General features: G+C 65.4%; 107 protein-coding genes, 2 tRNA genes and 1 pseudogene (2 of these 110 only partly in view). 72 read left to right on the forward strand and 38 right to left on the reverse strand.

Features of this window, described 5'->3' with window-relative positions:
* A protein-coding gene (locus E5A73_RS04630) for a DUF418 domain-containing protein (RefSeq protein ID WP_135962642.1) crosses the window boundary here: on the forward strand, positions 1-104 show its final stretch. Its footprint begins 1,093 nt before the window's first position; 104 of the gene's 1,197 nt are visible here — the last part of the coding sequence; the start codon falls outside the window, past its left edge; its stop codon occupies positions 102-104.
* Between the two features lie 90 nt (positions 105-194).
* Here E5A73_RS04630 and E5A73_RS04635 read toward each other — a convergent pair whose 3' ends face one another.
* Complete coding sequence (locus E5A73_RS04635) at positions 195-1,928, reverse strand: hypothetical protein (RefSeq protein WP_135962643.1); 1,734 nt, start codon at positions 1,926-1,928, stop codon at positions 195-197.
* 394 nt (positions 1,929-2,322) lie between these two features.
* Here E5A73_RS04635 and E5A73_RS04640 point away from each other — a divergent pair, with 394 nt between their 5' ends.
* Entirely contained in the window at positions 2,323-3,300 is a 978-nt protein-coding gene (locus E5A73_RS04640; RefSeq protein WP_135962644.1) for an IS1595 family transposase, read from the forward strand.
* A 304-nt stretch (positions 3,301-3,604) separates the two neighbouring features.
* Here the strand turns inward: E5A73_RS04640 and E5A73_RS04645 are convergent, their stop codons facing one another.
* Positions 3,605-4,159 (reverse strand): hypothetical protein, encoded by a 555-nt coding sequence (locus E5A73_RS04645; RefSeq protein WP_135962645.1) that lies wholly within the window; start codon positions 4,157-4,159, stop codon positions 3,605-3,607.
* A 413-nt stretch (positions 4,160-4,572) separates the two neighbouring features.
* Here E5A73_RS04645 and E5A73_RS21205 point away from each other — a divergent pair, with 413 nt between their 5' ends.
* The 23 genes from E5A73_RS21205 to E5A73_RS04750 all read left to right on the forward strand — a co-directional run bounded on the left by E5A73_RS21205 (position 4,573) and on the right by E5A73_RS04750 (position 22,143).
* Positions 4,573-4,713 (forward strand): hypothetical protein, encoded by a 141-nt coding sequence (locus tag E5A73_RS21205; protein ID WP_168355805.1) that lies wholly within the window; start codon positions 4,573-4,575, stop codon positions 4,711-4,713.
* 56 nt (positions 4,714-4,769) lie between these two features.
* Positions 4,770-4,895 (forward strand): hypothetical protein, encoded by a 126-nt coding sequence (locus E5A73_RS21890; protein ID WP_276605803.1) that lies wholly within the window; start codon positions 4,770-4,772, stop codon positions 4,893-4,895.
* Between the two features lie 434 nt (positions 4,896-5,329).
* Positions 5,330-5,986: a hypothetical protein gene (locus E5A73_RS04650; protein ID WP_168355806.1), complete on the forward strand. Its 657-nt coding sequence runs from the start codon at positions 5,330-5,332 to the stop codon at positions 5,984-5,986.
* Positions 5,976-7,310 (forward strand): DNA-packaging protein, encoded by a 1,335-nt coding sequence (locus E5A73_RS04655; RefSeq protein WP_135962647.1) that lies wholly within the window; start codon positions 5,976-5,978, stop codon positions 7,308-7,310. The genes E5A73_RS04650 and E5A73_RS04655 overlap by 11 nt, the downstream gene beginning before the upstream one ends.
* 25 nt (positions 7,311-7,335) lie before the next feature.
* Positions 7,336-8,004, forward strand: a complete 669-nt coding sequence (locus E5A73_RS04660) for a spermidine synthase (RefSeq protein ID WP_135962648.1) — start codon at positions 7,336-7,338, stop codon at positions 8,002-8,004.
* A gap of 160 nt (positions 8,005-8,164) precedes the next feature.
* Positions 8,165-9,271, forward strand: coding sequence for a phage portal protein (locus E5A73_RS04665; protein WP_135962649.1), 1,107 nt, complete (start codon positions 8,165-8,167; stop codon positions 9,269-9,271).
* 38 nt (positions 9,272-9,309) lie between these two features.
* Positions 9,310-9,618: a DUF6127 family protein gene (locus tag E5A73_RS04670; RefSeq protein ID WP_135962650.1), complete on the forward strand. Its 309-nt coding sequence runs from the start codon at positions 9,310-9,312 to the stop codon at positions 9,616-9,618.
* Entirely contained in the window at positions 9,615-10,079 is a 465-nt protein-coding gene (locus E5A73_RS04675; RefSeq protein ID WP_135962651.1) for an HK97 family phage prohead protease, read from the forward strand. Before E5A73_RS04670 ends, E5A73_RS04675 begins: the two co-directional genes overlap by 4 nt.
* The gene (locus tag E5A73_RS04680) at positions 10,076-10,576 is read left to right on the forward strand and encodes a lyase (RefSeq protein ID WP_168355807.1); all 501 of its coding nucleotides are present in this window, start codon (positions 10,076-10,078) and stop codon (positions 10,574-10,576) included. Before E5A73_RS04675 ends, E5A73_RS04680 begins: the two co-directional genes overlap by 4 nt.
* A gap of 207 nt (positions 10,577-10,783) precedes the next feature.
* Entirely contained in the window at positions 10,784-11,842 is a 1,059-nt protein-coding gene (locus E5A73_RS04685; RefSeq protein WP_135962653.1) for a phage major capsid protein, read from the forward strand.
* Positions 11,843-12,006: 164 nt separating this feature from the next.
* The gene (locus tag E5A73_RS04690) at positions 12,007-12,561 is read left to right on the forward strand and encodes a head-tail connector protein (protein WP_135962654.1); all 555 of its coding nucleotides are present in this window, start codon (positions 12,007-12,009) and stop codon (positions 12,559-12,561) included.
* Positions 12,558-12,764, forward strand: a complete 207-nt coding sequence (locus E5A73_RS04695; RefSeq protein WP_135962655.1) for a hypothetical protein — start codon at positions 12,558-12,560, stop codon at positions 12,762-12,764. Before E5A73_RS04690 ends, E5A73_RS04695 begins: the two co-directional genes overlap by 4 nt.
* Positions 12,761-13,162 (forward strand): DUF3168 domain-containing protein, encoded by a 402-nt coding sequence (locus E5A73_RS04700; RefSeq protein ID WP_168355808.1) that lies wholly within the window; start codon positions 12,761-12,763, stop codon positions 13,160-13,162. Before E5A73_RS04695 ends, E5A73_RS04700 begins: the two co-directional genes overlap by 4 nt.
* Positions 13,163-13,173: 11 nt before the next feature.
* Complete coding sequence (locus tag E5A73_RS04705) at positions 13,174-13,581, forward strand: phage major tail protein, TP901-1 family (RefSeq protein ID WP_135962657.1); 408 nt, start codon at positions 13,174-13,176, stop codon at positions 13,579-13,581.
* Positions 13,578-13,886, forward strand: a complete 309-nt coding sequence (locus tag E5A73_RS04710) for a gene transfer agent family protein (protein WP_135962658.1) — start codon at positions 13,578-13,580, stop codon at positions 13,884-13,886. Before E5A73_RS04705 ends, E5A73_RS04710 begins: the two co-directional genes overlap by 4 nt.
* On the forward strand, positions 13,883-14,074 hold the full coding sequence (locus tag E5A73_RS04715) for a phage tail assembly chaperone (protein WP_135962659.1): 192 nt from the start codon (positions 13,883-13,885) through the stop codon (positions 14,072-14,074). The genes E5A73_RS04710 and E5A73_RS04715 overlap by 4 nt, the downstream gene beginning before the upstream one ends.
* Positions 14,067-14,630 (forward strand): tail tape measure protein, encoded by a 564-nt coding sequence (locus E5A73_RS04720; protein ID WP_135962660.1) that lies wholly within the window; start codon positions 14,067-14,069, stop codon positions 14,628-14,630. The genes E5A73_RS04715 and E5A73_RS04720 overlap by 8 nt, the downstream gene beginning before the upstream one ends.
* A gap of 161 nt (positions 14,631-14,791) precedes the next feature.
* Entirely contained in the window at positions 14,792-17,041 is a 2,250-nt protein-coding gene (locus tag E5A73_RS04725; RefSeq protein WP_135962661.1) for a DUF2460 domain-containing protein, read from the forward strand.
* On the forward strand, positions 17,038-17,844 hold the full coding sequence (locus E5A73_RS04730) for a DUF2163 domain-containing protein (protein ID WP_135962662.1): 807 nt from the start codon (positions 17,038-17,040) through the stop codon (positions 17,842-17,844). The genes E5A73_RS04725 and E5A73_RS04730 overlap by 4 nt, the downstream gene beginning before the upstream one ends.
* Positions 17,841-18,236 carry an NlpC/P60 family protein gene (locus E5A73_RS04735; protein ID WP_135962663.1) on the forward strand — a complete coding sequence of 132 codons (396 nt, stop codon included), beginning with the start codon at positions 17,841-17,843 and terminating at the stop codon, positions 18,234-18,236. The genes E5A73_RS04730 and E5A73_RS04735 overlap by 4 nt, the downstream gene beginning before the upstream one ends.
* Position 18,237: 1 nt before the next feature.
* On the forward strand, positions 18,238-20,403 hold the full coding sequence (locus E5A73_RS04740) for a phage tail protein (RefSeq protein WP_135962664.1): 2,166 nt from the start codon (positions 18,238-18,240) through the stop codon (positions 20,401-20,403).
* Positions 20,403-20,906 carry a DUF2793 domain-containing protein gene (locus E5A73_RS04745; protein WP_135962665.1) on the forward strand — a complete coding sequence of 168 codons (504 nt, stop codon included), beginning with the start codon at positions 20,403-20,405 and terminating at the stop codon, positions 20,904-20,906. The genes E5A73_RS04740 and E5A73_RS04745 overlap by 1 nt, the downstream gene beginning before the upstream one ends.
* A 109-nt stretch (positions 20,907-21,015) precedes the next feature.
* The gene (locus E5A73_RS04750; protein ID WP_135962666.1) at positions 21,016-22,143 is read left to right on the forward strand and encodes an OmpA family protein; all 1,128 of its coding nucleotides are present in this window, start codon (positions 21,016-21,018) and stop codon (positions 22,141-22,143) included.
* Between the two features lie 228 nt (positions 22,144-22,371).
* On the opposite strand, the gene ygfZ is transcribed toward E5A73_RS04750, so the two are convergent.
* A complete protein-coding gene (gene ygfZ / locus E5A73_RS04755) occupies positions 22,372-23,109 on the reverse strand; it encodes a CAF17-like 4Fe-4S cluster assembly/insertion protein YgfZ (RefSeq protein WP_135962667.1) in 738 nt (245 codons plus the stop codon).
* A gap of 44 nt (positions 23,110-23,153) precedes the next feature.
* On the opposite strand from ygfZ, the gene E5A73_RS04760 reads away from it, so the two are divergent.
* Both E5A73_RS04760 and E5A73_RS21700 read left to right on the forward strand, forming a co-directional pair.
* Entirely contained in the window at positions 23,154-24,479 is a 1,326-nt protein-coding gene (locus tag E5A73_RS04760) for a dihydroorotase (protein WP_135962668.1), read from the forward strand.
* A gap of 72 nt (positions 24,480-24,551) precedes the next feature.
* Positions 24,552-25,328 carry an energy transducer TonB gene (locus E5A73_RS21700; RefSeq protein ID WP_240700029.1) on the forward strand — a complete coding sequence of 259 codons (777 nt, stop codon included), beginning with the start codon at positions 24,552-24,554 and terminating at the stop codon, positions 25,326-25,328.
* Positions 25,329-25,389: 61 nt separating this feature from the next.
* On the opposite strand, the gene E5A73_RS04770 is transcribed toward E5A73_RS21700, so the two are convergent.
* The 3 genes from E5A73_RS04770 to E5A73_RS04780 all read right to left on the reverse strand — a co-directional run bounded on the left by E5A73_RS04770 (position 25,390) and on the right by E5A73_RS04780 (position 28,491).
* Positions 25,390-25,674: a DUF1294 domain-containing protein gene (locus E5A73_RS04770; protein WP_240700030.1), complete on the reverse strand. Its 285-nt coding sequence runs from the start codon at positions 25,672-25,674 to the stop codon at positions 25,390-25,392.
* Positions 25,675-25,692: 18 nt separating this feature from the next.
* On the reverse strand, positions 25,693-27,660 hold the full coding sequence (locus E5A73_RS04775; protein WP_135962669.1) for a hybrid sensor histidine kinase/response regulator: 1,968 nt from the start codon (positions 27,658-27,660) through the stop codon (positions 25,693-25,695).
* Between the two features lie 99 nt (positions 27,661-27,759).
* Positions 27,760-28,491 carry a DUF1134 domain-containing protein gene (locus E5A73_RS04780; RefSeq protein ID WP_240700031.1) on the reverse strand — a complete coding sequence of 244 codons (732 nt, stop codon included), beginning with the start codon at positions 28,489-28,491 and terminating at the stop codon, positions 27,760-27,762.
* A gap of 172 nt (positions 28,492-28,663) precedes the next feature.
* Between E5A73_RS04780 and E5A73_RS04785 the strand changes: the two genes are divergently transcribed.
* From E5A73_RS04785 to E5A73_RS04800, 4 genes are all read left to right on the forward strand, one after another.
* Positions 28,664-28,756 (forward strand) — tRNA-Ser (locus E5A73_RS04785).
* A 174-nt stretch (positions 28,757-28,930) separates the two neighbouring features.
* A complete protein-coding gene (locus E5A73_RS04790) occupies positions 28,931-30,637 on the forward strand; it encodes a site-specific integrase (protein WP_135962671.1) in 1,707 nt (568 codons plus the stop codon).
* The gene (locus E5A73_RS04795; protein WP_135962672.1) at positions 30,634-31,593 is read left to right on the forward strand and encodes a hypothetical protein; all 960 of its coding nucleotides are present in this window, start codon (positions 30,634-30,636) and stop codon (positions 31,591-31,593) included. The genes E5A73_RS04790 and E5A73_RS04795 overlap by 4 nt, the downstream gene beginning before the upstream one ends.
* Before the next feature lie 80 nt (positions 31,594-31,673).
* Positions 31,674-32,366 (forward strand): recombinase family protein, encoded by a 693-nt coding sequence (locus E5A73_RS04800; RefSeq protein ID WP_135962673.1) that lies wholly within the window; start codon positions 31,674-31,676, stop codon positions 32,364-32,366.
* A 313-nt stretch (positions 32,367-32,679) separates the two neighbouring features.
* Here the strand turns inward: E5A73_RS04800 and E5A73_RS04805 are convergent, their stop codons facing one another.
* Positions 32,680-33,012, reverse strand: coding sequence for a helix-turn-helix domain-containing protein (locus tag E5A73_RS04805; RefSeq protein ID WP_135962674.1), 333 nt, complete (start codon positions 33,010-33,012; stop codon positions 32,680-32,682).
* 392 nt (positions 33,013-33,404) lie between these two features.
* On the opposite strand from E5A73_RS04805, the gene E5A73_RS04810 reads away from it, so the two are divergent.
* Together E5A73_RS04810 and E5A73_RS04815 are read left to right on the forward strand one after the other, a co-directional pair.
* Positions 33,405-33,947 carry a hypothetical protein gene (locus E5A73_RS04810; protein WP_135962675.1) on the forward strand — a complete coding sequence of 181 codons (543 nt, stop codon included), beginning with the start codon at positions 33,405-33,407 and terminating at the stop codon, positions 33,945-33,947.
* 200 nt (positions 33,948-34,147) lie between these two features.
* Complete coding sequence (locus E5A73_RS04815; protein WP_168355809.1) at positions 34,148-35,248, forward strand: hypothetical protein; 1,101 nt, start codon at positions 34,148-34,150, stop codon at positions 35,246-35,248.
* 73 nt (positions 35,249-35,321) lie between these two features.
* Here the strand turns inward: E5A73_RS04815 and E5A73_RS04820 are convergent, their stop codons facing one another.
* Positions 35,322-36,857: an argonaute/piwi family protein gene (locus tag E5A73_RS04820; RefSeq protein WP_135962677.1), complete on the reverse strand. Its 1,536-nt coding sequence runs from the start codon at positions 36,855-36,857 to the stop codon at positions 35,322-35,324.
* On the reverse strand, positions 36,854-38,248 hold the full coding sequence (locus tag E5A73_RS04825) for a toll/interleukin-1 receptor domain-containing protein (RefSeq protein ID WP_135962678.1): 1,395 nt from the start codon (positions 38,246-38,248) through the stop codon (positions 36,854-36,856). The genes E5A73_RS04820 and E5A73_RS04825 overlap by 4 nt, the downstream gene beginning before the upstream one ends.
* A 193-nt stretch (positions 38,249-38,441) precedes the next feature.
* Here E5A73_RS04825 and E5A73_RS04830 point away from each other — a divergent pair, with 193 nt between their 5' ends.
* The 4 genes from E5A73_RS04830 to E5A73_RS04845 all read left to right on the forward strand — a co-directional run bounded on the left by E5A73_RS04830 (position 38,442) and on the right by E5A73_RS04845 (position 40,764).
* Positions 38,442-38,648, forward strand: coding sequence for a hypothetical protein (locus E5A73_RS04830; RefSeq protein WP_135962679.1), 207 nt, complete (start codon positions 38,442-38,444; stop codon positions 38,646-38,648).
* A gap of 86 nt (positions 38,649-38,734) precedes the next feature.
* Positions 38,735-39,829, forward strand: coding sequence for a GNAT family N-acetyltransferase (locus tag E5A73_RS04835; RefSeq protein WP_206366382.1), 1,095 nt, complete (start codon positions 38,735-38,737; stop codon positions 39,827-39,829).
* A complete protein-coding gene (locus E5A73_RS04840; protein WP_135962681.1) occupies positions 39,807-40,226 on the forward strand; it encodes an ASCH domain-containing protein in 420 nt (139 codons plus the stop codon). Before E5A73_RS04835 ends, E5A73_RS04840 begins: the two co-directional genes overlap by 23 nt.
* A gap of 1 nt (position 40,227) precedes the next feature.
* Positions 40,228-40,764, forward strand: a complete 537-nt coding sequence (locus E5A73_RS04845) for an ATP-binding protein (RefSeq protein ID WP_168355810.1) — start codon at positions 40,228-40,230, stop codon at positions 40,762-40,764.
* On the opposite strand, the gene E5A73_RS04850 is transcribed toward E5A73_RS04845, so the two are convergent.
* Positions 40,736-41,287, reverse strand: a complete 552-nt coding sequence (locus E5A73_RS04850; protein WP_206366383.1) for a GNAT family N-acetyltransferase — start codon at positions 41,285-41,287, stop codon at positions 40,736-40,738. The genes E5A73_RS04845 and E5A73_RS04850 overlap by 29 nt on opposite strands.
* On the reverse strand, positions 41,284-42,267 hold the full coding sequence (locus E5A73_RS04855) for a hypothetical protein (RefSeq protein ID WP_135962683.1): 984 nt from the start codon (positions 42,265-42,267) through the stop codon (positions 41,284-41,286). Before E5A73_RS04855 ends, E5A73_RS04850 begins: the two co-directional genes overlap by 4 nt.
* 914 nt (positions 42,268-43,181) lie before the next feature.
* Here E5A73_RS04855 and E5A73_RS04860 point away from each other — a divergent pair.
* Together E5A73_RS04860 and E5A73_RS04865 are read left to right on the forward strand one after the other, a co-directional pair.
* Entirely contained in the window at positions 43,182-43,541 is a 360-nt protein-coding gene (locus E5A73_RS04860) for an ArsR/SmtB family transcription factor (RefSeq protein WP_135962684.1), read from the forward strand.
* The gene (locus tag E5A73_RS04865; protein ID WP_135962685.1) at positions 43,525-44,034 is read left to right on the forward strand and encodes an SRPBCC family protein; all 510 of its coding nucleotides are present in this window, start codon (positions 43,525-43,527) and stop codon (positions 44,032-44,034) included. Before E5A73_RS04860 ends, E5A73_RS04865 begins: the two co-directional genes overlap by 17 nt.
* 40 nt (positions 44,035-44,074) lie before the next feature.
* On the opposite strand, the gene E5A73_RS04870 is transcribed toward E5A73_RS04865, so the two are convergent.
* Genes E5A73_RS04870 through cyoA form a run of 7 tightly spaced genes read right to left on the reverse strand, consistent with a single transcriptional unit; the run spans position 44,075 to position 50,668 of the window.
* On the reverse strand, positions 44,075-44,605 hold the full coding sequence (locus E5A73_RS04870; RefSeq protein ID WP_135962686.1) for a response regulator transcription factor: 531 nt from the start codon (positions 44,603-44,605) through the stop codon (positions 44,075-44,077).
* 1 nt (position 44,606) lies between these two features.
* Positions 44,607-45,905, reverse strand: a complete 1,299-nt coding sequence (locus E5A73_RS04875; RefSeq protein WP_135962687.1) for an ATP-binding protein — start codon at positions 45,903-45,905, stop codon at positions 44,607-44,609.
* Positions 45,905-46,600, reverse strand: coding sequence for an SURF1 family protein (locus E5A73_RS04880; protein WP_135962688.1), 696 nt, complete (start codon positions 46,598-46,600; stop codon positions 45,905-45,907). Before E5A73_RS04880 ends, E5A73_RS04875 begins: the two co-directional genes overlap by 1 nt.
* Before the next feature lie 5 nt (positions 46,601-46,605).
* On the reverse strand, positions 46,606-46,980 hold the full coding sequence (gene cyoD / locus E5A73_RS04885; protein ID WP_135962689.1) for a cytochrome o ubiquinol oxidase subunit IV: 375 nt from the start codon (positions 46,978-46,980) through the stop codon (positions 46,606-46,608).
* On the reverse strand, positions 46,977-47,609 hold the full coding sequence (gene cyoC, locus E5A73_RS04890; protein ID WP_135962690.1) for a cytochrome o ubiquinol oxidase subunit III: 633 nt from the start codon (positions 47,607-47,609) through the stop codon (positions 46,977-46,979). The genes cyoD and cyoC overlap by 4 nt, the downstream gene beginning before the upstream one ends.
* 2 nt (positions 47,610-47,611) lie before the next feature.
* The gene (cyoB, locus tag E5A73_RS04895; protein WP_135962691.1) at positions 47,612-49,612 is read right to left on the reverse strand and encodes a cytochrome o ubiquinol oxidase subunit I; all 2,001 of its coding nucleotides are present in this window, start codon (positions 49,610-49,612) and stop codon (positions 47,612-47,614) included.
* Positions 49,613-50,668: a ubiquinol oxidase subunit II gene (gene cyoA, locus E5A73_RS04900; RefSeq protein WP_135962692.1), complete on the reverse strand. Its 1,056-nt coding sequence runs from the start codon at positions 50,666-50,668 to the stop codon at positions 49,613-49,615.
* A gap of 130 nt (positions 50,669-50,798) precedes the next feature.
* On the opposite strand from cyoA, the gene E5A73_RS04905 reads away from it, so the two are divergent.
* Positions 50,799-52,163: an MFS transporter gene (locus E5A73_RS04905; RefSeq protein WP_135962693.1), complete on the forward strand. Its 1,365-nt coding sequence runs from the start codon at positions 50,799-50,801 to the stop codon at positions 52,161-52,163.
* Positions 52,164-52,293: 130 nt separating this feature from the next.
* Here E5A73_RS04905 and ligD read toward each other — a convergent pair whose 3' ends face one another.
* On the reverse strand, positions 52,294-54,762 hold the full coding sequence (gene ligD / locus E5A73_RS04910; RefSeq protein WP_135962694.1) for a DNA ligase D: 2,469 nt from the start codon (positions 54,760-54,762) through the stop codon (positions 52,294-52,296).
* Positions 54,763-54,859: 97 nt separating this feature from the next.
* On the reverse strand, positions 54,860-55,762 hold the full coding sequence (gene ku, locus E5A73_RS04915; protein ID WP_135962695.1) for a non-homologous end joining protein Ku: 903 nt from the start codon (positions 55,760-55,762) through the stop codon (positions 54,860-54,862).
* 93 nt (positions 55,763-55,855) lie between these two features.
* Between ku and pdxH the strand changes: the two genes are divergently transcribed.
* From pdxH to E5A73_RS04930, 3 genes are read left to right on the forward strand one after another with little or no spacing between them, the layout of a single operon-like run.
* Complete coding sequence (gene pdxH / locus E5A73_RS04920) at positions 55,856-56,434, forward strand: pyridoxamine 5'-phosphate oxidase (RefSeq protein ID WP_135962696.1); 579 nt, start codon at positions 55,856-55,858, stop codon at positions 56,432-56,434.
* Positions 56,431-57,345 carry a cation diffusion facilitator family transporter gene (locus E5A73_RS04925; protein ID WP_135962697.1) on the forward strand — a complete coding sequence of 305 codons (915 nt, stop codon included), beginning with the start codon at positions 56,431-56,433 and terminating at the stop codon, positions 57,343-57,345. Before pdxH ends, E5A73_RS04925 begins: the two co-directional genes overlap by 4 nt.
* On the forward strand, positions 57,342-58,130 hold the full coding sequence (locus tag E5A73_RS04930; protein WP_135962698.1) for a PhzF family phenazine biosynthesis protein: 789 nt from the start codon (positions 57,342-57,344) through the stop codon (positions 58,128-58,130). Before E5A73_RS04925 ends, E5A73_RS04930 begins: the two co-directional genes overlap by 4 nt.
* A gap of 26 nt (positions 58,131-58,156) precedes the next feature.
* Here the strand turns inward: E5A73_RS04930 and mnmA are convergent, their stop codons facing one another.
* Complete coding sequence (gene mnmA / locus E5A73_RS04935) at positions 58,157-59,266, reverse strand: tRNA 2-thiouridine(34) synthase MnmA (RefSeq protein ID WP_420822560.1); 1,110 nt, start codon at positions 59,264-59,266, stop codon at positions 58,157-58,159.
* Positions 59,267-59,423: 157 nt separating this feature from the next.
* Between mnmA and E5A73_RS04940 the strand changes: the two genes are divergently transcribed.
* The 3 genes from E5A73_RS04940 (at position 59,424) to E5A73_RS04950 (ending at position 60,492) form a co-directional block, all read left to right on the forward strand.
* Positions 59,424-59,651 carry a hypothetical protein gene (locus E5A73_RS04940; protein ID WP_240700032.1) on the forward strand — a complete coding sequence of 76 codons (228 nt, stop codon included), beginning with the start codon at positions 59,424-59,426 and terminating at the stop codon, positions 59,649-59,651.
* Positions 59,652-59,750: 99 nt separating this feature from the next.
* The gene (sciP, locus tag E5A73_RS04945; RefSeq protein ID WP_100282480.1) at positions 59,751-60,050 is read left to right on the forward strand and encodes a CtrA inhibitor SciP; all 300 of its coding nucleotides are present in this window, start codon (positions 59,751-59,753) and stop codon (positions 60,048-60,050) included.
* Between the two features lie 190 nt (positions 60,051-60,240).
* Positions 60,241-60,492: a GlsB/YeaQ/YmgE family stress response membrane protein gene (locus tag E5A73_RS04950; protein WP_135962700.1), complete on the forward strand. Its 252-nt coding sequence runs from the start codon at positions 60,241-60,243 to the stop codon at positions 60,490-60,492.
* 61 nt (positions 60,493-60,553) lie between these two features.
* Here E5A73_RS04950 and E5A73_RS04955 read toward each other — a convergent pair whose 3' ends face one another.
* On the reverse strand, positions 60,554-61,276 hold the full coding sequence (locus E5A73_RS04955; RefSeq protein WP_135962701.1) for an SIMPL domain-containing protein: 723 nt from the start codon (positions 61,274-61,276) through the stop codon (positions 60,554-60,556).
* Between the two features lie 82 nt (positions 61,277-61,358).
* Positions 61,359-61,619, reverse strand: coding sequence for a GlsB/YeaQ/YmgE family stress response membrane protein (locus tag E5A73_RS04960; protein ID WP_135962702.1), 261 nt, complete (start codon positions 61,617-61,619; stop codon positions 61,359-61,361).
* A 230-nt stretch (positions 61,620-61,849) separates the two neighbouring features.
* Between E5A73_RS04960 and E5A73_RS04965 the strand changes: the two genes are divergently transcribed.
* From E5A73_RS04965 to E5A73_RS04975, 3 genes are all read left to right on the forward strand, one after another.
* Positions 61,850-63,049, forward strand: a complete 1,200-nt coding sequence (locus E5A73_RS04965) for an efflux RND transporter periplasmic adaptor subunit (RefSeq protein ID WP_135962703.1) — start codon at positions 61,850-61,852, stop codon at positions 63,047-63,049.
* Positions 63,050-63,061: 12 nt separating this feature from the next.
* Complete coding sequence (locus E5A73_RS04970; protein WP_135962704.1) at positions 63,062-66,211, forward strand: efflux RND transporter permease subunit; 3,150 nt, start codon at positions 63,062-63,064, stop codon at positions 66,209-66,211.
* A gap of 88 nt (positions 66,212-66,299) precedes the next feature.
* Positions 66,300-67,505 (forward strand): DUF445 domain-containing protein, encoded by a 1,206-nt coding sequence (locus E5A73_RS04975; RefSeq protein ID WP_135962705.1) that lies wholly within the window; start codon positions 66,300-66,302, stop codon positions 67,503-67,505.
* Between the two features lie 146 nt (positions 67,506-67,651).
* Here the strand turns inward: E5A73_RS04975 and E5A73_RS04980 are convergent, their stop codons facing one another.
* Both E5A73_RS04980 and E5A73_RS04985 read right to left on the reverse strand, forming a co-directional pair.
* Positions 67,652-68,122: a pyridoxamine 5'-phosphate oxidase family protein gene (locus tag E5A73_RS04980; RefSeq protein WP_135962706.1), complete on the reverse strand. Its 471-nt coding sequence runs from the start codon at positions 68,120-68,122 to the stop codon at positions 67,652-67,654.
* A gap of 45 nt (positions 68,123-68,167) precedes the next feature.
* A complete protein-coding gene (locus E5A73_RS04985; protein ID WP_135962707.1) occupies positions 68,168-68,839 on the reverse strand; it encodes an HAD family hydrolase in 672 nt (223 codons plus the stop codon).
* Positions 68,840-68,915: 76 nt separating this feature from the next.
* On the opposite strand from E5A73_RS04985, the gene E5A73_RS04990 reads away from it, so the two are divergent.
* From E5A73_RS04990 to E5A73_RS05005, 4 genes are read left to right on the forward strand one after another with little or no spacing between them, the layout of a single operon-like run.
* A complete protein-coding gene (locus E5A73_RS04990) occupies positions 68,916-70,025 on the forward strand; it encodes an ABC transporter permease (RefSeq protein WP_135962708.1) in 1,110 nt (369 codons plus the stop codon).
* Positions 70,025-70,828 (forward strand): ABC transporter ATP-binding protein, encoded by an 804-nt coding sequence (locus E5A73_RS04995; protein ID WP_135962709.1) that lies wholly within the window; start codon positions 70,025-70,027, stop codon positions 70,826-70,828. The genes E5A73_RS04990 and E5A73_RS04995 overlap by 1 nt, the downstream gene beginning before the upstream one ends.
* 7 nt (positions 70,829-70,835) lie before the next feature.
* The gene (locus tag E5A73_RS05000) at positions 70,836-71,798 is read left to right on the forward strand and encodes an MlaD family protein (protein WP_135962710.1); all 963 of its coding nucleotides are present in this window, start codon (positions 70,836-70,838) and stop codon (positions 71,796-71,798) included.
* An 8-nt stretch (positions 71,799-71,806) separates the two neighbouring features.
* Positions 71,807-72,397: an ABC-type transport auxiliary lipoprotein family protein gene (locus E5A73_RS05005; RefSeq protein WP_135962711.1), complete on the forward strand. Its 591-nt coding sequence runs from the start codon at positions 71,807-71,809 to the stop codon at positions 72,395-72,397.
* Positions 72,398-72,508: 111 nt separating this feature from the next.
* On the opposite strand, the gene E5A73_RS05010 is transcribed toward E5A73_RS05005, so the two are convergent.
* The gene (locus E5A73_RS05010) at positions 72,509-73,381 is read right to left on the reverse strand and encodes a peptidylprolyl isomerase (RefSeq protein ID WP_135962712.1); all 873 of its coding nucleotides are present in this window, start codon (positions 73,379-73,381) and stop codon (positions 72,509-72,511) included.
* A gap of 75 nt (positions 73,382-73,456) precedes the next feature.
* Here E5A73_RS05010 and E5A73_RS05015 point away from each other — a divergent pair.
* The 3 genes from E5A73_RS05015 to E5A73_RS21710 all read left to right on the forward strand — a co-directional run bounded on the left by E5A73_RS05015 (position 73,457) and on the right by E5A73_RS21710 (position 74,260).
* Positions 73,457-73,547, forward strand: a tRNA-Ser gene (locus tag E5A73_RS05015).
* A 221-nt stretch (positions 73,548-73,768) separates the two neighbouring features.
* Entirely contained in the window at positions 73,769-74,038 is a 270-nt protein-coding gene (locus tag E5A73_RS21705; RefSeq protein ID WP_240700033.1) for an Arm DNA-binding domain-containing protein, read from the forward strand.
* A 39-nt stretch (positions 74,039-74,077) separates the two neighbouring features.
* Entirely contained in the window at positions 74,078-74,260 is a 183-nt protein-coding gene (locus tag E5A73_RS21710; RefSeq protein WP_240700034.1) for a phage integrase central domain-containing protein, read from the forward strand.
* On the opposite strand, the gene E5A73_RS21715 is transcribed toward E5A73_RS21710, so the two are convergent.
* Positions 74,239-74,664, reverse strand: a complete 426-nt coding sequence (locus E5A73_RS21715; RefSeq protein ID WP_240700035.1) for a hypothetical protein — start codon at positions 74,662-74,664, stop codon at positions 74,239-74,241. The genes E5A73_RS21710 and E5A73_RS21715 overlap by 22 nt on opposite strands.
* A 10-nt stretch (positions 74,665-74,674) precedes the next feature.
* On the opposite strand from E5A73_RS21715, the gene E5A73_RS21570 reads away from it, so the two are divergent.
* The 4 genes and pseudogenes from E5A73_RS21570 to E5A73_RS05030 all read left to right on the forward strand — a co-directional run bounded on the left by E5A73_RS21570 (position 74,675) and on the right by E5A73_RS05030 (position 78,828).
* A complete protein-coding gene (locus E5A73_RS21570) occupies positions 74,675-74,896 on the forward strand; it encodes a hypothetical protein (RefSeq protein WP_206366418.1) in 222 nt (73 codons plus the stop codon).
* A gap of 60 nt (positions 74,897-74,956) precedes the next feature.
* A complete protein-coding gene (locus tag E5A73_RS21575; RefSeq protein WP_240700036.1) occupies positions 74,957-75,118 on the forward strand; it encodes a LysR substrate-binding domain-containing protein in 162 nt (53 codons plus the stop codon).
* Between the two features lie 164 nt (positions 75,119-75,282).
* Positions 75,283-75,383, forward strand: a pseudogene (locus tag E5A73_RS22005) (IS6 family transposase); the annotation flags it as partial.
* A 481-nt stretch (positions 75,384-75,864) separates the two neighbouring features.
* Positions 75,865-78,828 (forward strand): TonB-dependent receptor, encoded by a 2,964-nt coding sequence (locus E5A73_RS05030; RefSeq protein WP_240700037.1) that lies wholly within the window; start codon positions 75,865-75,867, stop codon positions 78,826-78,828.
* A gap of 174 nt (positions 78,829-79,002) precedes the next feature.
* Here the strand turns inward: E5A73_RS05030 and rsgA are convergent, their stop codons facing one another.
* Positions 79,003-79,995: a ribosome small subunit-dependent GTPase A gene (rsgA, locus tag E5A73_RS05035; protein ID WP_135962714.1), complete on the reverse strand. Its 993-nt coding sequence runs from the start codon at positions 79,993-79,995 to the stop codon at positions 79,003-79,005.
* Positions 79,996-80,238: 243 nt separating this feature from the next.
* Here rsgA and E5A73_RS05040 point away from each other — a divergent pair, with 243 nt between their 5' ends.
* Positions 80,239-80,577 (forward strand): hypothetical protein, encoded by a 339-nt coding sequence (locus tag E5A73_RS05040; RefSeq protein ID WP_135962715.1) that lies wholly within the window; start codon positions 80,239-80,241, stop codon positions 80,575-80,577.
* A 40-nt stretch (positions 80,578-80,617) separates the two neighbouring features.
* Here E5A73_RS05040 and E5A73_RS05045 read toward each other — a convergent pair whose 3' ends face one another.
* The 3 genes from E5A73_RS05045 to E5A73_RS05055 all read right to left on the reverse strand — a co-directional run bounded on the left by E5A73_RS05045 (position 80,618) and on the right by E5A73_RS05055 (position 89,039).
* Positions 80,618-82,876, reverse strand: coding sequence for a DPP IV N-terminal domain-containing protein (locus tag E5A73_RS05045; protein WP_135962716.1), 2,259 nt, complete (start codon positions 82,874-82,876; stop codon positions 80,618-80,620).
* On the reverse strand, positions 82,873-85,845 hold the full coding sequence (locus tag E5A73_RS05050) for a glycoside hydrolase family 2 TIM barrel-domain containing protein (RefSeq protein ID WP_135962717.1): 2,973 nt from the start codon (positions 85,843-85,845) through the stop codon (positions 82,873-82,875). Before E5A73_RS05050 ends, E5A73_RS05045 begins: the two co-directional genes overlap by 4 nt.
* A gap of 173 nt (positions 85,846-86,018) precedes the next feature.
* Positions 86,019-89,039: a TonB-dependent receptor domain-containing protein gene (locus tag E5A73_RS05055; RefSeq protein WP_168355811.1), complete on the reverse strand. Its 3,021-nt coding sequence runs from the start codon at positions 89,037-89,039 to the stop codon at positions 86,019-86,021.
* A gap of 405 nt (positions 89,040-89,444) precedes the next feature.
* Here E5A73_RS05055 and E5A73_RS05060 point away from each other — a divergent pair, with 405 nt between their 5' ends.
* The 9 genes from E5A73_RS05060 to E5A73_RS05100 all read left to right on the forward strand — a co-directional run bounded on the left by E5A73_RS05060 (position 89,445) and on the right by E5A73_RS05100 (position 98,596).
* A complete protein-coding gene (locus tag E5A73_RS05060) occupies positions 89,445-90,356 on the forward strand; it encodes a manganese catalase family protein (protein WP_135962719.1) in 912 nt (303 codons plus the stop codon).
* Between the two features lie 235 nt (positions 90,357-90,591).
* On the forward strand, positions 90,592-93,075 hold the full coding sequence (locus E5A73_RS05065; protein WP_135962720.1) for a circularly permuted type 2 ATP-grasp protein: 2,484 nt from the start codon (positions 90,592-90,594) through the stop codon (positions 93,073-93,075).
* Between the two features lie 5 nt (positions 93,076-93,080).
* Positions 93,081-93,971, forward strand: coding sequence for a transglutaminase family protein (locus E5A73_RS05070; RefSeq protein ID WP_135962721.1), 891 nt, complete (start codon positions 93,081-93,083; stop codon positions 93,969-93,971).
* A gap of 96 nt (positions 93,972-94,067) precedes the next feature.
* Positions 94,068-95,009 carry a DnaJ C-terminal domain-containing protein gene (locus E5A73_RS05075; protein WP_135962722.1) on the forward strand — a complete coding sequence of 314 codons (942 nt, stop codon included), beginning with the start codon at positions 94,068-94,070 and terminating at the stop codon, positions 95,007-95,009.
* 6 nt (positions 95,010-95,015) lie between these two features.
* Complete coding sequence (locus tag E5A73_RS05080; RefSeq protein ID WP_420822561.1) at positions 95,016-95,966, forward strand: YihY/virulence factor BrkB family protein; 951 nt, start codon at positions 95,016-95,018, stop codon at positions 95,964-95,966.
* Positions 95,963-96,766: an enoyl-ACP reductase FabI gene (fabI, locus tag E5A73_RS05085; RefSeq protein ID WP_135962723.1), complete on the forward strand. Its 804-nt coding sequence runs from the start codon at positions 95,963-95,965 to the stop codon at positions 96,764-96,766. The genes E5A73_RS05080 and fabI overlap by 4 nt, the downstream gene beginning before the upstream one ends.
* Entirely contained in the window at positions 96,763-97,095 is a 333-nt protein-coding gene (locus E5A73_RS21585; RefSeq protein WP_206366385.1) for a hypothetical protein, read from the forward strand. The genes fabI and E5A73_RS21585 overlap by 4 nt, the downstream gene beginning before the upstream one ends.
* 9 nt (positions 97,096-97,104) lie before the next feature.
* Positions 97,105-98,172, forward strand: a complete 1,068-nt coding sequence (gene aroC / locus E5A73_RS05095) for a chorismate synthase (protein ID WP_135962724.1) — start codon at positions 97,105-97,107, stop codon at positions 98,170-98,172.
* A 130-nt stretch (positions 98,173-98,302) separates the two neighbouring features.
* Entirely contained in the window at positions 98,303-98,596 is a 294-nt protein-coding gene (locus E5A73_RS05100) for a hypothetical protein (RefSeq protein WP_135962725.1), read from the forward strand.
* Between the two features lie 36 nt (positions 98,597-98,632).
* Here the strand turns inward: E5A73_RS05100 and E5A73_RS05105 are convergent, their stop codons facing one another.
* Together E5A73_RS05105 and E5A73_RS05110 are read right to left on the reverse strand one after the other, a co-directional pair.
* Positions 98,633-99,922 carry an adenylosuccinate synthase gene (locus E5A73_RS05105; RefSeq protein ID WP_135962726.1) on the reverse strand — a complete coding sequence of 430 codons (1,290 nt, stop codon included), beginning with the start codon at positions 99,920-99,922 and terminating at the stop codon, positions 98,633-98,635.
* Between the two features lie 128 nt (positions 99,923-100,050).
* Positions 100,051-103,431 carry a PAS domain-containing protein gene (locus E5A73_RS05110; protein ID WP_240700038.1) on the reverse strand — a complete coding sequence of 1,127 codons (3,381 nt, stop codon included), beginning with the start codon at positions 103,429-103,431 and terminating at the stop codon, positions 100,051-100,053.
* An 89-nt stretch (positions 103,432-103,520) separates the two neighbouring features.
* Here E5A73_RS05110 and E5A73_RS05115 point away from each other — a divergent pair, with 89 nt between their 5' ends.
* Entirely contained in the window at positions 103,521-104,525 is a 1,005-nt protein-coding gene (locus E5A73_RS05115; RefSeq protein WP_135962728.1) for a fumarylacetoacetate hydrolase family protein, read from the forward strand.
* Positions 104,526-104,543: 18 nt separating this feature from the next.
* Here the strand turns inward: E5A73_RS05115 and E5A73_RS05120 are convergent, their stop codons facing one another.
* The 5 genes from E5A73_RS05120 to E5A73_RS05140 form a co-directional block, all read right to left on the reverse strand.
* Positions 104,544-105,011: a VOC family protein gene (locus E5A73_RS05120; protein ID WP_135962729.1), complete on the reverse strand. Its 468-nt coding sequence runs from the start codon at positions 105,009-105,011 to the stop codon at positions 104,544-104,546.
* A 62-nt stretch (positions 105,012-105,073) separates the two neighbouring features.
* A complete protein-coding gene (locus E5A73_RS05125; protein ID WP_135962730.1) occupies positions 105,074-105,634 on the reverse strand; it encodes a 2'-5' RNA ligase family protein in 561 nt (186 codons plus the stop codon).
* 11 nt (positions 105,635-105,645) lie between these two features.
* Positions 105,646-108,993 carry an error-prone DNA polymerase gene (locus tag E5A73_RS05130; protein WP_135962731.1) on the reverse strand — a complete coding sequence of 1,116 codons (3,348 nt, stop codon included), beginning with the start codon at positions 108,991-108,993 and terminating at the stop codon, positions 105,646-105,648.
* Positions 108,990-110,957: a Y-family DNA polymerase gene (locus E5A73_RS05135; protein WP_135962732.1), complete on the reverse strand. Its 1,968-nt coding sequence runs from the start codon at positions 110,955-110,957 to the stop codon at positions 108,990-108,992. The genes E5A73_RS05130 and E5A73_RS05135 overlap by 4 nt, the downstream gene beginning before the upstream one ends.
* Positions 110,872-111,621: an ImuA family protein gene (locus E5A73_RS05140; RefSeq protein ID WP_135962733.1), complete on the reverse strand. Its 750-nt coding sequence runs from the start codon at positions 111,619-111,621 to the stop codon at positions 110,872-110,874. The genes E5A73_RS05135 and E5A73_RS05140 overlap by 86 nt, the downstream gene beginning before the upstream one ends.
* Positions 111,622-111,774: 153 nt before the next feature.
* On the opposite strand from E5A73_RS05140, the gene E5A73_RS05145 reads away from it, so the two are divergent.
* Positions 111,775-113,718, forward strand: the 5' portion of a protein-coding gene (locus E5A73_RS05145) for a M3 family metallopeptidase (protein WP_135962734.1). The gene runs 204 nt beyond the window's last position; only the first 1,944 of its 2,148 coding nucleotides appear in the window; it begins with the start codon at positions 111,775-111,777; the stop codon falls past the right edge of the window.

Consider the following 113,718-nt stretch of genomic DNA (forward strand, 5'->3'; position numbering starts at 1 on the left):
ATTGGTGGCTGCGGCGCTTCCGCTACGGGCCGGTCGAATGGGTGTGGCGCGCGCTGACCTTCTGGCGGCGGGATGTGCCGTTCCGGGGGGCGGCGCTGGGGTAGGGGCGGTGGGGTGGGTGGCTTGGGCTGGGCCGAATGCTGAATTACTGCTTTCGCTGGGTGCGGGCGATAGCCGCTGTTGCGGTCTTGGTGTCAGCCGTTCGAATCAACATCGCTTGGCGCATTCGGCTGACGCTTGCGCGGTAAATAGGGGCGCACCCGAATGGCGTTCAGTCGGCTGCGCTTTCCTAGCTCCTCCAATGCGGCCAGCATCTTGTCCCCGATGATTGAACACGCCGGGTCATCGCCTTCAAGCCTGCTGAATCGAAGGCCGATTCGAACGACGGCGCTCAATTCCTTGCCCTTCAAACTTTGGAGGAGGTGCACATAGTCTTTCTCCGACATAGATGCGAGGAAGTCCGTGTCGCTTGGGCCCCAGCTTCCATCCTCGTCGATCTTGGCAAGTATGCTTTTGGGATCGTGATCGAGGGTCAAGCCTGACAGCTTGTCCTCTAGGGCCTTTGCCAAATTCACGTCGGGAGCCTCTGACAGATGGTGTTGCTTGATGTCGAAGAACCCCCGCGACTTCCCCGCGTTCGCTTCCACGAACACCTTGATCAGTCCGTCAGCCTCATCATCCGCGTCGAGTTCACGTAGGTGCTTTACAATGCCGTCAACCTGCCCCACCCCCAGGTCGGATCCGTGGTTTTCGATTGACTCTATCAAAGCGGCCTTGAAGGACGACTCGTCGTCGCCGAAGCCGCCCTCGAGGATTTCCCACGGGCGTCGCAGGGCCTGGTGCACATCCGCCTTGCCGGCCGCCTCATGCAGAACGGCTGCCTCACGCCGAACGGCTTCGAGGTCGAAGCCTCCCGCAGTCAGCCCCGCGAGAATGACATCGTCGAATTCACTCATGTGAGTGAAGCCGTAGCGGTCCAGGAGCGCGTTGCATTCTGCCTCTTCCGGTGACGTTTCCTCCTTGGGGAAGTAGGCAGAATATTCATTCCGCTGTCTGATAGAATCGAGCGGCGGGGCTAGCATAGGTTCGAAGACCGCCCACCCAAGCAGTGCAAGTCCTGCCACCGTCTCTTCCATAACGACAGGGTGTAGCTGCGCCAGATCCGCTTCGATGAAACTCAAGAAACTTCGAATCCGCTTAATGACGCGGATGTTGGTGATCCCAAGTATCTTGGTGCGCTGCGCTAGCAGCTTGTCGAGCGGATTGGAGATATCAAGTGCAGTCCCGGCCGCTTCCTCAGGCGTCGGTGTGTACCTGACTGCCTGATCCACCACCTTTTCGAGATGCGTCCTAAAGTCCTTGTCGCGCGCCTCGTTGAAACCCTCCTCATTGAGCAGCAGTACTACCTTGCAGTCTTTCTCCTCGCGGAGAGACGAGACAAATCCGAGTATGTCGGCTAGATCGAGACCGCTGCCCGCGCGCTCGAGGTCGTCGATGCAGATCAGCTGGTTCCTGATCAGAAGCGCGGCCCCAGGAAGGATCAGCTCGGATGCCTTACCGACCCATGGCAAGGCCGAAATGCCCGTCACGATAGCGTTGAGTCCCTTGCGACTGCCCGCCTCCGCGTAGTTTGTGGCCGAGTTGACCAATTCTCGGAAGGAGGCGATGCTTGGTTGAACTTCAGTCGAATCCAACTTCACCGTCGACTGGAAGATGGCCGCCTTAAGTGCGTCGATGTTGCGCAGGCCGAAAACCGACACGTAAGCGTAGCGCTCGCGTGGGAAGTTGCCGTTTTGGCGCATCTCCTGCAGCGCCTGTCTCCAGCCGAAAGTCTTACCAACGCCCCAGCGTCCGCTTACGCTGAGCACGCCCGGGCGGGTGTCGGCCAGGAAGCGGTGCATTTCCTGTCGAGCGAGTTGGGTCGACATTCGGTATCCCTCTTTTGGGTCCCCAACTGTACTTCATCAAAGCGCGCCGTGCATCCTCCTCGATTGGCGGCGGCCTCGCGTTCCCTCAGCCGTCGCAGCAAGCAAAACCTCCAGTGCGGTCCCGTACGGGACCGGAGGGGCTGACTGGAATCGACTAGCGGGCGCGCGTAGCCGCTGGATCCCGGCGGCGAACACGAGGACGATGAGGATCGCGGGTGTCGGCGATCTAGTCGCGCCCAGTCTTGCAGCGACGCGAAGAGACACGCAGTGGTGATAACCATATAGGTTATTAAAATTTGACATCGTAACGCTGATATGGCACAAAGAGCGCGATTATGTAGTTTACAAACCCACTCGTTAGGTGCATAAGGATGCATCAACGGAGCACTTCACCATGTCGGTTCTTTCCTCTCCCCACTTCCACGACGAAGCCAAGGCCTTCGCGTATCTGGAGAGCATCGTGTGGGCTGACGGGGTTGTGTGCCCGCACTGCGGCGTGGTCGGCTCGCGCGTCTATGATCTGGCGGGCGTTCGCTCCAAGGCTTCGGTGAAGAACCCCGAGGGCGTCGTCCGTCACGGCCTTAAGAAGTGTGGCGAGTGCCGCAAGCAGTTCACCGTCAAGGTCGGCACCGTGTTCGAACATGCCCGCATGCCGCTGCACAAGATGCTCCAGGCCGTTCACCTCATGGTGTCGAGCAAGAAGGGCATCAGCGCCCACCAGCTCGGCCGGGTTCTCGAAGTCCAGTACAAGAGCGCGTGGTTCCTCGCCCACCGCATCCGCGAAGCCATGCGCTCGGGCGACCTTACCCCGTTCGGCGGCAACGGTGGCGCAGTCGAAGTGGACGAGACCTATTTCGGTCAGAAGCGCGACGTTAAGAAGGCTCGCGCCGGCACCGCGCATAAGTTCGGCGTTCTGGCGCTGGTCGATCGTGAAACCCGCACTATGCGCACCTTCACCTTTGACCGCTTCCGCGCCGAGACGGTTCACCCGATCGTGCTAGCGAACATCAGCCGCGAAGCCCGCCTGATGACGGATGAGGCCCGCATGTACAGCAAGATCGGCAAGCAGTTCGCCGAGCATGGCACGACGCTCCACGGCATCCGCCAGTACGTCGATTACAGCGACCGCACGATCCACACCAACACCGTGGAAGGCGCGTTCTCGATCTTCAAGCGCGGCATGAAGGGCGTTTACCAGCACTGCGGCGAACAGCACCTTCACCGCTATCTGGCTGAGTTCGAGTTCCGGTATAACAACCGCATCGCCAACGGCGTGGATGACAAGCAGCGCGCTCGCAACGCCGTGGCCGGTATCGTCGGCAAGCGCCTGACCTACGCAAGGCCTGACCTCTCAGACGCCGCCCGAGCCTGATAAGGGATCGAAGCGGCGGCGTTTGCGCTGGATCACCAAGTCGCGTCGAAGGTGGATGAATTTTGCCTTTGCTAACTTTATCGGTTATAAACGCACAACGGCGCGCCGCCGGTTGGACTGGAAGCGCGCCGTTGCTCTTACCCCTTCTGGAAGGGGGCAGGGAGTGGAGCGGCCCAAGGGCCGCTATCTACCTCCTATGAGTGGTCAGCCAGATCACTTTGTCCCTCCTTTCGTCGGTGTGGGTGGCTTCGCACGGTCCTTTGGTGAGGTGGCGTGCGTTGCCGGGATATTGGGCGGCGGCTGATTATTGGTCAGCCGCCGTTTCATCTTCGCGATAGTCGGTGCGATCACTGAGAGTGCGCTCAAAGTCGCCCAAGCGCTCTCTAAGCGCTACCTTCATACCGTTCCGCGAGACCAGACCTTCCGATTTCAACAATGACAGAGTGGGCGAGATAGAGCCCATTGGGACTTCACTCCCACGCGACGCGGAAGCGATCTTTTGGATCTCTGTCGCATCAGTCCAAACTGCGGGCGCATCCTTCAGTGCCTCAAGCACTAAGTCTCGTACGCTGCGCTTTGGAGGGGGAAAGGGGATGTCGTCGCGCACCTCTATGACGTTAGGCATTACCGGCGCCCCGTGGTGGCCGCTATCATCGCCGACAGACTGGCCAAACTTGCTGACAAGTTCTTCCGCAGAGTCGAGGTCCGCAAGCAGGGACTGCAGTTCACCGAGACGCCGTCGCACGCCATCAATCTCATGACTGACAGAAGCTTTGCGTTTTCGAATCGCGCTAAGGCTGAGCACCTGTTCCATTGCTCGCTTGTACCAAGGCTTGATCCATTCCGCAAGCTTGATCAAGCCGGCGACGCCCTTTGTTCCTTCCGTCAGAACAATAAGGGAACATTGAGGCTTGAGGTCGAGGCTTGATCGGGAAGCCGAATCATGCTTTAAGGCGGCTGTCGGTCCGCCGGCTTCTCCTACACTGCCCCATGGCGCGCTGATGCCGCCCGGGGCGCATGGGGCGTCCCGGAGCCCGGGGCTTTCACCCCGGACCCACGTAGGAGGCTGTTATGCGGATTGCATGCAGTTGGCCGAAGGCGGTGTCGGTATGCCAATACCACCGCTTCCGGTTCGGTCGGTGGGAGCAAGTCTGCTCCCATTGCCGGTCATTCCCTCGCCGCTAACGCGGTCGATTGACTCAACTCGCGGCGGACCGGCACCTTCTAGCATGCAGCGATTCTCGTCGTCAAATTATATGCTATGATCGAACCATGACCGACGATCCCAAAACCCAGCTCGACAAGTTCAAGGAAGCCGCGCGCGAGCTAGAGACGGACGACGACCCCGAGCGCTTCAAGGAGCGGCTTGGGAAGATCGCGAGGGCCAAGCCTAAGCCGGAGAAGCCGGAGTGAAGCTAGGACGCTTGGCGAACATCTCCTTTGTTCTCTCTATCGTCGTGGGAGTGCCATTGGCGATCTTGGCCTACACGAAGGGCGGGCCGATGTGGCTGCTCCGCCCCGGCGTGGTTGTGATGTTCGCGCTCTCCGTGCCGCTGATGATGGACCGGCTGCTCGTCCACGTCCGGCAAAAATAGGACCGCACTAACCAATCTGGTTATTTTCCTTGACACAGCGTCACGCTCGTGCTAGAGGAATCGGCATGCTGGTGAACCACGCCCGGCGGATGACAAGCGCGAGCGGGCTGAAGGCATCGCGCGCGAAAACGCGATGGCGTGGGCAATGCAAACGGCGGTGATAGGCGAAGACCCTATGGCCATCCTCGCCAGAGCGCAGCTTTATGAGGAGTACGTTTTAGCGGCCAAAGCTGGATCCCGGTTGCGGCCTGAGCATCTCGCGAATGTTGCGTAGCTCAGTATTCGACTGAAGCATTTGCTTTTGGATCTGAGCTAGGGCGCTAGCAATTGATTCGAGGGCCTCGGCTTGCCTCACTTCGGGGCTCTTACCTTCGGACTGCTGGGTATACATCCCTTCAGGCAATTCACGTTCGGACACACGCCTCTCCTGTCTCTTGTCGAGCAGGGAACATGCACAACCTCAGTGGGTGTGTAACTACATATACGCCACAAAGAGGAACGCTGAAGAATTGCGAGTCGGGGCCTTCGGGTTCCAGGGCGGCCATCGCGCGATGGGCCGCCGCTTTGCTATCGAGGAGCGACCAGTGGCGGACATCTCTTCTTTGTTGGGAAAGGAGCGGCGCAAGCCGCGGCAATCCTTTACGCCGGATCTCCGGCAGCGCTTTCTCGATGCGCTGGCGCTGACCTGCAACGTCCACGCGGCCGCGGCCTATGCAGGAGTCGATCGGACGACACCGTATAATTGGCGCCGCCACGATCCGGAATTTCTCGAGCAATGGCGCGATGCGGTCTGGGCCGGCTTCGATCGGCTCGAAACCATGGTGCTCGAAGCGGGCGGGGCGGGGCTGCCGCTGGAGGTCGCGCCCGGCGATGCCGATCGCGTCGAGGCCGATGCGCCGAACGCGCCGCCGTCCTTCGACTTCGACAAGGCGATGGCGGTGCTGCGGCTGTATCGGGAGAAACGGCATGGATCCGCGCCCCAACGGGGCCGCGCACCGCGGCAGTATCCGACGCGCGAGGAAACCAATGCGGCATTGATCAAGGCGCTGACGGCGGCAAAGAAGCGGCTGGACAAGTCCGATGGCGATTGAAACGGTGACCGCCGAGGATGCGGCGCTGGTCCGCGCGCTGGTCGCGATTCCCGCCGAGGTCTGGCCGCGCGTGCTCGGCGGTCTCACGCATGGCCAGGCACTCGAACTAGCCGAGCGCTTTCCGTGCTGGGCGCACGATGGGCAGCTCGAGCCGGCGGGGATGCCGTTGGTCTGGCTGATCATGGCTGGTCGCGGTTTCGGCAAGACGCGGGCAGGCGCGGAATGGCTGAGCGCGATGGCGCGATGCAATCCGGACGGGCGCTTCGCGCTGGTCGGCGCGACGCGCGACGATGTCCGCCGCGTGATGGTCGAGGGACCGAGCGGGCTGCTCGCCGTGGCGCGCGCCAACGAGGATCCGGTCTGGCGCAGCGCCGCGGGCGAGCTGCGCTTCGCTTCGGGTGCCGTCGCTTATGCGTTTTCCGCCGAGTCGGCGGAAGCTTTACGCGGACCCGAGCACCATGCCGCCTGGTGCGACGAAGTCGGCAAATGGGGCAGGCGGGGCATGGCGGCATGGGACAATCTGATGTTCGGGCTGCGCAAGGGGGAACGGCCGAGGGTGCTGGTCACCACCACCCCGCGGGCAACCGCTCTGGTTCGCAGAGTCGAGAAGCTGGCGAGCGCCTCCGACGCAGTGGTCCGCGGGCGGACGCGCGACAATGTGCATCTGCCCGAGAGCTTCGTCGCGGCGATGCTCGAGGCCTATGCGGGGACGCGGCTGGGGCGGCAGGAGCTGGACGGCGAATTGCTCGAAGATGTCGCCGGCGCCTTGTGGACGCGGCGGCTGATCGAGCGGGCGCGGGTGGGCGTGGCGCCCGAGCTCGAGCGCGTGGTGGTTGGAGTCGACCCGCCGGCGAGCGCCGACGGCGATGCCTGCGGGATCGTCGCGGTCGGGCTGGGGCGCGACGGCCGCGGCTATGTGCTCGAGGATGCGACGATCGCGGGGGCATCGCCCGAAGGCTGGGCGCGCGCGGTGGCGGTGTGTGCGGCGCGGTGCGGTGCCGATCGGGTGGTCGCCGAGAAGAACCAGGGCGGCGACATGGTGGCGAGCGTGCTGCGCAGTGCCGATTCGAGGCTGCCGGTGCGGCTGGTCCATGCGTCGCGCGGCAAGAGCGCGCGGGCCGAGCCTGTGGCGATGCTCTATGAGGCGGGCAAGGTGCGGCATGCGGGGGTGTTCGCCGCGCTCGAGGACGAATTGTGCGGGCTGCAGGTGGGCGGCGGCTATGAAGGGCCGGGGCGCTCGCCCGATCGCGCCGACGCTTTGGTATGGGCGATGACCGAATTGATGCTGAGCAAGCGGGGTGCGGCGCGGATCACGCTGATGTAGGGCGGAGTGCAACCAAGGAGCGAAGATGGTCCCGCGCGAACTGATCGATACGGCGGACGTGCCCGGCGGCGAACCGCTGCGGCTGTTTCGGCGGGGGGACGATTTCATGATCGTGCTCGACCGCAACGAATTGATGAACAGCCGGATGAGCGGGTCGGAAGAGGCGCTCGCCGAGATGACGATCGACCGGCTGCGGGTGCCCGCGCCGCATCTGCTGATCGGCGGATATGGCATGGGGTTCACCTTGCGCGCGGCATTGCGGCGGCTGGACCAGGACGCGCGGGTGACGGTGGCCGAGCTGGTACCCGGGATCATCGACTGGGCGCGCGGACCGATGGCAGAGATGACCGGGGACTGCCTCGACGATCGCCGGGTGGAAGTGGTGATCGACGATGTCGGGGCGCGGATCCGGCACGGGCGGGGCGGCTATGACGCGATCCTGCTGGATGTCGACAATGGCCCCGACGGGCTGACCCGGCCGGGCAATGACGGGCTCTATTCGATGCGCGGGCTGGCGGCGGCGCGGAGCGCGCTGCGCACCGGCGGGATATTGGCGATATGGTCGGCGGCGCCCGATGCGGCGTTTGCGCGGCGGCTGGCGGATGCGGACTTTGCCGTGGAGGAAGTCGGCGTGCGGGCGCGGAGCAACGGCAAGGGCCCGCGGCATGTGATCTGGTTCGCGACGCGGCGGTAGAAAATCCCTCTCCCATCGGGAGAGGGAGGGAGCCGACGCAGTCGGCGGAAGGGTGAAGGGCAGGTCGCCACACCTTCTGCCCTCACCCTTCCCTCCGCCTTCGGCGGCGGGCCCCTTCCCTCTCCCGCTGGGAGAGGGAGCGACGTTTCGGGAGACAGGCATGAAATGGTTCGGACGCAAGTCCGGGCGCGAGGGCGCTCGGCTGCCTTTGGCGCGCGGCGGCAGCATCACCGGCTTCGGCGACTGGCCGCGCAGCTACGAGGCGCAGGTGCGCGAGGGCTATTGCCACAATCCGGTGGCGCAGCGCGCGGTGAAGCTGGTCAGCGAAGGCGTGGGGAGCGCGCCGCTCAAGGCGAGCGATCCGGCGCTGGCGGCGCTGGCGACGGCGCGGTCGGGCGGGCAGGTGCTGATCGAGACCGTCGCGGCGCATCTGCTGCTCCACGGCAATGCCTGGGTGCAGGTGCTGACCGACAGCCAGGGCCAGGTGCGCGAATTGTTTGCGCTCAGGCCCGAGCGGGTGACGGTGGAGGCCGATGCGGGCGGCTGGCCGGTGGCATATCGCTACCGGGTGGGCGAGCATGTCGCGCGGCTGGCGGCGGAGGATGCGGCGGGCCGGGTGGCGGTGGCGCATATCAAGGCGTTCAACCCGGTCGACGATCATTACGGGCTCGGCTGCCTCGGCGCGGCGGCGGGGGCAGTCGCGATCCACAATGCCGCGACGCGCTGGAACAAGGCGTTGCTCGACAATGCGGCGCGGCCCTCAGGGGCTTTGGTCTATGACGTCGGCGATGGCGGCGCGCTGAGCGCCGACCAGTTCGCGCGGGTCAAGAACGAGCTCGAGGCGGGGTTCGCGGGCGCGGCGAATGCGGGACGGCCGATGCTGCTCGAGGGCGGGCTCAAATGGCAGGCGATGAGCATGACCCCCGCCGACATGGATTTCGTCGGGCTCAAGGCGGCGGCGGCGCGCGAGATCGCGCTCGCCTTCGGGGTGCCGCCGATGTTGATGGGGCTGCCGGGCGACACCGCCTTTGCCAATTACCGCGAGGCCAACCGAGCCTTGTGGCGGCTGGCGATCCTGCCGGTGGCGGACACGATCCTGGCGGGGATCTCGCAGGCGCTGCGCGGCTGGTTCGCCGACGCATCGCTGGCGATCGACTTGGACCGGGTGCCGGCGCTGGCCGAGGACCGCGCGCTGCTGTGGGGACAGGTCAGCGCGGCGGACTTTCTGAGCGACGACGAGAAGCGGGCGATGGTGGGAATCGCCTGAGCGCGGGGCAATCCGGGCGGGGACTTCAGGAGAGTAGGATGCGTAACGAAACAGTGCTCGCGCAATTGATCGAGCAGGCGAAGGAAGACGGCGCCGACATGGCGACCTTGCGGGCGATCGCCGAGGAGGCGGGCGAAGCGAGCGCGCAGCGGGCGCTGGCGCGGCTGGGGCTGGAGGATGTCGGCGCGGCGAAGGACATGGCCGAGCTGCGCGAGCTGCTCGGCGCGTGGCGCGATGCCAAGCGCTCGGCGCTCAAGGCGGCGTTTTCATGGGCCGGGCGAATGGCGGCGGCTTTGGTGCTGGTCGGGCTGGCGGTGAAGCTCGGGTTTCCCGGGTGGCTCAAATGATCCCCTTCGACGCCGCCTGCGGCGGCGCTCAGGACAGGCTTCGACAAGCTCAGGGCAGGGCGGTGCGCTTCGCCGGCTATGCGGCGGTGTTCGACGTGCCCGACCGCGGCGGGGACGTGGTGCGGCGGGGCGCGTTCCGGCTGGCGGGGCCGGTGCCTCTGCTATGGCAGCATGACGGAGCGCCGGTGGGGACCGTCGAGCGGCTCGCCGAGGATCGCCGGGGCCTGCGCGTGATCGGGCGGGTCGAGACGCCCGAGCTCGCCGCGGCGGTGGCGAAGGGCGGGGTGACCGGTCTGTCGTTCGGCTACCGCGTGACCGAGGCGCGGGGGACGACGCGGCGCGAGATCAAGGCGCTCGAATTGCTCGAAGTGAGCCTGGTGGCGAGCCCGATGCAACCGCTGGCGCGGGTGCACGCAGTGGATTGCGCAGCGTGGCGCGAAGCTGGCACAAGCGCGGGATGACCGAGCCCGATTATCTTCCACCCTCGACCTTCCTCCAGGCGCTGATCGACGAGGACGAGCCGGTGCTGGCCGGCAGTGCCGAAGCGGACGCCCGCGCGGCGGAGCTGATCGCACTGACGCGCGATGCCGACAGCGCCAATCGCGACTGGGCACTGATGATGCTGTCGCAATCGGAGCTGGAGACGCCCGAAGCGCTGGCTGCGCTGGTGCGCGGGATGGACGACGAGCATCACGAAGCCGCACTGGAAGCGACGATCGGGGTGGCGATGCGCGTGCCGGCGCTGGCACTGCCGCGAGTGCGCGCGCGGCTCGACGGCGATACCGTCGACTCGATGACATTGGAGGCGGCGGCGTGGATCGCCGATGCTTCACTGCTGCCGGCGCTGGAAGCGATCGCGGAGGAAGTCGAGGAGGATCCGGCGGAGAAGGGCGACCTCTTTGCGGTGGCGCTGCGCGAGGCGATCGAGGCCTGCACGGAGGGTACGGTGCCGCACTAAAGGGGGTGCGGCTGCTGCGCAGCCGCACCCCCTCACCCAGCTTCGACTAAGGCTCGGCTAAGCCGACCCTAAGTCTGCGCAACCCTCTCCCCCTTTCAGGGGGCGAGGGAGGAAAGGGCCGGCCCTTGCCGGCGCCGTGAGCAATGACGGGAATTTTCAGCCCGGCGGAGGTCCCGCCGGGCTTTTTCGCGTGGACGGGAGACGGACATGGACGAAGTGACGACGGACGCGCTCGAGGCGAGCTTCGAGGCAGTGGAGAAAGCGGGACTGCCGCCGGTGCGGCCGATGCTGGCGGGCGGGCGGCCTTTGGGCAGCGCGGCGTTCGAGGGGTTCCTGCGCACCGGCGGCGGCGGGCTCGAGATGAAGGCGCTGTCGGGGGTCAGCGATGCCGCGGGCGGCTATGCCGTGCCCGAGGAAATCGACAGCCGGATCGATGCGACCTTGAAGGCGATTTCGCCGATCCGCAGCATCGCCAATGTCGTGAAGGTGGGATCGAGCGGCTATCGCAAGCTGGTGGCGAGCGGCGGCGTGGCTTCGGGCTGGGCAGCGGAGACCGCCGCGCGGCCCGAGACCGCGACGCCGGTGTTCAACGAAGTCGCGCCGCCGATGGGCGACCTTTATGCCAATCCGGCGGCGAGCCAGGCGATGCTCGACGATGCGGCGTTCGACGTCGAGCAGTGGCTGGCCGCCGAAGTCGCACGCGAATTCGCCGCGGCGGAAGGCAGCGCCTTTGTCAGCGGCAGCGGGGTCAATCGGCCCAAGGGGTTCCTGGCGGCCGCCAATTCGGCGCTGGGAGACGGCACGCGGCCGTTCGGGACGCTGCAATATCTCGCGAGCGGCGCCGCGGGGACCTTCGCGGCCAACCCCGAGGAGAAACTGATCGACCTGGTGCAGAGCCTGCGCGCGCCGTATCGGCAGGGCGCGAGCTGGGTGATGAACAGCGCGACTTTGGCCAAGATCCGCAAGTTCAAAACGGTCGACGGGGCGTTCCTGTGGCAGCCGAGCCTCGCCGCGAGCCAGCCGGCAACGTTACTCGGCTATCCGGTGGTCGAGGCCGAGGACATGCCCGACATTGCGGCGAACGCGCTGGCAGTCGCGTTCGGCAACTTCAGGGCGGGCTATCTGATCGCCGAGCGCGGCGAGACCCAAATTCTGCGCGATCCCTATAGCAACAAGCCGTTCGTGCATTTCTATGCGACCAAGCGCGTCGGCGGGATGGTGAGCAATTCCGAGGCGATCAAGCTGCTCAAGTTCGCGGTTTCCTAGGGGTGAAACTCCTCCCTCGCGCAAGCGGGGGAGGGGGACCGCCGCGAAGCGGTGGTGGAGGGGGCCTCGCCGCGAGCAGTTTGCTTGGGGTGAGGCCCCCTCCGTCGCCTTCGGCGCCACCTCCCCCGCTGCGCGAGGGAGGATTTTTAGACGAGGAGATTCCGATGCTTGCTCCGCCCTTTCCGGCGGCGGCGATCGCGGCTGCGCGCGATGCTGCCAGGGTTCATTTGCGGATCACGGGAAATGCCGAGGACGCGCTGCTCGACAGCCATGTCGCGACGGCCCTGGCCCTGTGCGAGGCGTTTACCGGGCAGGCGCTGATCGTCCGCGCCTGGCAGACGGTGCTGCCGGCGCATGCGGCGTGGCAGCGGCTGCCCGCGGCGCCGGTGGCGGCGATCGACAGCGTCGAGGGTCTGAGCATGTCGGGCACCGGCTTCGCGCTGCCCGCCGATGCCTATGGCGTGGACATCGACGCGGCCGGCGAAGGCTGGGTGCGGGGCAGCGCCGCGATCGCCGCCGGGCGGCTTCGGGTGGGATATTCGGCGGGACTGGCGGCGGAGTATGGCGGGCTTCCGGCGCCGCTGGCGCAGGGTGTGGTGCTGCTCGCCAGCCATTTGTTCGAGGCGCGCGCGAGCGGCGGTGCGCCGCCGGCGGCAGTCGCGGCGCTGTGGCGGCCGTGGCGGCGGGTGCGGCTCGAGGCCGTGCGGCGATCGGCATGAACGGACTGGAGGCGCGCGCCGAGGCGGCGGGCGAGCGCGCGGCGGCACGGGCGGCGCTGCGGCTGCGCGATGCCGCGCGCGGGGCTCTGCCCGGGCTTTCGGTCGAGGCCGAGGCGGGGCGCGTGGTGATTTCGGGACGCGGATTGTGGCGGCGCTGGCTGCGCGACGGCGCGCTGCGCTGGCCGGGAGGATGGCTGCGATGAGCGCGCATGTGAGATTGACCGAAGCGGTCGAGGCATTGCTGGGATCGCATTCCGGGCTGGGCGTCGTCGTCAACGGCGTGTTCGATTCGCCGCCGCAGCGCGCGGTGCGGCCATTCGCGGTGATCGAGGACGCGGTGCTGGTCGACTGGAGCACCAAGGACATGATCGGGCGCGAGGGCCGGCTGGCGGTGGCGCTGTTCGAGGCGGGCGAAGACCGCAAGCGGCTGCGCGCGCTCGCCGACCGGATCGCCGCGGCGATCCCCGAGCTGCCGCGCGAGTTGGGCGAGGGGTGGCGGATCGCCAGCCTGGCCTTCGTGCGCAGCCGGGTCTTTCGCGAGGGGCCGGGGCTGTGCGCGGCGATGGTCGAGTTCCGGGTGCGGATGCTGCAGGCGAATTGAGGAGAAAGAATATGGCGGCGGAGAAGGGTAGCGCGTTCCTGCTCAAGGTGGGGAATGGCGGGTCACCGGTGAGCTTCACCACGGTGGCGGGGCTGCGCACGACGCAGCTGAGCGTCAATGGCGAGGCGGTGGTGATCACGTCGAAGGATTCGGGCGGGTGGCGCGAATTGCTGTCGGGCGCCGGGGTGCGTTCGGTGAGCGTGTCGGGCGCCGGGGTGTTCACCGGATCGGCGGCGGAAGGGCGCGTCAAGGCCAATGCGCTGGCGGGGCTGATCGACGAGTATCGGCTGAGCTTCGAGAGCGGCGAGAGCATGACCGGGCGCTTCCTGGTGACTCGGCTCGATTATGCCGGGGATTTCAATGGCGAGCGGAGCTACACGCTGAGCCTCGAGAGTTCGGGGCCGGTGGTGTCGGCATGAGCGCCAACCCCGTGCGCGGCGAAGCGGAAGTGCGCATCGCCGGCGAGATCCTGGTGCTGCGGCCGAGCTTTGCGGCGCTGGTCGCGGCGGAGGGCGAGATCGGGCCGTTGTTCGCATTGGTCGAGCGCGCCGCCGAGGGGCGGCTGGGGCTGGCTGAGATGGTCGCCTTGTTCTGGCATTGCCTGCGCGAACGGCCCGAACGGCTGACGCGGGAGGCTTTTGCCGAGGGCGTGACGGCGCGCGGGCTGGCGGCGAACACGCCGGCGCTCAAGGCGCTGCTCGGGCAGATATTGGCGGGGCGGTGACGTTCGTTGATGCGGCCCTGCGCCTGGCAGGTGTGTCCGGGCTCGCGTTCGGCTGGACGCCGGACATTTTCTGGAATGCGACTCCGGCGGAGCTCGGCGCACTGGTGCAGGCGCTGGTCGGCGAGACGATGGCGCCGCCCGCGGCCTCCGACATCACGCGGCTCAAGGAGCTTTTTCCCGATGGATGAAGAGATCGAACGGATGATCGTCAGCGTGCGGGCGGACACGCGCGGCTTCGCCCGCGACGTGGCGGAGATGCGCGGGCAGATCGAGGGACCGCTGGAAGCCGGCGCCGACCGCGCCGGACGCGCGATCGAGGCGGCGCTGCTACGCGCGGTGCGGACCGGCAAGTTCGGGTTCGAGGATCTGCGCAAGATGGCGCTGTCGGTAATGGACGCAATCGCGGAGGCGGCGCTGCGCCAGGGACTGGCGGCGCTGGGCGGCGGCGGGTCGAACGGCGGGGGATTGCTGGGCGCGATAATCGGTGCGCTCGGCGGATCGCCCGCGCGCGCGACCGGCGGGCCCGTGAGCCCCGGGCGGCCTTATTGGGTCGGCGAGCGCGGGCCGGAGCTGTTCGTGCCGGCGAGCGCGGGCGCGGTGGCGGCGCCGGTGGCGGGCGCGGCGCGCGAGGTGCGGGTGGCGATCACGATCAATGCGGGTGCGGGCGAGGCGCCGCGGGCGCTGGCGCAATCGAGCCGGCAAGTGGCGCGCGCGGTGAAGGCGGCGCTGGCGGGAGTGGAATAGCAATACGGGCTCCCCTCCCTGCAAGGGAGGGGCAGGGGGTGGGTGCGCCGCGACAGCGGCGCCCGGCGGCAAGGTCGAAGACGAGGCATCGAGCCTCGCCTCCGACACCCACCCCCGACCCCTCCCTTGCAGGGAGGGGAGATCGAAGCCGGGGAGGGTATATGGCGCATTGGCTGGCATCCGGGCGGCGTGGGCAGATCGAAGGCGTGATTTCGCGCTTCGACCCTGTCTATTGGACCGTCAATTTCCCGCGGCCGATGATGGCGAGCGTGGTGACGATCGCGCCGGACGCGCTGCGCGTCGATGCGGTCTTCTATCGGCAGGATGATCTCGCGGGGCTGATCTGGGAGGCCGAGGATCGGCACGACCACCCGCTGCTGCGCTACGACACCGACCGCGACTTTCGCGGGTGCCGGCTGCGGTTTCGCTGGCGGTCGGCGGGGGTGCTGGCGCTCGACCAAGTGAGCGGGCCGGTGCTGACGATCGAGGGGCGCGACGCCGCAGGCAACCCGCGCGCCTGGTATGTGCGGTTGTGGAATTATGCCAGCGGCACGCCCGAGGATGCGCTGGTGTCGATCGACTTCGCCAGCGTCCAGGGCGGCTATCTGTTGCCGGGCGAGGCCGACCCGGTGTTCGCTGGCGATGTCGACCGGATGTTCGTGTCGCTGGTGCCGGACGGCTATTCGGGGGCCGACGCGGCGCTGGCGGGGCCGGTCGAGGCCTGGGTCGAGCTGAGCGACATCGCCTGCGACGGGCCGGGCTCGGTGCTGGCGATCGGCGATGTGGTGGTGCCCGAGCACGGGTTGCAGATCGCCAATGGCTATGACGATTGCTACCATCTGACGCCGGCGCGCGTGCTGCGCAACGCGCTCCAGCTCGGCTATCGCGGGAGCATCCTGCATTATGTCGGGATGAGCCATTATTTCCGGCTCGAGCCCAATTCGGGCGGCTATTATGTCGGCCTGGCCGGGGGCACGCTCAACGTGGCGTGCGCGGCGTGGCATGCGGATTTCGCGGTGCGGGCGAAGGCGCTCGGCTATGACGTGATCTGGTCTTTGTCGTACGAATTGCTCGACCGGCATTGCTGGAACGACTGGAAGCAGCGCGCCGCCGACGGATCGCCGGGGCTGACCGGCTGGAGCCCGCCTTCGGCCCTGCTGTCGCCGGCGCATGCGGGGGCGATGCAGTATCTGCGGGTGGTGGCGCTGGCATTCGTCGGGATCGCGCAAGGTGCCGGGTTGGCGGTCAAGTTCCAGATTGGCGAGCCGTGGTGGTGGGTGATGCCCGACGGGCGGCTGTGCATCCATGATGCCGCCGCGAAGGCCGAGCTCGACGATCCGCCGGAGCAGAATGTCCGCGGGGCAGTGGACACCGCGGTGCTCGACGCGGCGGGCGCGCTGCTCGCGGCGTCGACACTGGCGCTGCGCGACGTGGTCCGCTGGGCGCCGGGGGCGGAGGTGCTGCTGCTGGCCTATCTGCCGACGGTGCTCGACCGCGCGATGCCCGAGCTGAAGCGCGCCAATCTGCCGCTCGGCTGGGCGGCGCCGGCATTCGATGTGCTGCAGCTCGAGGATTATGACTGGGCGGCGGCGGGCAACGCCTCGGCCAGCGCGAAGGGCGTCGCGCTGGCCGAGGCGCGGCTCGGCTATCCGGCTGCGGCGCAGCATTATCTCGCGGGGTTCGTGCTCAATACGGCGGACAAGGCGCAGTGGCGGCCGATCGCGGCGGCGGCAGCGCGGGGACGCGCGCGGGGGGTCGCGGCGACCTTTATCTGGGCGCTGCCGCAGGTGCTGCGCGACGGCTTCGTGCATTTCGAGCAGGAGGATGAAGTGGACGCATTCGACGATGTGCTGTTCCCGCTCGCGCTGGGCCGCGAGGCGGAGGTGGCGCCCGAAGTGTCGACCGCGATCGTCACCAGCGCGGGCGGGCGCGAGAACCGCAATGCCGAATGGGCCGAGGCGCGGCTGCGCTACGATGTCGGGCCCGGGGTGCGATCGGAGAGCGACATCGCCGCGCTGCTCGGGTTCTTCCGGGCGCGGATGGGTCCGGCGCGCGGGTTCCGATTGCGGGATCCGTTCGATCATCACGGCGAGGGCGAAGTGCTCGGTACCGGCGACGGCGTCGAGGCGCGGTTTCAATTGGTCCGGCGCTATGGCGACGTCGTGCGGCGGATTACCCGGCCAGTGGGCGGCAGCGTGCGCGTTGCGGTGGATGGGCTCGCGACCGAGGCATTCGCGCTTGCTGGTGGGGTGGTGACGCTCGACGTGCCGCCGGCGGCGGGAGCGGTGGTGACCGCGAGCTTCGATTTCGACGTGCCCGTGCGCTTTGCCGAGGACCGGCTGAACGTGAGCCGCGCGACCTATCTGGCGGGGGCGGCGGCTTCGGTGCCGCTGGTCGAGGTGCGCGAATGAGCTGGCTCGATGGCGAACTCACCAGCCTGGCCTTGTGCTGGCGGATCGACCGGCGCGACGGCGTGACGATCGGAGTCACCGCGCATGACCGCGACCTGGAAATCGACGGGCTGGTCTATCGCGCGGCGCCGGGGATGACGCCGAGCGCGATCAGCCGCAGCGCGGGGCTCGACGCCGACAGCATGGACGTGACCGGCGCGCTGACCAGCGCGGCGATCGGCGAGGCGGATCTGCTGGCCGGGCGCTGGGACGGGGCGCGGGTGGCGTTGTTCATGACCGACTGGAGCGGGCCTGGCGAGAAGGTGCCGCTCGGCGAAGGCAGCATCGGCGCAGTCGAGACGCGCGGCGATGTGCTGACCGCCGAATTGCGCGGGCTGGCGGCGGCGCTCGAGCGGCCGGTGGTCGAGGAGACGTCGCCCGAATGCCGCGCGATGCTCGGCGATCGGCGCTGCCGGGTCGCGATGGCGGGGCGGCGGCGGTTCGCGCGGGTGACGGCGGCGAGCGAGGCGGTGCTGACACTGGATGCAGCGGAGCCGAGTGCCAATGCCTATGGCGGCGGGCGGCTGCGCTGGTTCGGCGGAGCGAATTCGGGGCTGGAGGATATGATTGCGCGCTCGGAAGGGGCGACGGTGACCTTGCGGCGCCCGCCGCGCTTTGGCGCTCTGGGTGCGTTGGTCGAGATCGAGCAGGGCTGCGACAAAAGGCTGGCGACCTGTGCGGCGCGGTTCGGCAACGCGGCGAATTTCCGCGGCGAACCGTATCTGCCGGGGATCGACCTGCTGACTCGCTACCCCGGCGCATGAGCCCCGGTGAGCGCACCGTGGCGGCGGCGCGGAGCGCGCTCGGCGTGCGGTTTCGGCTGCATGGGCGCGACACCGAGGGACTCGACTGTGTCGGGCTGGCGGCACTGGCGCTGCGCGCGGCGGGGGTCGGCGCCCCTGTGCCGAGTGGCTATGCGCTGCGTTCCGACAATGTCGCGCGGGTCGTCGCCATGATCGAAGCGGCGGGGCTGGTGGCGGTGACCGACGCGCGGGCCGGGGACTTGCTGTTGCTCCGCGCGGGGCCGGGCCAGCTGCATTTCGCGATCCAGACCGAGGATGGCGTGATCCATGCCGACGCGATGCTGCGGCGGGTGGTGGAGCGCAGCGCATTGCCCTGGCCGGTGCTCGGGCGCTGGCGGCCGGAAGGAGACTGAGATGGCGACGGTGATATTGACGGTCGCCGGCAGCCTAATCGGCGGGCCGGTGGGCGGCGCGATCGGCGCGATGATCGGCAACAGCATCGACCGCGAAGTGCTGTTCAGGCCCAAGGGGCGGGAGGGCCCGCGGCTGACCGAATTGCGCGTGCAGACTTCATCCTACGGCACGCAGATACCGAAGCTGTTCGGGACGATGCGCGTCGCCGGATCGGTGATCTGGGCGACCGACCTGATCGAGCATCGCAGCAAGCAGAGCGGTGGCAAGGGCCGGCCGAGCGTGACGAACTTCAGCTATACCGCGTCGTTCGCGGTGGCGCTGTCGATGCGGCGGATCCTGGGCGTCGGGCGCATCTGGGCGGACGGCAAATTGCTGCGCGGCGCGGCGGGCGACTTCAAGACGCGCTGCGGGTTCCGGCTGTATCTCGGCGGCGAGGATCAGCAGCCGGACCCGCTGATCGCCGCGGCCGAGGGGATCGCGATGACGCCGGCGCATCGCGGGCTCGCTTATGCGGTGTTCGAGGATCTCGAACTCGCCGATTTCGGCAATCGCATCCCCTCGCTGAGCTTCGAAGTGATCGCCGATGCCGATGCGCTGCCGGCCGGCAGGATCGCCGCCGAATTGAGTGCGGAGATGCTCATGGCGCCGGAAGCCACGGTCCTGCTCGCGGGCTTTGCTGCTTCGGGCGCGAGCGTGCGCGCCGCCGTGGAGACGCTGGCCGGGGCCGCGGGGGGCTGGTTCCGCGCCGAGGCGCGAGCGCTGACGCTGCTGAGCGGCGCCGGCGTGGCGCTGCCGCTGAGCGATGCGGCCGTCGGCGACGCGCAGGGCGGCCGGGGGCGGCGCGACATCGCGGCGGCCGAGGCGGCGCCGCGCACGCTGACGCTGGCTTATTATGAGCCGGCGCGCGACTATCAGGCCGGCGTCCAGCGCGCCGTCCGCCCCGGCGCCGGGATGCGCGAGGCGCGGATGGAATTGGCCGCGGCGATCGACGCGACCGGCGCCAGGGCGATGGCGGAGGCCGCGCTGATGCGGTTCGATCTGGAGCGCGAGCGACGCACGCTGGCGCTGCCCTGGCGCGCGCTGGGAACGCGGCCGGGCGAGCGCGTGACGATTGCCGGAGCGCCGGGGACATGGCGAGTCGATCGCTGGCGCCTGGAAAATATGGTCGTGTTGCTCGAATGCGTCGCGGTAGCCCCGGCAACCCCGGCGGGGGAAGCGAGCGGCGGGCGCGTGCTGCCGGCGCCGGACCTCGCGATCGGTGACACGGCCGTCCATGCCTTCGAGCTCCCGCCGCTGGGCGCGCTCGCCACCGTTCCGCAGCTGGCGATCGCGGCAGGCGGGACCGGGCCAGGCTGGCGGAATGCGGCTTTCCTGCTGAGCACCGAAGGCGAAAGCTGGGTGCCCGCCGGGGCTTCGGCAATGCCCGCGGTGCTCGGGCAGATCGTGACGCCGCCGGGGGGCGCGCCGGCGCATCTCGCCGACCGGATCCACACGATCCTGGTCGAGCTCGCAAACGGCGCGATGCTGTTGGACGACACCGACGATGCCGGGCTTGCCGCCGGCGGCAATTTGGCGATGGTGGGCGACGAGCTGCTCCAATTCGCGCAGGCCGTGCCGCTTGGCGGGCGCCGATGGGCGCTTCGTGGGCTGTGGCGGGGCCGTCGGGCAACCGAGCCGGGGATCGGCAGCCAAGTGGCGGGCGACCGGTTCGTGCTGCTCGACGCGGAGTCGCTGACCATGATCGACTTGCCGCTCCAAACGATCGGCGGCGTCGCGCGCGCGCTCGCACAGGGCGCGCGCGACGAGGAAGCCGCCGAAGCGCAGGCGCAAATCCGCGGCGTAGCGCTGGTGCCCCCGGCCCCGGTTCACTTGCGGGCCCGCCTTTTGCCTGACGGCACCACCGAGATTCGCTGGGTACGGCGCAGCAGGAATGGTTGGGACTGGATCGACGGCGTCGATGCGCCGCTCGGCGAAGAAACCGAGCGCTATCGGATCCTGCTTACGGATCCGGCCGGCGAAATCAGCACGATCGAGACGAGCGAATCGCGGATCGCGCTGAGCGCAGAAACACGGTTTGCGACCAGGGCGGTCGGCGTGCGCCAGATCGGCGCGCACGGGCTCTCGCCGTCGACGATTCTGGAATTGCCGGACCCGGGAGAAGCCTGATGACCGAAGAAACGACACCCCGCCTCGCATTGCCGCTGCTTCAGCCCGGCCAGGCGCAAAAGGAGATGACGCACAACGAAGCGCTGGCACTGCTCGATCTCGGCGTGCATGCTGCGGTGATCGACGCGAATGTCGACACGCCTCCAGCGAGCCCGGTGCCGGGCGCGTGCTGGCTCCTCGGCGCCGCCCCGGTCGATGCGTGGGCGGGGCATCCGCGGGCGTTGGCCGGATGGTCCACTTCCGGCTGGTATTTCTTCGAGCCGCACGAGGGAATGCAGGTATGGCTCGGGCCGGAGCGCGGAAACGGAGTGTTTTCGGGGGGCGTCTGGCGCCTCGGCGCGGTCCACGGAAAACTATTTGTCGAGGGAGATCAGGTGGTTGGACCAAGAGCCGCAGCCATCATGGAACCCTCGGGCGGCATGACGGTTGATGGCGAGGCACGGGCAGCGATTGTTTCGGTGCTGGAAGCGTTGCGCACGCATGGTTTGATCCAGGGAGGTTGAATCTGTGGCGCATATGCAACAGTCCCGGTTTTGTGTGCTTGCGCAGAAACCATCGTTTCGGTAGTGAGTTTGTCGCTGTCCGTAGTGACAACTTTGAAAGGGGATTAATATGCGGAAGCTTGCCGTAACTCTGGCACTTGCGACGACCGCGCTCAGCACGCCCGCACTTGCACGCGACGATGCGTGGTACGTGGGTATCGAGGGCGGCGCCATGCTGGTCGAAGATATCGATTGGGACGTTGGTGCAGCCATCGACAGCACGACTGTCGACCATCGCGCCGGCTATGACGTCGGCGGAACCGTCGGCTACGACCTCGGTGTCGTTCGCCTCGAAGCCGAAGTAGGCTATCGCAAGGCAAACGTGACCGGTCTTCGCTCGACGACGACGTTTCCTGTCGTGACTGGTGCGGGTGCCACGGTGCTCGCACCTGGTGGCACCTATGACTATGCTGCCGGCAGCACTTCGGCGCTCAGCTTCATGGTCAACGCGCTCTGGGACTTCGGCGATGATGACGGCGTCCAGGGCTTTGTCGGCCCCGGTCTCGGCGTTGCTCGCGTGAAGAGCCGTCTCGCGCTCAACACCAACGGCGCCGGTCTCGACGATTCGGACACGGTCGTTGCCTGGCAGGCGATTGCAGGCGTTCGCGCCCCGATCTCCGACAACATCGACGTGTCGCTCAAGTATCGCTTCTTCAACGCCCCGGGCGTCGAACTCGTCGATATCGCGGGCCGCAACGTGTATGGCCGTTTCCGGTCGCACAGCATCATGGGTGGCCTGGTGTTCAACTTCGGTGCGCCTGAAGAGCCGTTGCCTACTCCGGAGCCGACCCCGGCACCGACCTACACCCCGCCGCCCGAGCCGACTCCGGTCGCCCCGGTCGTCCAGTGCACCCCTGGACCGTACATCGTGTTCTTCGACTGGGATAAGTCGGACATCACGCCGGAGGCCGGGAGCATTCTCGACAACGCCATCAGCAACTACCAGAACTGCGGTAACTCGCAGGTCATGCTGGCGGGCCACGCCGACCGTTCGGGTTCGGCGAGCTACAATGTCGGTCTGTCGCAGCGTCGCGCTGACGCGGTTAAGTCCTATCTGTCTGGACGTGGTATCTCCGACGGTGTCATCTCGACTGAAGCGTTCGGTGAAAGCCGCCCGCGCGTCGAGACCGCCGATGGCGTCCGCGAACTGCAGAACCGTCGCGTGGAAATCATGTACGGGCCGGGTTCGGGTCAGTAATCCACGGTTCTTCGGAACAGGAATTGGGGAGGTCGGGAAACCGGCCTCCCTTTTTCTTTGTCTGCGCGCTTGAGAGACTCGCTGTGGCAACACGTCGATAACGAGTTTAGGGGCGAGCCGTTCGGGAGGCGATCTACGGGCTCAGCTCCCCTGCAAAAGCAGGGTCCCGGGCTCGGAGCACGGCTTGTGCCTCTGACCTCTGCTTTCGCAGGGGAACGATGACGCGACCTAGTCGGTGGTCGGCAGGAGTGCCTGCTGGAGCCAATCCGGCTGCAACGCGTCGCCCAGCGCCTCTATGCGACGCAGTTCCACCATCAGGCCCAGTTCGGGATAGACTGCGCGCGTCCGATCACCGGGCTCACCGAGCTGGGCGACGATGAGGCGCCGATTGACCTTGGCGCGATAATGCATGCGCGCGGTGTTTTCCTGGCCGATGTAACAGCCCTTGGTGAAGCTGACTCCGGCCAACTCTGCGGCATTGCATTCGAGCCAGAGCGTCTTGTCCTGCCCGAGTTCGGCGGCACCTTCGGTCACGCCCAACCTCAGGCGGTGCGCCACCCAGCCGCTCGCCGCAATCCCGGTCGGTGGCCCCAGCCAGCGCCGGCCGAGCGCCGCCAGACGCGGATCGGCGAGGCCCTCGTCTCCATCCAGACGCCAGTGGACGCCGCCTTCTAGCGGCTCGATCGCGATCGGGCGGCGGAGGCGGTAGAGCGTCAGGCGGCGGGCAAGCGCCTCGCGCTGCGCCTCTTCGCAATCGATCAGAATATTCTCACCGTCATCCCACAGGATGAAATCGAACAAGGCCTTGCCCTGCGCGGTCAGCAGCCCTGCCCATTGCGGCCTGGCAGCGGTGACGAGTGCCAGATCCTGCGTCACCAGCCCCTGGAGGAACCCGCGTACGTCTTCGCCGCTTATCCGCAGCAATGCGCGATCGGATAGCCATGTGCCGGGACTGGTTTCGCTCATGGCGAACAGGTAGGAGCCGGGGAGGCAAGACGGAAGAGGGCGATATGACGAGCGTCGATCTAAAGCTCAGAGGCGGGCGCGTGCATCTGCCCGGTGGACCTGCCGATGTGGACGTCGGCGTCAGCGCCGGGCGCATCGTCGCGATCGGCCAGGTCGGCGATGCCGGCGAGACGATCGACTGTACCGGGCTCGACGTGCTTCCCGGGGTGATCGACAGCCAGGTCCATTTCCGCGAGCCGGGGCTCGAATATAAGGAAGATCTCGAGAGCGGCAGCCGGTCGGCGGTGCTCGGCGGCGTGACCGCGGTGTTCGAGATGCCCAACACCAAGCCCAATACCGACAGCGCCGAGGCGATCGCCGACAAGCTCGCGCGCGCAAAGGATCGCATGTGGTGCGACCATGCCTTCTATGTCGGCGCGACTGCGACCAATGCGCCGCAATTGCGGGAGCTCGAGCGGCTGCCGGGCACGGCGGGAGTCAAGATCTTCATGGGCGCTTCGACCGGCGACTTGCTGGTCGCCGAGGATTCGGAGCTGGCGCGGGTGCTCGCCTCGGGCAAGCGCCGCGTCGCGATCCACGCCGAGGACGAGGCGCGGATGAACGCGCGGCTCGACGAACGCGTGACCGGCGACCCCGCCTCGCATCCGGTGTGGCGCGACGATGAAAGCGCATTGCTCGCGACGCAGCGGATCCTGCGACTGGCGCGCGAGGCGAAGCGGCGGATTCACGTGCTCCACGTCACGACGCCGGCCGAGCTCGAATTGCTCGGCCAGAACAAGGATATCGCGACCTGCGAAGTCACTCCGCAGCACCTGACGCTCGCCGGCGAGGACGCCTATCCGCGGCTCGGCACCTTTGCCCAGATGAACCCGCCGATCCGTTCCGGCGCGCATCGCGACGGGCTGTGGCACTGGCTGGGCCAGGGCGTTCCCGACGTGCTTGGATCGGACCACGCGCCGCATAGCCGCGAGGAAAAGGCCAAGGAATATCCGGCGAGCCCGAGCGGCATGCCGGGGGTGCAGACCTTGCTGCCGCTGATGCTCAACCATGTCGCCGAGGGGCGGCTGAGCCTGCAGCGACTGATCGACCTGACCAGCGCCGGCCCGCAGCGCATCTTCGGCATCGTCGGCAAGGGGCGCATCGTCACGGGTTATGACGCCGATTTCACCATCGTCGATCTCAAGGCGCGCTGGACGATCGAGGAAGAATGGCTCGCATCGCGCTGCGGCTGGTCCCCGTTCACCGGGATGACGCTGACCGGGAAGCCGGTCGGGACGATCGTGCGCGGCAATCGCGTGATGTGGGACGGCGCGCTCGCGAATGCGGCAATCGGGCAGCCGGTGCGGTTCGAGGCAGTCGAATTCGGCTGAGCCGTCGGGCCAGCACAGGTTAATGCTACTTATGCTATTGGGAAATCGCGTTTTCCGACCAATGGCGGTGACATGGGTTTTGTGCGATCGACGCGAGCGGAGCGAGCGAGAGCGGGGCTGGCTGCAGCCGCGCTGACCGCGGCGCTCGGCTATGCGCTAGTCGCGGGGCTGGCGCTCGGCAGAGGGGCGACGCCGGCAGCCGCGCTTCAGATCTTCGAAGTCGGGCCCGAGCCGCCGCCGCCGCCGCGCGAGAAGCTGCGGCCGCATCAAGTGCGCAGCAGCCGGCGTGAAGGCGCGGCGTCGCCGCCCAATCTGCGCTCCGAGCCGACCGAGATCGTCGCGCCGGCGCCGGTAATGCCGGTACCTTCGCCGGTAATCGCGGCGCCGATCGCAGGGGTGGGAAGCGATCCGTCCGCGGGCAGCGCCGACATAATCGGGCCCGGCACCGGCAGTGGCGGCGAAGGCAATGGGCGCGGCAGCGGCGGCGGGGGGGACGGCGACGGCGACGGCGGCACCGAGACCGCGCCGCGGCAGATCCGCGGCGACCTGCGCGACGCCGATTATCCGCCCGGCGCGGCCGAAGCGGGGATCGGCGGGACGGTGAGCGTGCGCTATTATGTCGAGACCGACGGCCATGTCAGCGATTGCGACGTGACCCGATCGAGCGGAAATGCCGAGCTCGACGCAGCCACTTGCGGATTCATCGTGCGACGCTTCCGCTTTCGTCCCGCGCGAGACGGCCGCGGCCGGCCGGTGCCTGCCGCGATCGTCGAGAACCATAGCTGGATGATCCATCAGGAGCCCGCCGAGGCGCCGCCGCCCAGACCCCGGCGGCGGTTCGGCTGGTGATGGCGGTCAGGTTGGCTTCACGCTGGGGAACTGCGCTGCTTCGACGCAAGGGGCATCGAACCTAGAGCGACAAGCCGATCGCCACGCCCATTTGCACCGTCGCGATCAGCATCAGCCAGGTCGAAAAGGGCTGCTTGCGGGTCTTGTGGCGGAAGAGGTGGCGCGCGGCGAAGGCACCCGGCGTGCCGCCGATGAGCGCGAGCGCGAGCAGGTCGGCTTCGGGAATCCGGCGCCTGCCGGCGATCGCGCGTTGCTTGTCGTCACGGAAGCCCAGCATCGTCCAGAGATTGACGAGCAGCAAAGCAGGGATCGCATAGACGAGCATGCGCGCAACTTGCCATGCCATGCCGTGCTTAGCGAAATGCTACCAGCGCCTGCGTTCGGGAAACTTGACCACTTCACCGCCCGGGCTGCTCGCGGCGACGGTGAATGCGACGCAGCGCAGCAACTGATCCTGGCGGAAGGGCTTCGCCAGCTTGGGCAGATCGGCAGCGGCGCCGGCGGGAAGCTCGGCATAGCCCGACACGAGCAGCACGGGGAGGCCCGGCCAGCCCGTCTGCGCAGCCTCGGCGAGCTGGGCGCCGTTCATTTCGGGCATCGCGAAATCGGTGACGAGCAGGTCGACGCGGTTCTCGCTCAGCAGCTTGAGCGCGGCCCGGCCCGAAGTGGCCTGGAGCACCCGATGCCCGCCCTCTTCGAGCATCGCCGCGGTATTGGTGAGCACGAGCGCGTCGTCGTCCACTGCCAGCACCACCAGTTGATGGCCGGGGATCGGCGCCTCCGCGGGACCGGCGTCCGCCTGCGCCTCGGTGGCCACTTCCTGCGAAACGGGAAGCCAGAGTTCGGCGGTGGTGCCCTTACCGGCGTGGCTGCGCAGCGTCAGCTTGCCACCGCATTGCTCGGCGAACCCCTGAACCATCGACAGTCCGAGGCCCGTACCCTTGCCGACGCCCTTGGTGGTGTAGAACGGCTCGGTCGCGCGGGCGAGCGTTTCGGGCGCCATGCCCTGGCCGGTGTCGGCGACCGACAGGCAGACATAGGCGCCCGGCTTCAATCCCGTTCCCGGAGCGACCTGCTCTTCGCGCGCGGCGATGACGATGCGCCCGCCATCGGGCATCGCGTCGCGGGCATTCACGGCAAGGTTGAGCAGGACGAGCTCGAGCTGCGCGGGATCGGCATGCACATGGTCGACCAGCAGCGGGAATTGCGTATCGATCCGCACGCCGCCACCGATCGTGCGCTGGAGCAGGTCCGCCATACCGCGGACCAGAGCGACCGGGTCGACGGTCTCGAGCTTGAGCTCCTGCTTGCGGGCGAAAGCGAGCATCCGCTGAGTGAGCGTCGCGCCGCGCTCGGCCGCCTTCATCGCGTTGTCGATGAAGCGCGAGATGTCGCCGCCATCGGCCATTTTCCGCCGTGCGAGGTCCAAGCTGCCGACGATCGCGGCGAGCAGATTGTTGAAATCGTGCGCGACGCCGCCAGTCAGCTTGCCGATCGCCTCCATCTTCTGCGACTGGTAAAAGGCTTCCTGCGCCTGTTCGAGCGCGAGCTGCGATTGCCGGCGTTCGGTCAAGTCGCGGGTGATCTTGGCGAAGCCGATCAGCGTGCCCGCGGGGTCGCGCACCGGATCGATCACGACATTGGCCCAGAAGCGCGTGCCGTCCTGGCGCACCCGCCAGCCCTCCGCTTCGAACCGGCCCGCATTGGTGGCAAGCTCGAGCGCGCGGCGGGGTAACCCCGCCGCGCGATCCTCGTCGGTGTAGAAGCGCGAGAAATGCTGGCCGATGATCTCGTCGGCGGCATAGCCCTTGAAGCGTTCGGCGCCGGCGTTCCAGCTGACGATGCGGCCATCGAGGTCGAGCATGTAGATCGCGTAATCGGTGACGCTCTGGACGAGCAGACGAAACCGTTCCTCGCTGCGCCGCAGCGCCTCGTCGGCGATGCGGCGTTCGGTCAAATCGCGGGTGACCTTGGCGAAGCCGATCAGCGTGCCGTCGGCCTCGCGGATCGGATCGATGACGACGCTCGCCCAGAAATGGGTGCCGTCCTTGCGGACGCGCCAGCCCTCGGCAACGAACCTGCCTTCGTCCTCCGCAGTGCGAAGCGCGCGCGCGGGCATGCCGGCGGCGCGATCCTCGTCGGTATAGAAGCGCGAGAAATGCGCGCCGAGGATCTCGTCCTGGGTATAGCCCTTGAAGCGCTGGGCGCCGGCATTCCAGCTCGCCACCTTCCCATCGATGTCGAGCATGTAGATGGCGTAATCGGTGACGCTCTGGACGAGCATCTCGAAGCGGTTCGCGCCGGTTTCACTGGAAGTGGCAATCGGGGTCATGGATGTCCCACGGGACTCATGCGCAGCCCGGCTCACGGCCCCAAACGGCGAAGTCGGAAATTTGTTCCTAAGGCGCGGAACGTCGAACGCTTTTCCGCGTCAGAAAGGCAGCCAGCGCTGCTTCTCGCTGAACTTCATATACCCGGCGTTCACTCCGAGCCGCCAGCCTACGCCGAGCCGGACCGGGATGAGCACCACGTCGCCGCGCCGCATATAGCTCGCCGAGAAGCCGCCGACGAAATAGACGCGGCCCTCGCCCGCGGGGAAGCGCTTGTAGAGCTCCTGGCTGTCGTAGAGATTATAGACCAGGACGAACACCTTGTTGGCGTCGCCGCCCAGATCGAAACCGATCGACGGCCCGGTCCAATAGACCTTCCGCTGGCCCTCGACCTTGTGGAACATCTCGCCCGAACCATAGCGCAAGCCGACGCCAATCGCGCCGCCAGCTTCGCGTCCGGCGATATATGCGTTGGGCTGGCCCTGATCCTTGAGAATGTTCTCGATGAGCCCGGCGAGCCCCGAAGCGCCTTTGCCGAACACGCCTTCGGCTGCGCCGATCAGATCGTCATGCTGATAGGTATTGGTGGCCTGTGCGCGTGCGCTGGCCGAATCGTTTGCCTCGGCGGGCGGTGGCGCCGGCTGGGGTTCGATGGCGCGGTCGTCGCGGGGAGCCTCCTGATAGGCGCCCTGATCGACTGGCTGCGGATCGTCTCGCGGCGGCGGCGGCGTCTGCAGGTCCGAATCGATCTGGCTGTTCGGGTCGATTGTAGTGATCTGAGCCGAGGCGGGGGCCGCGCCGAGCCCGAGCGCGGCAGTAGCCGCCCACAGCATCAAGGTCCGCATGCGCATTCGATAACCCCCGGAAATCCAGCTTCGCACGCTACGCGGGCACGGCTGACCCTGCAATGAACGGGCGATAAGCGGAATCGATTTCGCGTCGAGGCGGTTCTTCCGTTGATCGCGCAAAACTCCGTCGCTATAGGGCTCGACTTCGGGCCTTCCCGGAGACGTGGGTGAGTGGCTGAAACCAGCGGTTTGCTAAACCGCCGTAGGGGGATTACTCCTACCGAGGGTTCGAATCCCTCCGTCTCCGCCAGATTTCCAGCTTTTGCTGGATAATCAACGGCTTACGAATTTCGGGTTGTGAGCCATCGTTTCGTTGGTACACAAGCTGGTACACAAAGGTCGATAAGACCTCCCGTGCGACCGAGGGAACAGTTTCGGTTGAGCCGACCCAAGTTTGGTGGGGTCGTCACTTGGACGCGCCGCAATGAGCGGAAGCCGCGCCCAGCACCTGCAACGTCGATCGGGCATATTCCACCTGCGCATACGGGTGCCCGCCGACATTCAGACGCTGGTCGGGCTGACGGAGGTGCGGCGTTCGCTTCACACCTACGAACTCTCCCGAGCACGGATCTTGGCCGCAGTGTGCGCTGCGCGCGTGTTCGAGGTTTTCGCCATGGTAAGAGTGAAAGAGTTGTCGAAGGATCAGGTACGCGGTCTGATTTGCAGTTTGTTCGAAGTAATGAAGCGGGAGGTAGAAGGGGCAGCCGGCCACCGCCTCTCCGATTGGGAGCGCAATGAGCAGCTATACTGCTCGTCGGAGGTTTCCACCGCCGTGCTCACCCAGCGTATGATGGGGGTTTACGACCGCGAGGTGAAGTTAACTGCCACGCGGGCGCTTTCTCCATCGAAGCTGCGCATGTCCGATCTGGCGGAAACGACCCGTGATGATCTGATGGACGGTGCGGCTCGCGCACTGATCGAGAGGGAGCGGCTGTATCAGTTGCGGCTCTCCGACCGCATTGCGCCCTTCGTGCCGAACGATCCGATCTTTGCTGAACCGGCAGTGGCAGCGCCCCCGTCGGCAGTAGAAGTGCTTGGCCCGACGCTGGGCGAAGCTGTCGACACCTATCTCTCCACCAAGCAGCGTAGCTGGACCCACAAGACACATGTCATCCGGTGCCGCTATCTCGGCTACCTCCGTCAGCATTTCGGGGATGAACGGCTGCTTGCCTCGATCGTCGCGGCGGATGTTCGTGGCTACCGCGACGCCATCGCCCGCCTCCGCAAGAATAGCGGCAAGGCGGTTCGTCAGACGTTCGCGGAGAAGCAGACGACGAGCGCCACCCACAGGATCGGCGACAGCACGGTCGCCTTGATCTTCGTTCCGACGCAGGCCTTCTTCCGTTGGTGTCTGTCGGAGCAGGGGTATATTGAGAGCAACCCTGCCGAGAACATCCGCGTGCAAGTCGCCAAGCGGCCCAAAGGCAAGGTGTCTCGCCGTCCGTTCACGGCGGATGAATTGATTCAGCTTTTCACCGCCCCGGTCTTCACCGGATGCCTGTCCACGAAGCGTCGGTTCATGGCGGGCAGCGCGTTGATACGAGACGCCTATTACTGGGTGCCGATCCTTGGATACTACACGGGGGCGCGGCTCGGGGAGATCATTCAGCTTCACCTCGCCGACGTGGACGGTGTGGACGGCATCTCGTTTCTTAAGATCACGGAGGAAGGAGGCGAGGGCAACCAGCCGGACGCCAAGCATGTGAAGTCCGAGGCGGGGGTCCGCAGGATACCGCTGCATCCCGATCTCATCGCGATGGGGTTTCTGCAGTTCGTTGAGAAGCGCCGCCGGTTGCAGCGGAAGGGTGCAAAGCGCTTGTTCCCGGAAGTCAAGTTTGGGGCGGACGGGCAGGCGTCGACGGTTTTCAGCAAGTGGTTTGGCAGGCTGATGAGCAAGGCAGGACTGCACGACGCCGCCCTGGTTTTCCACAGTTTCCGCCACAATGCGGAGGACGCTTTTCGCGATGCCCTCCAGCCGCAATATGTGATCGACCGTATTATCGGCCACAGCGACGGCGCGACCAGCGCAATGTACGGCGAGGGGGCCTCGCTGGCGACCCTGAACGCGGCCGTGGAGGCCATGCATTTGAAGGTCCGGCTTCCTGTCAACGTGGGGAAGGTCGAGGCATGAAGGTCAACGCCTCTGAACAGGACATCTTCCGGGCGACCACGGGCCTCGCGATCCATGCATCGCTTGCGCGCACCCTGGCCTACTGCCTCTATTGGTGCCAGCACGCCACCCATTGGGATGGCGATGCACCTGCGATCTGGAAGACCGGCCCTGAACTTCGTGCCGAGCAGCGGATCGCCGCCAGAACCGCGAACCGGCATTTCAAGGAACTGGCTGCGCTCGGCTATTGGACGATCAGCTATCGACCTCGCCCCGGCACGATAGGCAAGGTCACGTGGCTGACGATGACTACGCGCGGGCTCGATCTCGTAGCTTTGGCACGGCAGCAAGCCGTTCTCAGGTCAGCCAAAAAGAGCAAGAAAGGAACACCCGACGGTACTAGTGAAAGCCAGCCGGATGCCGCAGTTCCTGTCGATCCGTCGTCGTACGATGTGACATCAAAGCAGGTTCACCACTCAGCGAAAACTACAAAAAACGGGAAAGGCTTCATTCTTCCCAGCGAAGCCGGGAAGAAGGGAATGAACGAAGCCTACCCTTCTGGATATTCGGGAAAAGATGGGAAAAAAGTACCAAAGGCGCCCGGCTATGTGAAAGCCTGCCCCGCCGATTATGCCTTTGCAGCCATCGTGCGGGAAGTTTGGACTTCTGCCACGCTTCAAGAATGGGACTGGTCGAGCAAGTTCACTTGGGAGAATATCGCCGAGATCAGGAGTAAGGCAGGCACGATCGGCGTCCCTGAAAGCGACATGGCTGACTTCGTGCATGCGTTAGTACAGAACTGGAGTTGGCTCCGTTGGTGCATGGCCCAGCGTTTCGTCGATCACCCATCAAACCTCCATGCCCCCAGTCCGATGGCACTGGCGCATGAATTCGATGTTCTCGGGAAGAAAATGCTGGATAGGATTGCGGAGATGAAAAATCCGCCAAAGAAGTCCAACTTAAACGACGATTGGTAAGGAGGCACTTTCCTCTTCCAAGGTGACGCCACAGGACTACCGTTTCACGGGTTATCCACCCCTAACTCGGGAAGCACCCTGTGGCAGTTAACTTCACGGCGTACCTGAGAGTGTCGACCGACCGCCAAGGAGCCTTCGGCCTCGGCATCGAAGCTCAGCGAAAGGCAGTTCAGCGGTATGTCGCCAGTGTGGGCGGCAATCTCATTGAAGAGCATGTCGAGGTTGAAACGGGACGCTCAGCAACCCGGCCGGTGCTGCTGCAGGCGATCGCTCAGTGTCGCCGGCAGCGAGCGGTTCTGCTGATCGCGCGCCTCGATCGCCTCGCACGGTCCGTCTCATTCATATCGTCGCTGATGGAGGGCGGGGTCGAATTCGTCGCGGTGGACAATCCCGCAGCGAACAAGGTCATGTTGCAAATGCTGGCCGTATTCGGAGAGTACGAGCGTGATCAGATCGCAACGCGCACGAAGGCGGCACTGGCCGCGGCGAAATCGCGCGGCGTCGTTCTCGGTGCGCACGGAAAGGTGCTCGCGGCGAACCACCGGGCGGCAGCTGAGCATTTTGCTGAAAGCCTGCGTCAGCCAGTCGAACGAGCCGTCGCGACAGGGGCGGCGACGCTTTCCGAGATCGCCAGATGTCTTAACGACGAGGGGCATCGAACCCGCGAAGGTTCGGCATTCTCTGCCGGGACCACGCAGAAAATCATGTTTCGCCTAGGCCTCCGAACAGCTGGGATGGCACTACCCGAAACCAGGGGGGGGCCGATGCTATGAGGACGGCAATTTTGGCTGTTTCGGGTGCCAAAGGGCCGAATTCTGTGGCTCTCGAAGAGAGGGCAATGATAGCTCTGTGGCTGGCGAGACGAACGAAAACCGGACCGCTTCGCGGAAGGTGAGACACAAGGGAGATCGCGCATATCCAGTAGGCCAAGCGCATCGTCTTGACATGCTCATTGGCTCTCGAGGAGATACGCATTGGTCAAAATCGACCCGCACCTTGCGTGCAGTTAACTTCACCGTCTCAGCTCACACTGGCGAGCTTAGGTGGCTAGGACCGCGAAGAAGGCGGAGATGGTGTCACAACGCCTCAACGGCGCCCTTTGAGGGCGGAGGTCAGCAATTCACTCACCCAGGCGAGGTCGCTATCCGACAATCCTGATAATCGCACGGTTAGCTCGATCAGCGGGCGGCGCATGTCGCGACCCGGTGCGGGATCAACAATGAACAATTCGGCCGGATCGACTTCCAGCGCTTCCGCCAGCTTTTCGATGGTGGGAAATCGGAGCCCCGTTCCGCCAGTCTCGATCCGAGATATCATGTCGGGGGACATCTCGATCATGTCGGCAAGGGCCTGCTGCGTAAGCCCCCGCCGCCGCCGGTGAAGGGCGACCAAATTTCCTACGCGTTTCCGAAGGTCCATCAGTAGCTCCCGCCACTGAGCCTACGAACGGCGTGCGGTCGGAAACCATGGCCGCGACCTGCGGAAATCTCGAATATCCGTAATACACTTGCGGAAGCCCGACTTTCGGATACGGTTTCGGCTCAAATCACGAAATGCAATCGGGGGTGATGATGAGCGACGGGGTGAAATCAACGGGGAACCGGGCTCGGCTTCGGTGGTGGGGGAAAGCGTATCTCGGGGGTGTTGCCGTATCAGCAGTCGTTTTCGGTGCAGCTCATATGCTATCCGCAAACGCGGACAGACCGGGTTTTATAGCTAAACCCGTCAACCCCTCGCTTGTGCCGTCTCAGCCTGCCTCTTCACCTTCGCCTCAGTTCCCCTTGCCCATTCAGGATGCCGCGTCCGCGTACGTGGAACGCGTCCAAAACTATTGGTTGCCGGAAGCCCGAGGGCTGCCTGACGCGGCACCCGTCGATGACAGCGCGTTCGGGAAGCTACTTACTCAGATCGACGGCTTGGCGACTAACATCGAAGACGGTTCAACTCTTGCGCTCTCGGCACAACAACAGAAGGCACAGGGCCAGCTGGTTGCGGCTCTCTCCGCGAAACAGAAAAGGCTTCTTCCGACAATGCGCCGCAAGTATGCCGACATGCTTGATGGAAAGCTGTTCCGGCGAGACATCAGGGTAGAGATGGTGGGCGGCGCGACGTTGCGGCTGACTGGTCCCATATTCGTCCGCAATGCAAACGTTGAAGATATGGAGGCCGAGCTAGAGCCGGTTCTTGCCAGATTGCGGTTTCGCGGGGTCGAGTATCGCTGGAGTTCGTACGTTGCAGAAGGTTTAAAATATGATCTCGCAGCCCCTGCGGATGGCGAGATCGCGCGGTGGACTGGAAACGGCTTCGCAAAGATGACGGGCTTTGAGCCGCTCGAGGGCAGTTCGCGACGCTGACCCAGATCCGGACCGCGCTGGAGCAACCCATTAACGTGATGGACTATCCGGAGGTCAACCTGAAGAGCTGGCGCCGGTATCGATGAAGTTAATTGCACGGCTCCAGCGTCGCGCTGCGCAATTAACTTCACCCAGCAGACCCTTGGGATATACTCGTGGTGGGGCAGAAGTCCTGAGGCCTCCTCATGAGGAGGTCTCAAATGTTGTTTTCAGAAAATGCCCCGTTCGAAAGCGCTTTGTCTGGTTTTGCGGAAGACATCCGAGCGCACCCAGTTCCCCAACCTGCTCCGCTTCCATGTGATCGTTGGATCGCTCGTAGCGTTCTCCAAAAGGCGATCCGGCGCGCCGAACCTGTGCTGGCTCAGCGAGCACTAGCCAATTTGTTCGATCATGATCGCCGCGCGACGTGGCGTGCGCTGGTAGTCATTGCCCTAGAAGACGTCGGAATAGCGAACACTGAGGTTCTGGCGCGGGTGGTCGCTGCCCAGCGTGCCCGGACATGGCGCGCAGGGGTGGGCGGTGACTGGGCCGTACTTGCGGAGTTAACCCGGCAAATGGCCGACAGCAATCACTGTCAGGCTGCGTGCGATTTGCTCCTGCGTGCAACGAACGACACGGCGCTCCAGCGGGCGCGAGCTGATGCCTTGGAGATGGATATCGGCAGTTTGATCGCAACAATGGCGGATAGTGCCCAGCCGATGGTCATGCGCGGCTTGTCCGCGCTGGCGGCTGGAGGAGGGCTAATCGAGGGGCACGTCGGCCGAGAGCCAGTAGCGATCTTCGAAACCTTAGCGGAGCTTTGTCATTTCTCCCCCCTTGTTACGATATGTCGAGATGCGTTGAGGATTAGCCGCAACCCGATGGCGCTCCTCTTTCCCCTGATCTTGCAGGAGCACGCGACGGCCGATGAACCCTCGATCGCCGACGATCCGATGCCACCGGTGCAGTTCATTTCACACATTCCCGGCTACGCCTTGGACCAGTTCACACGGCGGGGCAACGCCGTGTCCCGCGCGGTCCTCGCGGAGAGTGGTGAGCTAACTGATCTACTCACCGGAGCCGGGTTTCGAACTGGCGAGCACGCCTCGGCTGTAGGCGATCTGATCTTTCTCCGAGAAGGCGGAAACATTCGAAACCGAATGGTTTGGCCAGTCGGCGATCAACTGCGCCTGCCATACCGCTGGCTGCCCGCCGTACCCCGGCTGGGGTCCAACCTCGCTCAGGCCCTGCGGCTAATCGAAGCTCAGGGCAGCCAAATCGAAAACCTGCGTCACGGGCACCTAACAACCGGATCGCGCTGACTAGAACCACGGCGCATTTTGGGCCCAAGTTGGCGAGCGCGGATGTTCATCACGCAACCTCTCGGCATGCGGTTTAGATGTAGTGACGAAAGGGAAGTGGCGGCGCGGTAACCGTCCGGGGTGAGGCCATCAATATCTCACCTACGCGATCTGCGAACTTTAATGTCACCGGCAGCGCGCTGGCAAAATCGCAGGCATTGTAGTTGACCTTCGTCAGCGCAAGGACGTCGCTGAGAACCTCGACGATGTCACCACGCCCGTGGGTAATGTCGATTGTCAAAGGTTTGGGAGTCTCGAAGCCTTGATATGCCGCTAAGCGGGGCACGTATCCTCGCGCCCAAAGAAAGCCCGAATAACGGCCGACAGTCAGGGCGGTGCCTCTCAGGACCGGCACCGAGGCATCCGGACGGAAAAGGCGCACGTCGTCGAGCTGCTTTATCTTGACCCCGACCAGCTGTGTTTCGGCGGGCACCGAACTTGAGAAGCCCTGCCACTCGTCGTCCGAGAAGCGATGGCGACCGTGTATGAAAAGTTGGGTCGGGGCGCAACCATGCTTCGCACTATAGCCCGCGACGACCGAGTCCATCAGCGCTGCGGCAGCAGTTTCCGAAAGATGATATTCCTTGGTCTTGTCCGAGTACCACGGACCAAGCGCTCCACGGAAAACCAAGCCATCGCCCGAATTCAGAAACATCTGTGCCGCGCAGCAGGCCTCACCCGTTGCCGCCGGCGTGTCGTCTTTCTTGAAGACTAGCCCGACGTAGCAGACGCCGGGCCTGACATCCGCCAGCGCCCAAGGCTTCGCGTCCATCTTGAAATAGAGAGTGGTGCAGAAATTCCACGCGACCGTGGCCTCGTCCTGCAGGCCGCGGCGGCGATCATCGGAAATCCCTAGGCTGCGGTCGACAAGTGTACTCTCCAGGATCAGCTGAAGGACGACGCCATCTTGGAGTAGCTCGGCCTTGAGCTGGTGGTGGAAGTTGTTAGAGAATAGGTAGGTTTCTGCGTCTTTCACGGTCTCAGGGAACAGGTCGCCACCCTGTTCGAAGAAGCGCTTGGCGTCCTTGAACGAGGTTATGTCCGACGCCGTGCGTTCATCCCTCGGCGGAGCAGCGACCTCTGGACGACCGTATCGGTAGACAACGTCGGGCACGACGACGAGCCAGACGTCAGGTCGCCGCTCCTCACCGCGTATGTGCGTGCGAATGGCGTCGGCGAACAGCAGCACGGTCGAACGAACGGCGTCTGCCCGGTTGTTCTTCTTGATGCAGTGATCGATGTCGCCGCTCTTTAGTCCCAGCTCCACCATGCCACGCGTCGGCATCGAGATGCCGAAGCACGTCTCGAATCCGGGCCAAGCCGGAGCCCAAAGAGTCGGGCGGCCTTTCCGGTCGGTCTTGCCGCCAATATGAAGGCCGATCCGCTCCAGCCAGCGGCGCGACAGGCCGACGCCGCTGTCAGTGCCGATCACGCCGAGACGGACCTGAGAGCGACCGTCTGGCCCTTCGAGAGGCCCGAACAGGAAGAGACCGTCCTTGGGCGCCTCCATCCGCTGGCCATGTCCGAATTCGAGCAGCGGCTCCGGAATGCGATGTGTAGCGATCCTCATGCTGCGGCTTCCTCCGCATCCGGATCGGAGTCGAAAGCGGAATCGAATTCCTCGGAGAGCGTGATCTGGCCCGTCTCGTCCTCCTCGGTCTGCCGGTCCTCCTCGGCGACGAAGCTGACTGGGAAGTCGAAGGTCATCGGCAGGCTCGCCACAGACAGACGCTCGCCCATCGCCGCGAGGTCGAGGGTGTCAGCACCCTCGCTCAGCCACCCCATTGCCGCCAGCAGCATATCGCGCCACTTGTCATTGAACCAGGAGCGGGTCAATCGGAGGCGGATGCGTTGCAGCTGCTCGCCAGGCAATGGGGTCTTGCCGTCGATAGTCACAGCTACATTGGCGTGGACCCGATAGAGCGCATCGGGCCAGAGCTTCGGCTGTGCGACGAGGCAAAGGTGCCAACGGCGCTCCTTAAATTTTCCGCTAAGCACGCGGTCGACCTTGTGGCCGTCAGGCAACGCAATCTTGACTGACTTCGAAATGAGACCGTCCGGAAAGAACCAGCCCCTTGCGCCGGAGGCGAAGTTCACCGGCAGAAGGCCTCGGCTGTGCATTGCGAGATCCCAATGCTGCCGCATTAGATTCACCATGATCCGCCGCGTGTTCGATCGCTCGCCGAAGACATGCGTGTAGGCGCCGTCCACCACGGAGTTGAACGGCAGGCTCGCCCTAGCCTTCAGGGGCGGCGGAGCACCGTCGAGCCCTTCGATCGCGACCGGACCGCAGAAGGCAATGGCGCCGCCACTGTGAAGGACATGTGGCACCCGCGTGAATTCCCCCCAAGCCTCGAGCTGGGCTGTCGTCCCCTTGGCCTCCATCACCCAGACGTCCGGGCGTGCCTCTAGCTCGAACCAATTGCTGTAGAGCGTCTCCGGAATGTCCGCGACCAGCTTGCGACCATCCTCTTGGGCCGCGACGATTGTGGAAAGCAATGCAGCGTCGGGGCCGGAGACCTTCGGAACGGCGGCTGTGTCGAGCGTCTCAAGCAATGGTTCGAGGCAGGCGGCCCAGTTCGGAAATGCGTTGTGAGAGTTCTGCCGAAGGATCTCCGTGGGCAGCTCGCCATAATCGACATCGCCGATCCGTATGGGTATCATGAACGTTTGGTCACCAAGCTTCCGCCGCATCACATCTCCCAATGCGAGCTCTTTCTTCACGCCCTGTTTCCCGATGTGCTCCGATACGACGACGACCTGTTTCACTGTCTCGTGGCGAAGGACATGCTCGATTCTGTCCCAGAAATCGTCACCTCCGCGAAGTGAACGGACGTCGACCCACGTCTTGTAGCCTGCGGTCGTCAGTCGAGCGGCAAGCCAACGGGCGAACCGATTGTCCTCGGGGTTCGCGTGCGTGATAAGGATAGTGTCTCGGGCCGCAATTGCAGGTTTTGTCATTCTTCGAGAGTAACCGGCTGCGATAGCGCTGAGAAGTCAGGTGATCATCTTCTCCACAGAAACTATAATCGCCTTTATGCGATTCTTGCTGCGGGTTTGAGAATGCGGCGGCCGAGCGGCATGACGTCTTAGCTCCACTGGAACATCGATTGAAGCCGTTGCCGAACCCGGATTCGCGATCCAAATCCAGAGCGTGATCATTGCGGACCTCACCCATCTCCTGGCCGCCGAAAGCATCATCCTTTGTACCTTGCTGCCAGTAACCACGGGCCGCTTCGTCCATCGTCAGCCCCAGCGGCGAGTGCCGAGCGCGACGATCTTTCAGCTACGCGTCCGGGTTATCCAGGCAGGCTTTACCGGCGTTGACGCGATGGCGCTCTTTACCGGCATCGAGCGATAGATCGGCTATCGCTGCGAAGGCTGGTGCCGGGATCGGCAACCTTTTACCGTGAGCAAGTGTCGGTCGGGCGTTGCTTCGCGTCCCACTTGACCTATGAAATAGGTTTCACGAACGCGGGGGTCATCGTGTCACGCCAGTTGCGATTGACAAAATTCAGCGCGTTATCGCCTGCCGATCCGTTCTTCGACAGCCTCAAGGCTGGATATGACGAGTTTCCAGACTGGTTTGCTCGAAAGGCCGATCAGGATGTCTATGCTGTCATCGACGACGTGACGGGCGAACTCAGCGGCATGGTCTATCTTAAGGAGGAGCATGGGCCGGTCCCCGAGGTGGATCCGCCGCTGCCGGACCGCAAATGGCTTAAGGTCGGCACGCTCAAGATTGTGGGGCGCGGGACGCGCCTTGGCGAGCGTGTCATCAAGAAGATTTTCGATACGGCGATCGCAACAGGGGCCGATGCGATCTATGTTACCGTCTTCGAGCTACATGATCAGTTGATCGCTCTTTTCGAGCGTTTCGGCTTCGTACGGCAGGGCACCAAGACTACTGACAACGGGACCGAGCTAGTTTTGGTGCGATCTTTTACTAATTTAACCGGAGATCGACTGAAGGATTATCCATTCATCCATTTAAGCGGCCGGCGCGCCTGGCTGCTAGCGATTTATCCCGAATATCACACCGAATTGCTGCCAGATTCAATACTGCGAAACGAACCCGCCGAGATGGTCCAGGACGTGTCGCACACAAATTCCATCCACAAGGTTTACATCGGTAAGCTTGCGTTAAAGCGGATGTCTCCAGGCGATGTCGTCATTTTCTACCGAACCACCGACATTCAGGGGCGCGCCTATTTTCGCTCCGTCGTAAGCTCGATATGCGTCGTGGAGGAGGTCAAGGGGAAGAAGGATTTTGCAAGCGTCGATGCCTTTTTGGCCTACGCGTTGCCCCGAAGCGTGTTCTCGGAAGAGGTTCTCCGGGGGTACTGGGCAAGCTGGAAGCGGCTTTACGTCTTGAAGATAACCTATAACGCCGCTTTCGGACGGCGCACCACTCGGGGACAGCTGCTTGACGCGGGTGTGATGTCGGAGCAGCCGCGCTGGGACCTTCGTGAACTCAGTCGTGAGCAGCTTGATCGTATTGTTGAAATGGGAGAAGTAAATGCGCGTCTTATTGTCGATTAATCCGGTCCATGTCGACAATATCTTAAGAGGAATTAAGACATATGAATTCAGGCGCCGGATTTTTGCACGCCGAGATATTACAACGGTATTGATCTATTGCACCAAGCCGGTTGGAAAGCTGGTGGCGGAGTTTGACATCGCTGGCATCATCGAGGACGAGCCGGAAGCGCTGTGGGCCGCTACCGCGACCGGATCGGGTATCTCGAAGGATTTTTTTGACGTATATTTTAGCGGTCGGTCACGGGGCTTCGCGCTTCAGATCGGCGCCCTGAGGGTCTTTGACGAACCGATCTGCCCGACCGAATGGTTCGACGATTTCACGCCGCCACAATCTTACATGTATGTCCCTCCGACGGGCTCCAAAGGCGTGCCGGTTCGCCAGCTCGCCATGCTGTAACATGTGCTCGTGCATTCTGGTTTTTGGTGTCTCCGGCGTTGGCAAGACGACCGCATGTGAAAACTATGTCGCGCGTCATCCTGGTTTCCTTTTCGTCAGCGCCAGCGCCCTTCTCAAAAGCATCCAGGCGGCGTCCGCCGAGGAGCTGCGGACCGCTAAGCGCGAGCAGATCATCGAAAATCAGGCTCTGTTGCCTGACGCCCTCAAGCGTTATCGGCTCGGTCGTCGTAACCATCGGATCTTGCTCGATGCCCATGCGGTGATCGACAATGACCGGGCGTTAGTCGAAGTGCCGGTATCAGTGATCGGCGCGCTCGAACCAACGCTGCTCGTCCTGCTGGAAGCGACTCCAGCCGAGATCGCCAAGCGCAGATCGGCCGACGCCCGCCCCCGGCCCTTACGCGATCTGCAGGCTATCGCACGAGAGATTACCGCCGAAAGGACGGCGGTCGAGGCTTATGGTGTGCAGCTTGGCCTGGACGTGGCAGTGGCCACTGTAGGGCCTCACTTCAGCTTGGACGACATTCTGGGCCGATGAAAGCCGGCTTCTCGTGCGAAGCCACCATCGGGGCAATGCTGGAAAACAACGCCTCGTTATAGCCTAGCTCGACGGCCCGCGGCGTATACAGTCCCTCATGGGCCGAGGTGACATCGAATCCGTAATGATCGAAGATCCGTTCGAAGACCGGAAGCTTGGTCGCGCTGACCGTCAGGTGGGGGCGGTCGTCATCCAACCACTTAAGCAGGCCATCAAACAGCCGAACGCCAACGCCACGGCCTGAATAATGCGGCGAAACGCGAACGGTGCAGATCTTACGCTCATCGAGCTCGTTCTTGGCGATGCCGAGACCGACCAGCCTGCCGTCCCGCTCAACCGGCAACAGGAAGCGCGTGCCGGAGCGTAATCCGGGCACCACCTTGCGGCGGAACCAACAGTCGATACCGGGATAATCGTCCGACAGCGGCATGAGGAAGGCGAGCGCTTCGGCTTCGCACGCGGTGAGGCCATCGAACGAGCCGGTGAGCGGCAAAGCGCTGGAAAAGGGGGACAGGTTGTTCACAGTCTGTTTCCTACCTCAGTCGGCGCCGGAAGCCTAGGGGGCGGTGCGCTAGGCGGCGAAGCGATGATTTTATCTTGCTTGGTCGTCCTAGCCTGATGATGCTCCCAAGCCACACCGACCACCCATTGCAAACCGGATGCTATAAAATTGCCGAGCAAGCCGATCAGGAAGGCGATCACGAGATACTTCGCCAAAATCTTGCGGCTGCTCCGGCGAGTCTCCAGCTTCACGAACGCCGAAAAATCGGCGATCGGCCGGTTCGGATCATGCTCGCGCTTCCAGTGATAGACAACCATCCCGTCAGGTATGCCGGCAGCATAGCTGTTCCATAGGCGGTGTTCGAGCAGACGCATCTTATGCGAAGGTGTGTTGGAGACAGTCAGTTCGGAATGAACTGGCACAGCGGTCAGAAACGCGACCAGTTTGAGCAGGACGGCGCCGCCTGCTGCACGATCGGTCTTCATACGCAATTCAATCGGCATCGGCAGAGTACGAGCTTCATTGACGCGAAAATCCAGGTACTCGATCTCGTCGAAGCCGCTTTGGAGCAGTCGGTCGGGCGTAGGGACGACCTTCACGAACGGGTTCTGGTCGCTTCCGCGATTAAGATGGAACCGTAGGCGGAAATAGGAGCGCACGGCGGGCGTGGTGTTGAGGCAGGCTTCATCGACCGCAGCGCGTGTGATGCTGAGCACGGTTCCGCCATGCTGTGGGCTCACGTCGAGTTCGCTTGGATCAATGACGCCCCCGTTGATACCGAACTGGTGAACGCGGCAGAAGATCGAACTATTCTGATCAAGCAGAACGACACAACGCGCGCCACCTGGGACGGGGGCAGTGGTCGCGAGAACCTCGTTGAAGATGCCTTGAGCAAATTCGCCCTTTGCCAGAAACGGTGCGCAATCCTCGATGCTGGCCCGATCGACTTCGGCCGGAAAATAGATGCAGATTCGGTCAATTTGCGCAATATCGGTGACCATTAGACCGACTTCGACAAAATCCGTGCTTGCTCGCTTTCCTCGGGCTACTTTGCCTCCCGCAATGTGCCAATAGTTGAAGTGGGCTTCAAGCTCTGTGGGGAGAGAACTGGCACGAGGAACGCACCACACTGCCATCGTACCATTATCCCGCATCGCCGTCCCCCAACCCCATGTTTCGCATTTACGCCTAGGCTCTCTTAAACGTGAATTTTACTGGAGCAACACTACGCTTCAATGCGAGCACGTGTCGCTCGCTTGAATGCGCATCCGCCCGTCATATTCTGATCACTTCGCCTCTAGATCGCTCATTACGTTCTACGATCGCTAGTTAGGTTGTTCCGCAAGCGTGGATTTGCCCCATGTCCGCCCGGCATCATTTCCAATGCATCGCAAATCGTGCCCCTGATGGATGAATGGCAGCAATCCTGCCTTTGGCGCACAAAGCGGCCGTTACGCCATCAGCCCTGTCAGTCGACGCTTCTGAGCAAGCAGTTTTGCTGTCCGTCAGTTTGCGGGCAGTCAAATCGCCGGGGAGGGGACATAGTAGTGAAAGCAACCTCACACGGGAGTTGTTCATCCACGCACAATCTGTTGGATGCCGTTGGATGCATCATTACTGCTTCGTACTCGACGGGAAAGTGGTACACTTCCCCGGTACATAGGTTGGTACGCAAAGTAGAGGGAAAGGGCATTCTTCCAATATGTTACGAGTATCACGACCGGTACACATCTTCTCCCTCCGTCTCCGCCAGGGCCTTGCCACCCTGCATGTCCTGGTGGCATTCTCTCCCGCCCGCTTTTGCGGGATCTGCTGCCTATCTGCACATCGCTCGACAAATCCCCGATTGCATCATGCCAACCTATGCGGTGACGGCGCTTGCGTGTCCTCAATCCGCGCGCTAAAACTGAACCATATGGCTCAGTATGCAAACGCCCGCCTCGACGCGTCGTTCGCCGCGCTTTCGGATGCCACACGACGGGGCGTCCTGGAGCAGCTTGGACGGGCGGAGGCTTCGATCAGCGACCTTGCGGGCAAGTTCAACATGACTCTCACCGGCATGAAGAAGCATGTCGGCGTGCTGGAGCAGGCGGGACTGGTCACGACCGAGAAGGTCGGGCGGGTGCGGACCTGCAGACTCGGGCTTGGCGGCCTGGCGGCGGAGGCGGCGTGGATCGAGACGTATCGGCTGCTCTGGGAAGAACGCTTCGACGCGCTGGAGGCGGTGGTCGCGGAATTGAGGCTGAAGGAGGAAAGCGATGGACGAGAGAGATAGTGCGCCCGACACACAGGACCGCACCACGGTGGAACGCACGTCCGACCGCGAAATGGTCGTCACGCGAATCTTCGACGCGCCGGCGCGCATCGTGTTCGAGGCCTGGACCAAGCCCGAATTGTTCACGCGCTGGTGGGCACCCAAGTCGATGGGGGTGCCGTTGCTTTCGTGCGAGATGGATGTTCGTACCGGAGGCAGTTACCGGATCGAGTTCGGCCAGGATGCCTCGAACGCCTGGGCATTCTTCGGCAAATATATCGAAGTGACCCCGGGCGCGCGCCTCGTCTGGACCAATGAGGAAGGCGAAGACGGCGCGGTGACCACGGTGACCTTCGAGGACAAGGGCGGCACGACACTGCTGACCTTCCACGAACTCTATCCCTCGAAGGAAGCGCTCGACGAAGCGCTTATCGGCATGGAGGGCGGGATGCCCGAGCAGTTCGCGCAGCTCGATGCGCTTCTCGTCGCATTGGGTGCGCTGGGATCGAGCTGACGGCCGGTTCGCCAGCCGGGGGACCCAAGGGGCGGGCGGCCTATTTAACCGGCCGCTTCTCGAGCTTCCGCGCCAGCGTGCGGCGGTGCATTCCGAGCCGGCGTGCGGTTTCGGAGATGTTGAACCCGGTGGCGGCGAGGGTTTCGTTGATCATCTCCCATTCGTGGGTCTTGATCGAAGAGGCGCGGTTGGTCAGCGGCACCGTGGCGTCGCCGGCGGGCTTGTCGAACGCCGCCTCGATATCGTCGGTGTTGGACGGCTTGACCAGATAATGGCAGGCGCCGAGCTTGATCGCCTCCACTGCGGTCGAGATGCTGGCATAGCCGGTGAGCACGACGATCAGCATCGCGGGATCGCGGGCGTGGAGAAGCTGGATGCACGGTAGGCCGGAGGACGTCGCCAGCTTGAGATCGACCACGGCGCGCTCGGGGATCTCGGCGTCGAGCAAGGCCTTCAGCTGGCCGATATCGGCGGCGACCCGGACGCGGTAGCCGCGCCGCTCGAACGAACGCTGCAGCGTGCGCGCGAAAGTCTCGTCGTCCTCGACGAGGATCAGGCTGGGACCGTTCATCTCAATGCTCCCCTTGTCGCTGGGCGAGCGGCAGCAGCAGGCGCACTTCGGCGCCCCCGCCGACGCGATTGCTCGCCTCCAGCCGCCCGCCGAGGCGCCGCGCGACATTGATGGCGAGGAACAGCCCGACGCCGTGCCCCGCGCCCTTGGTCGATTGGTACAGCTTGCCAATCTGCGCGAGGGCTTCGGGGCTGAACCCGTCTCCCCAATCGACTACGGTAACGGCAAGCATCCGATCGTCGGCCGACGCGGTCAGCCGTACGCCGGCGGGGGATGCCTCCGCCGCATTGTCGAGCAGGTTCCAGATCGCCTGGCGAAGCGCGGCGTCGACGGCGATCACCGCGCCGCCGGCGGCGTCGCGGACATAATCGAGCGGCACGTGCGGGTGCGTGGCCTGCCAGGCCTCGGCGACGGCATCGAGATAGGGGCCGGCGGGCTGGCCTTCCATAGCCTCGCCGCGCGGTTGGCCGGCCGAGTGGAGGATGTCCGATACGATCGCCTTGCAGCGCTGGACCTCGGCGCGCATTTCCTCGACTTCGGAAGCGAGTTCGGGGTCGCCGATCACCGCGGGCATGCGGCGCCAGTCGGCGAGGATCACCGCGAGCGTGCCAAGCGGGGTGCCCAGTTCGTGCGCAGCGCCCGAGGCGAACAGCCCCATGCGGACGATGCCGTCTTCCTGCGCGGCATGCTGGCGCAGGTCGGCGACATGGGTGTCGCGCGTGCGCAAATTGCGGCTGATGCGGGTGATGAACAGCACCAGCAGGCTGGCCACCATGACGAACGCCAGCCAGCGCCCGGCCGCGAACAGCGCGGGGCTGTCGACGAGGAGTCCTTGCGGGAGCGCCAGCGGGACATAGCTGACGCTGAGCAAGGCATAGCTGAGCGCGGTCGCCGACACGAGAACTGCAACCGCGGCGGACGGCAACAGGATCGCGCCGAGCACGACCTGGAGCAAGTAGAGCGAGATGAACGGGTTGGTCGCGCCGCCGCTGAAATACAGCTGGAGCGTGAGCGCCGCCATGTCGAGCAGCAGCGCGACCATGATCTCGCCGTCATATACCCGGTGCCGCGGCAGTGCGATCGTGCCGAGCAGGTTGGCGCAGGCGAGCGCCAGCACGACGCCGAGCATCTCGATCACCGGCAGCGGCACGCGCAGCCCGAAATGGACGAGCAGGATCGTCAGGGTCTGGCCGGCGACGGCGATCCAGCGCAGTTGGACGAGCTGGCGCATATTCTCCGCGGCCGCGGTCTCGAGCGTGCCGGCGGCGCGGCGAGTTAGCGCGAGAAGAGGCGCGTCCATCAGCGCCGGCGCATGCGCAAGGCGAGCACGGCCGCGGCTCCGCTCAACGCGGCGAGCGCGAACCAGGTCAGCGCGTAGACAAGGTGCGAATTGCGGAACTGGATCACGGTGAGACCGCCTACCGGATAGCCGCCGGGATTGGGAGCGGCGTCGGCGTCGATGAAGAAGGGGGCGACCGAACCCAGGCCGCGCGCCCGGGCGATCGCTGCGACATCGCGCGAGTACCAGCGGTCGGCGGCGGGGTCGTTGGTGCGCAGGAACCCGCCACGCGGTTCGCTGACGCGCATCAAGCCGGTCACCGTTGCCTGGCCTGCGCTTTGCCCGGCAGCGCGCGTCGCCGGGTCGCGCCGTTCCTGAGGGACGAAGCCGCGGTTGACGAGGACGACGCCCTCCGGCGTGCGCAGCGGGGTGAGCACCCAGGCGCCGGCGCCACGCTCGGTCAATGCCTGGACCAAAGCCTCGCGATCATGACGGAATATGCCGGTGACGCGCACCCGGCGATATTCGTAATCGCGCGGATCGATGCTGGCCCATTGCCGAGGGTCGGGCAGCGGCGCCGGCGCTGCGTGGAGTCGCGCGTCGACTCGCTCGATCAGGTCGAGCTTCCAGGCGCGGCGCTCGACTTGCCAGACGCCGAGCGCTGCGAACCCGATCGCGGCGAGCAAAGCGAGCGCGACGAACAGCGCCCGGGGCATGCCGCTCAGGGCTGCGCGCTCGTTTCCGCCGAGGGCATCGGCATCATGTTCGAGTTGAGGTGGTACATGATCCATAAAGAGCCTGCGATCACGATCAGCACGATCACCGCAGTGAAGGCATAGGCCATCAGCGTCCAGCCGCCCTCGCCGCGCGTGTTGACGTGGAGGAAGCACACTGTGTGCACCAGGATCTGCACCACCGCGAAGGCGATGATCACGATCGCCGTGGTCTGCGCGTCGTGCAGCGCGCCGGTCATCACCAGCCAGAACGGCACCGCGGTGAGCACCACCGAGAGCAGGAACCCGATCAGATAGCCGCGACGGGTGAAATGGCCCGGGCCGTCGCCATGATCATCGAGATGTTGGGTGGCGTCGTTCATCGCAGGACCCCGAGCAGATAGACGAAGGTGAAGACGCCGATCCAGACGACGTCGAGGAAGTGCCAGAACATGCTGAGGCACATCAGCCGGCGCTGGTTTTCCGGGTGGAGCCCGCGCTGGCCGAGCTGGACCAGCATCACGCCCAGCCAGAGGATCCCGAAGGTGACGTGCAGCCCGTGCGTCGCCACCAGGGTGAAGAACGCCGAGAGGAACGCACTCGTCTGCGGCGTCGCGCCCTCATGGATCAGATTGGCGAACTCGTAGAGTTCGATCCCGACGAAGCCGATGCCGAGCAGCCCGGTCACCACCAGCCACAATTGGGTGCCGCGAAGCTTGCCCTCCTGCATCGCGATCATCGCGAAGCCATAGGTGATCGACGAGGTCAGCAGCAACGCGGTGTTCACGGCGACCAGCGGCAGCTCGAAGATTTCGCGCGGCGAGGGGCCGCCGGCATAGGCGCTGCTCAGCACGCCATAGGTGGCGAACAGAGTGGCGAAGATGAGCGCGTCGCTCATCAGGTAGATCCAGAAGCCGAGCAGCGTGCTGCCGCCCGCTTCGTGGTGATGACTGTCCTCGATATCGTAGAAGGACGGCTCGGCCTGGGGTTCGGTCAGTGCATCCGCGGCCATGGTCACGCTCCCGCCGCGAGCAGCTTGGTGCGCGCGTCCTCGCTTTGCGCCACTTCGTCCGCGGGGATGAAGTAATCGCGATTATAGTTGAAGGTGTGGACGATCGCGACGACGAACAGCCCGGCCACGGCGGCGATCGCCAGCCACCACATGTACCAGATCATCGCGAAACCGAGCGCCATCGCCAGGCCCGACAGGATCACCCCCGCGCCGGTATTGCGCGGCATGTGGATCGGCTTGAAGCCGGTGGTCGGCCGCTGGGCATGGCGATCCTTCATGTCGTACCAGGCGTCGAGATCGTGGACCTGCGGCGTGAAGGCGAAGTTGTACGCCGGCGGCGGCGACGAGGTCGACCATTCGAGGGTGCGACCGTTCCACGGGTCGCCGGTGGTGTCGCGCAGCTTTTCGCGGTTGAGGATGCTCACTGCGATCTGGATGACGAAGGCGAGGATGCCGATCAGGATGATCCCCGCGCCGATCGCGGCGATGACGAAATAGATCTGCAGGCTCGGATCGTCGAAATGGTTGACCCGGCGCGTCGTGCCCATCAGCCCGACGATGTAGATCGGCGTCCACGCGACCCAATAGCCGACTACCCAGCCCCAGAAGGTGACCTTGCCCCAGAAGGGATCGAGCCGGAAGCCGAAGGCCTTGGGGAACCAGTAATCCATCGCCGCGAACAGCGCGAACACCACGCCGCCGATGATCACGTTGTGGAAGTGGGCGACTAGGAACAGCGAATTGTGGAGCACGAAGTCCGCCGGCGGCACCGCGAGCAGCACCCCGGTCATCCCGCCGACCACGAAGGTGATCATGAACGCGATCACCCACATCATCGGCAGCTCGAAGCGGATCCGGCCGCGATACATCGTGAACAGCCAGTTGAAGATCTTGGCGCCGGTCGGGATCGAGATCACCATGGTGGCGATGCCGAAGAAGCTGTTGACGCTGGCGCCCGAGCCCATCGTGAAGAAGTGGTGCAGCCACACCAGATAGCTCAGGATGGTGATCACCACGGTGGCGTAGACCATCGACGAATAGCCGAAGAGCCGCTTCCCGGTGAAGGTCGAGGTGATCTCGGAATAGATGCCGAAGGCGGGGAGGACGAGGACGTACACCTCGGGATGGCCCCAGATCCACACCAGGTTCCAGTACATCATCGGGTTGCCGCCGAGATCGTTGGTGAAGAAGTTGGTCCCCACATAGCGATCGAGCATCAGCAATGCGAAGGCGCCGGTGAGCACCGGGAAGATCGCGATCGCCAGCACGTTGCTGCAAAGCGCGGTCCAGCAGAAGATCGGCATCTTCATCATCGTCATGCCGGGGGCGCGCATCTTGATGATCGTGGTGACCATGTTGATCGCGGAAAGCGTGGTGCCGATTCCGGCTATCTGCAGCGCCCATAGATAATAATCCGGCCCGGTGTCCGGACTGTTCTGCAAGTTCGTGACCGGCACGTAATTGAGCCAGCCGCCGCGCGAAAACTCGCCGACGAACAGCGAGATCATGACGAGCAATGCACCCGCCACGGTGAGCCAGAAGCTCAGATTGTTGAGGAACGGGAAGGCGACGTCGCGCGCGCCGATCTGGAGCGGCATGATGTAGTTGACCAGCCCGACGATCAGCGGGATCGCGACGAAGAAGATCATGATCGTCCCGTGCGCCGAGAAGACCTGGTCATAATGGTGCGGCGGGAGGTAGCCGGGGTTGTCGCCGAACGCCATCGCCTGCTGGAGGCGCATCATGATCGCGTCGGAAAAGCCGCGCAGCAGCATGATGATGCCGAGGATCATGTACATGATCCCGATCTTCTTGTGATCGATGCTGGTGAACCATTCGCGCCACAGCCAGCCCCACAGCCGGTATTTGGTCACGACGCCGACCAGGCCGAGCCCGAGCAATCCGACGACGATGAAGGTCACGAGCAGGATCGGCTCGTGGAGCGGGAAGGATTCGAAGGTCAGGCGACCGAAGATCGTGCGCGCCAGCGATTCGGTGAACATTTAACGCTCCTGGTGCGAATGCGGTGCGGGGCTGGGCTGCGCGCCCGGCGGTGGGGTGAGGCTCTCGCCCCGGCCCTTCTCCTCGCCCTGCTTCATCAGCGCGCCCTCGGGCTTGCCCTTTTCGGGCATGGCGCCGTGGCCACCGCCCTGCATGCCGTGCATCCCGGTCCCGCAGGGGGTGCCGGGCTTTACGCAGCGCTTGAAGATGCGGTCGAACAGGTCCGCCTCGGCCCCCGAGAAATACATTGCCGGGACCTTGTCGGTAGGCTTTTCGAGCTCGAGGAAGCGCGCGGTGTCGAGCACCGGGCCGCTTGCCTTCACCCGCGCGACCCAATTGTCGAACCCGCCCTGGGCGACGCCGTAGAGCTTGAAGTGCATGTCCGAAAAGCCTGCGCCGCTGTAATTGGCGGACATGCCGTCATATTGGCCGGGCTTGTTGAGCACGGCGTGCATCGTGCTGCGCATGCCGGGCATGGTGTAGATCATTCCCGCCAGCGTCGGCGCGTAGAAGGTGTTCATCATGTTGGTCGAAGTGAGGTCGAAGCGGACCTGGCGGTCGATCGGGAGCACCAGTTCGTTGACCGTGGCGACGCCCTGCTCGGGATAGATGAACAGCCATTTCCAGTCGAGCGAGACGACCTGGATGACCAAAGGCTTGGCCTTGGGATCGATCGCCTTTTCGGCCGAGATCCGATTGATCGGGCGGAACGGGTCGAGCAGATGGGTGCTCCACCAGGTCAGCGCGCCGAGGCAGATGATGATCAGCAACGGCGCCGACCAGATGACCAGTTCGAGCGCAGTCGAATGGTCGAAATGCGGATCGTAGGTCGCGTCCTTGTTGCCGTCGCGATAGCGCCACGCGAACACGACGATCAGCGCGAGCACCGGCACGATGATCAGCAGCATCAGCGCCGTCGAGATATAGATGATGTCGCGCTGCTGGAGCGCGATGTCGCCCGCGGGATTGAGCACCGCGCGATCGCACGCCGACAAAGCGGCGAGCGGCAGCAGGGCGAGGAGCCGGCGTGCTGGGGACGTTGATATGACTTCGCGCATGGCCTCCGCCTATCCCGGCGCGCCCGTGCGCCGACAGTGGACATTTTGTCCTATCCCCGTCGCGGCGCTTTTCTGGTGCAACGCGCGTTCAAACGCAATAACACAGCCATAGGCTGCCGGAGCGAAAAGAATGAGTGCACCGATCGCCGCGTCGAACTCGACGCCGCTCGAACGCGATGCCCGGCTCGTCACCGCGCGCGATCACAAGATCGCGCCGGGCGAGATCGCCATCGGCGTGATCGTCGGCCGAACCAGCGAGTTCTTCGACTTCTTCGTCTATGCCATCGCCTCGGTGCTGGTGTTCCCGTCGGTAGTCTTTTCGTTCGTCGATCCGCTGACCGGCACGCTCTATTCGTTCGCCTTGTTCTCGCTGGCGTTCCTCGCCCGTCCGCTCGGCTCGGCGATCTTCATGTGGGTCGATCGCAAGCATGGCCGCGGCGTCAAGCTGACGATCGCATTGTTCCTGCTCGGCGGCTCGACCATGTCGATCGCCTTCCTGCCGAGCTACGACCAGATCGGATTCGCCGCGATCTGGCTGCTCGCCTTGTGCCGCGTCGGCCAGGGCGTCGCGCTGGGCGGCGCCTGGGATGGGCTGCCGTCGCTGCTCGCGCTCAACGCGCCCGAGAAGAATCGTGGCTGGTATGCAATGATTCCGCAGCTCGGGGCGCCCTTGGGGCTGATCGTCGCGGCGGGGCTGTTCGCGTTCTTCCTGTCGACCTTGTCGACCGAGGACTTCCTGTCCTGGGGCTGGCGCTATCCGTTCTTCGTCGCCTTCGCGATCAACGTGGTGGCGCTGTTCGCGCGGCTGCGGCTGGTCGCCACGCCCGAATTCGAGCATCTGTTCGAGAGCCGCGAGCTCCAGCCCGCGCCGTTCTGGGAAACCGTGCGGCTCGAGGGGCGGACGATCGCGCTCGGTTCGTTCGCGCCGCTCGCCAGCTTCGCCTTGTTCCATCTGGTGACGGTGTTCCCATTGTCCTGGGTGACCTTGTACCGCGGCGAGGCGGCGGAACGCTTCCTCGTCATCGAGATCATCGGTGCGGTGTTCTGCGTGCTGTCGATGCTCGCTTCGGGAATCATCGCCGATCGCGTGGGGCGGCGCGCGGTGCTCGGCGTGTCGGCGGCCCTGATCGCCGCCTATAGCGGGTTCGCGCCGCAATTGCTCGGCGCGGGCGGCTTTGGCGAGACGGTGTACATGCTCGCGGGCTTCGTCCTGCTCGGGCTGGCATTCGGCCAGTCCTCCGGCGCGGTCAACAGCAGCTTCTCGAGCGAGCGCCGCTATACCGGGGCGGCGACCACCGCCAATCTGTCATGGCTGCTCGGCGCCGGCTTCGCGCCGCTGGTCGCGCTGGCGCTTGCGAGCAATTTCGGATTGTGGTCGGTCGGCGTCTATCTGCTCTCGGGGGCGCTGTGCACGCTCGCTGCGCTCGGCATCAACAAGGAATGGGCACGCCGCAGCGAGTCCGCGCGCGATGCGGAGCCGGCGGCGCAGGGCTGATTGGCGTTTAGGCGATCCGTTCCCCTGCGAAAGCAGGGGCCCAGGGGCCACAGCGCACTGCTTGTCACCCTGGACCCCTGCTTTCGCAGGGGAACTGGTTGTCTTCAATTGAATGGGTCAATGCTGGACGTCACAAATCCGGCAGCGTCTGTTCGGCTTCGCCCCAGCCCTGGAGCGCGGGGCTGGTGGCGCGTTCGAGCAATTTATCGGCGTCGCGGATCGTATAGGCCTTGGCCGCTTCGAGTTTGCCCAGCTCGGTCCAGGTGATCGGCGCGGCGACGGGGGCGTTTTCGCGGGCGCGGGCTACATAGGGGAGGACCGCCGTAGCCCCGCGCTGGTTGCGCAGATAATCGAGGAAGATCTTGCCCTTGCGCGTCACCTTCTTGAGGTTGGCGGTGAAGCGTTCGGGCTCGGACTGGGCCAGCGCGCGCGAGAAACGCTCGGCGAAGCTGCGCACCGCCGGCCATTCAGCGGAGGGGATGAGCGGCACGACGACGTGCACGCCCTTGCCGCCCGACAGCAAAGGCCAGCTGGTCAGGCCGATATCGGCGAGATGGCCGTGAATGTCCTGCGCGGCTTTCTTGACCATCTCGAAATCGAGCCCCTCGTCGGGGTCGAGATCGAATACCAGCCGATCGGGCTTCTCGATATCGGCGACGGGCGCACCCCAGCCGTGGAATTCGATCGTCCCCATCTGGACGCAGGCCATGATCCCGTCGAGATCGTCGACATAGAGATAGGGCTCGACGCTGCCGTCCTTCTCGCGGACGTCGACATGGTGGACGTCGTCGCCGAAGCTGCCGGCGTCGTGCTTCTGGAAGAAGCAATGCTTGGCGCGGCCCTGCGGGCAGCGGACCAGGCTGATCGGGCGATTGCCGAGCCAGCGCAAGGCGATCGGCGCGACCGCAGCGTAGTAGTCGGCGAGCTCGCCCTTGGTGAGCCCCGATTCGGGATAGATCACGCGATCGCGGCTGCTGATCTTGATCTTCGACTGCGCGGCGGGGGCGGGGGCGGGGGTTTCGGGGAGCGGGGCGGGCTTCTCGGCGACGATCTCGCTCGGCTTCTTGTCCTCGCGCAATGCGACGAAGCTGGCGTGGCGGACGACGTTCTCGGCAGTGAACTCGGCGAAGGCGACTTCGGCGACGAGCTTGGGCTCGATCCAGTGCGCACCGCGCGCCTCCGGGCGCGGCACCTTCACCGGCGCCTTGTCCACGGCGATCTTGTCGAAGCGGTCGCGCAGGTCCTGGAGCTTCGCCTGGTTGAAGCCCGTACCCACCTTGCCGGCATAGACGAGCCCGTCGGGGCTGTTGACGGCGAGGAGGAGCGAGCGGAAGCCGCGACCCTTGGCGTCGCTCGGCGACCAGCCGACGATGACGAACTCCTGGCGGCGGATGCATTTGACCTTGAGCCAGGATTTGGTGCGGGTGCCGCGATAGGGCGCGTCGGCGCGCTTCGAGATCACGCCTTCATAGCCCTCGCGGCACATCGTCTCGAAGAGCTTTTCGCCGGCGCCGACGATATGCTCGGAGAATTGGATGCGTTCGTCGGCGCCTTCGAGCAGCGCGCGGAGCTTTTCCTTGCGGGCGAGCTGGGGAAGCTTGGTGGTGTCCTCGCGATCGGCGAGCAAGTCGAAGGCGAAGAAAGTCAGGCCCTCCCCACCGGTGGAGATCGCTTCCTGCAAGGTCGAGAAATCGGGCTTGCCGTCCTTATAGGCAATGATCTCGCCGTCGATCAGTGCGGGGGCTGGCAGGCCGGCCGCGGCTTCGGCGATTCCGGGAAATTTGTCGGTCCAGTCGAGGCCCGTGCGGGTGTAGATTTTTGGGCCCTTGGCGCCGGTGGCGATCAGCGCGCGATAGCCGTCATATTTGACTTCGTGGAGCCACTGGTTGCCGGCAGGGACGGCGTCGACGAGGGTCGCGAGCTGGGGTTTCTGGAATTCGGGGAGAGCCGCTTTCGATGGCGCGCGGAGTTTGGTCACCCGTGCCGTCGCCTGCGGCGATGCCTTGGCCGGCCGCTTCTCGGCCTTCTTGCCTTCGGCGATCTCCTGCATCGTGCGACCGGTCTTGACGCTGGTCAAAGCGGTCTCGACCAGAAAATCGGTGGCGCCGGCATGTTCGTCGGTGACCTTGCGCAGCAGCCAGTTCTCGCCTTTTTCCTTGCCGCGCGGCTTCAAGCGGATGAGCATCCACTCGCCGTTCATCCGCTCGCCTTCGAGGCGGAAATGGAGATGGCCCTGTTCGAGGTCCTTGGCGCTCTTGCCCGCGATCGGCTCCCAGACGCCGTCGTCCCACAGCATCACCGTGCCGCCGCCATATTGGCCCTTCGGGATGGTGCCTTCGAAATCGGCGTAGGAGAGCGGGTGATCCTCGGTGCGCACGGCGAGGCGCTTCTCGTTCGGATCGAGGCTGGGGCCGCGGGTGACCGCCCAGCTCTTGAGCACGCCGTCGACTTCGAGGCGGAAGTCCCAGTGCAGCCGCGACGCGTCGTGCTTCTGGACCATGAAGCGATTGCCGCCGGTATGCGCGATCTTGCCCGCGGGCTCGGCGGTCTGCGTGAAGTCGCGCTTGGAATTATATTTGGCGAGGAGGTTTTCGGCCATTAAATCGTCATCCCGGCGAAGGCCGGGACCCGGAGTCCCGAGCGATGTCCCATGCGGCGCTGGGCCCCGGCGTTCGCCGGGGCGACGGCAGAAAGGATCATGCCCGCTTCCTCGCCGGCGCCTTCTTCGCCGGGGCGGCGGGCTTGGCCGGGGCCTTGGCCGCGGTCTTCTTCGCCGGCGCCTTCTTGGCGGTGACCCCGGTGCTCGCCCCCGGCTTCTCGAGCGACTTCTTGAGCGCGGCCATCAGGTCGACGACGTTCGAGCCGCGGTTCGGCGGCGCGTCGGGATCTTCCTCGATGATCTTCTTGCCCTTGGCCTTCTTCTTGCGCTCGATCAGGCCCTTGAGCGCGTCGACATAGCGATCGTGGAACGCCTGCGGATCGAACTTGCTGGCTTTCTTGTCGATCAGCGTGCTGGCCAGATCGAGCAATTCGGGATCGGGCTCGCTATCGGCGATGTCGCGGAAATAGCCCTGCGCCTTGTTGACTTCGTCGGCGTAGCGCAAGGTCTCGAGCACCATGCCGCGGCCGCAGGGCTTGAGGCTGACGACATATTCGCGTCCGCGCATCGCCAGCTGGCCGAGCCCGACTTTCCGAGAGCGGCGCAGCGCCTCGCGCAGCACGATGAACGCTTCCTCGGCGAGGTCGTCGGCGGGGACGACGAAATAGGGTTTCTCGTAATAGAGCACGTCGATCTCGTCGGCATCGACGAACTGGGTGAGCTCGAGCGTCTTCTTCGATTCGAGTTTCACCGCGTCGATCTCGTCCTGTTCGAGCAGGACATATTCGCCCTTCTCGACTTCGAAGCCCTTGACGATCTCGTCGACATCGACCGGGCCGATGCCGGGCGCGGTCTTCTCGTATTTGATCCTTTTGCCCGAAGGCTCGTGGATCTGGTGGAAGCTGATCTGCGCGCCCGATTTGGTCGCGGAATAGATCTCGACCGGGATCGAGACCAGCGCCAGCCGGATCTGTCCTTGCCAATAGGCGCGCGCGGCCATGCGTTTAACTCCTCGTTGCGAAGCCGATTCAATTCGCCAGAGCGGAGTCCGTTCCTCGACACCAAAATGGTGTCGGCGTAGGAGACGGCTGCCATGACCATTGATCCCTTCCAGCTGTTCGATTCCTGGTTCGCCGAGGCGCGGGTCAGCGAGCCCAACGACTCCAATGCGATGGCGCTCGCCACGGTGGATGCCGGCGGCCAGCCTTCGGTGCGGATGGTGCTGCTCAAGGGGCACGGGCCCGACGGCTTCGTGTTCTACACCAACCGCGGCAGCCGCAAGGCGGGCGACCTGATCGCGAGCCCGCGCGCGGCATTGCTGTTCCACTGGAAGTCGCTGCGCCGGCAGATTCGGATCGAGGGTCCGGTCGTGCAAGTGACCGATGCCGAGAGCGACGCCTATTTCGCCAGCCGCAGCCGCGATTCGCAGCTCGGTGCCTGGGCCTCGGAGCAATCGCGGCCGCTCGACGCGCGGGCGACGTTCGAAGCGCGCTACGAAGACGTGCGCGCGCGGTTCGAAAGCGGGGAAATGCCGCGGCCGCCGCATTGGGGCGGGTATCGGGTGCGCCCGGAACGGATCGAGTTCTGGCAGGATCGCGAACATCGGCTCCACGAGCGCCGGCTGTTCCAGCGCCAAAGTGAGGGCTGGTCCGAAGGGCTGCTCTACCCGTGAGCAATCTTGCGCGGCGGGCGGCGCTGGCCAGCGTGGCGTGCGCAGTGCTGCTCGGCAGCCTCAAGGCATGGGCGGCGTGGCGGACCGGATCGGTGGCGGTGCTGGCCAGCCTCGCCGACAGCGTGCTCGACTTGGTGGCGTCGCTGGTCACCCTGGGCGGGGTGCATTGGGCCGCGCAGCCCGCCGACGACGATCATCGCTTCGGACACGGCAAGGCCGAGGCGCTGGCGGCGCTGTTCCAGGTCGCGGTGATCGCGGTTTCGGCGTTCGCGATCCTGCTGCGCGCGGGTCAGCGGCTGATGGCGCAACAGCCGAGCACCGACGCCGAATATGGCATCGGGGTGTCGCTGGTCGCAATCGCAGTGACGTTGGTGCTGACGCGCTATCAGCAATCGGTGGTTCGTCGGACCGGATCGATCGCGATCGGCACCGACCGGGTGCATTATCAGTCCGATCTGTTCCTCAACGGCGCGGTCATCGCGGCGCTGCTGCTCGAAAGCTATGCCGGGCTGGCCGGCGCGGACGCGGTGTTCGGGATCGTCATCGGGCTGTGGCTGCTGTTCGGGGCATGGCGCGCGTCGGTCGATGCGATCGACCAGCTGATGGATAAAGAATGGCCCGAGGCGAAACGCCAGCGCTTCGTCGAGATCGCCGCGCGCCACCCCGAACTGATCGGGCTGCACGATCTGCGCACGCGGACCAGCGGGGTGAAGGATTTCGTCCAGTTCCACATCTGGATGGACGCGCACATGACCCTGCTCGAATCGCACGACGTGGTCGAGCGGCTCGAGAAGGAGCTTGCCGAGGAATTCCCCGGCACCGAAGTGCTGATCCATGTCGACCCGGAAGGTCAGGTCGACGAACCCGGCAATCCGCTGGCCGAGACCGACTTGCTCAAGGATACGCGATGAAACTGCCCTTCACCCAGATCGACGCCTTTGCCGATCGGCCGTTCACCGGCAATCCGGCGGCAGTGTTTCCGCTCGATGCCTGGCTCGATGATGAAATGCTCCAGGCGATCGCCGAGGAGAACAATTTGTCCGAGACGGCATTCATCGTGCCCGATGCGAGCGACGAGGCCGATTACGAATTGCGCTGGTTCACCCCGGCGGCCGAAGTCGCCTTGTGCGGGCATGCGACGCTGGCGAGCGGGCATCAGGTGCTGACCCGCGAGCAGGATCGCGATCTGGTCCGTTTCCGCACGCGCCAGTCGGGAATCCTCGAAGTTGCGCGGCATGGCGATGGCTATCTGATGGAGTTGCCGGCCTATGCGGCCGAACCCGTGGCGGTTCCCGGGCTACTCGAGGCGCTGGGGGTGCAGGGCGAGACGCTGCGTCACCCGCGGGGCTATGATCTGATCGTGCTGGAGAGCGCCGAGGCGGTGCTGGCGGCCGCCCCCGATTTCCGCGCGCTCGCCGCGATCGGCGACACGCTCAACATCGTGACGGCGCCGGGCCGCGACACCGACGCGATAAGCCGCGTATTCGCGCCGGCGGCGGGGATCGACGAGGACCCGGTGACCGGATCGGCGCATGCGGTACTGGCGCCCTATTGGGCGAAGCGGCTGGGGCGGAACCACTTCACTGCATTCCAGGCGAGCCGGCGCGGCGGGTATGTCGGGTGCGAGCTGGCGGGCGAGCGGGTGATACTGGCGGGCAAGTGCGTGACGGTGATCGAGGGCGAGCTAAGGCTCTAAACTCCCTCTCCCATTGGGAGAGGGAGTCAAGCTACTGCCAATTCCGCGCGCTCGGTCTCGGCGATCCAGCCGCCGCCCAGCACGCGGTCGCCGGCATAGAGCACCGCCGCCTGTCCCGGCGCGACGCCATATTCGGGCGTTTCGAACATCACGCGCTCGCCATCGAATCGCGCCGGCACCGGCTTGGCCATCGAACGGACCTTGACCATGGTCGGCCCGACATGGTCGCCGCCGAGCCAGTTCACGCCGTCGATCCGCGCCGCGCGCACGGCAAGCGCGCGCTTCGGACCGACCACGACTTCGCGCGTCACCGGATCAAGCCGCAGCACATAATAAGGCTCGGCCGCGCCGCCGATCTCGAGCCCGCGACGCTGGCCTACGGTGAAGTGGATCAGGCCCTTGTGTGCGCCGAGCTTGCGGCCGGCCGCATCGACGATGTCGCCGTGCGTTTCGACTTCCGGGCGCAGTTTCTTGACCAGGCTGGCATAATCGCCGTCGGGGACGAAGCAGATGTCCTGGCTGTCGGGCTTGCCAGCGACGCCCAATCCCAGTTCGGCGGCGAGCTCGCGCACCCGCGGCTTGGGTAGCCCGCCCAGCGGGAAGCGCAGGAATTCGAGCTGCGCCTGCGTCGTGGCGAACAGGAAATAGCTCTGGTCGCGCGCGGGATCGGCGGCGCGGTGAAGCTCGGCGCCCGCGAGGCCTTCGACGCGGCGGACATAATGGCCGGTGACGAGGCAATCGGCGCCGAGATCGCGCGCCAGCGCGAACAGATCGGTGAATTTGGGCCCCATGTTGCACTTCACGCACGGGATCGGGGTGCGCCCGGCGAGATATTCGTCGGCGAAATCGTCGATCACCGTCTCGCGGAAGCTCGACGCGTGATCGAAGACATAATGCGCGATGCCGAGCTTGTCGCACACCGCCCGGGCATCGCGAATGTCGCGGCCGGCGCAGCAGCTGCCGGCACGCCCGACCGCCTCGCCATGATCATAGAGCTGGAGCGTCACGCCGATCGTCTCCGCGCCGGTCTGCGCCGCGAGCGCCGCCACCACCGATGAATCGACGCCGCCCGACATGGCGACGACGATCCGCCGCTTGGCGAGCGGCTCGGCCAGTTGAAAGTCTGCGGAGTTCACGGGTGCGCACATAAGCGCTTGTCGCCGCGCGATCCAGCCCGGGGCCGCAACGGATTGGAAAGGCAGGTTAAGCGAGCGTTCCCATCGGCTTTACGGCGCCTTCATCCCGATTGGCTAAAGCTGGCCGACTAAGAGAGAAGAGACTGGATTCGTATTCGTGGATTTGAGCTTTGCCAGACTGGATCGCGACGTGGCGGTCACCGCCATGCCGACCGAGCTGGCGGTATTGTTCGTCGGCATCGCCGCGCGTCAAGCGGCGAGTCCTACGGCATGCGCCCAGACCCGACTCGCTCTCGAGGCACCCGCCGACGCATTGCTCGCGCCGGCGCACGGCTCCTTCCACCGTGCTGCGGCAGTAATGGTGATGCGGTGGCAGAAGGAATGAAGGCGGCGTTTACCTAGGCGTTTTAGTCGTTGTTCAAGCGCCGGGCATAAAGGTGGTTGTGTTGAGTAACAGGGGCCCCCGCCCCGATGAGGCAAGTAGATGATTGAAAACCAGAAGATTCGTCCTGCGAAAGTGATCGGACCGCTCGGCGAGCCGCTGACGCTCGACACGCTGCCGCCACCGAGCACGACCCGCTGGGTCGTGCGCCGCAAGGCTGAAGTGGTCGCCGCGGTCAATGGCGGGCTGCTGAGCGTAGACGAGGTCTGCGAGCGCTACAGCCTCACCGTCGAGGAATTCGCCGGCTGGCAGCGTGCGATCGACCGTTCTGGGATGCCGGGTCTTCGCGTGACTCGCATCCAGCATTATCGTTCGCTTTACGAGCGCCAGCAAAAATACTGACCTAGCCGTCCCCTCTCCCATCGGGCCAGAGCGGCGCGTTTCCGGACAGCGGAAGCGCGCCGCTTTCCTTTCGCGCAGCGTCGATCGGCCGAAGTTCCGTGACCTGGATGAAATTCGATACGGAACCAATATGACCGGTCGGGAATTTTTGCTCCGTCGCCCGCCCGCCGGGCTCAACGGAGGGACTGTTATGAATCTTATCATTTGGCTCATCATCGGCGGTGTCGTCGGCTGGCTTGCAAGCATCATCATGCGGACCGATGGACAGCAGGGCATCTTCCTCAACATCGTGGTAGGCATCGTCGGCGCCGCGATTGCCGGCTTCCTGTTCGGAACCGGAATCAACCAGGCCGTCACCGTGACCACCTTCCTGTATTCGCTGGTCGGTGCGATCATCCTGCTCGCGATCGTGAATCTCGTTCGCCGCGGCTCCGTTCGCTAAGCATTGCGCACGTAACAAAAAGGGGCTGCCCGAAAGGGCGGCCCCTTTTTTTCATACGCGGCTATTTGAGCAGGAAGCGCACCGACAGCGATACGCGCAGTTCCTGCTCGCCCGGGGCAATCTGCGTTTCGGCCTTGTCGGCGCTGAAGCGCTGGACCTGCGCCATCATCGGCATCGGCGGCGGCATCGCACCCCCTTCGGAGATCGACAGGATCCGAACGACGCGCAGGCCCGCGGCCTTCGCATAGAGTTCGGCGCGGCCTCGGGCCGCCGCGACCGCCGCGGTGCGCGCCTCGTCCAGCGCCGCCTCGGGCTTGTCGATCGTCAGATTGGGGCCCGAAATGTTGTTGGCGCCCTCGCGCACCAGCGCGTCGAGGATCGTGCCGCTCTTGGCGATGTCGCGAAAGCGCACGGTGACCTGGTTGCTCGCCTGATAACCGGTGATCACCGGCGGCTGGTTCTCCGCGTAGCGATATTGCGGGCTGAGCGCGATGTTCGAGGTCTGGACGTCACGCTCGGCGACACCCGCCTTGCGCAGCGCGGCGAGCACCGCCGCCATCTGGATGCCGTTCTGGCGCATCGCCTCGCCGGCAGTGGCGTGCTGGGTGACGACCCCCGCCTGGATGTTCGCGATATCGGGCGTTCGCGTGCTGCTGCCGTCGGCCGACACTTCCAGCAACGTGCCATCGGCCGGCAGCATCATCGGCCGGACTTCCTGCGCGGAGGCCGAGAGGCTGGCGAGCGTCAGCCCAGCGGCGGTGGTGAACAAGGCAAGGCGAATCATCGATACTCTCCCGTAACAAGGTCTGTCGCCGCCATGGTGCAGTCAGGCCGCACGCAAGCTGAACGAAGCCGAAGGCTGGCGTTCAGATACGGCGGACCATGACCATTCGATAGAATAGCAGCAGAATCACTGCCCCTGCGGTCGCTGCCGCGTAGGCCTGCCACGTGCTGTCACGGACCTCGAGCCCGAGCAGCGGCGTCAGGTAGAAAGCGATCAGCGCCCCAGCGATCCCGAACAGGATCGTGACGATGACCCCGCCGGGATCGCGCCCGGGCATGATCAATTTTCCGAGCGCGCCTGCGACCAGGCCGATCAATAGCCAACCCAGGATACCATGGGGCATGCGATCCCTCCCGTGACGGCTCGTTTTCGAGCCCGGTTTAAGCGTCGCGCCGTGCCGCCGCCATTGCAACCGTTTCTTCGAACAAACGATCGCGAACTTGCGAAAAAGGTCCAGAACGGGCATTGCGCACTGCACAAAGCGAAACGGCGCTTGTCGACGGTGCTTTATTCATCTAATACAGTGCGATCAAGGGGGCATCGGCCGTACCGGCCGGATTCGAAAGCTCGCACATGAACTATGAGGCAGGGATGTTCGGACGGCAGGAGCGGCTGGAGTTCACCGGCGAGGAAACCGCGCGCAAGAGCCGTCGGTGGATATGGATCGTCGCCGCGGCGATCGTGGTGGTGGGCGCCATCGCCTTCTTCATGATGAGCGGCTCGAAGGGCGCGGCGCCGAAAGGCGCGGCGGCCAAGGCCGAGGGCGGCGCCAGCCAGTCGCAGATCCCGACCGTGACCGTCGCGATCCCCGCACGCCAGACGGTGCAGACCATCGTCAGCGGCACCGGCAGCCTCGCGGCGCGGCGCGAAATGCCGGTCGGCGTGGCGGGCGAGGGCGGCGTGGTCACGCGCGTTCTGGTCGAGCCGGGCAGCTGGGTGGGCAAGGGCCAGGTGCTCGCGACCGTCGACCGCAGTGTCCAGGCGCAGACCGCGGAAGCGCTCGCTGCCTCGGTCCGCGTCGCGCAGGCAGATGCGCGCCTCGCACAGGCCGAGCTCGATCGTGCCCAACGGCTCGTGGCCAACGGGTTCATCTCGAAGGCCGATATCGATCGCAAGACTGCGACCCGCGATCAGGCGCTCGCGCGCGTCCGCGTCGCGCAGGCGCAGTTTTCCGAGACGCAGGCGCGCAATCGCCGGCTCGACATCCGTGCGCCCGAAGCCGGGCTGGTGCTGACGCGCCAGGTCGAACCCGGCCAGATCGTCAGCGCGGGATCGGGCGTGCTGTTCCGCATGGCCCAGGGCGGCCAGATGGAGCTGCGCACCCAGCTTTCCGAAGTCGACCTGCAGAAGCTGCGTCCGGGCGCAGTCGCCGAAGTGACTCCGACCGGGACCACGCAGGTCTTCAAGGGCGAAGTCTGGCAGGTTTCGCCGGTGATCGATCCGCAGACGCGCCAGGGCATCGCCCGGGTTTCGCTGAAATACGATCCGGCGCTGCGTCCGGGCGGCTTTGCCAGCGCACGCATCATTTCGGGCGGGCTGACCGCAGTGATGCTGCCCCAGTCGGCGGTGCAGAGCGACAATGACGGCAATTTCGTCTATGTCCTCGACGCCAAGAACCAGGCGGCGCGCCGCGGCGTGACCACCGGCGACGTCACCGAGGCGGGCGTGGCGATCACCAGTGGGCTGAACGGCACCGAGCGCGTCGTGCTGACCGCGGGCGCCTTCCTCAATCCCGGTCAGAAGGTTATCCCGAACCTTCAAAAGTCGAAGTAAAGGCGAACAAAGATGGGCTTCCGGAACATCTCGGCCTGGGCGATCCGCAATCCGGTTCCGCCGATCGTCCTCTTCATCGCGCTGACGATCGCCGGGCTGGTCAGCTTCGCCCGGATGGACGTCAACAACGAGCCGGACATCGACTTCCCGATCGTGTGGATCGCGATCAGCCAGCCCGGTGCCGCACCCAGCGAGCTCGAGAACCAGATCACCCAGAAGGTCGAATCGGCGGTCCGCAGCCTGCAGGGCATCGACGAGATCACCTCGACTGTTTCGGAAGGCAGCAGCCAGACCGTCGTCCAGCTTACGCTCGGCATGCCGATCGACCGCGCGGTCGAAGACGTGCGCAGTGCGATCCAGCAGATCCGCGGCGACTTGCCCGATGGCATCCTCGAGCCGCAGATCGGCCGCGCCGATACGTCGAGCGACGAGATCGCCAGCTTCACCGCGGTCGCCACCGACATGACGGTGTCGGACCTCAGCTGGTACATCGACAACAGCGTCGCCAAGGAGCTGCTCGCGGTTTCCGGCATGTCGGCGGTCGAGCGCAACGGCGGCGTCGACCGCGAGATTCGCGTGGTGCTCGATCCCGCCAAGCTCCAGTCGGTCGGGCTCACCGCGAGCCAGGTCAACCAGCAGCTCCGCCAGGTCAACATGAACGCGGCGGGCGGCCGCGCCGAGATTTCGGGCTTCGAGCAATCGGTCCGCGTGATCGGCAATGCCGACAGCGCCTATCGCCTCGGCCAGTCGCAGATCTCGACCGGCAACGGACGGACGGTGCGGCTCGCCGACATCGCCAACGTCAAGGACGGCTATGCCGAGCAGCGCAGTATGGCCAAGTATAATGGCCATCAGGTGATCTCGTTCGACATCAAGCGCGCCAAGGGCGCGTCCGACGTGGTGGTGTTCCACGATGCCCAAAAGGCGCTGAAGAAGCTCGAGGAGCGCAATCCGAAGGTCCGGTTCGAGCTGCTCAACAACAATTCCAAATATGCCGAGCAGCAATATCACACCGCGATGGAAGCGATGATCGAAGGTGCGGTGCTCGCCGTGATCGTCGTGTTCATCTTCCTGCGCGACTGGCGCGCGACGGCGATCTCCGCGCTCGCGATCCCGCTATCGGCGATCCCGAGCTTCTGGTTCATGGACATGATGGGCTTCACGCTCAACCAGATGACGTTGCTCGGGCTGTCGCTCGTCGCGGGCGTGCTGGTCGACGACGCGATCGTCGAGATCGAGAATATCGTGCGGCACATGCGGATGGGCAAATCGGCCTATCAGGCGTCGATCGACGCGGCCGACGAGATCGGCGTGGCGGTGCTCGCCACGACCATGTCGATCGTCGCGGTGTTCCTCCCGGTCAGCCTGATGCCGGGCATTTCCGGCGAGTATTTCAAGAATTTCGGAATGACCGTGGTCGCCTCGGTGCTGATGTCGCTGGCAGTCGCGCGGCTGCTGACGCCGATGATCGCGGCCTATTTCCTCAAGGCCGCGGGTCATGCCAATCATGGCGAGGGCCGGATCATGGACGCCTATACCGGGCTGCTGCGCTGGACGCTGCGGCACCGCTGGGCAGCGATCGCCGGCTATGTGCTCTCGCTGGCGGCGACGCTGCTGATGTTCGCCACGTCGCCATCGACCTTCCAGCCGGCGCAGGACCAGGACAGCGTCACCGCGACGATCGAAATGGTCCCCGGCACGCCGCTGGCGGATACCGAACGGGTCGTCGCGCAGGTCGCGGAGATCCTCCGCCAGGAGCCGATGGTCACCGACATCTACAGCCGCAGCTTCGTCGGCAACGGCCGGGTTACTGCGCAGCTGCGCGAGGACCATGACGAGAAGAGCACCGCGTTCGAAAAGCGCGTTGCGCCCAAGCTGATCGCGATCGCCGACGCACGCGTCAATTTCCGCTCGCAATTTGGCTGGGGGTCGAGCGGGCGCGACTTGACGATCACGCTGGGCGGCGAGGATCCGGCGCTGCTCAACCAGACGGCGAATACGCTGGTGAAGCAAATGGAGGGGATGAAGGAAGTCGTGGCACCGCGCGTCGCGGGCGATCTCAACCGCCCCGAGATCGTGATCCGCCCGCGGCTGGACCTGGCCGCCAATCTCGGCGTGACCACGGCCGCATTGTCCAGCGCGATCCGCATCGCGACCCTGGGCGACATCGACCAGAACAGCGCCAAATTCTCGCTCTCCGATCGCCAGATCCCGATCCGGGTGGCGCTCGACGAGGATGCCCGCGCCAAGCTGTCGACGATTTCGAACATGCCGGTGCAGACGCAGAACGGCGGATCGGTGCCGCTGTCGGTCGTCGCCGATATCGGCTTCGGTGCCGGCCCGACTCGCATCCAGCGGCTCAACCTCCAGCGCCGGCTCGTCGTCGGCGCCGATCTCGCCATGGACCCGGCGACCGGCAAGCCTTTCATCAACAACGAAGTGATGAAGAAGGTCAACGCGCTGCCGATCATGACGAACCTGCCGCAGGGCGTCGGCCAGATGACCGTCGGCCAGGCCAAGTGGCAGGCGGAGATGCTCAGCAACTTCTTCGTCGCGCTCGCCTCGGGGATCTTCCTCGTCTTCGCGGTGCTGGTGCTGCTCTATCGGCGCTTCGTCTCGCCGCTGGTCAACATGGGATCGCTGCTCAACGCACCTCTGGGCGGGCTGATCGCGCTCAAGCTGTTCGGCATGCCGCTGTCGTTGCCGGTGTTCATTGGCATCCTGATGCTGTTCGGCATCGTCGCGAAGAACTCGATCCTGCTGGTCGATTTCGCGCTCGAGGAGATGGCCAAAGGCGTCGACAAGTTCACCGCGATCGTCGACGCCGGGCACAAGCGCGCCCAGCCGATCGTGATGACCACGATCGCGATGGTCGCGGGGATGATCCCGACCGCGCTTTCGCTGAGCGGGGATTCGTCGTGGCGTGCGCCGATGGGCGTGGTCGTCATCGGCGGGTTGATCCTGTCGACGATCCTCACGCTGGTGATCGTGCCGGCGCTGTTCAGCCTCGCGGTCGGCCTCGAAACCTGGCTCGGGCCGCGGCTGTCGCGGCGCCTGCTCACCTTCAAGCCCGGCGATGACGGCGCCCGCGTGCTCGGCCACGCGCACGACGGCAAGGCGATCGATCACAAGCCCGGAGACGAACCGCAGCCCGCAGAGTGAACTTCGGCGCGGTTCGGGTATTGGGGAGCGTGTGACCAGGTCGCGCGCTCCCCTTGCCGTTGAAGCCGTCCCCGCGGGGCTTCGCCGCATGCGGCTGGTCGCGACCGGGCTGCTCGTGCTGATGGCCGTGATCTTCCTCGCGGCGCGCCACTTCGACCCCGTCCATCCGGCGATCGGCTATGTCCGCGCCTTTTCCGAAGCGGCGATGGTCGGCGGGCTGGCGGACTGGTTTGCAGTGACGGCGCTGTTTCGCCATCCGCTCCATCTGCCGATCCCGCACACCGCGATCATCCCGCGCAACAAGGATCGCATCGCGGAGACGCTGGCCGCGTTCCTGCGCGACAATTTCCTGATTCCGCGCGTCGTCGCCCGGCGGATGCAGCGCGTCGACGTGGCGCGAGCGGCCGGACGCTGGCTCGCCGATCCCGGCGCGGGCCGCGGGCGGCTGCGGGCGGGAATCGGCCGGCTCGCCGCCGACATGCTCGAAGCGCTCGACCAGGAGCGGCTGGGCGGCATGGCCAAGCGCGCGCTGGCCGAGCGGCTGCGCGGGCTCGAGGTCGCACCTTTGCTGGGGCGCGCGCTCGAGACCGCGATGAAGGAAGACCGGCATCGGCCGCTGCTCGACGGCATCGTCCATTGGGCGGCCAAGGTGCTCGATGCCAACGAGCATCTCATCCGCCAGATGGTGCACGAGCGCTCGGGATCGGTGATGCGCTGGACCGGGCTCGACGAGACGCTCGCCAACAGGATCATCGCGGGTCTCGCCAAGCTGATCGGCGACATGGCCGAGGATCCCGGCCATCCGCTGCGCGCCAAGGCCGACGAGGGGCTGGCGCAGCTCGCGCACGACTTGCAGCACGATCCCGAGAAGCGTGCCCGCGTCGAGGCATTCAAGAACGAGTTGCTGGTCAACCCCGCGCTGGGCGACTGGTGGATGGGGGTGTGGGAATCGGGTCGCGCGGCGCTGTTGCGGCTGGCCCGCGATCCCGATCGGGTGCTGGGGGGCGAGTTGAGCGGGGCGCTGCGCCAATTGGGCGAGACATTGCAGGGAGATGCGCGGCTCGCCGACACGATCAATCGCTTCGTGCGCCGCGCCGCGGTGGGCGCGGCCTCGGACTATGGCGACGGCATCGTTCGATTGGTCTCGGACACGATCCGCGGCTGGGACGCGCAGACGATCACCGGGCGGCTGGAGAATGCCGTGGGGCGCGACCTGCAATATATCCGGATCAACGGGACTTTGGTCGGCGGGCTGGTGGGGGTGGCAATCCACGCGGCGGATGCGGTGCTGTGACCGCTCCCCTCCCTGAAAGGGAGGGGCTGGGGGTGGGTGCGAGCACAGCGAGCCCAACACTGCAGTGGGAATAAAGAAAAGGCCGGGCATCGAGCCCGACCTTTTCTTACCCACCCCCTAACCCCTCCCTTGCCGGGAGGAGAATTTCACTCCGTCGCAGTCGCCCGCGTCTCCGGCGTGGCGCCGGCCAGCACGAACTCGCCCTGGTCACCGCCGTCCCAATAATGCGCCCGCACGCCGCGAACCTGGATCAGCGTGAGCCCCGGTGTGTCGGCCCCCTGCTCGAACCACAGATCGAGATCCTTGGCCCAATGCGCCTCGAACTGCGCCTTGTCCCGGATCAGTTCGGCCTCGCCTTCGATATGGACGAACAGCGGTTTCATGCCGAGCAGCCCGCTCTTGCCGTGGAAGCTCAGCGCGCATTTCGGGTCGGCGCGCAGGTCTTGCACCGTCCTTGTGGCTTCGAGGGCGAAATACCAGCTGTCGCCGTCATAATCGACGTCGCGGTTGTTGCTCATCGGACGCCCGGCGATGGTGCCGCCGGTCGAATGCGTCGAGAGCGTCGCGAAATCGATGTGCTTGATGATCTCCGCCAGCTCGGCGAGTGTCTTGGTCACGCATCGTCTCCTTGGTTTGCGGAGGAAGAACGCAACGAACCTGGATTATCTCCAGTCGAGCTGCGGCCAGCCGCGCGCCTGTGCCAGCGCCCGCAGCGGGCCATGCGCATTGACCGCAAAAGGCTCGTCCGCCCATTCGAGCAGCGGCGCGTCCGATACGTGATCCGAATAGGCACGGACGTGCATGTCCTGCCGCGAGACTCCCGCGGCCTTCATCCAGCTTTCGATCATGCGGAGCTTTACGGGGCCGTAACAGTTCTCTCCTTCGATCAGTGAGAGAATACGGCCTTGCCCATCGCGTTTCGCCTGCGTGGCGATGACATCGTCAAACCCGAGCAGCCGGCCGATCGCCGCGGCATAATAGCCGTGCGACGCCGTGGCCATCACCAGCCAATAGCCGGCGGCGCGATCGGCGGCGATCCGTTCGCGCGCGCCGCGAAGGACCCCCTTGTCGACTTCGGTCGCCGCGAATTCCTCGGCGACGCCGGCCAGATCGGCCTCGGTCAGCGTCTGGCCGAGCAGCACGCGATGGGAGAGCTGCTTCAACCTTCCGCGATCGACCAGCTTGAGCAGATAGCCGAGCCCCGCAACGCCGACGAGCGGCATCAGCGCGAGACGCCACGGCGTCCGCATCCGCGCCGCGTGAACGAGGAAGCGCGTCCAGGTCGCCTCCGCGGTGATCGTCTTGTCCATGTCGTAAATTGCCAGGTGCTGCATTGGCGCATCTAGGCTTTCACAGCGTGCCAGAGCAAATCCTTGCCGTTCCAGCGCGAATCGCCGAAAGGTGGCCGCGATGAGGGGAAGCGCAGATTTCGAACGAGTCGATGAGGGCGGCGGCACCACGCTGCGCTTCACCGGCAACCTGTCGCTCGCGTGCCTGCGCGACCTCCCCGACCGGCTCAACGCCGTCGACGGCCCGGTGGCGCGGCTAGACCTGAGCGATGTGGAGCGACTCGACACCGTCGGCGCATGGCTGGTCCACCGCTTCGCGCGCGATCACGGCTCCTCCATCGACGGGCTGGAGGCCGACGAGCAGCATCTGCTCGATCAGGTCGCCGCAGCCGAGCATCCGATCGAATTGCCGCGCAAAGCGGCGGATCCGTTCACGCGGATGCTGGGCGAAGTCGGCGACGCGATCTACGTCGCCGGCAGTACCATGTATGGCCTGCTGGGCTTCATGGGCGCGACGACGATCGCCTTCTGGAACGTCTTCACGCACCCCCGCCGCTTTCGCTTCAATGCCACGGTCCACCGGTTCGAAGTCGTCGGCGTCTCGGCACTGGGCATCATCGGGCTGATGAGCTTCCTGATCGGCATCGTCATCGCCCAGCAGGGCGCGGTGCAGCTTCGCCAGTTCGGCGCGGAGGTCTATACGATCAACCTGGTCGGCCGGATCACGCTGCGCGAACTCGGCGTGCTGATGACTGCGATCATGGTCGCCGGCCGCTCGGGATCGGCTTTCGCTGCGCAGATCGGCACGATGAAGCTCACCGAAGAGATCGACGCGATGCGGACGATCGGCGTCTCGCCGATGGAGGCGCTGGTGGTGCCGCGCACGCTGGCGGTGGTGCTGATGATGCCGCTGCTCGGCTTCTACGCTTCGCTGATCGCGATCATGGGTGGCGGGCTGCTCTGCTGGATCAGCCTCGACATTCCGCCGATCACCTTCATCCAGCGGATCCGCGAAGTCGTGCCGCTCACCGATCTGTGGGTCGGCATGATCAAGGCGCCGGTGTTCGGCGCGATCATCGCGATTTCCGGCTGTTTCCAGGGCATGCAGGTCGAGGCCGATGCCGAGCAGGTCGGCGCCCGCACGACCACCGCCGTCGTCCAGGCGATCTTCCTCGTCATCGTGCTCGACGCCTTCTTCGCGGTGTTCTTCAGCGAAGTGGGCTGGATCTGATGGCGCGCCGCGAACGCGAAGACGTCGTCATCCGCGTCCAAGGCCTCAGGAACGGCTTTGGCGAGCAGATCGTCCATGAAGGGCTCGACCTCGAGGTGCGCCGCGGCGAGATTCTCGGCGTGGTCGGCGGATCGGGCACCGGCAAATCAGTGTTGATGCGCTCGATCATCGGGCTGCAGACTCCGCTCGAAGGCAGCATCGAAGTGTTCGGCGAGAATACGATCGGCCGCGAGGAGACCGAGGCGACCAATATCCGCAAACGCTGGGGCATCCTGTTCCAGGGCGGCGCGTTGTTCTCGACCTTGACCGTGTCCGAGAACGTCCAGGTTCCGATCAAGGAATTCTACCCCGGGCTCGACCAGGCGCTGCTTGAGGAAATCGCGGCGTACAAGGTGGTGATGACCGGGCTCTCGCCCGACGCCGGGCCCAAGTTTCCGGCCGAGCTTTCCGGCGGGATGAAGAAGCGCGCCGGACTGGCCCGCGCGCTGGCGCTCGATCCCGAACTGCTGTTCCTCGACGAGCCCACCGCCGGGCTCGACCCGATCGGGGCGGCGGCGTTCGACGAACTCACCGCATCGCTTCAGAAGACTTTGGGGCTGACGGTTTTCCTGATCACGCACGACCTCGATACGCTATATGCGATCTGCGACCGCGTCGCGGTGCTCGCCGACAAAAGGGTGATCGCAGTCGGCACGATCGACGAACTGCTCGCGCTGGATCATCCGTGGATCCAGGAATATTTCAGGGGACCGCGCGGGCGCGCCGCGGTCGCCAGCGCCGAACGGGCGCAAGCGAGGACATGAGGCTCTGATGGAAACGCGATCGAACCATGTACTCGTTGGCGCCGTGGTGCTGATCCTGCTCGCGGTGCTGTGCCTGTTCATCGTCTGGCTGGCGCGGATGAGCGGCGGCAGCGAGCGCCAGTACGACATCTTTTTCAAGCAATCGGTCGATGGGCTCAATCCGGGTTCGCAAGTGAGCTTTTCGGGCGTGCCTTCGGGGCAGGTCAAGGAGATCAGCTTCTGGAAGCCCGATCCCAGTCTGGTCCGCGTCCGGGTGAGCGTCAACGACGACGTGCCGATCCTCGAGGGCACCACCGCTTCGATCCAGGGCAGCTTCACCGGGCCGAGCACCGTCCAACTCGACGGCGCGGTCAAGGGCGCGCCGCCGATCGTCTGCCCCGAGGCCAATCCGCGCGCGGCGTGCCCGCTCGGCGTGCCGGTGATCCCGACCAAGCAAGGCGGGCTCGGCGCGCTGCTGAGCTCGGCGCCGCAATTGCTCGAGCGCATCTCGACGCTGACCGAGCGCCTCGGCGACCTGCTCGGCGACAAGAACCAGAACTCGATCGCGGGCATCCTCGCCAACACCAATCGGCTGACCGATGCGCTCGCCGATCGCGGTCCCGAGATCGCCGCGACCCTGGCCGAGACCCGGATCGCCATCCAGAAATTCGGGCTGGCGACCGAGGAGCTCGGCAAGCTCGCCAACACCACCAACGGCGTGATTGCCGAGGACGTTCGCCCGACGATCGCCAATCTCAACCGCACGATCGGCTCGGCGCGCAAGTCGATGGAGACGCTCGACGCGACGATCGGCGACGCCCGGCCCGGGCTGCAGGCGCTGTCGAAGAAGACGATCCCCGAGATCGGCCAGCTCGTCCAGGACCTGCGCGTGATGTCGACCAGCCTCGCCTCGGTTGCCGAAAAGCTCGATCAGGGCGGCGCCTCCAGCCTCGTCGGCTCGCCCAAGCTGCCCGACTATAAAAAGAAGTGAGGATCATGATGAACAAGCGCGCTCTGCTCCTCGCCTTGCCGCTCCTGGCCTCGCTCGGCGGCTGCATCTCGTTCGGCGGCAAGCCGCCCAAGTCGCTGCTGACGCTGACTTCGACGGCGACGCTGCCGGTCGGCGAATCGCAGCGTTCGAACGTCGCCGCGACGATCACCGTCGCGGTGCCGTCGCTGCCGCAGGAGCTCGCCTCGTCGCGGGTGCCGGTGCATTCGGGCGGCACCGCGATCGCCTTCGTCGAGGACGCGCAATGGGTCGAGCGTCCGTCGCAGCTGCTCCAGCGGCTGCTCGGCGACACGATCACTGCGCGCACCGGCCGGCTGGTGCTGAGCTCGCGCCAGTCGCTCACCGATCCCGGTGCCTATCTGATGGGCGAGCTGCGCCGCTTCGGCGTCGAGGAAGAAACCAGGGAAGCGGTGGTCACCTATGACGCCGCCTTGATCCGCGGGGCGGAGACCGTGGTCGAGAAGCGCCGCTTCGAAGCGCGCGTGCCGGTGACCGAGATCGAGGCGGCCCAGGTCGGCGCCGCGCTCAACCAGGCTGCGAACCAGGTTGCGGGCGAAGTCGCCGACTGGGTCGGGAAGTAGATTTCCTCGGTTCGCCCTGAGCTTATCGCAGGGCGGTTCTCCTCTTGGCGGATCGCTCGTGGACGGCCGGCCTTCGACAAGCTCAGGCCGAACGGGGATTGCGGCCAGTAATCAAGGTGCGCGGCGGATCGGCGCCTGCGCGTTGCAGATGTCGGCGCCGCCCGCGGGCACGGTGAAGAAAGGCGGCTTGCGGTTCTCGCGCTCGCTCAGCCAGGCGGCGAAGCGTTCATTGTCGGTCGCGCGATATTCGAAATGCGGGCGCTCGTCGTCGGGCAGCTGGCTGGCGAGGCGAACCGACAGGATCGGCACGCGCTCGGCCGGATCCTCATAGACCCCCAGCGCGCCGCCGCCGCGCGGCAGCGTCGAGAGCCACTGGATTCCTTCGACGACCCGGCCGATGATTGCGATGTTGCGATCGAGATGGCGTGGCGCATGGCCGATCACGGCATAGAGCTCGGCGCCGCTGCCGGTGCTCGGTGCCAGGTCGCGCGCGACGCCGACCATGCCGTAGCAATGGGTGAGCCAGCTCGCTTTGCCGTCGGTGGCGAGCGGCCAGCCGTCGGCGCTGTGCCCGGTCCTGGTGGCATAGGGATCGGTGCGCGCGAAATGCGTGACGCCGTCATAGCGGCTCCATTCATATTCGGCGGGCGGGTTCTCGATCACCATGGGGGGGAGCGTCGTCGGCTTGTCCTCGCCGCCGCCCCATTGCGCGACATAATTGTCCTGCACGCGATAGACGCTGGTGCCGTCCCACCAATGCGCTTCGGCGAGCTTGCGGATATTGGCGACATGCGCGGGCGCAAACCGCGGGGCGAGCCGGATGAAGACCTGATGCCCGCCGCGCAGCGTCATCACCAGCAGCTCCTTGTCGGGGATCGGCTGCCAGTCGGACGCAGCGGCGTCGGACGGAGCTGCCGGCGCTGTCTGGGCGATGGCGGGGACGGCGGCGGCGAGCGCGGAAAGCGCGAGCAGGGGCTTGAGCATGACGCGAGACTGGCACGCGCGCCTGCGCTTGCCTAGCCCGCCCGCACGGGCTAGGGCCGCGCCTTCCCGGTATGCGGAGCGGTGGCCGAGTGGTCGAAGGCGCTCGCCTGGAAAGTGAGTATACGCCAAAAGCGTATCGTGGGTTCGAATCCCACCCGCTCCGCCATTTCCCCGTTTCAGGGGTCCGCAAAAGGCCACCGGTATCGACTTTTTCTCCGTGATTACCCGCGCTTAGCTCGCGCCTTGGCCATGGCGATCCATGTACCTCCACTCAAATCGAGGTACTGATTCGTGGCATCGGCGGTCGAAAATCGTGATACTTTGGAGAAACCCGATGCTGAGTGATGCGAAAGTCCGCGCGGCCAAGCCGCGCCCCAATCCTACAAATTGTCCGACGCCAATCGCCTCTTCCTGCTCGTGACCCCGAGCGGCGGAAAGCTGTGGCGCTACGGCTATTATTATGACGGCAAGCAGAAGACGCTCACTTTCGGCGCCTACCCTCTGATCTCGCTCTCGGAAGCCCGCGTGAAGCGCGACGAGGCCGCCGGCCTCCTTGCCGAAGGGCACGACCCTAATCTCGTCCGGAAGCTCAGGATAAATGCAACGATCGAGGCGGCTCGCCTGACCTTCGAGAAGGTAGCACGCGAATGGCACTAGAACGCGAAGTCGCAATGGGCGTCCGTCCACGCCGCCGACGTGATCCGCAGCCTCGAACGCGATGTCTTTCCAACCATAGGGGAGCTTCCGATCGGGCAGCTCACGCCGCCACTGGTCTTTGGCGTCCGGCGCGAGATCGAGGCTCGCGGATCGATCGAGACCGCGAAGCCCGTTCGCCAGCGCATCTCCGCCGTTTTCGTCTACGGGATCGCCAGGGCATAGTGAGGGACGATCCCGCCGAAGGGCTGGGTGCCGTACTGAAACCACTTCGAAAGGGTCGCCAGCCGGCGATCACCGATCTCGCCCCGCTCCAGAAGATGATCGTCGCGGCGGAGGAGGATTATGCCCGCCCGGTGACACGACTGGCGCTGCGCCTGCTTGCGTTGACCGCGGTTCGCCCCAGCGAACTGCGCGGCGCCGAATGGGCCGAGTTCGGGGATCTCAACGGACGGGCGCCATTGTGGCGCATCCCTTCCGCACGAATGAAGGGGGACCTCGATCGAAAGGAAGAATCGAACGGCGATCACCTCGTTCCCCTCGCGCCCCAGGCTGTCGCCGTTCTCCGGGCGCTGGGGCCATTGACGGGATCTGGGCCGCTTCTGTTTCCGAGCAACCGCCATGCGCATCGGCCGATGAGTGAAAACGCGATCGGGGCAGTTCGCCAAGCTCCTTACGGGTGTCCTGAAGCGATTGTTCGAGCTGGTCGTACACCCCCGGCCGAAGGTCTTTCAGGCAAGGCCAGGGGCCACCGCCGTGGTGCGGACCGAGGACGGGGGCGCCTTCCATGCGCGAGCGCGCGACGTGCTCGCCGATGTCGACGACCTGCAATCGATGTTCGCAGGAGATCGCGTGGCGTAGCGGGGACGGCTTCCGGTCGATCTGCCAACCGAGCTTGCGCGCACGACGATCGTCCCGGCGTTGCCGACGTTCATGGCCGCTCATCCCCAACTGGAGCTCGAAGTCTCAAGCACGGACCGGCAGTTCGATCTGGTCCAGGAAGGGTTCGATTGCGTGCTGCGGATCGGGCCGGTTGGCGACGAGACGCTGATCGCCCGACCGCTCGGTAGTTGCGCATGGTGAACGCCGCCAACCCCGCCTATCTGGCGCGCCACGGCCTCCCGCGGTCGCTGGACGACTGGACGCGTCAGGAGCATCGGACGGTCCACTACAGTCGCACGCTCGGCGGGAAGTCTTACGAATGGGAGTACCCGGTCGCGGGTACGGGCGACTATGCGACGCTTCAGGTGCACAATCATTTCAGTCTGGAGCGCCACCTCATCGATCGACAGATTTACAAAGACCGCCGCTCACTGCCCTGGCTGAGTGGCAGTCGCTCGCGAGTTAGGCTGCCAGCTTCAAAGATCGAACTGCATCTGCCGGAGAGCGGTTCGCGTTAGACTGACAGCACCCCGCAAGGTCATGGGGCCGGGCTGCTTTGTCGCATGCTTACTCCCGGGGAGACGACATCGATGCGTCGCACAGCGACTTCGCCGACGATCATAACTCAGACAAGATTGACATGTTTGGTTGTGAATCTTATGCAGGCGTTAGCGCTACCACAAATTTCGTCGTCACCTGCAAAGCAGGGGCCCTGGGGAGGATTGACAATGATTTCTCGTGTCGAGCTAGTTCGGCGGGCGCTTTTGAGCGCTGTCGCGGTGTCGGGTCTTTCCCTGCCAGTGGTTGCAGCGGCACAGACCGCCGGCCCGCCGACGACGTCTTCGAACAACAGCGCAAACGAGCCCGCAAATCAGACGCAGGATGGAGCTGGCCAGACCGCTCCGGCTCAAGTCGACGCTATCGCTCAGGCTCCCGCCGATTCGTCTGTGGACGACGATGAGATCGTCGTGTCCGGGTATCGCGCCTCACTCGAGAGTCAGACCAACGCCAAGCGCAACTCGATAGGCTTTACAGATACGATCTTTGCGGAAGACATCGGCAAGTTCCCCGACACCAATATCGCAGAGTCGGTAAACCGTATTCCCGGCGTCACGATCAGTCGCGAGGTAACCGGTGAAGGCACCAACGTCGCGATCCGCGGCCTGGGAACGAACTTCACGCGGGTGTTGCTGAACGGCGCGCCGGTGGCGGTCGCCTCGGTCCGCTTCGATGCGCAGAGCACCAACCGCGAAGTGGACCTCGACCTGCTTCCCACCGAATTGTTCACTCAGCTCACGGTCAGCAAGTCGCCGGTCGCGAGCCAGATCGAAGGGGGAGCGGCCGGAACCGTGAACCTGCGATCGGCAAGGCCATTCGACAATTCGGACACCTATGTGAGCTATTCGCTACAGGGGCAGAAGGTCAGTTCGGCGAATAAATGGGGATATCGCGGGCACCTTCTGGCCAGCACGACCTTCGGCAATTTCGGTATTCTGGCAGGCGTCTCGGTGTCAAAGACCGAGTTCCAAATCGACGGCTATGAGACGATCGGCTGGACGAACCCCAATTTGTCGGCGGCGCAGCGTATTAACGGCACCTTGAACGGGACGGGGGGCGGCAATTTCAGCATCCCGGCGACCGTTCCGGCGAATGCCGGTAACGGTTTGACGACCGGCGCGGCCATCAACCAGGCGTTCCTTCTCGCCAACAATCCCGGCGCGACGATCGACCAGATCGACAACGGCCTGATCCCCCGGCTCAGCCGCCCCCGCACGGAGGTCGGCTCGCGCGAGCGGCAAAGCTATCTCGCGTCGCTCGAGTGGCGTCCCAGCGACGCCCTGCATTTCTACGTCGATGGGATGTACGGCAAGCGCGACACGGAATTCACCCGTACCTCGATGAACTGGGTAGGCCGCAACGGCGCGGCTATTCCGCTCAACACGACTTACGACCGCGCCGATTGCGCCACCGGCTGCGTCGTTACGAGTGGAACCTACGCGAATGCGCAGTTCTTCCTCGAATATCGTCCGTATAAGGACACGCAGGACTATTGGGGTGTAAACCCGGGCCTGGACTTCATCGTCAACGACTGGATCAGGGGCGACCTCCAAGCCAATTACACCAAGAGCAATTTCCGCCGCGAGAGCCCTACCGTTCTCGTTATCACGCCGCCGAGCAGCGGTATCACCGCAACCTATGTCAACGATGGGCACGTCCCCGTCGTCACGTCGAACGTCGATCTCAACAATCCTGCCAGTTTCGGCTGGGCGGGCGGGGGCCGCGTCAATCTGAACGGCGAAGAGCGCGAGACCGAGACCAAGGGTGTGCGAGGCAGCCTGCTGTTTGGAGATGCTTCGCGCTTCAGTGTCCGGGTCGGCGGGGCGTATGACGATACACGTCGCCGGATCACGCCGTTCGACAATACCAACGTCTGGCAGAACGCGATTTGCGGCAATGGCCCGAACGTCACGCTTCCAGCGCCGAACACCAGCACCACCCCGTGTACCGGCCTCAATCAGCCGGGCACCGCGACGCCCGCCGGCTTCCCTGCATTCCCCGGTTACGGCACCAACTTTACAGCGGGTGGCCCCCCGATCAGCTATGCGGGCTCGCTCATCCCCACTGCCGCGGTGCCGACCTACCTGGCGCCCGGGAACAATGGATTCATCACGGTCAATTGGGACAAGTTCAAGGCCGATACGAATTACGATGCCCTTCTCGCCAATGCCAATGAGACGGGCAGCGGCAGCAGCGGCGCCAACGGCGGCCTGATCCGGGAGAAGGTGACGGGCACGTTCGCCGAGGCGAATGGCGTCGTCGATGTCGGCCCGAACACGCTACGCCTGAATACTGGCGTTCGTTATGTCCGGACGGAGCAGATCATCGGGGGCAGGGTGAGCGTTCCCGATGGTCGCAATTCGACGATCGCCGACGGCGGTCGCTATCCCAACACGGTCATCTTTCCGACGACGACGACGCTCTATTCGAAGTTCCTGCCATCGGCGAGCCTGGCGCTAGACTTCGAGGGAAAGGCGGTCGTGCGAGGTTCGGTTTCGCGCACGATGACGCGTCCCGATCCGAACGCGATGCTGCCGGGGGCGAGCTTCGTGCAGCCGTCAGCCGATACTGGCACCGTCGGCAACCCGGCGCTCGATCCGTATATCTCGACCAATATCGATCTCGGATTCGAATATTACACAGGTGGCGAAGGCGTCATCGCTTTCGCCGCGTTCCGCAAGTCGATCACCGGCTTCACGGTGAATGGCCTACGCACCGTCCCGTTCTCGTTCTTCAACCAATACGGGATCACGGTCGACTCGCTCACCCAGGCGCAGCGCGATGCGCTGGCTACCCGTGCCAACGGCGGCTCGCTCAATGACGTGCCGGTGGTCGTCCAGCAACAGGTCAACTCGGACGGCAAGCTAAAGGTCAACGGTCTCGAATTCCAGATCACCCAGCCGCTCGATTTTCTCACGAGCTGGGCAGGCGTTCGCGGCTTCGGCTTCCAGGGCAATTTGACCTTGATCGATCAAAAGGGCGAGGGCTCGGGCGCGCCTGCGATTGCGATTGGCGTGGCACCGACCACCTATACCTTGACGGGCTATTACGAGGACAAGGCTCTCTCGGCGCGGCTCACCTACACCTATAACGAAGGGTCGCAGGGATCGGGTACGAACCAGAACGGCATCCCGGCTGCCGCGATTTTCGGACGGTCGTACACGCAGCTCGATTTCTCGGGGAGTGTCGATCTCGGAGATATCCTCGGCCAGAAATATCTGCCGGCACTCGTGCTGAACATCATCAACATTACCAAGGAAGCGCAGAGCAGCTACTTCCAGTTCGAGAATGCGACGTTCAACGAATATAATCCCGGCCGAACCATCCTCGTGGGTATCCGGGGCCGCTTCTAGCTTCTCCTCCCGGACGGTCGAGCGACCCCTCGCTCGATCTTTCCACGCCTCGAGCCGCCGCTACGCGGCTCGTTTTTTGACGCGCGACGCGCGCCGGGTGCCGGCAAATAGGGCGCGAGGCTGGCGAGATCCGTCGATGTTCGGTCTCGGTGCCTGAACACCTAGTTGATCGCTCTATCGGCGGCGCTTCGCAAGATATGCGGCGGCGACGCTGTCCTCAGCGGCCAGTTGGCGCCAGCGATTGAAACGCTCCGATGTCAGCATGCCCTCGGCGATCGCCGCTTGAACGGCGCAGCCAGGCTCGCTGCCATGCGAGCAGTTTGAGAAGCGACAGCGCTGTGCCACCAGGAGAAAATCGTCGAAAATCTCCGATATCCCGGCGGCCGCGTCGGACAGTTGCAATTCGCGCATGCCCGGCGTGTCGAGCAGCCAGCCGCCCCGATCGAGCCGGTGCATTTCGCGCACGGTGGTCGTGTGGCGCCCGGTATCGTCACTCGCGCGGATTGCCTGGGTGGCAATGCTGTCCGAACCGCGCAAGGTGTTGACGAGCGTCGATTTGCCCACGCCCGAAGAACCCAGAAGCGCTACGGTCTTGCCTTTGCCGCACCAGGCGGCGAGGCACGCTGCGCTGGCGGGGTCGCGGCCGTTGACAGTTTCGACCTGCAACCCTGGCTCGATCGCGCGTGCCGCCGCCGCGAACGCGTCCGGGGTTTCCGTCAGGTCGGTCTTGGTGAGAACGACAACCGGGTTCACGCCCACGTCGCGCGCCAGCACCAGATAGCGCTCCAGCCGCGCGACGCTGAAATCCTGATTGCAGGAGGCAACGATGAACAGCGTATCGACGTTTGCGGCGATCATCTGCTCCTTGTGCCGATCGCCCGCGCGCCGTTTGAACAGGTTCAGCCGACGAAGGACGCGTGTCGGTTGCAGCGTCGCGTTATCGATCAGCAGCCAGTCGCCGACCGTCGGATGATCGTCCGAGGGCAAGGCGCCGGGAATATAGGGTGTAACCGAGTGCTGTAACCCCGCGCCCGTGACTGCGATCTTACCGCGATGGACGGCCATTACCCGGACGGGATGGCATTGCTCCGCCTCCTCGGCCGAGACCTGTTCGCTGAAAAAATCAGTCCAGCCGAGCTCTTCCAAGGACTCATCAGTCGATTTCATAGGGCGGCAGCACCGTCTTTCTTTCTGACCCGACAAGCAGTTGCCCCGCATCCGGGACCTGCCGGTCTCCGCTAACATGGACCATCGCCAGGTCCTATCCAAGGCGTGCCAGCTTCTGACGCGAGGGCAGCCGGCGTTCAGCGGTGCAGGTTCGCGGCAGGACCCTGGAATGGAGATGCCGATGTAGTAATGTCGATTGCAGCGCTATAGGGGCAGCGCAGGATTAGGCATTCAGATAGACGCATGGCCCGCAAGCATTCGAAACAGGATCCCTATGGAGACTTGCATCGCGCGGAGGAGGCTCCGGCGACGGTTATAGTGTGCTGGCTGTGCGGCCGGCCTGCCGGCAAGACCATCGTCTGGCACCATCCCGTGCCCAAGAGCCGGGGCGGGCGTGACGTAGTGCCCATGCACCCCATCTGCCAGCAGACGCTGATCGCCAATTTCACCAATTCCGAACTCCAGCGCCACGGGATGGATGTGGAGGGCCTGCTGGCCAACCCCAATGTGCGCAAATTTGTCGATTGGGTGGCGAACAAAGCCCCGGATTTCACCGCGACCACGGCCAAGAAGCAACGCTGATCAGCTTCGGCGGACGAGCCAATTCCGGGCTCGCGGCCGGTTAGTCGCCGGCCGGCATGCCCCCGAGCGTGCGCAGGAAGAAATCATATTGCCGCCGCTGGGCATACGAAACCGGACCGCTGGATCGGCCGGCGCTGTGCTCGCCATTGGGGATGACGAGCAGCTCGAAGTCCTTGTTCGCGCGGATCAGCGCATCGACGACCTGCAAGGTGGAGGCGGGATCGACGTTGGAGTCCTGCTCGCCCACCACCAGCAGGAGCTTGCCCTCGAGCTTGTCGGCATGGACCACGCCGGATGCATCGAGGTAGCTCTTGTCGACCGGCCAGCCGAGCCACTGTTCGTTCCAGTCGATCTTGTCCATGCGATTGTCGAAGCAGCCGGCAAATGCGACGCCCGCTTTATAGAATTCCGGGTGAAAGAGCAGCGCGTTCAGCGTGCTCTGCCCACCCGCGGAGCCGCCGTAAATCCCGACCCGGCCGAGATCGAGCGACGGGTCCTTGGCGGCCAGCGCCTTCATCCACAGGATGCGGTCGGGGAATCCGGAATCGTCGAGATGCTTCCACGCGACGTCATGGAACGCCTTGGATCGGTTGGCGGTCCCCATCCCGTCGATCATCACGACGATGAACCCCAGATCGGCGATCTGCTGCATACCCATCGCCTTGTCGCCGCCCGAGAACCCGCCAAACGGCCAGAAGCCCTTGGGGACGAAGCTGTCGTGCGGGCCGGCATAGATGTTTTCGATCACCGGATAGCGCCTGGCGGGATCGAAATCGCGCGGACGCACGACCAGCCCCCAAATGTCGGTAACGCCGTCGCGGCCCTTGGCGACGAACGTCTGCGGCGGGCGGAAGCCGGCGGCGGCGAGCGCAGTGGCATCGCCCTGCTCCAGCGTCGCGATCACCCGGCCGGTTTCACCGTCGCGCAGTTCGGCAATCTCGGGCCGGTCGGTGCGTGAATGCACGTCGACGAAGAGCCGCGCATCGGGCGAGAAGCTCGCGTCGTGGGTTTCGTCGCCCTGGGTCAGGCGGACGAGGTTGGTCCCGTCGAAATCCACGCGGAACCAGTGCTTGTGATAGGGATCCTCCCCCGGCGTGACACCGCTCGCCGAGAACCATATGCGGCGCTTCGTGTCATCGACGTGGACGATGTCGCGCACCACCCATTGCCCTGTGGTGATCGGCGTCGCCTTCCCGGTTGCGCCGTCGATCAGGTACAGATGCCGCCAGCCACTGCGTTCCGAGGCCCAGATCAATTCGCGGCCTTCTCCGCCGACGTCGTGCAGGAAGCGGCGTTCGTCGAACACGAAGGTATTGCTGTCCTCGCTTATCGCGGCGTGCGCCGCGCCGGTGTCGGCGTCGACGGCAATGACTTTCGCTGCGCCGAATCCGCGGCGCATATACCCGAAGGCAAGGCTGCGTCCGTCCTTGCGCCATTTCAGATCGGAGAGCCGCCAGGGATTGGGAAACAGCGCCTCGGCAACGTGGATGCGCCGGCCCGAACCGGTATCGAAGATCACCGGGCGCTCCTGATCCACTGCGTCGCCGGGCTTGGGATAGAGCTGCTCGACAACCTCGGGCTGGACGCGGCCGGGAGGCGCCGCCACCACGCGAGTCACGACGCGGCGATAGCCTGGGCGAACGCGATATAGCGCGAGATGACGCCCGTCCGGCGCCCATTCGATGCTCTCGGGATCGTAGAAGTCGGCGGCGCTGCCGTCCTGGCTGTGCCAGAGCTCGCGCCCCCCGCCCGCCGCGCGCACGACGAGATTGTCGTCCAACACCAGCGCTTCCAGCCTGCCGTCGGGCGAGCGGTGCGGATCGTTGCGCGCGGGCATTTTCAGATCGCGCACTACGCCGAAGCCGCGCGGGCGGCTGCGATCCACTACCTTCTCGCATCGCGGAACCGCCAGCGTGCAACGAATCGGTGCGTAGTCGATCATCGCGACGATCGCGCTGCGATTGTCGACAAAGGCGAAGTGCTCGAACGGCAACCGCAACGGATCGACGGGGGTGCCGAGCAGCCTGCCCAGCGCCCGCGCGAGCGCCGCGGCGTCGAAGGCCGCACGCTTCCTGCGCGTCTTCGCGTCCATATCGACAAAGGCGAAACCGCCCGCGACTGTCTTGCGATAGTGGAAGCGGCGCCCATCCTCGTCCCATTCGGCGGGAAACGCGATGTCCCGGGTGAGCCATTGCCATTGCTCGCGCAGATCGATCGAACGCTGAATGCGCGCTTCCCTGGGCGACTGCGCGGCCGCGGGTCCGGCGAGCAAAGCGAGTGCGAGCAACAGCTGCCTCATTGCGCCGCGCCCAGCGTGAACGACCAGCGGATCGGCTTGAGCGGCACGCGGTATTTCATATGCGGTCTTCCATCGAGGCTCCATCCGGTGTCGCCGCCGACGCCGGCTTGCGCTGCGTCGACCAGCAGCGTGCCCTCGTCATGCGGGCGGATGTCGGAACTATGTGCTTTGCCGGGCGGCTTCTGCGCGAGATCGGCATAGGGGAAAGCGAGCGCGTTCATCGCCAGGGGCTGCGAACCGGTCAGGCGGAATCCGCGCCCGCGCGCGTCCGCCAACTCGATCCAGCGTACGTCCTGCTTGGTGCCGCTTTCCTGCGGGCGGGCATAATCGTGATATTGGTCGGCCAAGGCGCCGCTCCACAGGCCGAACAGGCCGCTGGTCTTGCGATCGACATAGGTTTCGTACGGGCCCCGCCCATACCAGCGCACGCGATCCAGTACCGGTGGGGTGCGAAAGGCCAGGCCGACGCGCAGCGGATCCGGCAGGTCGTCGCGCAGCGGCACGAACGCCACGTCGGCGCGGGCGGTGCCGTCCCCGCCCATCGTCCAGCGGGTCTCCATCTGGACCGAGCCCACCCCCATGCCGTGAGTCACGACGATCGCGTCGCCTTCCACGCGCAGTGCGTCGAGCCGGCGGTTCTCGCTGAAATGCTTCCACATCGCGTGCGTCGTAGGGATGCCGGTGCCGATGTCGTTGTCGGTCGGCGCGCGCCAGAAATCGGGCGCCCCGCCGGTGACCAAAGTCGTTCCGCCGCGCGCATAGCGCCGGACCAGACCGGTCTTCTTGTCCACCTCCAGCACCGCATCCGCAGCAGACAGGCGCAGCACTTCGCCTTGATCAACCGGCCCCACGGCATTGAACAGTGCCGGAAGCGCGCGCGGCCCCGTCAGCGCGAACTGCTCCCAACCGACGACATGGCCTGCCTCGACCAGTGGTATCGCTCCGCCCCTGGCGCGGGCGCGCAATATCACGATGCGCTCCGCTGCAGGGTCCTTCGTCTCCGGCAATGCCAGTGCGAGCGGCGCGCGCCCACCCGCCGCCACTTGTGGGGTGACCAGCGTGCCGCGCGCGCTTTCCTTGCCATCCTCCAGCACCGCCCAGTCCAGCGCGAAGCGCGACAGATTGATGTGATCGTGGCGGTTGAGGATCGCAAAACCTTCCCCCGTCCGCTCGAAGGCGATCGGCGCATAGACCTTGGCCATCTCGAAATATGCCGGGTTCGGCGTGCGGTCGGACTGGATCACCCCGTCGCCGACCGGGCTGTCGTCGCCGCCCACATTGGCGAAGTCGGGGCCCTGCGCCCAATAGTCGCGGCCCCGCGCGTCTTTCCGGATCAGCGTCTGATCGACCCAGTCCCAGACGAAGCCGCCCTGCAGCTTGCGGTGCGCGCGGATCGTGTCCCAATAATCCTGGAAATTGCCGAGGCTGTTGCCCATCGCATGGGCATATTCGCACAGGATCAGCGGCTGGGTGAATTCGCCGCGCTCGGCATAGTCCACCATCTTCTCAATATCGTCGTACATCGGCGCGAAGATATCGACATAGGCGTTCACCGGGTGGCGCCAGCCGCTCATGCTCCAGCCGAGAAAGCTGACCAGCCGCGTCCGGTCGCGTGTCTTCACCCATTTGGCGGCCGCCTCGAAAGCGGGCCCGACTCCGGTTTCGTTGCCGAGCGACCAGAAGAGGATCGACGGATGGTTCTTGTCGCGCTCGACCATGCGCTGGACCCGGTCGAGATGCGCCGCCGCCCATTCGGGCTTGTAGCCGAGCAGATGCTCGGGCGCGTTGCCGTTCTGCTGCGACAGGCTCAGATAGCCATGGCTCTCGATATTGGCCTCGTCCATCACGTACAGCCCGATCTCGTCGGCCAGCGCGTAGATCCGCTCGTCATTGGGATAATGCGACAGCCGCAGCGCGTTGACGTTGGCCGTCTTCATCAACTCGAGATCGCGGCGCAGCGTCGCGTCGGACACGATGCGCACCGTGCGCGGATCATGCTCGTGCCGATTGACGCCGCGGATCATGATCCGGCGCCCGTTCACCCGCACTTCGCCCTCGGCGATCTCGACCGTGCGGAAGCCGATGCGGCTGCTGGCCGCCTCGATCAGCCGGCCTCTGGCATCGAGCAACTCGATCAGCAAGGTGTAGAGCGCCGGGCTCTCCGCGCTCCACTGCCGCGCGCGGGGGACGTCGGCTCCGATTCTGACGTTCCGGGCGCTGTCGGGAGTCGCTTCGCGCACCAGCACCGCATTCTTTCCGTCCAGCAGCGTGGCGCGAAGGCGGACCGCGTCAGCGGCGCCGGCGACCGCCACGGTCAGGTCCAGCCGTCCGTCGCGATAGCCATTGTCCAACCCGGCTTCGACGGAAAAGTCGCGGATTCGCGTGGCGGGGGCGGCGTAGAGCGTTACGCTGCGTTCGATGCCGTTGACTCGCCAGAAGTCCTGATCTTCCAAATAGCTGCCGTCGGCATAGCGATACAGCTCGATCGCGACCGTGTTGCGGCCAGTACGGGCATAAGCAGTGACGTCGAACTCGGCCGGAAGCTTGGAATCCTCCGAATAGCCGACCCGCCTGCCGTTGACCCAGATATAATAAGCCGCGCCCGCCGCCCCGACGTTCAGCAGCAGGCGACGCCCGGCGAAATGCGCGGGCATCGTGAAGTCGCGGCGGTACGAAGCGACCTCGTTGCGCTTGTGGTCGATCCACGGCTGGTTGCGCGGAAACGGATAGCCGCTGCCGACGAACACCGGCGCTCCAAACCCCTCCGCCTGGAGGATGCCGGGCACCTTCATGGTGCGCCACAGGGAAACGTCGAAGTCCGGTTGCTCGAAACCCTGCGGCCGCGCTTCGGGGCTGGGCGACAAGCGGATGCGCCAGTCGCCGTCGAGCGAGAGATGATATCGTGATCGCCGGCGATCGCCCGTGATCGCGCCGGCTCGGGATTCGAAGCCCGCGAAAGTCGCGTGCATCGGCTCGGCGCCTTCGCGGAATACGCCGGGTTGCTCCCATTCCCTGGGTTCGGTCTGCGCCGCTGCCGGCGCCGCCAGTATCGCGAGAGCGACACCAAGGAGTGAGCGGCAAAAAATGAGCGGGTCTCCTTATCTATGTTCGGCCGAGCGGCCGAGCCGCCCGGCCTTTCGCCTCACCAGATCCGAGCGCGAATGCCCAGCCGCAGCGTGCGGCCCCACGAGTCGTACTGGGGATAGGTATTGAACCAGCTGCCGGTGCCGGCGTCGGCATTGCCGACCATCGGCGGATCCTTGTCGAACAGGTTCTGCACGTTGAAGCGTATGTCGACCGCGCGGCTGATCGGATAGCTCACCGCCAGGTCGAACAGGCTGAGCGCAGGCATCTTGGCGATCAGCGGGTAATTGTCGGTGTTGCTTGGCGACGGCCGGGCGGCCAGCGGCGCGTTGGGCGCGAGTTTCGAGTTCCTGGTCGACGACGCATAGCGCCACAGCAGGTTGATATTGCCTTTCCAGGGCATACCCCAGCCGATCGAGGCGTAATGGCGATATTTCGGCGACGGCTCGGTGCAGAAGAAGCCGAAATAGCCGAGGCACGAATAGACCGGGGAATTAGGCGCGAACTGCCGGTTGTAGGTGGTGTTGATCGTGCCGTTGATCCCGAAATTGAGGCTGCCGATGTTCATCCCGATCAGCTGGGACGGGTTCGCCCAATTGTAGCTCAGCGCGAAATCGTAGCCCTTGGTTTCGACGAAGCCCGAGTTCATGTAGCGCGCGTTGATCTCGGTCACGGCGCCGGTCGCGGGATCGCGGGTGATCAGTCCGCAATAAAAGGACACCTTCTGGTTGTAGCACTGGTCCGCGACCAGATCGGTGCGGATCCATTCGAACGCGCCGGTGATCTTGATCGCGAAATAATCGAACGAAGCCGTCAGCCCGCGCAGGAAGCGCGGCTGGGCGACCACGCCCAGCGTGACGCTGCGCGACTTTTCCGGCTGTAGTTCGGGGTTGCCGCCGGGCCGGTAGAGAACCTGGCACAGGCCATTGGTGTCGCAGCCGTTATAATTGCCCAGCGCGTCATATTGCGCCTGGGTGAGTCCGCTCGCGGCGCATTGTTCGAAGGTGTAGCGCGTGAGCGTCGAGCCAGGCCCAGGCGGCGCGCAGAAGTCGCGGAAGGTGCCGTTATACGGGTTGGCGGTCTGCAGCCGCTCGAGCACGCCCTGGCGCAGCGCCTTGTTGAGGCTGCCGCGGAAGCCCAGTCCGTTGAAAGGACGATACGTGAAGTCGGCCTTCCAGGTATGCACCATGCTGTCGAGCGAGCGATAGTCGGACAGGCGATAGGCACCGCTGACGGTGAGTTCCTGGATGAACGGCTTGTTCTGGATCAGCGGCAATTCGAGCTCGCCGCCCAGTTCGTCGACCACGTCGGACGAGGCATAGCGCGACCACCAGTCATAGGCGCCGCTGCCCGATTCCGACACGCGATTCCAGCGGTGCTCTGCGACGATCGCGAAGCCCAACGCGCTGTCCGCGAACGGGCTCTTGAGGCCGAGCGCACCGAGCGTGCCCGAGACCGAGCCGTTGAGCACCATCTGGTCGATCTGGACACGGCTGCCGCCGGTCCGCGTGACATAGTCCCACACCGCGGCATCGGGACCGGCGGTGCTGAAGGCGTCGAGGGGGACGCAGGCCGGATCGCTGCCGTCGATCACCGAGGTGCAGGTCGGCTTGCCGTTGGAATTCACCACTTGCATTGCCTTGGTGAAGCGATCGACCATCACCCAATAGTCGAAGATATTGGTGCCCTCGTACTTCTCGATACGGCGTGATTTCTGGCCGCTCAGGTCGAAGCTGATCTCGTCGGTGATCTTGCCGCTGAGATGCGCGGCGCCGCGCCAGTCGCTGATGTCGTTGTAATAGTCGTTCGCATAATCCGGGCGGAACACCGTCATCGAGAAGGTGCCGGTCTCGCCCGCGACGCCAGCGTTGGCGCCGCACACGATGGTCGCCTGCTGCTGGCTCATGAACGGATTGTCGCACGGCATCTGGAAATCGGGGGCGTAGAAGCCCACCGCCTGGGCGTTGCGGCCGTGCTGCTTGTAGCGGGTGTAGAGGAAATTGGCGTCGAACTTCAGCGCGTCGCTGAAATCGAAGCTGGCGAAGCCGCCGGCATTATAGGTGCGGGTGCTGCGCTGCAGATAATCCTTCTGCGGATTGCGGACGATGTCGGCGACATCATAGGGCCTCCAGTTGCGCGAGCCATCGGTGGCGTTGGTCCATTCCTGCCCGCCGGCATAGAACCAGTTATACGGGTTATACTCGGTATAGCCGCACGCCCATTGATCGTTCTGCTGCACCGCAGGCAATGGATTCTGCGGGTTCATGTAGAGCGGGCAGGCGGTGTGGTCGAACGCACTGAACTCCATCGGCTCGGTGCGCCGATAGCTGCCGAACAGGCTGATATTGCCACGATTGTCGGCGAAGTTGGTGCCCGCGGTCAGGCTCGCGAAATATTGCTGGCCGCCCCATACGTTGCGGTCGGGGCGCGGATAGCCTGCCTCGTCGAGCAGGTTGAGCATGGTATCGTTATCGTTGGTGCTCTGCTGCGTGCTCGCCTCCGCGTTGAGCTCGATGCCCTGGAAGCGCCGCTTGACGATGAAGTTGACCACGCCCGCGATCGCGTCCGAGCCATAGACCGCCGAGGCGCCGCCGGTCAGCACATCGACGCGCTCGATCAGCGCCGAGGGGATGATGTTGACGTCGTTGGTCATCCGCTCGCCGTTGAGCAGGTTGAGCGTGCGCCCCGCGCCGAGCTTGCGCAGGTTGATCCGCGCCGGCCCGAGCCGGGGATCGTTGCTGCCGCGCTCGCCCAGCATCGGTGCGATCTGCGGAATGGCGCTCAGCGTCTCGTCGAGCCGGCCGAGCCCGCGCTGGGTGATCATCTCCTTGTCGATGACGGTGATCGGGGTCGCAGTGGAAACGTCGGTACGCCGGATGCGCGTGCCGGTGACGAGAACCTCGCGATCCGAATCGGCGTCGCCGCGTGCCTGGCTCTCGTTTTCGGCAACCGCGGCGTCGCGGGCTCCGCTTTCCTGCGGGACCTCCGCGCTGGTGGTTTGCTGCGCCGAGGCGGGGTGCGCGAGCACCAGTGCCAGGGCAGTTACGCTAACGCCGTACCATTCACGATCAACCTTCATACCGATTTTCCCCTCATTATTCCCGCGGCCGCCCAGCATGTCCCTACCGATGCGGATATGGGATAAGATACGGTATACTAAATACGGTGCAAGCGCATTTTGCGTCGCCGCACCATCGGTTGGGTCGTGCAAGCCAGCGGATAAAGGTCCGCGGTTCATTCAATTTCAGGGGAAACGGCGGAGCTATACCTCCAGCCAAACCCGCCTAGAGTGGGTTCGCCACCCAGTATCGATGAAGGCCGGCCCAGGATTGCCAAAACCCAATTTTGGCAACGATACCGAAACGATCCGCAGAGGTGCGTGGGGCGACCGTGTCGCAATAACATAGGCTAGTATTTAAAATTTGATTGTTGAGCAACTACATAGCGCCGCTCTTGTTCAGTCTCTCGCATAGGAGACGACATCATGTTCATGCACAATAAACGCCTGCAATATACCGTTCGCGTATCCGAGCCCAATCCGAGACTGGCCTGCATGATGCTGGAGCAGTTCGGCGGCGCCGATGGCGAGCTCGCCGCGGCCATGCGCTATTTTACGCAAGGGCTGGGCGAGGAAGATGCCGGCCGGCGCGATCTGCTGCTCGACATCGCCACCGAAGAGCTGAGCCATCTCGAGATCATCGGCACGATCGTCACCATGCTCAACAAGGGGGTGCGGGCGCAGCTGTCCGAGGCGCAGCAGGACGAGGCCGAGCTGTTCGCGATGGTCGGGCAGACCGGCACCAGCGCGAAGGAATCGCTGCTGTTCGGCGGCGGGCCGGCACTGGTCGATTCGGCCGGCGTCCCGTGGACCGCGGCCTATGTCGACACGCGCTCCGAGCCGACGGTCGACCTGCGATCGAACATCGCCGCGGAGAGCCGCGCCAAGATCGTCTATGAGCGGCTGATCAACATCACCGACGATCCCGGGATCAAGGAGGCGCTCGGCTTTCTGATGACGCGTGAGATTGCCCACCAGAAGTCGTTCGAGAAGGCGCTCTATTCGATCGAGAACAACTTCCCACCGGGCAAGCTGCCGGGGATGGAGCAATATGCCAGCGTCTACGTCAATGCCTCGCAGGGCGAAGGCGATATGGAAGGTCCGTGGAATTCGGGCGAGCAGTGGGAGCGTATCGACGATCTCGAGCAGGCCATGCCGATCGACGACGGCGACGGCACTGCAACGGTGAAGCTCGACAAGGACGACAAGGCCGCGCTGAAACAGATGATGCTGCGCAACCAGTCTGACCCCACTTCCGATCCGACGACGGGCGCCGATCTCGGTGCCGGTCCTGGCGCCGGCAAGACCAAGCCGGTGGAGCCTGCGCTGCAGGATTGAGGCAGCGGCCAACGGGCATCGAAGCTGTGGGCGAGACTTGTTATCAGCCTCGGAGTTTGTTGAAATGCCCCGCGTCGTGTGACGCTGAGGATAAATGAGATACCGACGGGGGTGTCGACGGTAATGCCGGCGATGCCCCCGCCAGTTTCAGAGCCGACGCGGTCCATCTGTCCTGCATCGCTTGTTGCCTTGCACCATGGTTTCCCCCATCAACGCCGCCCTCGGAGGAAGCATTTTGGCCAGCCGCGCCGCGACAACCTTGTTCGACGCCGCCACCATCGCGCACCGGTGGATCGTCGACTATTGCGCGCATGTCGCGGAGAGTGACGTGCTCTGCGTTCAGGGCGGCGACCCTGCCTGGACTGCCTTGTTCGAGGAGCTTGCCGCGCTTTCGGGCGAAGGTCTCGCCAATGCCCGTGAGCGCGCGCAGCGCCACGCCGAGGATATCGGCACGGGGTTCCGGATCGTAGATGAGGGCGAAGAGCGCCCCTGGCCGCTGTCGCCGGTTCCGCTGCTGATCGAAAAGGCCGAATGGGACGGGATTGCCGGGGGGATCGTCCAGCGCGCCGACCTTCTCGAAGCCGTTCTCCAGGATCTGTACGGCGAAGGGCAGCTGGTCAGCGACGGGCACGTTCCCGCCGCTCTGGTCACCGGCAGCCCGTATTTCCTGCGGCCGCTCGCCCGGCTCGAGCCGCCCGGCGGTCACCACCTCCAGTTCGTCGCCGCCGATCTCTGCCGCGGGCCGAGCGGGGAGTGGCGCGTGCTCGCCGATCACCTCCGCGCGCCGGCGGGCGCCGGCTATGCACTTGAGAACCGGCTGGCAATGGCGCGGACCCTGGGCGAGTTGCCGGGGCGGCTCAACGTCGAGCGCCACGCGCCGTTCTTCGCGGCGTTTCGCGAAGGCTTGGCCGCGGCGTGCCGGCGCGCCGAACCGCGTATCGCCTTGCTCACGCCGGGGCGGCTCAATCCCAGCTATGCCGAGCAGGCGCATCTTGCGCGCTATCTCGGATTCCTGCTGGTCGAGGGTGCCGATCTCGCGGTGCTCGACGACAAGCTCTACGTCCGCACCATCGCGGGGCTGAAGCGCGTGGATGCGCTGTGGCACCGGCTCGATCCGCGGCTGCTCGATCCGCTCGCGCTCGACTCGCATTCGACGATCGGCGTGCCCGGGGTGATCGACGCGATGGTGGCGGGAAATGTCGTCATCGCCAACGCGCCTGGCGTGGGACTGCTCGAATCGCCTGCGTTCGCCGCCTTCCTGCCGAGGCTTGCCGAGGTGCTGACCGGCGCGCCGCTGACCCTTCCGAACATCGCCACCTGGTGGTGCGGGCAGGAAACCGAACGTGCGCACGTGACCGCCAATCTGGATTCGCTGCTGGTCGCGCCGGCGTTCGGGGTCGCGCCGCTCGGCTTGCCCGAGGGGAAGCCCGTGCTCGGCGCTGCGCTCGACCCGGAGCAGCGTGCTGCGTTGCTCGACGATATGACTCGCCGGTCGCAGGACTATGTCGGTCAGGAAGTCGTCCGCCTCTCGACGATGCCCGCAATTGCCGAGGACGCGCTTGCCCCGCGCCCGTTCACCCTGCGCGTCTTCGCCGCGCGCGGCGAAGACGGGCGCTGGACGGTGCTTCCCGGCGGCTTCGCGCGGATCGGCGAGCATCCCGACCCGCGCGCCGCGGTGATGGGCGAGGGGATGTGGTCGGCCGATGTCTGCATTTATGGGCCTGAGCCGGTCGCGCCGGTCTCGTTGCTGCCTTCGGGCGATACCACCCAGCTGCGCCGCAATCCGGGGACGTTGCCCAGCCGCGTTGCCGACAATTTGTTCTGGCTCGGCCGCTATCTGGAGCGCGGAGAGGCGCTGCTGCAATTGCTCCGCGTTCTGCTCGGCCATTCGATCAGCGCCGACACCGGCGCCGCGCTCGCCGCTGACACGGTCGCGCGGCTGATCCGGCTGGTCGTCGCCTCGGGCGCCGCTCCGGAACCCAAGGGCGTCAAGCGCGCCGACCTGACTCAGCTCGCCCGCACCGCGCTGGAAGGCGAGGAGGATTGGTCCAGCGTCCGCGCGATCAATCGGCAGGCGCGGCTGATCGGCGCGGTGTCGCGCGAGCGGCTTTCGGCCGACATGATCCGCCTGCTCGATGCGCCTTTCCCGCAGCGCGGCGTGCTGCTCGACAAGGCCGGCTCGCTCCAGCGGCGCTATTCGGCACTCAACGGCCTCGCCAGCGAGCACATGACGCGCACCGATGCCTGGCGTTTCCACGATATCGGGCGCCGGATCGAGCGCGCTCTGAGCGCGATCCGCTTCATCCGCAATTTTGGCGGGCCCGATGCGACGAGCGACGATCTGTCGACGCTGCTCGACCTGATGGACAGCCAGATCAGCTATCGCCAGCGCTATCTCACCGGGATGGCGCGCATTCCGGTGCTCGATCTGGTGACGCTCGACCCCAACAATCCGCGCGCGCTCGTCTTCCAGGTCGCGGCGATCTCGGCGCACCTCAACAAGCTGCCTTTGCTTTCAGACGACGGTCTCGCCGAGGCCCAGCAGGAACAGGCGCGTGGGATCGCCGCGCTGCTGGTGACGACCAATGCGCAGCGATTGGACGATGCGCTGCTCGCCGATCTGGAAACGCGGCTCGGGCGGCTTTCGAGTGCGGTCGCGCGGCGCTATTTCCTGCAGGGCGCCGAGCCGCTGCGCGCTGCCGGCCTCGTCCTGGCCTGAGCGCGATGCTGTACCAGATCCGCCACGTCACGCGCTTCGCTTATGCCGAGCCGGTAGGGTTCGCGCGCAACAATCTCCGCCTCAAGCCGATCCACTGGTCCGGGCAGACGCTCGAGGATCATGCGCTGATCATCGAACCCCAGGGTCGTGTTTACCCCACCCGCGCCGAGGCCGGGCTAGCCAATGTCGTGCGACTGGTGGTCGAACAGCCTGCGCGTACGCTCACAATCGAGAGCCGCGCCAGGGTTCGCGTCGATCGCCCGATCCCGATCTTCGCCGATACCGATCCCAGCGTCGCGGAGATCGCCGAGCGCGCGCGCGCCAGCCGCGATGCATCGCCCGCCGGGCCGGCCGCCTATCTCTTCCCGTCGCCGCGCATCCCGCTCGACCGCGACATCGCCGAATGGTGCGCCGCCGAGCTTGATCCGCGGCGCGGGGTGCTCGAGGCTGCGCTGGCGCTGGCGCTTCGCATCCAGCGCGAATTCGCTTTCGACCCCACGGCGACGCTGGTCGATACCTCGCCTGTCGAAGCGTTCCGCCAGCGCGGCGGGGTCTGCCAGGATTTCGCCCAAATCATGATCTCGGGACTGCGCGCCGCCGGCCTGCCTGCCGCTTATGTCTCGGGCTATATCCGCACGCTGCCGCCGCCGGGGCAGCCGCGGCTGGTCGGCGCCGATGCGACGCATGCCTGGGTGCTTGTCTGGGCGGGGCCGCAGCTCGGCTGGGTCGGCGTCGATCCCACCAACGGCATCTGGATGGCGGGCGATCACATCGTCGTCGCGATCGGCCGCGACTATGCCGATGTCGCGCCGATCGACGGGATCGTGCTCGGTTGGGGCGCGCAGGAGATGCACGTCTCGGTCGATGTCGAGCCGCTCGAACTAGCGCCGGTCTGAGCCGGACTTGCGCAAAGCGCATGGCGGGCCGATGTTCGCGGGCGGAAAGCACCTGTAAGGGCGCTGCAATCTAGTGATTATCGAACGGGGAATTTAGTGGCCGATCCGTATGCAACTCTGGGCGTGGCGCGGGGCGCGAGCGAGGCCGACATCAAAAAGGCCTATCGCAAACTCGCCAAGGAGCTGCACCCTGACCGCAACAAGGACAATCCCAAGGCGTCCGAGAAATTCAGCCTGGTGACCGCGGCATATGATTTGCTGAGCGACAAGGACAAACGCGCGCGCTTCGATCGCGGCGAGATCGACGGCGACGGCAATCCCACCGCGCCGTTCGGCTTCGGCGGCGGCGGGCAGCAGGCCGGCTTTCGCCCGGGCGGCGCCGGCGGCTTCGATTTCGGTGGGGAATCGGGTGATATCGGCGACATCTTCGAAGGGCTGTTCGGCGGCGGCGGCGGCGCCCGACGCGGCGGGGGCGGCTTCAGCGGCGGTTTCGGCGGGTTCGGGCGCAAGGCCGCGGCCAAGGGGGCGAACGTTGCCTATCGCCTCGCGGTGTCGTTCGAAGACGCGGCGAAGCTCGCGCCACAGCGCGTCACCTTGCGCGACGGCAAGTCGCTCGACCTCAAGCTTCCCGCCGGAGTCGAGACCGGCACCCAGATGCGGCTCGCCGGCAAGGGCGAGGAAGGTCCTGGCGGTTTCGGCGATGCGATCGTCACCATCGACGTCCAACCGCATCGCTTCTTCGTGCGCGAAGGCGACGATATCCGGCTCGATTTGCCGGTGAGCCTGTCCGAAGCGGTGCTTGGCGCCGAAGTGCGCGTGCCGACACCCGACGGCGCAGTGATGCTCAAGGTTCCCAAGGGTTCGACCTCGGGCAAGGCGCTGCGGCTCAAGGGTCGCGGCTTCCACAAGAAGGCCGGCGGCCGCGGCGACTTGCTGGTGACGTTGATGGTCGATCTGCCGGTCGATGACGACGCGCTGGTCGAGTTCGTCCAGGGTTGGCAGGACAAAGGGAACCCGCGTGGCCGCATGGGCGTCTGAGCCCTTGTGAAAAAAGGGGAAATCACCGACGCCGCCGAGGCGAGGCCGGGCCGCCGCGTCCGCATCCGTGCGGCGCTCGGCAAAGTCGGGATCGGGGCCAGGTTCTTCTACGTGGTCAAGCGCGTCGCGGTGGACACTTTCAACGAGGGGTTCACCTATGCCGGCAACCTGGCGTACCTCTCGCTGGTCACGCTGTTCCCGTTCGTGATCGTCGCCGCGGCGATCGCGCAGTTGGTCGGGCGGAGCAGCGAAGGGATCCGCACGCTCGAGGCATTCCTCCAGACCGTCCCGCCCGACGTGGCCGAAGTGCTGCGCAAACCCGCTTCCGACGTGCTCCAGGCGCGCACCGGCAATCTGTTGTGGTTCGGCGCGATCGTCGGGCTGTGGACCACTGCGGGTTTCATCGAGACATTGCGGGGGATTCTGCGCCAGGCGTACGGCGTGCAATCGAGCACGCCCTTCTGGCGCTATCGGCTGGGGGCGATCGGAATGATCGTCGCGTCGGTGATCCTCGCAATGGCGGCGTTCAGCTTCCAGGTGATCCTGACCGGCGTCGAGCAGTTCATCTACAAGTTGCTGCCCTGGGCGTCGCAGGCGCAGTCAATCGTCGCGCTGACCAAGTTCGCGCCGGCGCTCGCCTTGTTCGGGGCATTGTACATATTGTTCTATTCGCTGACCCCGAGCCGCTACCGCCACTCCAAATGCCCCAAATGGCCCGGTGCGGCCTTTACTACCGCGTGGTGGTTGTTCGTCACCGCAATGCTTCCGTTGGTGCTGAGCACGCTCGGCAGCTATGACCTCACTTATGGCAGCCTTGCCGGGGTGATGATCGCCTTGATCTTCTTCTATCTGATCGGGCTCGGGATGGTCGCGGGCGCCGAACTCAACGCCGCGCTAGCCGAAACGCCTCCGGTCGGGCTAGAGGGGGCGCACGATAAGAAGGACAATGCTTCGTGACGGGATTGATGCAGGGTAAGCGCGGGTTGATCATGGGACTGGCGAACGATCGTTCGCTGGCCTGGGGCATTGCCCAGAGATTGCGCGAGCACGGCGCCGAACTGGCGTTCAGCTATCAGGGTGAGGCGATCGAAAAGCGCGTGCGTCCGCTCGCCGAGCAGCTCGGCAGCGACTTCCTGATCGAGTGCGACGTCTCGGACATGGCCGAGCTCGACAAGACCTTCGTGACGTTGGCCGAGCGCTGGCCGACGATCGACTTCGTCGTCCACGCGATCGGCTTTTCGGACAAGAACGAGCTGCGCGGCGGTTATGTCGACACCAGCCTCGACAATTTCCTGATGACGATGAACATCAGCGTCTATTCGTTCGTCGCGGTCGCCAAGCGCGCGGCGGCGATGATGCCCGATGGCGGCAGCCTGCTGACGCTCAGCTATTACGGCGCCGAGAAGGTGATCCCGCATTACAACGTGATGGGAGTCGCCAAGGCCGCGCTCGAGACCAGCGTCCAGTATCTCGCGGTCGATCTCGGCCGCGACAATATCCGCGTCAACGCGATCTCGGCCGGGCCGATCAAGACGCTCGCCGCGAGCGGGATCGGCGACTTCCGCCTGATCCTCAAGTGGAACGAGCTCAACAGTCCGCTCAAGCGCAACGTGACGATCGAGGATGTCGGCGGGGCGGGGCTCTACCTGCTCTCGGACCTCGCCTCGGGCGTTACCGGCGAGACGCACCATGTCGATGCCGGCTACAATGTCATCGGCATGAAGGCCGAGGACGCGCCGGATATCGCACTGGCTTGACGATAGCAGTGATCACTATTATCACCGTGATCATAATGATCATGGGGTTAGTGATGGCTAGTCAGACGAATGTGTCCGTGCGTGAGCAAGTTTGGTTGGGAGAGGCTGGAGATTGGCGGCTGGGCCTGCAGTGGTGCCTCTACGTGCATCCTCAAGACGACCCTGAAGAGGGGTATCGTTTTATTTGGCAGCGACCTGATGGTTCGCTTCAAGCGGCCAGGGGACAGGCACGGCTGCCTTCGCTGGCGATAGTCGGGCGACTTATCGCGATGGCCGAGGCTGCTGGTTGGGGTCAAAAAATGGCGGGCGACGCCAATCGCTTCGAATAGGGGCGTCGCATGAGCTTCAACACCTTCGGACGCGTGTTCCGCTTCACCACTTGGGGCGAGAGCCACGGGCCTGCGCTCGGCGCGGTAGTCGACGGCTGCCCGCCGGGGCTGGCGCTGTCCGAAGCCGATATCCAGCCGTTTCTCGACAAGCGCCGCCCCGGTCAGTCGCGTTTCACCACCCAGCGACAGGAGCCCGATCGGGTCCGCATCCTCTCGGGGGTGTTCGAGGGCCGCACCACCGGCACGCCGATCAGCCTGATGATCGAGAATGTCGACCAGCGCTCGAAGGACTATAGCGAAGTCGCGCAGGCCTATCGCCCCGGCCATGCCGATTATGCGTATGATCAGAAATACGGCTTCCGCGACTATCGCGGCGGCGGACGCTCCTCGGCGCGCGAGACGGCGGCGCGGGTCGCTGCCGGCGCGGTCGCGCGGCTCGCCATCCCCGGAGTGAAGATCCGTGCGTGGGTCGAGGCGATCGGCGGCGATGCCATCGATCCGGCGAACTTCGACGCGGAGGAGATCGATCGCAATCCCTTTTTCTGTCCCGATGCCGCGGCCGCGGTGCGCTGGGAGACACTCATCGACGATGCGCGCAAGGCGGGCTCTTCGCTAGGCGCCGTCATCGCGTGCGAGGCCACGAGCGTGCCGCCGGGCTGGGGTGCGCCGCTTTACGCCAAGCTCGACAGCGAGCTCGCCGCGGCGTGCATGTCGATCAATGCAGTCAAGGGCGTCGAGATCGGCGACGGCTTCGCAGCGGCGACGCTCACCGGCGAGCAGAATGCCGATGCGATGCGGCCCGGCAGCGACGGGATACACTTTCTTGCCAACCACGCCGGCGGGATCGCCGGCGGGATTTCCACCGGGCAGCCGGTGTTGGTCCGCGTCGCGTTCAAGCCGACCAGTTCGATCCTCACTCCGGTGGAAACGATCACCCGCGAAGGCGAGGCGGCCGAGATCCGCACCAAGGGCCGGCACGATCCGTGCGTCGGCATCCGCGGGGCGCCGGTGGTCGAGGCGATGGTCGCGCTGGTGCTTGCGGATCAGAAACTGTTGCACAGGGCGCAGTGCGGCTGATCCCGCATTAACGTCGGCTCGCGGTCGGCCGGTTTCGTTACAGCGGCGAGGCGACCTCGGCATACGCAACCCTGCGTACGCCGAGGCCGTTCAGTTCCTGCCAATTTGGTCAATTGCAGGAGTATACAACATGCGTAAGCTCACCTTGTTCCTCGCCGGCGCCATGCTGCTTCCGACTGCCGCGATCGCGCAATCGACGCCGCAATCGAGCGATCCGAGCACCAGCCAGGATCATCAGAAGCACAAGAAGGACAAGAAGTCCGGCGACGAAGCGAGCGCAGACACCGCTGCGCCCGCTCCCGAGAGCGGCACGACGGGCAGCGGAACGACCGAACCGGCGCCCGAAACGGCTCCGACGACCGATCCGAGCACCACGACGCCTCCGACCGCACCGGACGCAACTGCTCCGACGCCGCAGCGCTAACCGACGGCAAGGCCCCGGCGGCGCGACCGCCGGGGCTCAGTCCGCGAACGGATCACGGACGAGGATGGTGTCTTCGCGCTCGGGGCTGGTCGAGACCAGCGCCACCGGGCACTGGATGAGTTCTTCGACGCGCCGGATATACTTGATCGCCGCGGCCGGCAGATCCGCCCAGCTGCGCGCGCCCGCAGTCGATTCGTGCCAGCCGGGGATGGTTTCATAGACCGCTTCCACTGCCACCTGGTCGGCTGCGTTGGCGGGATAATAGTCCAGCGCCTCGCCGCGCAGCTTGTAGCCGGTGCAGACCTGGATTTCGTCGAAGCCGTCGAGCACGTCGAGCTTGGTCAGCGCGATTCCGGTGATCCCGGAGACCGCAACCGATTGGCGCAGCAGCACCGCGTCGAGCCAGCCGCAGCGCCGCTTGCGCCCGGTGACGGTGCCGAACTCGCGCCCGCGCGTGCCGAGCCGCTCGCCGACTTCGTTATCCTGCTCGCTGGGGAAGGGCCCGGAGCCGACGCGCGTGGTGTATGCCTTGGCGATTCCGAGCACGAACCCGACTGCGCTCGGCCCGAGGCCCGAACCAGCTGCGGCGGTGCCGGCGACGGTGTTGGACGAAGTGACGAACGGATAGGTACCGTGGTCGATGTCGAGCAGCACGCCCTGCGCGCCTTCGAACAATATGCGCCGGCCGCGGCCGCGCGCTTCGTTGAGCATCCGCCACACCGGCTCGGCAAAGGGCAGGACGAAGCCGGCAATCTCGCGCAGCTCCTCGACCAGCCCGGCGCGGTCGATCGGCGGCTCACCGAAACCGGCGCGCAGCGCGTCGTGGTGCGCGGCGAGGCGATCGAGCTGCGGGCCGAGCTCGTCGAGATGCGCGAGGTCGCAGACGCGGATCGCGCGGCGGCCAACCTTGTCCTCATAAGCCGGGCCGATGCCGCGCCGCGTGGTGCCGATCTTGCCGGCGCCGCTGGCATCCTCGCGCAGCGCGTCGAGATCGCGGTGGAAGGGCAGGATCAGCGGGCAGGTGTCGGCGATCTTTAGCGTGTCCGGGGTAATGTCGATCCCTTGACCGCGCAATTTCTCGACTTCGGCCTTGAGCGCCCAGGGATCGAGCACCACGCCGTTGCCGATCACGCTGGGCGTGCCGCGGACGATGCCCGAGGGGAGCAAGGACAGCTTGTAGACATTCTCGCCGACGACGAGCGTGTGGCCGGCATTGTGGCCGCCCTGGAAGCGCACGACGACATCGGCGCGCTCGGCGAGCCAGTCGACGATCTTGCCCTTGCCCTCGTCACCCCATTGGGCGCCGATCACTGCGACATTTGCCATGAATACGATTCTCCGCCTGCCGGGGCGGACCCTGGCCGCCCTTCGACAGGACTCGACGGCAGGGCGGTTTTGGGGCCGAGGTCAGCGCCCCGAAGCCGCGGGGCCAATGGCGCTCGTGACGGCCTGCGTCAAGTGTCTTTGGGTTCGTCGAGCGCAGCGCGCACCCGGCGCGCGAGCCGATCGATGTCGAACGGCTTGGTGAGAATCGAATCGTCGAGCCCGGCAATGTCGGGGCTATAGCCGCTGGTCAGCAATATCTTGAGGTCGGGCAGCCGCGCGCACGCGCGCCGGGCGAGTTCGCGGCCGCTCATCTCGGGCATCACCACGTCGGTGAACAGCAGCGACACGCTCAGGCCGCCCTCGATCATCGCCAGCGCCTCGACTCCGTCGGCAGCGGAGACGACATCGTAGCCGAGCTCGCGGAGCGCTTCGACCGAATAGCTGCGCACGCGCTCCTCGTCCTCGACCACCATCACGGTTTCGCCCGGCCGCGCGCGTTCGGCGTCGGCGACGTCGCCGGCCTGGGCGGTCGCGTCGATCTCGCCTTGGTAGACGGGCAAATACAGACTGACTCGTGTGCCCTGGCCCTGTTCGGTCTCGATACGGACCATCCCGCCCGATTGCCGGGCGAAGCCGAACACCTGGCTCAGGCCAAGCCCGGTGCCCTTGCCGACGCCCTTGGTGGTGAAGAACGGGTCGAAAGCGCGCGCGGCGACTTCGGGTGGCATGCCCGAGCCGGTATCGCGCACCGCGATCGCGACATAATCGCCGGGTTCGACGCCGAGTGCCTGTGCCTCGCTTGCACCCGCTGCGACGTACGCCGTCTCGATCGTCAGCCTACCGCCGCCCGGCATCGCATCGCGGCCGTTGACGCACAGGTTGAGGATTGCATTCTCGAGCTGGTTCGGATCGGCGAGCGCCGGCCGGAGGCCGTCGGCGAGGCGAGTCTCGACGGTGACCGCTTCGCCGAGCGTGCGCGCGAGCAGTTCGATCATCCCCTCGACCATCGCATTGGCGTCGACCGGGTTGGGTGCGAGCGGCTGCTGGCGCGAGAAAGCGAGCAGCCGCTGCGTCAGCGCTGCGGCGCGGGTGGCGCCGTCCCGCGCCGCGACGATATAGCGGTCGATGTCGGTACGGCCCTGTCCGATCCGCCGCTCGAGCAAGTCGAGCGCGCCGATCACCACTGCAAGCATGTTGTTGAAATCGTGCGCGATGCCGCCGGTCAATTGCCCCACCGCTTCCATCTTCTGCGCCTGGCGCAGCTGCTGCTCGGCCTGCATCAGCTGCTCGGTGCGCTGGTGGACCGCCGCCTCTAGCTCCTCGCGCGAGCGCGCCAGCACTTCGCGCGCGTCGACGATATCCTGGATGTCGGTGCAGGTGCCGAACCAGCGGATGATGCGCCCGCTGTCGTCGCGCACCGGCTGGGCGCGGCCGAGCACCCAGCGATAGGCGCCCGAATGGTGCCGCAGGCGATATTCGATATGATAGGGATCGCCGGTGACGAGGCAGTGCCGCCACAGCGCCCAGGTCCGCTCCTGATCGTCGGGATGGAAAACGTCGGCCCAGCCTTCGCCGTCGGTCGAGCCGTACGGCACGCCGGTGAATTCGTACCAGCGATCGTTGTAATAATCGTGATAGCCGTCGGCCAAGGTCGACCACACCATCGGATCGATCGAATTGGCGATGGCGCGGAATTTCTCTTCGCTTTCGCGCAACGCCGTCAGCGCGCCGGCGCGCTCGACCGCGTCCCACGACATTTCGGCGATCGCTTCGATGAACGCGATCTCGTCGGGGCCCCATTGCCGCGCAGTCGCTTCGTTGACGAACATCGTCGACACCCACTCGCCGCCGCGCAGCAGCGGCACGCCGATCGCTGCCGCGGTGCGCTGCGCGATGTCGCTGTCGCTCAGCGCGGGATCGCGTCCCGTATCGTGCGAGATCAGCGTCCGGCCTTCGCGATACGCTTGGATCGCATGGGTGCCGATCCGCTCGAGCGGGATCGTCCCGTGCAGCAACGGCAAGTCGCCGCGCGTCGCGGAGGGACCGAACAGGATCGTGTCGCCGCCGACGATCCGGTAGAAGCCGACGCGGCTCACGCCGAGCTGATCGACCAGCGCATCGGCAGTCACGGCCATCACCCCGTCGGGCGTGTCGAGCGCCCGCTGCTTCTCGGCGAGCGCGTAGACGAAGGACTGTGCCTCGTTCGCTTCGCGAAGCTCCTCGGCCGCGGCGCGCGCAGCCTGCTCGGCGAGCTTGCGCTCGGTAATGTCGAAGCTGACCCCGGGAAACCGGAGCGGCCGGCCTTCGACGTCGAGGATGGGGCGCCCCTGCGAGGCCACCCAGCGCACCGAGCCCCCCGGCTGGAGCAGCCGGTACTCCTCCGAAAAATGTTCGCCGCTGGCCAGGGATCGGGCGATTGCCGCCTCGAGTGGCGAACGGTCTTCGGGGTGGACGTTGACGAGGAACGCCTCGATCGGTGCGCCGATGCCTGCCAGCGCCTCGTCGACGCCGTACAGCCGGAGGAAGCGCAGATCGGCGACGACGCGGTCCGCGGGCACGTCCCAGAACCAGGTGCCCACCCCGATCGACGAGTCGAGCGCCAGCTGAAGCCGCTCCTCGCTCGCGCGCAACGCCGCTTCGGCAGTAGCGCGCTCGGTCACGTCATTGGCGAGGACGAAGATGTCGGTGGTCTCGCCGTTGGCGCCCTTGATCGGCTGATAGACGAAATCGATCAGCCTCGTCTCGGCCTCGCCACCCGCAATTCGCCGGAGCAGGATGGGCACCGAATCGGCACGATAGGTCGTGCCGCTCTGGAAGACCCCGTCGAGCAGTTCGATAAAGCCCTGGTCGATGACCTCGGGAAGCGCATCGCGGAGCGGCCGGCCGAGCACTTCGCGGCCACCGATCAGATCGAGATAGGCCGGGTTCGCGATCTCGAACACATAGTCGGCGCCGTGCAGCAATGCGACCGCACCCGGCGCCTGTTCGAACAATTCGCGCAGCCGCTCGACTTCGGCAAGCCGGGCGCGCTCGGCGAGCACGGTCCGCGTGGTTTCGCTGCCCTGGTTGAGGATCCCAACCACCGCGCCGTGCTCATCGCGGATCGGCGTGAAGCTGTAGTTCCACCAGGTTTCCTGCGGCCGGCCGTTCCGCTCCATCGGCAGCATCTGGTCATAGGTGGAGAAGCCCTCGCCGGTTGCCAGCACGCGCCGCATGTCAGGTTCGACAAGATGCCAGATGTCGGACCAGACCTCCGCACCTGGCCGGCCCAGCGCCCAGGGGTGGCGGTCGGCGGGGATCGGTGCCCAGGCGTCGTTGTAGAGGAGGTGGAGTTCGGGGCCCCAATAGATCGCAGTCGGGAAGCTCGACCCCAAGGCGATGTTGATCGCGAAACGCAGTGATTGCGGCCAGTTTTCGATCGCGCCGATCGGCGTGGAAGCCCAGTCGTGCGTTCGGATCCGGTGGGCCATCTCGCCGCCGTGATCCAGAAAGCGAAGCGACGAGAACATCGTCGAGCGATGAAGATGCCGTTGCCGGGAGTCAACCGCTCGACTTGGCCGCGCGCGGCCCTATGCTGGCCAAAACAGGAGAGAATTGCATGAAGTTGGCCAGCTTGAAGCACGGTCGTGACGGCAAGCTCGTCGTGGTGTCCAACGATCTCGCGTGGTGCGCCGACGCAACCGCAGTCGCGCCGACGTTGCAGGCGGCGCTCGACGACTGGGAGCGGGTTGAGGGCGATCTGCGCAACCTCGCGACCGACCTCGATCACGAGACGATCCCGATGCTGCGCTTCCACGAGCGCCAGGCGGCGTCGCCGCTGCCGCGCGCCTATCAATGGGCCGACGGCTCGGCCTATGTGAACCATGTCGCCTTGGTCCGCCAGGCGCGCGGCGCCGAGATGCCCGAGAGCTTCTGGCAGGAGCCGCTGATGTATCAGGGCGGCAGCGACGGCTTTCTCGGCCCGCGCGACCCGATCCCGCTCGCCGACGAGGCATATGGCTGCGATCTCGAGGCCGAAGTGGTGGTGGTGACCGGCGACGTCCCGCTCGGCGCCGGCCGCGACGAAGCGCTGGCCGCGGTCCGGCTGGTCGGGTTGACCAACGATGTGAGCCTGCGCAACCTCATTCCCGGCGAACTCGCCAAGGGCTTCGGCTTCTTTCAGTCCAAGCCGGCCAGCGCGTTCTCGCCGGTGTTCGTCACTCCCGACGCGCTTGGCGACTGGTGGAAGGACGGCAAGCTCCATCGCAAGCTGATGGTCGACTTGAACGGCCAGCCTTTCGGCCGCGCCGAGGCGGGCGAGGACATGACCTTCGATTTCGGCACGCTGATCGCGCATGCCGCCAAGACCCGCGCGCTCGGCGCGGGAACGATGATCGGATCGGGCACCGTTTCGAACCGCGACGCCGATGGCGGCCCCGGCAAGCCGGTTGCCGAGGGCGGCGTCGGCTATTCGTGCCTTGCCGAGATCCGCACGATCGAGACGATCCGCGGCGGCAAGCCCGAGACTCCGTTCCTCAAGAGCGGCGATACCGTGCGTATCTGGGCCGAGGACGACAAGCACCATCCGATCTTCGGGGTGATCGAGCAGATTGTCGGGGGTTAGTTTCGACGGTCGACGATCTTACCGCTTCAGCGCGTCGTTGACTTCGATCCAATAGCCGTCCGGATCCTGGAGGAAGATCTGGCGGATGCCGTCGGTGCGCATGTTCTGGATCGCGCCGGGATTGCCGGCGACGTCGCTCCAGCTCTGCCCGCGCGCCTTGAGCTGCGTCAGGATCGGATCGAGGCTCGCAACCGCGATCGCCATGTGCACGCGGCGCGGCTGGGTCACCGGCGCGTCGCGGCCCGGCTGGATGTGCAGCTCGACGCCATTGGCCAGCTGCATCCAGCGCGGCCCGCCGGGCGGAAAGGGCGCGGGGATTTCGTTCAGGCCGAACATCGCGCGATAGAAGTCTATGCTCTTCTGCTGATCCGCGACCCAGATCCCGACATGGTCGAGCCGCGCGACAGGCGCAGGCTTGTCCTGAGCGAGCACCGGCGACGTCAGTGCGAGAAACGATACAGCGAAGAGTGGCGCGTGCAAATTCATTCGGTATTCTCCCCTTCACCGAGCCTATCATCCCTGCGCGCCAGTGGAAGGGGCACCATGCGCTAAAAGAGCAGCGACCCTTGGCGCGGTTCGAGCGCCCAGCTGTCGAGCAGCGTGTGGCCTTTGCCGTGGATGCTGTTGATCAACAGCAACTGCCGGACGCGCCAGGCGATCGGCGAAACCGGGATGTTGCGCTGCTGCCATGCTTGGTAGGTGAGCGACGCATGCGGGTTGAACGCGTAGTTGGGGAGCTCGATGCCGAACGCTTCGAGACGCGCGACGAGCGCGCCCTGAAAATCGCGAAGCGCCTGCATCCTGTTGCCGACAAGCGCATTGCCGCGGATCCGGTTGAGCGCGACTTCGAAGGGCTCGGCCTGCAGCGATGTCGCGGCACGCCGGATCAGGTCGAGATTCTCCGCAGAGATCAGCCGGATGTCGCCGAATGGGACGAGCGTGATGTGAATGCGCTTCGTGGCATATTTGCGCGCCAGATTGTGCGCGTGCCGAAGACCGTCCATCGCAGCAGCCTGCTCCGGGCCGGGCTTGATCATGAAATAGAGCATCTGGTCGTCGCGGCGCATCTGCTGGCCGGACACCGTTCCCCCGGTGGTTGGAAACATCATCGGTCATTCTCCTAGTGAAAGTCGCGCGACTTGACCGGGATCAGGTCCGGCGCCTTGAGGCTGCCGCGGGGCGGCCAGCTTTCGAGCGCGCGCTGGCGCGGGAGCTTGAGGCGCTCGCGCGGGTCGATCGTCCCGCCGTGGGTCGCGCCGTCGCCGGGGATCGTCATGCGTGGCAGATCGATCTCGCCGATTTCGCGCAGCCATGGCGTGAGGTCGGTGATCGCCTCGGCGACGAGATGGATCACGATCCCCTCGCGCTGCACCTTGCCGCGGATCGCCAGCATCGTCGCGGTCATCACCGTGCGCCTGTTGGCCTCGAAGCGGTCGGCCCAGAAAACGGCATTGGCGATCCCAGTCTCGTCCTCCAGCGTCACGAACACCACGCCCTTGGCGCTGCCCGGCCGTTGGCGGACGAGGATCAGCCCGGCGACCTCGACCCGCGCGCCATCCTTCATGTTGAGTAGGTCGCCGCACTTGGCGATCCGCCGTTCGGCCAGCCGCTCGCGCAGGAAGGTCACCGGATGGGCACGTAAGGAGAGCTGAGTCGCGCGATAATCCTCGACGACTTCGCGGCCCTCGGTGAGCGGCACCAGCGCGACATCGGGCTCGACGCTCTCGGACACGGTCACGCGCTCGCGCGCATCGGCGGCGCTGAACAAATCGAGCGGCTTCTGGCCGAGCCCCTTGATCGCCCAGAGCGCTTGGCGCCGGTTGAGCCCGAGCGCCTGAAAGGCATCGGCGCGTGCCAGCCGCTCGAGCGCGGCGGGCTTTACCCCGGATCGCCGCCAGACATCCTCGATCGAGACGAAGGGGGCGTGCTCCCGCGCCTTGAGGATTTCGATCGCGTCGGCCTGCGCCAGGCCCTGCACGATCCGCATGCCGAGCCGTAACGGATGCAGATTTTGCCAATCCTCGGCGGTGCCGCAGAATCCCTCTCCTCGGCCCTCCCGCAAGCGGGGAGAGGGGGATTCCATCCGTGTGTCCCAGTCGCTGTGGTTGATGCACACCGGCCGTGCCTCGACACCGTGCGCACGCGCATCGCGGACCAATTGCGCCGGGGCGTAGAAGCCCATCGGCTGCGCATTGAGCAGCGCGCAGCAGAATATGTCCGGATGGTGGCACTTCATCCACGAAGAGGCATAGGCGATCTTGGCGAAGCTCGCGGCATGGCTTTCGGGGAAGCCGTAATTGCTGAAGCCTTCGATCTGCGCGACCAGCCGCTCGGCAAAATCGTCGCTGATGCCGTTCGCGCGCATCCCGGCGAGCAGCTTGGGCCCGAACTCGCCGATGCCGCCGGTCGACTTGAACGTCGCCATCGCACGGCGCAGCCGATCGGCCTCGCTGGGCGTGAAGCCGGCGCCCTTGATCGCGACCTGCATTGCCTGTTCCTGGAAGAGCGGCACGCCGAGCGTCTTCTTGAGCACCTTCTTCAATGCCGGCGAGGGATAGTCGACCAGATGCGGGTTCTGCCGCCGCTTGAGATAGGGATGCACCATATTGCCCTGGATCGGCCCCGGCCGGACGATCGCGACCTGGATCGCGATGTCGTAGAAATTGACCGGCAGCATCCGCGGCAGCATCGACATCTGCGCGCGGCTCTCGATCTGGAACACGCCGAGCGTGTCGGCCTGCTGGATCATCGCGAAAGTCAGGGGGTCCTCGTCCTGCATCAGCGGCGAGGCCATGCTGAGCTGCGTCGCCTTGTGATCGGCGAGCAGGTCGAAGGCGCGGCGCATGCAGCCGAGCATGCCGAGGCCGAGGATATCGACCTTCATGAAGCCCAACTCCTCGATGTCGAGCTTCTCCCATTCGACGACGCGACGATCGACCATCGCCGCGGGTTCGACCGGGATCAGGTCGTGCAGTTTGTCGCGAGTCAGCACGAAGCCGCCCGGATGCTGCGACAAATGCCGCGGCGTGCCGATCAATTCGCGCGCGAGCTGCAGAGTCAGCGCGAGCCGCGGATCGCTGCGATCGAGATTGAGCGCATCGGCATGCTTGTCGTCGACTTCGTTCGACCAGCCCCAGACCTGCGAGGAAAGCGCCGCGGTCAGATCCTCGGGCAGGCCGAGCACCTTGCCGACCTCGCGCAGCGCGCCGCGCGAGCGGAAGCGGCTGACCACTGCAGTCAGCGCGGCATGGTCCTGGCCATAGCTCTCATAGATCCACTGGATCACTTCCTCGCGCCGCTCATGCTCGAAATCGACGTCGATGTCGGGCGGCTCCTTGCGCTCGGTCGAGATGAAGCGCTCGAACAGCAATTGGTGCTTGATCGGATCGATCGAAGTGATCCCGAGCGCGAAGCAGATCACCGAATTGGCCGCGCTGCCGCGTCCCTGGCAGAGGATCTGCTGGCTGATCGCGAACTGGACGATCGAATTCACCGTGAGGAAATAAGGCGCATAGCCCATCTGCTCGACCAGCCCGAGCTCGTGCGTGAGCAAGTCGCGATAGGCTTGCGATGGAGTGCCGCCGAATTTCTGCTTGAGCCCGCTCCACGCCAGCCGGTGCAATGCTTCTTGCGAGGTCCGGCCGTCGAAGACATGCTCCTCGGGATATTGGTGCTTCAGCTCACGCAGCGAGAAGGTGCAGCGCTCGGCGACTGCCTCGGTCGCGCGCAGGGCCTCGGGATAGTCGCGGAAGCGCCGCGCCATTTCCTCGGGCGATTTGAGATGCCGGTCGGCATTGCGCTCGCGGCGGAAGCCGAGCTCGTCGATCGTGCATTTCTCGCGGATCGCGGTGACAACGTCCTGCAGCATGCGGCGATCGGGCGTGTCGTAGAGTATGTCGCCGGTTGCGAGCGGCGTCAGGCCGAAGCGCTCGGCCGCCGCGTTCAGCGCGTGCAGCCGCATCACGTCGCCTGGGCGGCGGTGCTGGGTGAGGCAGACATGCCCCCGCTCGGCAAAGACGTCCGCCATCCATTGCAGCGACAGGGGATCGCCGGGGTCGGCAAGCCCGGGCACCAGCGCGCCGAGCAGCCCTTCGGCATGCATCGCCACATCCTCCCAATGGAGGAAGCATTTGCCCTTCTCGCCATGCTGGGGATCGGCGCGCGACTTGCCGAGCGTGAGCAGGCGGGTGAGGCGCGACCAGGCCGCCTGGTCCTCGGGCCAGACGAGCACCGCGCTGCCGTCGACCAGATCGAGCCGGCAACCGGCGATCATCCGGATGTCCGCGCCGAGCGCGGAGAATTGCTCGGCGGCGACCAGCGAACGCACGACTCCGCCCAATGAATTACGGTCGACGATGCCGAGCGCGGGCAGGCCGAGCAACGCCGCCTGCCGGAACAGATCCTCGGGCGAAGCGGCGCCGCGCAGGAACGAGAAATGCGTCGTCACCTGGAGTTCGGAATAGCTCATCCGAACACGCCGTGGAGATACCAGCTGAGATCGCCGGTCTCGACGTGTTCGCCGTCGCCGCGGCGAAACAGCCAATAGCGGCGGCCGGCATCGTCCTCGACTCGGAAATAATCGCGGACATAAGCGGCTTCGGCGACATGCTTCCACCATTCGCCATGGATGCGCTCGGGCCCGTCGGCGCGGACGATGCGGTGCGGCTGCCCGCGCCAGGTGAAGCGGCGCGGGGCATGATCGGGCAATTCGGCGATGACATGGTCGAGCCGCTCGGGACGCCGCAGCAGCCGTGCCGGCTTGGGCCATTCCGAATGCCAGGGGTGGAGCGCGGCGCTGCGGACGAGCTGGCCGACCGCGTCGATCCTGGGCCGCACGCCGCCGCGCTCGGGCGGATCGAGCACGTCCATGCGCGCCACCGAACGCTCGGGCACGTCGCTCTCGACCGGCCGGTTGCGCCACATCGCATCCAGCCCGATCCGCGTCGCCAGCGTATCGACCAAGGTCGCGATGTCGGGCGCGGCTTCCTCGTCGAGCCGCTCGGTGAAAGGTTCGGGGCCGAGCGGCAGCGCGCGGCGGACATGCAGGGTCAGCGCGTCGATGCCATAGCCCGGCTCGATCTGTTCGATCCGACGGAGGAGCAGCCGCAGCAAATGCACGCCGTCGCGGCTGGGCCTGGCGAGACCGATGCGGATCCGCTGCGGCACGCCATCGACGCGCTCGGCGACCAATTCGACTCGGCTCGCCCCCAGCCCCTGCTCGGCCAGCGCTGCGACGAGGCGAGGGACCAACGTCCCCAGCCAGTGCGCGATCGCATCTGCAGTGCTGATCGGTTCGGCGAAGCGCTGCGCGATGGCGATCGGATCGGGGGGCACCACCGGATGCAGCGGCTCGGGCAGCCGGCCCGATGCCTGTTCGAGCCGGGCGGCGAGCGCCGCGCCGAACCGCCGGACCAAAGGCGCGCGCGGCATCGCCGCGAGCTGGCCGATTGTCTTCACCCCGAGCCGGTCGAGCAGCTCGATCGCCGTGGCCTCGACGCGTAGCGCTGCGACGGGGAGGGGCGCCAAAGCCGGGCCATGTCGTCCGGGTGCAACTACCAACCCGTCACCCCGGCGGAAGCCGGGGTCCAGAGCCAAGCGGGACACCGCGTGTGACTCTGGGCCCCGGCCTTCGCCGGGGGGACGATGCGAGGCGAAATGCGCCAGCGCCCAGGCGGCGCCCGGCGTGTCGGCGACTGCGATCCGCGCGGAATAGCCGAGGCGTGCGAGCATGCGCCGCAGCCGCGCCGTCATCCTTGCCTCGCCGCCATGCAGATGCGCGACGCCGGTGAGATCGAGGAACAAGGTGTCGTCGCCTTCGATCGCGACCGTCGGGGTCCAGCGGCGTGCCAGCGCCATCGCGAGGCTGGCGAGGTGCGCGCGATCACCCTCGGGATCGGCCGGGCGGATGTCGAGCCCCACCACCTGCGCGCGCGCCTGGGCCAGCGCCATTCCGGGCCTCAGTCCCAAAGCCTGCGCTTGCGGGCAGGCAGCGGCGATTTCGATCCGGCTGCCGTTGCGGGTGCTGGTGATGCGAGGCGCAGATTCCTCCCCCAGCTTGCTGCGGGAGGGTCCCTCTCGAGCGAGCTCGGGGAGGAATGCAGGTCGTCCGCCATCATCGGGCGGCATCGCGCGGAACGGGTTCGCCGCCGCTTCGTCGCGCCGGCCGATCTCGTGCTTGGCCGGCTGTCGCGCCACCGGCGGCAGCGCGACCTGGCCGAGTTCGTCCTCGCGTGCCCAGCGCGCGCCGGGACGCCAGCCGCCGCCGCGCGGGACCGAACAGGCATGCTCCTGCTCCCTCGCCACCGCATCGCGCAGCGGGTTGAGCGAAGCGGATGCGCGGTGCGGCTCAGGCCGCGTGGCGGTTCGCGCTTCCGCCCGCCACAGCCTTTCGATCGGCCACAGCGGAAGGAAGAGCGCAGCGACCCGTTGCATCGCATGCCTCCACTTCGATTTCGAAACCCTCTCCCCCCTTTTGCCGCGCCAGCGCGAGCCGCCAGCGCGGCCGTCCGACGCCCTCCACCGGCAGCGGCGTCGACGGTGCCGAAGTCACCCGCCAGCGCGTCACCGCCGCCGACGGCATGCCGATCGGGTCGCTGCCTTCGCGGGCGGGGCGCTTGAGCAGCAATGCGATCGTCCGTCCGCCCTCGGCGGCGAGCTGGAGCCGCCGCGTCGCGGTCATGTCGGCGCGCTTGGCCTCGCCGATCACGGCGCCGAGCCCGCGATGGCGAAGCCCCTCCTCCATGATCGCGAGCAACTCCGAATCGTCGGCCGCCTCGGCATAGATCAGTCGCTTATGGCTGATCCCTACCTGAGCGACTCCGGGCGCGAACAGATCGCGCCGCCGCACCACCCAGAGCACCGGACCCCAGGCGCGCGCCGCGATCCCGGCAAGGAACAAAGTGGCCGCGCAATCATCGGCCATGTCGCTGGTGCCGCCCGCGACTTCGTGCAGTGCGTCGAGCCGAAGCCCGCCATCGGCAAGCCGCGAATCGATTGCGCCGAGCCCGAACGGCAGCGACGGCCGGCGACGGAAACCCTGGGTCTCCATCGCGCGCAATTGCTCGCGAAGCTGGGAAAGGACGGCAGGGTCGGCCATAGGCGGCAGCGGATACTCACGACTCGGGAAACGAGAATGTTCCTATTCTGTTCCTATGCGCTGCGGAGTCAATGCATTGTTTGACAAGCGCTTGCGCTCCGCCGCGCTGCGCCCCTAATGTTTGCCATTCTATCGCAGTCGGGAACCCGCTTCATGACCCATTCGCTCCGGTTCGCGTTGATCGCGTCCACCGCGTTCGTCGCCGCCTCCTCGCTTCCCGGAACCGCAATGGCCCAGACCCCAATTCCCGCCGCCAAGCCCGATCCCACGCCGCTGCTTGCCAAATGGCCCGGCGCGCACGAAGGGGTGCCGCAGTGGGACAAGGTGACGCCGGCGATGTTCGCCCCCGCGTTCGAGCGGGCCATGGCCAATGCCCGTGCGGAGATAGCCAGGATCCGCGACAATCCTGCGGCGCCGACTTTCCAGAACACGATCGAGGCGAGCGAGCGCTCGGGCGAGGAGATGAACCGGCTGTTCGCGGTGTGGGGCGTCTATCAGAGCAACCTCGCCAGCCCCCAGGTCCAGGCGATCGCCAAGGAATGGAGCCCCAAGCTCTCGGCCTTCTTCACCGAGATGAACCTCGATCCCCGGATGTTCGCGCGGGTCAAGGCAGTCTACGATCATCGCGCGCATGCCGGGCTCAATCCCCAGCAGACCCGGCTGCTCGAGCGCAGCTATCGCGATTACGTCACCTCGGGCGCGTTGCTCGACGAGGCCGGCAAGGCTGGCGTCAAGCGGATCAACCAGGCGCTCGCCACGGCCTATACCGAGTTCAGTCGGAAAGTGCTCGCCGACGAAGAGAGCGCGATCCTGCTCAACAGCGAAGCCGATCTTGCCGGACTGGCGGACAGCTTCAAGGCGAGCCTGGCGGAAGAGGCAAAGGCGCGCGGCGCTGCGGGCAAATGGGCGATCAAGAACACGCGCTCGTCGGTCCAGCCCTTCCTGATGTATTCGACCAACCGGGCACTGCGCGAGAAGGTCTACAAGGCATTCGTCAATCGCGGCGACAATGCCGACGCCAACGACACCAATGCGACGATCGCCGAGATCCTCAAGCTGCGGCAGGAGCGCGCCAAGCTGCTCGGCTTCAAGAACCACGCCTGGTACCGGATGGATGACACCATGGCCGAGACGCCGGAGAACGCGACGAAGCTGATGATGGCGGTGTGGCCGGCGGCGGTTGCGCGGGTGCATGAGGAAGTCGCCGACATGCAGCGACAAGCGAACCAGGAAGGCGCCAAGCTGACCATCGAGCCGTGGGACTATCGCTTCTATGCCGAGAAGGTCCGCAAGGCGAAGTACGACTTGGACGAGAATGAAGTGAAGCCGTACCTCCAGCTCGACAATATCATACAGGGCGCTTTCTACGCCGCGGGGCGGCTCTACGATCTGGATTTCAGGGAAAATACCGGCAGCATTCCGGTGTTCCACCCGGACGTGCGCACCTTCCTCGTCACCAATCGGACGACCGGCGCCGAAGTCGGCATCTTCTATTTCGACGGCTTCGCCCGCGCCGGCAAGCGCTCGGGCGCCTGGGCAACGAGCTATCGCAGCCGCAACGGGCTGCGCGGCACCAAGATCGTGCTCGCTTCGAACAACAACAATTTCACCAAGGGCGCGGCGGGCGCGCCGACCTTGATCAGCGTGGACGACGCGACCACGCTGTTCCACGAATTCGGCCATGCGCTGCACAGCCTGCTCGGAAATGTCTATTATCCCGGCCTCGGCGGAACCCCGCGCGACTTCGTCGAATATCCGAGCCAGGTGAACGAAAATTGGCTGCTCACGCCCGACGTGCTCAACCGCTATGCCAAGCATTACCAGACCGGCGCGCCGATGCCCGCTGCTCTGGTCGCCAAGATCGAAAAAGCGCAGACCTTCAACCAAGGTTTCGACACGGTGGAATATCTGTCGTCGGCGATCATCGATATGAAGCTGCACGACCGCGATACACCGGTGACCGATGTCGACGCGTTCGAGCGCGAGACGCTGGCGAGCATCGGGATGCCCAAGGAAATCGTGATGCGGCACCGGCTGCCGCAGTTCAATCACCTGTTCTCGAGCGACGCCTATTCGGCGGGCTATTACAGCTACCTC

Source organism: Sphingomonas gei (assembly GCF_004792685.1).
Classification (GTDB): Bacteria; Pseudomonadota; Alphaproteobacteria; order Sphingomonadales; family Sphingomonadaceae; genus Sphingomonas; species Sphingomonas gei.

Coding starts and splice junctions, on each gene's coding strand:
- E5A73_RS04635 (WP_135962643.1), bottom strand. CDS start 1,928: ATGTCGACCCAACTCGCTCGACAGGAAATGCACCGCTTCCTGGCCGAC.
- E5A73_RS04640 (WP_135962644.1), top strand. CDS start 2,323: ATGTCGGTTCTTTCCTCTCCCCACTTCCACGACGAAGCCAAGGCCTTC.
- E5A73_RS21205 (WP_168355805.1), top strand. CDS start 4,573: ATGACCGACGATCCCAAAACCCAGCTCGACAAGTTCAAGGAAGCCGCG.
- E5A73_RS04655 (WP_135962647.1), top strand. CDS start 5,976: ATGGCGATTGAAACGGTGACCGCCGAGGATGCGGCGCTGGTCCGCGCG.
- E5A73_RS04660 (WP_135962648.1), top strand. CDS start 7,336: ATGGTCCCGCGCGAACTGATCGATACGGCGGACGTGCCCGGCGGCGAA.
- E5A73_RS04665 (WP_135962649.1), top strand. CDS start 8,165: ATGAAATGGTTCGGACGCAAGTCCGGGCGCGAGGGCGCTCGGCTGCCT.
- E5A73_RS04670 (WP_135962650.1), top strand. CDS start 9,310: ATGCGTAACGAAACAGTGCTCGCGCAATTGATCGAGCAGGCGAAGGAA.
- E5A73_RS04675 (WP_135962651.1), top strand. CDS start 9,615: ATGATCCCCTTCGACGCCGCCTGCGGCGGCGCTCAGGACAGGCTTCGA.
- E5A73_RS04680 (WP_168355807.1), top strand. CDS start 10,076: ATGACCGAGCCCGATTATCTTCCACCCTCGACCTTCCTCCAGGCGCTG.
- E5A73_RS04685 (WP_135962653.1), top strand. CDS start 10,784: ATGGACGAAGTGACGACGGACGCGCTCGAGGCGAGCTTCGAGGCAGTG.
- E5A73_RS04690 (WP_135962654.1), top strand. CDS start 12,007: ATGCTTGCTCCGCCCTTTCCGGCGGCGGCGATCGCGGCTGCGCGCGAT.
- E5A73_RS04695 (WP_135962655.1), top strand. CDS start 12,558: ATGAACGGACTGGAGGCGCGCGCCGAGGCGGCGGGCGAGCGCGCGGCG.
- E5A73_RS04700 (WP_168355808.1), top strand. CDS start 12,761: ATGAGCGCGCATGTGAGATTGACCGAAGCGGTCGAGGCATTGCTGGGA.
- E5A73_RS04705 (WP_135962657.1), top strand. CDS start 13,174: ATGGCGGCGGAGAAGGGTAGCGCGTTCCTGCTCAAGGTGGGGAATGGC.
- E5A73_RS04710 (WP_135962658.1), top strand. CDS start 13,578: ATGAGCGCCAACCCCGTGCGCGGCGAAGCGGAAGTGCGCATCGCCGGC.
- E5A73_RS04720 (WP_135962660.1), top strand. CDS start 14,067: ATGGATGAAGAGATCGAACGGATGATCGTCAGCGTGCGGGCGGACACG.
- E5A73_RS04725 (WP_135962661.1), top strand. CDS start 14,792: ATGGCGCATTGGCTGGCATCCGGGCGGCGTGGGCAGATCGAAGGCGTG.
- E5A73_RS04730 (WP_135962662.1), top strand. CDS start 17,038: ATGAGCTGGCTCGATGGCGAACTCACCAGCCTGGCCTTGTGCTGGCGG.
- E5A73_RS04735 (WP_135962663.1), top strand. CDS start 17,841: ATGAGCCCCGGTGAGCGCACCGTGGCGGCGGCGCGGAGCGCGCTCGGC.
- E5A73_RS04740 (WP_135962664.1), top strand. CDS start 18,238: ATGGCGACGGTGATATTGACGGTCGCCGGCAGCCTAATCGGCGGGCCG.
- E5A73_RS04745 (WP_135962665.1), top strand. CDS start 20,403: ATGACCGAAGAAACGACACCCCGCCTCGCATTGCCGCTGCTTCAGCCC.
- E5A73_RS04750 (WP_135962666.1), top strand. CDS start 21,016: ATGCGGAAGCTTGCCGTAACTCTGGCACTTGCGACGACCGCGCTCAGC.
- ygfZ (WP_135962667.1), bottom strand. CDS start 23,109: ATGAGCGAAACCAGTCCCGGCACATGGCTATCCGATCGCGCATTGCTG.
- E5A73_RS04760 (WP_135962668.1), top strand. CDS start 23,154: ATGACGAGCGTCGATCTAAAGCTCAGAGGCGGGCGCGTGCATCTGCCC.
- E5A73_RS21700 (WP_240700029.1), top strand. CDS start 24,552: ATGGGTTTTGTGCGATCGACGCGAGCGGAGCGAGCGAGAGCGGGGCTG.
- E5A73_RS04770 (WP_240700030.1), bottom strand. CDS start 25,674: ATGGCATGGCAAGTTGCGCGCATGCTCGTCTATGCGATCCCTGCTTTG.
- E5A73_RS04775 (WP_135962669.1), bottom strand. CDS start 27,660: ATGACCCCGATTGCCACTTCCAGTGAAACCGGCGCGAACCGCTTCGAG.
- E5A73_RS04780 (WP_240700031.1), bottom strand. CDS start 28,491: ATGCTGTGGGCGGCTACTGCCGCGCTCGGGCTCGGCGCGGCCCCCGCC.
- E5A73_RS04790 (WP_135962671.1), top strand. CDS start 28,931: ATGAGCGGAAGCCGCGCCCAGCACCTGCAACGTCGATCGGGCATATTC.
- E5A73_RS04795 (WP_135962672.1), top strand. CDS start 30,634: ATGAAGGTCAACGCCTCTGAACAGGACATCTTCCGGGCGACCACGGGC.
- E5A73_RS04805 (WP_135962674.1), bottom strand. CDS start 33,012: ATGGACCTTCGGAAACGCGTAGGAAATTTGGTCGCCCTTCACCGGCGG.
- E5A73_RS04815 (WP_168355809.1), top strand. CDS start 34,148: ATGTTGTTTTCAGAAAATGCCCCGTTCGAAAGCGCTTTGTCTGGTTTT.
- E5A73_RS04820 (WP_135962677.1), bottom strand. CDS start 36,857: ATGAGGATCGCTACACATCGCATTCCGGAGCCGCTGCTCGAATTCGGA.
- E5A73_RS04825 (WP_135962678.1), bottom strand. CDS start 38,248: ATGACAAAACCTGCAATTGCGGCCCGAGACACTATCCTTATCACGCAC.
- E5A73_RS04840 (WP_135962681.1), top strand. CDS start 39,807: ATGCGCGTCTTATTGTCGATTAATCCGGTCCATGTCGACAATATCTTA.
- E5A73_RS04845 (WP_168355810.1), top strand. CDS start 40,228: ATGTGCTCGTGCATTCTGGTTTTTGGTGTCTCCGGCGTTGGCAAGACG.
- E5A73_RS04855 (WP_135962683.1), bottom strand. CDS start 42,267: ATGGTCACCGATATTGCGCAAATTGACCGAATCTGCATCTATTTTCCG.
- E5A73_RS04860 (WP_135962684.1), top strand. CDS start 43,182: ATGGCTCAGTATGCAAACGCCCGCCTCGACGCGTCGTTCGCCGCGCTT.
- E5A73_RS04865 (WP_135962685.1), top strand. CDS start 43,525: ATGGACGAGAGAGATAGTGCGCCCGACACACAGGACCGCACCACGGTG.
- E5A73_RS04870 (WP_135962686.1), bottom strand. CDS start 44,605: ATGAACGGTCCCAGCCTGATCCTCGTCGAGGACGACGAGACTTTCGCG.
- E5A73_RS04875 (WP_135962687.1), bottom strand. CDS start 45,905: ATGGACGCGCCTCTTCTCGCGCTAACTCGCCGCGCCGCCGGCACGCTC.
- E5A73_RS04880 (WP_135962688.1), bottom strand. CDS start 46,600: ATGCCCCGGGCGCTGTTCGTCGCGCTCGCTTTGCTCGCCGCGATCGGG.
- cyoD (WP_135962689.1), bottom strand. CDS start 46,980: ATGAACGACGCCACCCAACATCTCGATGATCATGGCGACGGCCCGGGC.
- cyoC (WP_135962690.1), bottom strand. CDS start 47,609: ATGGCCGCGGATGCACTGACCGAACCCCAGGCCGAGCCGTCCTTCTAC.
- cyoB (WP_135962691.1), bottom strand. CDS start 49,612: ATGTTCACCGAATCGCTGGCGCGCACGATCTTCGGTCGCCTGACCTTC.
- cyoA (WP_135962692.1), bottom strand. CDS start 50,668: ATGCGCGAAGTCATATCAACGTCCCCAGCACGCCGGCTCCTCGCCCTG.
- E5A73_RS04905 (WP_135962693.1), top strand. CDS start 50,799: ATGAGTGCACCGATCGCCGCGTCGAACTCGACGCCGCTCGAACGCGAT.
- ligD (WP_135962694.1), bottom strand. CDS start 54,762: ATGGCCGAAAACCTCCTCGCCAAATATAATTCCAAGCGCGACTTCACG.
- ku (WP_135962695.1), bottom strand. CDS start 55,762: ATGGCCGCGCGCGCCTATTGGCAAGGACAGATCCGGCTGGCGCTGGTC.
- pdxH (WP_135962696.1), top strand. CDS start 55,856: ATGACCATTGATCCCTTCCAGCTGTTCGATTCCTGGTTCGCCGAGGCG.
- E5A73_RS04930 (WP_135962698.1), top strand. CDS start 57,342: ATGAAACTGCCCTTCACCCAGATCGACGCCTTTGCCGATCGGCCGTTC.
- sciP (WP_100282480.1), top strand. CDS start 59,751: ATGATTGAAAACCAGAAGATTCGTCCTGCGAAAGTGATCGGACCGCTC.
- E5A73_RS04950 (WP_135962700.1), top strand. CDS start 60,241: ATGAATCTTATCATTTGGCTCATCATCGGCGGTGTCGTCGGCTGGCTT.
- E5A73_RS04955 (WP_135962701.1), bottom strand. CDS start 61,276: ATGATTCGCCTTGCCTTGTTCACCACCGCCGCTGGGCTGACGCTCGCC.
- E5A73_RS04960 (WP_135962702.1), bottom strand. CDS start 61,619: ATGCCCCATGGTATCCTGGGTTGGCTATTGATCGGCCTGGTCGCAGGC.
- E5A73_RS04965 (WP_135962703.1), top strand. CDS start 61,850: ATGAACTATGAGGCAGGGATGTTCGGACGGCAGGAGCGGCTGGAGTTC.
- E5A73_RS04970 (WP_135962704.1), top strand. CDS start 63,062: ATGGGCTTCCGGAACATCTCGGCCTGGGCGATCCGCAATCCGGTTCCG.
- E5A73_RS04975 (WP_135962705.1), top strand. CDS start 66,300: ATGCGGCTGGTCGCGACCGGGCTGCTCGTGCTGATGGCCGTGATCTTC.
- E5A73_RS04985 (WP_135962707.1), bottom strand. CDS start 68,839: ATGCAGCACCTGGCAATTTACGACATGGACAAGACGATCACCGCGGAG.
- E5A73_RS04990 (WP_135962708.1), top strand. CDS start 68,916: ATGAGGGGAAGCGCAGATTTCGAACGAGTCGATGAGGGCGGCGGCACC.
- E5A73_RS04995 (WP_135962709.1), top strand. CDS start 70,025: ATGGCGCGCCGCGAACGCGAAGACGTCGTCATCCGCGTCCAAGGCCTC.
- E5A73_RS05000 (WP_135962710.1), top strand. CDS start 70,836: ATGGAAACGCGATCGAACCATGTACTCGTTGGCGCCGTGGTGCTGATC.
- E5A73_RS05005 (WP_135962711.1), top strand. CDS start 71,807: ATGAACAAGCGCGCTCTGCTCCTCGCCTTGCCGCTCCTGGCCTCGCTC.
- E5A73_RS05010 (WP_135962712.1), bottom strand. CDS start 73,381: ATGCTCAAGCCCCTGCTCGCGCTTTCCGCGCTCGCCGCCGCCGTCCCC.
- E5A73_RS21715 (WP_240700035.1), bottom strand. CDS start 74,664: ATGCGCATGGCGGTTGCTCGGAAACAGAAGCGGCCCAGATCCCGTCAA.
- rsgA (WP_135962714.1), bottom strand. CDS start 79,995: ATGAAATCGACTGATGAGTCCTTGGAAGAGCTCGGCTGGACTGATTTT.
- E5A73_RS05040 (WP_135962715.1), top strand. CDS start 80,239: ATGGCCCGCAAGCATTCGAAACAGGATCCCTATGGAGACTTGCATCGC.
- E5A73_RS05045 (WP_135962716.1), bottom strand. CDS start 82,876: ATGAGGCAGCTGTTGCTCGCACTCGCTTTGCTCGCCGGACCCGCGGCC.
- E5A73_RS05050 (WP_135962717.1), bottom strand. CDS start 85,845: ATGCACGCGACTTTCGCGGGCTTCGAATCCCGAGCCGGCGCGATCACG.
- E5A73_RS05055 (WP_168355811.1), bottom strand. CDS start 89,039: ATGAAGGTTGATCGTGAATGGTACGGCGTTAGCGTAACTGCCCTGGCA.
- E5A73_RS05060 (WP_135962719.1), top strand. CDS start 89,445: ATGTTCATGCACAATAAACGCCTGCAATATACCGTTCGCGTATCCGAG.
- E5A73_RS05070 (WP_135962721.1), top strand. CDS start 93,081: ATGCTGTACCAGATCCGCCACGTCACGCGCTTCGCTTATGCCGAGCCG.
- aroC (WP_135962724.1), top strand. CDS start 97,105: ATGAGCTTCAACACCTTCGGACGCGTGTTCCGCTTCACCACTTGGGGC.
- E5A73_RS05100 (WP_135962725.1), top strand. CDS start 98,303: ATGCGTAAGCTCACCTTGTTCCTCGCCGGCGCCATGCTGCTTCCGACT.
- E5A73_RS05105 (WP_135962726.1), bottom strand. CDS start 99,922: ATGGCAAATGTCGCAGTGATCGGCGCCCAATGGGGTGACGAGGGCAAG.
- E5A73_RS05110 (WP_240700038.1), bottom strand. CDS start 103,431: ATGTTCTCGTCGCTTCGCTTTCTGGATCACGGCGGCGAGATGGCCCAC.
- E5A73_RS05115 (WP_135962728.1), top strand. CDS start 103,521: ATGAAGTTGGCCAGCTTGAAGCACGGTCGTGACGGCAAGCTCGTCGTG.
- E5A73_RS05120 (WP_135962729.1), bottom strand. CDS start 105,011: ATGAATTTGCACGCGCCACTCTTCGCTGTATCGTTTCTCGCACTGACG.
- E5A73_RS05125 (WP_135962730.1), bottom strand. CDS start 105,634: ATGATGTTTCCAACCACCGGGGGAACGGTGTCCGGCCAGCAGATGCGC.
- E5A73_RS05130 (WP_135962731.1), bottom strand. CDS start 108,993: ATGAGCTATTCCGAACTCCAGGTGACGACGCATTTCTCGTTCCTGCGC.
- E5A73_RS05135 (WP_135962732.1), bottom strand. CDS start 110,957: ATGCAACGGGTCGCTGCGCTCTTCCTTCCGCTGTGGCCGATCGAAAGG.
- E5A73_RS05140 (WP_135962733.1), bottom strand. CDS start 111,621: ATGGCCGACCCTGCCGTCCTTTCCCAGCTTCGCGAGCAATTGCGCGCG.